The sequence below is a fragment of the Streptomyces sp. SN-593 genome (assembly GCF_016756395.1).
In the GTDB taxonomy this organism is placed as follows: Bacteria; Actinomycetota; Actinomycetes; order Streptomycetales; family Streptomycetaceae; genus Actinacidiphila; species Actinacidiphila reveromycinica.
On the sequence record NZ_AP018365.1, the window covers coordinates 2,247,004 to 2,362,346 of the forward strand.

Here is a 115,343-nt window from a genome sequence, read left to right on the forward strand (position 1 = left end):
CGATCCGCCGGTGCTTGCCGGCCTCGGTCTCGGCGACGCCCGGCAGTCGGAGCGCGCCGTCGACACCGCCCACGGACTTCAGGCCGAGCGTCATCATGAGGATCACGTCGGGCTCGGCCTTCGCGAGCGCCTCGGCGTTGAGCGGGCTGAATCCCTTGATCCCGGCCTCGGTCGCCACGTCCACGCCGCCGACCGCGTCGATCAGCGAGTCCGCGCCGGAGCCCTTTCCGAAGACGTAGTAGACGCCCGCCTGTCCCCGGGCGTACAGGAACACGATCCGCGGCCGCCGGGAGGGGTCCGCGGGGACCACCTTCGCGATCTGCGCGCGTTCCGCGGCGATCTGACGGTCCAGCCGCTGCGCGAGCAGCCGTCCCTCCGGCTCGACGCCGAGCGCCGCGGCGACCTCGCCGACCAGCGACCCGACGGTGCCGATACCGCGCTCGGCGCTGACGACGACCACGGGGATGCCGGCCGACCGCATCTGGAGCACCACGTCCCAGGGGCCCAGGGTGGTGTCGGTGACGAGGACGGTCGGGTGCAGCTTGAGGATCGCCTCGGCGTTGAGCTGGTGGGTGCTCCCGGTGACCACGGGCAGCTTCGCCGCCTCGGGGAAGCCGGTGGACTGGTCGCGGCCGACCAGGTGGGGGCCGAGTCCCAGCCCGTAGACGGTCGCCGACAGCGTGCCGTAGAGGTCGAGCGCGAGGATGCGGTCGGTGCTGCGGACGGTGACCTTCGTGCCCTGGTGGTCCACGACCTCGGCCGGCAGCACCGGGTGCGGGGTCGTGGTGACCGGGCTGATGTCGGCGTCGGACACCTTCGCGGTGGTGGGCCCCTGGTACGCGCGCGGGTCGGCCAGCGGCGTGAGCCGGGACCAGGGCCGCACGGCGTTGTGGGCGGCGGCGACCGAACCGCCCTCGGCGGTCGGCGCGGCCGCCCCGCCGCTTCCGCCGCAGGCGGCGGCCGCGGTGGCCAGGGCGACGGCGAGCGCGGCGGAGCCGGCCCGGCGGCCCAGGACCGACCTCCCCCGGACGCGCGGGACTTCACCACCTCGTCGGACCGTGCGCATACCCCTCCCCTTCTCTTCTTCCGGACACCCGGCACACCGCTCCCCCAGGGGAAGCGGACCCCCAGCGACTTAGGTAAGGCTAACCTTAGTTTGACCGGAAGAAAACCGTCCCCCGGGGTGGGCCGGCCGCGCGACCTCGGCGGACGAGGGTCCCCAAGTCCTCGCCCGCGGGCCGGGGAAGGGGCGTCGCGGCGGTCAAAAGATCACGGACGCGCGGTATCGGAACCTTGTGGCGGTGTCTCACAATCACTCCAGGACCGCGCGTCCCCGTCCCCGGGCCGATCGTCCGGATCGCGGGCGCGCCGTGCAGGCCAGGCACTCACCCACCCCCCGAGGAGCCCCCATTGCGCACCGCGACGCCCCGCCGGTACCTGATGTGCCCACCGGCGCACTTCCGCGTGACGTACAGCATCAATCCCTGGATGGACCCCCGGAAACCGGTGGACCCGGCGCTCGCCCTGTTCCAGTGGGAGGACCTGCGCGACCGCTACCGCGGGCTCGGCCACACCGTGGAGGTGCTGGACGCGCTGCCCGACCTGCCCGACATGGTCTTCGCGGCGAACGGCGCCACGGTCGTGGACGGCCGCGTGCTCGGCGCGCGGTTCGCCAACCCCGAGCGCACCGCGGAGGCTCCGGCGCACCTCGCCTGGTTCCGCGCCCGCGGCTACCCGGACGTCCGCGAACCGGACCACGTCAACGAGGGCGAGGGGGACTTCGCGGTGACCTCCTCCTGGCTGCTGGCCGGGCAGGGCTTCCGCAGCAGCCCGCTGGCCCACGACGAGGCACAGGAGTTCTTCCGCCGGCCGGTGATCAGCCTCGAACTCACCGACCCCCGCTACTACCACCTCGACACCGCGCTCGCGGTGCTCGACGACACCGCCGACGAGATCATGTACTACCCGGGCGCCTTCACCCCCGGCAGCCGCGCGGTCCTCGAACGCCTCTTCCCCGACGCCCTGCTGGCCACCGCGGCCGACGCCGCCGTCCTCGGGCTCAACGCCGTCAGCGACGGCCGCAACGTGCTGCTGCCGCGGGCCGCGCGGGGACTGCGCGCACCGCTGCGCCGCCGCGGGTTCGTGCCGGTCGCCGTCGACATGTCCGAGTTCCACAAGGCCGGCGGCAGCGTCAAGTGCTGCACCCTGGAGCTGCGGCCCTAACGCTCCGCGGCGGGGCGCCGGGACCGCCGCCCGGCGCCCCAGAAGAACGGCCCGCCGGTCGCCCTGACGGCGACCGCCCAGCCGAGCGCGCGCAGCCGCCCCTCCAACTCCGCCGGTTCGTAGGGGACTTTCACGATCCGGTAGGCCGTGCCGTCCGGGGTGCGCCGCCGGACGGTCGACGAGGCCGGGCCCTCGACCAGTTCCTCCGGCGTCCGGTGGCCGTCGTCCACGAAGAACACCCGGCCCTGCGGGGTGAGGGCGGCGGCCACCAGGGACCAGAAGGACGCGAACCGCTCCTCCGGTACGTGGGAGAGCCAGAACCCCATGAAGACGGCGTCGTAGCGGCGGTCGGGCGCCCAGTCGAACAGGTCGGCCTCGACGAAGCGCACCGGGGCGCCGTCCGGGACGCGGCCCGCGGCGATGGCCAGCATCTCGCGGGACGCGTCGACGGCGGTCACCTCGTCGGCGTGCCGCAGCAGGTGGGCGGTCCAGGTGCCCGGGCCGCACGCCAATTCCAGCACCCGGCCCACCGGGCGGAACGCGTCGAGGGCGGCCGCGAGTTCACCGCCGCCCGGGAGGTCGAGGCGCTGGTCGAGGTAGTCGGGCGCGAGGGCGCGGTAGTAGGCGCGCTGCTCGGACAGGAGTCGTTGCCGGGCCGGTCGGTTCGTCATCGGTCCACGGTGGGGCCTGTCCCGGGGGCAAGGTCCAGGTCCCCGGGGGAAGACGTCCGCCGGGGGAGGTGTCCGCCGGGGGAGGTGTCCGCCGCCGGGGTGAGCGGCGGGGTGCACGGGGGCGGCGGCGCAAGTGGCGGGGTGGCGCGGCGGCTCGGTGGCGGGGTGGCGCACCTCGCCGGGTGGGGGCCCGGGCGGGGCGGGGCCCCGTACAGTGCGGGGATGGACCTACCACGCGATGCGCAGCACGACGCCGTGATCGTGGGCGGCGGTCACAACGGCCTGGTCGCCGCGGCCTACCTCGCCCGGGCCGGACGCAGCGTCCTGCTGCTGGAGCGCCTGCCGGCGACCGGGGGCGCCGCGGTCTCGACCCGGGCGTTCACCGGGGTGGACGCCCGCCTGTCCCGGTACTCGTACCTGGTCAGCCTGCTCCCCCGGAAGATCGTCGACGACCTCGGGCTGCGCTTCGCGGTGCGCCGCCGCGGCATCTCGTCCTACACCCCGCACCGGGACACCGGGCTGCTGGTCGACGCGCGGGACACCGCGCGCACCCGGGAGCAGTTCGCGCGACTGACGGGCTCCGAGCGGGACTTCGAGGCGTGGCAGCGGTTCTACGCGATGACCGCCCACGTCGCCCGGCGGGTCTTCCCCACGCTGACCGAGCCGCTGCCGACCCGGGCGGAGCTGGAACGGAAGGTGGCCGACCCGGCCGCCTGGGAGGCGCTGTTCGAGCGGCCGCTCGGCGAGACGGTGGAAGCGGCGTTCGCCGACGACACGGTGCGCGGCGTGGTCCTCACCGACGCGCTGATCGGCACCTTCACCCACGCCCACGACCCGTCGCTGCGCCAGAACCGCTGCTTCCTCTACCACGTCATCGGCGGCGGCACCGGCGACTGGGACGTGCCGATCGGCGGGATGGGCGCCTTCACGGACGCGCTCGCGGACGCCGCCCGGTCCGCGGGCGCGCGGATCGTGACCGGCGCCGAGGTGACCTCGATCGCGACGGACGGCCGGGTCGCGGAGGTGGCCTACGAGGACGCCGCGACCGGCCGGACGCACACGGTCGCGGCCCGCGACGTGCTGGTCAACGCCTCCCCGCACGCCCTGGCCGGCCTGCTGGGCGCACCGCGCCCGCCCCGTCCGGAGGGCGCTCAGCTCAAGGTGAACATGCTGCTGCGCCGCCTGCCGCGGCTGCGGGACCGCGCGGTGGACCCCGCGGACGCCTTCGCCGGCACCTTCCACGTCGCGGAGGGCTACCGCCAGTTGCAGACGGCGTACGAGCAGGCGGCCGCGGGGCGGGTGCCGGACGCGCCGCCGTCGGAGATCTACTGCCACTCCCTCACCGACCCGTCGATCCTCTCCCCCGAACTCGCCGCGACCGGAGCGCACACCCTCACCCTGTTCGGGCTGCACGCGCCCGCCCGGCTCTTCGCCGCCGACCCCGAGGGCACCAAGCGGGAGCTGCTGGCGGCGACGCTGGCCCAGCTCGACGCGGTGCTCGACGAACCGCTGGCGGACTGCCTGGCCACCGACGCGGACGGGCGGCCGTGCCTGGAGGCGAAGTCGCCGCTCGACCTGGAGCGGGAGGTGGGGCTGCCGGGCGGCCACATCTTCCACCGCGACCTGTCCTGGCCGTACGCGCAGGCTCCGGACGCGGCGGACGCGGCCGACGAGGCGGGCGGCCCGGGCACCGATGTGACCCAGGCCACAGGCCGTTGGGGGGTCGGCACCGGTTGTGGGAACGTCTTCCTCTGCGGCGCGGGCGCGGTCCGCGGCGGCGGGGTCAGCGGCGTCCCCGGCCACAACGCGGCGAGAGCGGTACTGGAGAAGGCACGATGACGTACAGGCCCGCGGTGATCCACCGCAAGGACGGTTCCCGGCGCGGCTTCGGGCGCCAGTGGCGGCGCGCGGGCCGGTGGCACTCCCTCGACGCCGGCGGGGGCGAACTGCCCGAGCAGCGCCGCTGCACCGCCGACGTGGTGGTGGACTGCGCGGTCTACGACGAGGGCTGCCGGGCCGCGTCGCTGCCGCCGCAGGAGGCGCTGGACGAGGCGCGCAGGCGGGGCGGCTTCGCCTGGATCGGCCTGCACGAGCCGGACGCGGAGCACCTGGAGGAGATCGCGCGGGTCTTCGGACTGCACCCGCTCGCGGTCGAGGACGCGGTCCACGCGCACCAGCGGCCGAAGCTGGAGCGGTACGGCGACACCCTCTTCCTGGTGCTGAAGACGATCGTCTTCGTGGAGCACGAGAAGCTCACCGCGACCAGCGAGGTGGTGGACACCGGCGAGGTGATGATCTTCCTCGGCCCGGACTTCGTGGTGGTGGTCAGGCACGGCAGCGCCCCCGGGCTCGCCCGGGTCCGGCGGGCCCTGGAAAGCCGCCCGGAGATGCTCGTGCACGGCCCGTCGGCGGTGCTGCACGCCATCACCGACCAGGTGGTGGACGACTACCTCGACGTCGCCGACGCGGTCGAACTCGACGTGGACACCCTGGAGTCCGACGTCTTCTCCCCCGAGCACGGCGACGACGCCAGCCGCATCTACCAGCTCAAGCGCGAGCTGATCGAGTTCAAGCGCGCCGTCCTCCCGATGGCCCGGCCGCTCGAACGCCTCACCGAGGGCGCCGACGGCCTGATCGACGCCGAGATGGGCCGCTACTTCCGCGACGTCGCCGACCACCTCTCGCACGTCCGCGAACACCTCGTCGGCTACGGCGAGTTGGTGGACGGCCTGCTGTCGGCCAACCTCAGCCAGCTCGCCGTGCAGCAGAACGTCGACATGCGCCGGATCAGCGCGGGCGCCGCGATCCTCGCCATCCCGACGATGATCGCCGGCTTCTACGGCATGAACTTCCGCCACATGCCCGAACTCGGCTGGACCTACGGCTACCCGATCATGCTCGGCGTCACCGCCGTGCTCTCGGGCGTGTGCTACCGCGCCTTCCGCCGGGTCGGCTGGCTGTAGGCCCGGGAGGCCGGCGCCCCGCTGCCCGGGTCCGGTTCCGGCTCCGGGTTCCGGGTTCCGGGTCCGGTCCGGTTCGGGTCCGGTCCGGTTCGGGTTCCGCACCCGCACCCGCACCCGCACCCGGCCGGTCCCTACTCCGACGGCTCGGGCCGTTCCCGCTCCGTACCGTCCGGCGGCCACGGGTCGCCCCAGCGGGCGTCGCGGGCGGCGCGGTAGAGGGGGCCCAGGCGCTTGCTGACCGTGGTGCGGGTGAGGTCGCCGGACGCCGCGCACAGGTCGAGCAGGACCTGCCCCTTGCGGGTCTGGGGGTGGCGGACCACACGGTGGGCGGCCGGCGCCGCGTCGGCCCCGGCACCCGCCGGACGGAGCGCGGCGACGTAGCTGAACTTCTCGTCCTCGTACGGCAGGGTGCCGCCCTTGACCTGGCGGTGCAGGGCGGAGCGCGGGACACGCGCGGCGAAGTGGCACCAGTCGGTGCCCGTGACCGGGCAGGGGCCGCTGTGCGGGCAGGGCGCGAGCACCGTGAACCCGGCGGCGGTGAGGCGGTCGCGGGCGGCGATGACCCGGGCGTAGCCATCGGGCGTGCCGGGTTCGGCGACCAGCACCACCCCGCCGGCGCGGGCGGCGCCGGCGGCGGCGTCCACCAGGGCGGCGCGGTCGCCGGGGGTGAGCTCGCCGAGCACGTAGGAGACCGTGACGAGGTCGGCCGGCGGCAGGTCGGGCGCGCCGGACAGCGGGGCGCGGGTCCAGGTGGTGGCACGGACCGAGGGCGTCGCGGAGCCGGCGGCGAGCGCCCGGCCGAGGTCGAGCGCGGCCGCCGACCAGTCGAGCACGGTGCCGGCCGGGCCGGCGTCCCCGGGCCACGCGTCGGCGACCGCCCACCGCGCGGCGCCGGTGCCGCCGCCGAGGTCCAGGTGGACCGCCGGCGTCCAGCCGGCGGTCCGGGCGCGCAGCGCCGCGAGCGCCGAGCGCGCGGCGGCGTAGGTGGCGGGCATCCGGTACGCGGCGTACGCGGCCGCGTCGGCGGCGTCCCGCAGCACCGGCGCGGCGGTGGGGGTCGCGCCGCGGTAGTTCTCGATCAGCCGGTCCACCTGGGCGGACGCCTGGGTCGGGACGGTGGCGGCGAGCCGGCGGGTGAGCGCCGCGGCGAGGTCGTCGGGCAGGTGCACGGTGGGAACGAGGGACACGAGAGCCAACTTTAGAGGGCTTTCGCGCCGGCCCTCGCCGCCCTGACCAGGCCCGGGGTGCGCCCGCGCGGGTCCGCGGCCCGCGCGGCGCGGGCAGGCCCTCTTGCGCGCGGGCGCGCTGTCGTCCACCGTCGAACCGACCCTGTACGACACGCAGGTTAACTCTGTCATGACATCGACTCGAATATGCGCAATCGGCAGCGGAACGGACCTCAGGTGGCTTAACGTTCGCTGGTGTCACGGAGCGCCAGCACTTGGGGAAGTGCTGGGGCTCCTCGTCGGTCGCGATGTGCCAGGGGGGTCCATGCGGCGTATCGAAACAACCCCGGCAACACCTGCCCTGCCCGCAGTGTCCGTGGACGGCGAACCACGACCACGCTCCGCCCGGGCCGGCGCCCGGCAGCACGCGGTCGGCGCCATGACCCAGGGCGGCGACGCCCGCGCCCCGCGGCCGATACCGGCGGCGGCCCCGCCGCCGACCCTGCCCCCGCCACCCGTCATACCCGCGCCACCGGTCATACCCGCGCCGCCCGTGGCACCCGGACTGTCCCGGCCCGCGGCGGCGCCCCCGGACACGTACCGGGCCCGCGCCGCCCACGCCCTGCACGGCTGGCAGGGCGTCCACCGCGCCCACAGCAGCTACGGCGACAAGGCGCCCTGGTACCTGCCGTCGACCCTGGCCGCTGACACCCTGGGCGCCGCCCTTCCGCTGACCGCGGTACTGGACCGCACCGGGCAGCCGCACGCCGCCGCCTGCGGCGCGGCCGCGGCCGCCGCCTGGCTGGCGGTGCGCGCCTTCCGCCGCCGCTACACCTCCGACGCGCTCGGCGAGAGCAGCGGCCTGACCGCCGTGCTGGGCGACTGGCTGGTGCTGCTCGGCGTGCTGGCCGTGCTGCGCACCGCGTTCGACGAGCGGGCCGACGCGTCACTGGCCCTGGCCGGCATCGCCCTCGCCCCGCTGGTCGCGGCGGCCACGCGTACCGCCACCCACCGCCACCTGGCCACCGCCCGGCGCAGCGCGCACGCGGTGCGGCGGGTGCTGGTGGTCGGCGAACCGAGTGCGGCCGACGACGTGGTCGGCCACCTCGCGGCCCGCACCGACCACGCCTACGTGGTGGTCGGAGCGGTCCCGGTCGGCGGCGCGAAGCTGGCGTGCGGCGCACCCGTCACCACCCGGCTCGGCGCGGTCGCGCCCACCGGGCCGGCCGAGGACGCGGGCATCGTGCTGGGCGCGGTGCGCGAGCACCGGGCCGAACTCGTCCTGCTGCTGCCGGGGCCGCGGCTGGACGCCGAGCGGCTGCGCCGCCTGTCCTGGGCGCTGCACGACGCGGACGTGCCGCTCGCGGTGGTGCCCGGCCTGGTGGACGTGGGGGTCCAGCGCGTCCAGCTCGACGCTCCCGCGGGCCTGACCCTGCTGCACATCGCCCCGCCGATCCGGGACGGCGCCCCGGTGGTGCTGAAGGCGGCGCTGGACCGGACCGGCGCGGCGCTCGGACTGCTGCTGCTCGCGCCGCTGTTCGCGGTGCTGGCCGCCGCGATCCGGATCGGCTCGCGCGGCCCGGTCTTCCACCGGCAGGTCCGGTACGGGCGGGCGTGCGTGCCGTTCACCATGTGGAAGTTCCGCACCATGGTGGCCGACGCGGAGGCCCGCCGGGCCGAGCTGGAGCGGTCCGGCGGCAACGAGAACGACGGCCTGATGTTCAAGATGCGCCGCGACCCGCGGATCACCCCGGTCGGCCGGCTGCTGAGGCGCTGGTCGCTGGACGAGCTGCCGCAGTTGCTGAACGTGCTGCGCGGCGAGATGTCGCTGGTCGGCCCGCGCCCGCCGCTGCCCGACGAGGTCGCCCGGTACGACGAGGTGGCGCGCCGCCGGCTCGCGGTGCGCCCGGGCATCACCGGGTTGTGGCAGGTGAGCGGGCGCAGCGAACTGTCCTGGGACGAGACGCTGGCGATCGACCTGCGGTACGTCGACAACTGGTCGCCGGCCGGCGACGTGGACGTGATGGCCCGCACGCTGCGGGCGGTCGTCGACGGACGCGGGGCGTACTGATGGGGCGGTCAGGAACCGGGCACAGACCGGGACCCGGCCCCGGCACGCCAGTCGGCGTACACCGCGGCGACACCGTTGCGCAGCGCGATCCGCGGCCGCCAGCCCAGCGCGCGCAGCCGGGAGACGTCCAGCAGCTTGCGCGGCGTGCCGTCGGGCTTACTCCTGTCCCAACCGACGGCGCCGCGGTAGCCGACCACGTCCGCGACCGTCTCGGCGAGTTCGCGGATCGTCAGGTCCTCGCCACAGCCGACGTTGACCGGTTCGTCGGCGTCGTAGACCCGCAGCAGCAGCGCGCAGGCCGACGCGAGGTCGTCCACGTGCAGGAACTCCCGGCGCGGGGTGCCGCTGCCCCACAGCACCAGTTCGGGCAGCCCGTCGCGTTCGGCCTCGTGGAAGCGGCGGATCAGCGCGGGCAGCACGTGCGAGGTGGCGAGGTCGAAGTTGTCGCCGGGCCCGTAGAGGTTGGTCGGCATCGCGGAGACGAACCCGGCGCCGTACTGCCGCCGGTAGGAGCGGACCTGCACGATGCCGGCGATCTTGGCGAGCGCGTACGCCTCGTTGGTGGGCTCCAACGGACCGGTGAGCAGGGCCTCTTCGCGGATGGGCTGCTCGGCCAGCCGCGGGTAGATGCAACTGGAGCCGAGGAACAGCAGGCGGCGCACACCCGCCTGGTGGGCGCCGGCGATCACGCTCAGCTGGATGGCGAGGTTGTCCTCCAGGAACTGCACCGGGTGGGTCGAGTTGGCCATGATCCCCCCGACCCGGGCGGCCGCGAGCACCACCGCGTCGGGCCGGGTGTCGCGCAGGTAGGCGGCGGTCCCGGCGGCGTCGCGCAGGTCGAGTTCCGCGCGGGTCCGGGTCAGCACCCGGTGGCCGTCGGCGGTCAGCCGGCGGGCGATCGCGGAGCCGACCAGCCCGCGGTGGCCGGCGACGAATATCCGGGCGGCGGGCGGCAGCAGTTCGGTCATGGCGGCGATTGTGCCAGCCGATCGGGGCAGCACGGCGCTGATCCCCTCATTCCGCCAATTCCCTGAATCCGGCCGAGTTGCCCTGGCACCCTGTCCCGGGTGTCCGCCCGACCAGCGGCACGTCCGACGGCGGTGCCGGCGGCCCGAACCGGCCCCGGGCACCGGCCCGACCACTCCATCCTTGGGGGAACACGTGGGCAAGACCGCCCTCATCACCGGCGTCACCGGGCAGGACGGCTCGTACCTGGCCGAACTGCTGCTGTCGAAGGACTACACGGTGCACGGCATCGTGCGCCGCTCCTCGTCGTTCAACACCGAGCGGATCGACCACATCTACCAGGACCCGCAGGAGGCGCACCGGTCGCTGGTGCTGCACCACGCGGACCTGGCCGACGGGGTGGCACTGGTGAACCTGCTGCGCGAGGTGCGGCCGGACGAGATCTACAACCTCGGCGCCCAGTCGCACGTGCGGGTCTCCTTCGACGCGCCGATGTACACCGGCGACGTCACCGGCCTGGGCGCGCTGCGCCTGCTGGAGGCGGTGCGCGCCAGTGGCATCGGCGCCCGCGTCTACCAGGCGTCCTCCTCCGAGATGTTCGGCGCCACCCCGCCCCCGCAGCACGAGGGCACGCCCTTCCACCCGCGCAGCCCCTACGCCTGCGCGAAGGTCTTCGGTTACTGGGCGACGGTCAACTACCGTGAGGCGTACGGGATGTACGCGGTCAACGGCATCCTGTTCAACCACGAGTCGCCGCGCCGCGGCGAGACCTTCGTGACCCGGAAGATCACCCGCGCGGTGGCCCGGATCAAGGCGGGGCTGCAACAGCGCCTCTACCTCGGCAACCTGGACGCGGTCCGGGACTGGGGCTACGCGCCGGAGTACGTGGACGCGATGTGGCGGATGCTCCAGCGGGACGAGCCCGAGGACTACGTGGTGGCCACCGGACGGGCCGCCACCGTACGGCAGTTCCTCGACACGGCGTTCGCGCACGCCGACCTCGACCCGGCCGAGCACGTGCGCTACGACCCCAAGTACGAGCGGCCCAGCGAGGTGGACGCGCTCATCGGCGACGCCTCCAAGGCGCACGACCTGCTCGGCTGGCAACCACGGGTCAGGGTCGAGGAGTTGGCCCGGCTGATGGTGGACGCCGACATGCAGCAGGTGGCGGACCAGCTCGCGGGCGCGGCCGTCCGCATCGACCGCTAGACCCGGTGCCGGGCCCTGGCCCGGCACCGCGACAGCACCACGGCACCACGGCACCACGGCACCACCGCACAGCACGGCACCATCGCACCACCGCACGGCACCACTTCCGTTCCAGAGGAGAACAACGCATGCGCAGATGGCCGGTGTTGACGGCCGCCCTCGCTTTGGCGGCCGCAGCTTTGGGGATGGTGGGGCCGCCCCCGGCGACCGCACTGCAACCACCCGTCGGCATCACCGCCGGGAACCTGCCCACCTACCAGACGAACGGCATCGTCTGGGCGATGGCGCAGGCCGGCGGCGACGTGTTCGCCGGCGGCACCTTCTCCACGATCCGCCCGCCGGGCGCCGCCGCCGGCACCGGCGAGACGGCCGCCGCGAACTTCGCGTCGTTCGACGCGGCCACCGGCCAGCCGGCCGGCTGCCAGCCGACGTTCACCGTCGGCTCGAACGACGCCACGGTCCGGGCGCTGGCCGTCTCCCCCGACGGCCGGACGCTCTACGCGGGCGGCTTCTTCGGCTCGGTCAGCGGCACCGGCGTCAGCAGCCTGGCCGCGATCGACCTGGCCACCTGCAAGGTGAGCACCACCTTCCGCCCCGCGGTCTCCGGCACCGTGCGCACCATCGTGGCCACCGACGACGCGGTCTACTTCGGCGGCGACGTGACCTCGGTCGGCGGCACCACCCGGCACCGCTACGCGGCGGTCAGCGCCGCCGACGGCTCGCTGCTGCCGTGGGCGCCGAACGTCGACAACCCCGGCCGGGCCCTCGCGCTGACCCCCAACGGCAAGGACGCCATCCTCGGCGGCGACTTCAACACCGTCGACGGCGTGGACTCGCACTCCCTGGCGGTGGTCGACGCCACCGGCGGTGCGCTGGTGAAGGCGTACCCGACCGGCTTCTTCGACGCCACCTCGGTCACCAAGACCATCTACGTCGATCCGGCGAGCAACAGCTTCTACACCGGCAACGAGGGCACCGGCGGCGGTGTCTTCGACGGGCGGGCGCGCTTCAGCCTCACCGACTTCAGCCAGGTCTGGCGGGACGACTGCCTGGGCGCCACCCAGACCGTCGCGGTCTACGACAGCGTGCTGTACAGCGGCAGCCACGCCCATGACTGCTCCAGCATGGGCGAGTACCCCAACGGGGTGCGCAAGCACCTGCTCGCCGAGCCGGTCGGCGACCCGCACCTGGTGTCCTGGTTCCCCGACACCAACGACGGCATAGGTGAGCAGATCGGCCCGCGGGTGATGTCCTTCGCGTCGGTCGGCTCCACCGAGTACCTGTGGGTCGGCGGGGAGTTCACCACCGTCAACGGCACCGCGCAGCAGGGCCTGACCCGCTTCCCGAGCGGACCCGACACCACCGCCCCGAGCCTGCCGCAGACCTCGGTGACGAGCATCAAACCCGGTGCGGTGCAGGTCAGTTGGCAGTCGAGCCTGGACAACGACGACAGTCTGCTGACCTACCGGGTGTACCGGAACGGCGCGACCACGCCGATCTACACCACCACCGGCAGCTCACTGCCGTGGGTGCGCCCGCAGATCACCTTCACCGACACCGACGTGACCCCGGGCGTGAAGTACACCTACCGGGTCACGGCGAGCGACGGCACCAACACCACCGCGCTGACCCCGAACGCGTCCGCGACGGTGCCGGCCTCGGCCGAGGCGTACCCGACCCAAGTGCTCGCCGACGGCGCGACGCTGTACTGGCGGTACGACGCGGCGTCCGGCTCCTACACCGCGGACTCCTCGCCGTCGAACGACAGCGGGGTCAGCGTCGGCGGACCGGTGCACGGCGTGACGCCGGGCGCGGTGCCGGGATCGAAGGCGTACACCTTCAACGGCACCTCGCAGTGGACGTACAGCGACCGCGCGCACCCGCAGCCGACGCAGTACAGCGTCGAGGCGTGGTTCAAGACCACCACCACCTCCGGCGGCAAGATCATCGGCTTCGGCAACGACCCCACGCAGACCAGCACCCACTACGACAAGCACATCTACATGCTCAACAGCGGGCAGGTGGTCTTCGGGATCAACCCGGGCACGGTGAAGACGCTCACCACCCCGGCGAAGTACAACGACGGCGCCTGGCACCAGGTGGTCGCCACCGAGGGCAGCGGCGGCTCCAAGCTCTACGTCGACGGCGTGCTCAAGGCGTCGAGCACCACCATGACCGGCAGCGAGGCGTACACGGGCTACTGGCGGGTCGGCGGGGACAACCTCAACGGCTGGCCGACCCGGCCCACCAGCGACGACCTCGCCGGCTCGATCGACGAGGCCGCGGTCTACCCGAGCGTGCTGACGGCCGCCCAGATCGCGAAGCACTACACGCTGGGAACCGCCGGGTGAGCGCCCGGCCACGCCGTGGCGCCACCGCCGCCGTCCTCGTGACGGCGGCGGTGGCGCTGCTCGCCGCCTGCGGCAGCGGCGGCGGACACCACGCGTCCGCGGCTCCCGCCCCCTCCGCCGCCGGCCCCGACGCCGCCGGCCCATCCGCGACCGGCACCGCCACCACCACCGACGGCGGCCCGGCCGAGGCGGACGGCTCCGCCGCCGGCGGTCCGAAGATCCCCGACAGCCGGCTCACGCCGCCCGGCGGCGGCTCCTTCTCCCCGCAGCAGAAGCAGTACCTGTCCGGGCGGGTGCCGCAGGGCGACGACCCGGTGGCCGTGCTCGAAGGCGGCCAGGAGGTGTGCGAGCGGCTGGCCCGCACCTCCGCGATCGATCCGGCGGCGGCGGCCAGCGCCATCGTCACCGGTGACATCAGCAGGTCCGGAGCCGCCGCGGCGGCGCGCTCGTTGTGCCCGGACCAGGAGTACGTCGTGGCCGCGGCCGCGCACGGCTTCGCCGACGGCAGCCACACCGTGGCCGCCCGCGCCGTCGCCGGCACCTCCGTGGCCCCCGGCCGCTACCGGGCGCCGAACGTCTCCTCCGGCTGCACCTGGCGGGTGGCCGCCGCGGACGGCCGGACGCTGGTGTCCGGCTCGGCCACGACCCCGGCGCGGGCCGTGCTGACGGTGCCCAACGACGCGCACACGGTCACCTCCAGCGGCTGCTACGCCTGGCTGCCCCCGATCACCGCGCCCGCGGCGTCCGGCACGCCGACCGCGTCCGCCGGGACGGGCCGGCCCGCCCCCGCGTCCCCCACCCCTTCCGGAAGGACCTCGTGAGCACGCTCCCGCTGGTCGTGGTCATCCCGACCAAGAACGAGGCCGAGAACATCGCCCGTACGGTCTCCTCCGTCATCGGCCACGTCGAGGCGGTGGTCGTGGTGGACTCGCACAGCACCGACGACACCTGCAAGATCGCCGCGCGGCTGGGGGCGCAGGTGGTCGAGTACACCTGGGACGGCGGCTACCCCAAGAAGAAGCAGTGGTGCCTGGACCGGGTCCGCCCCGAGATACCGTGGCTGCTCTTCCTCGACGGCGACGAGACGCCGAGCCCCGCGCTGCTCGACGAGTTGCGGAGCGTCTTCGCGGCCGGGCCGCCGTCGGTCGCCGCGTTCGACATCCCGCTCGGCTACTGGTTCGCCGGGCGGCGGCTGCGGCACGGCCACACCATCGTCAAGCGCGCCCTGCTCGACCGCACCCGCTGCCACTTCCCGGAACCCGGCGACCTCGACGCCCCCGGGATGGGCGAGCAGGAGGGGCACTACCAGCCGGTCGCGCCGTCCGCGGCCCGGCTGCGCTCCCCGATCGAGCACGAGGACCTCGACCCGGTGCGGACCTGGTTCGACCGGCACAACCGCTACTCGGACTGGGAGGCGTGGCTGGAGGTCAACCCGTCGGTGAAGGAGGAGATCCGCCGGGTCAAGACCCGCCAGGGGCAGCTTTTCCACAAGGCGCCGCTCAAGCCGCTGATGTCCTTCGCGTACGCCTACGTCTACCGGCGGGGCTTCCTCGACGGCCGCGCGGGTCTGGACTACGCCCTGGCGATGAGCTTCTACCGCTGGCAGATCGGCCTCAAGGCCCGGGAGTACCAGCGGCGTTGAGACGTCCGTGCACGGCAGCGGGGCCGCCCGGGAACCGGGTCGCGGCCCCGCCGGCCGGCGCGTGCGGGGCGTGCGGCGTGTGCGGCCCGTGCGGGACGGCGGCCCGTCGACGGTGGACCTTGCCGCGCCAAAAAGTAAACGGTACGGTAGAGTTTACTTGATGGCAGAGCAGGAGGACGCATCATGATCGTTGTCACCGCGCCGACGGGACACATCGGCAGCCGGGTCCTGGCGGACCTGCTGGAGCACGGCGAGCAGGTACGGGTGGTGGCGCGCGACCCGGAGCGGCTGCCCGCGCGGGTGCGCGAACGGGTGGAGGTGGTGACCGGCTCGCACCGGGACGGGGACGTGGTGGAGCGCGCGCTGGACGGGGCCGAGGCCGTGTTCTGGCTGGTCCCGGCGGACGTGCGCGCGCCGAGCGTCTACGACGCCTACGTCACCTTCAGCATCCCGTTCGCCGACGCCGTCGTGCGGCACGGCGTGCGGCACGTGGTCACCGTCTCCGCGCTCGGCCGCGGCAGCGGGCTCTACGCGGGCCACGTGTCGGGCTCGCTGGCCATGGAGGACCTGATCCGCAGCACCGGCGTGCACTTCAGGGCGCTGGCCATCCCGTCCTTCATGGACAACCTGGCCCGGCAGGTGGAGGGCATCCGGCAGCACGGCGTCATCGGGGGCACCATCCCCGGCGACGTGCGGCTCCCCTTCACCGCCACCCGCGACATCGCCGACCTCGCCGCCGGGCTGCTGCGGGACCGCGGCTGGACCGGGCAGGACACGCTCGACCTCCTCGGGCCGGAGGACCTGACCTTCGAGGAGGTCGCCGCCCTCGCCTCCGAGGTGCTCGGCGTCCCGGTCCGCTACGAGAGGGGCGACCGCGAGCAGGACCGGCGGCGCTTCGTCGACCGTGGCTTCTCCGAGGCGATGGCCCGCAGCCTGATCGCCATGGACGTCGCCAAGGAGCACGGTCTGGACAACGCGGTGGCACGCACCCCGCGGAACACCGCGCCCACCAGCTACCGCCAGTGGATGCGGGACGTGCTCAAGCCCGCGGTCGAGGCAGGCTGACCGGCCGGCGCGCGCACCGGTGGACGGGTCGGCCGGCGGCGGGTTCCCGGGGGCTCCCCTTGCCCGCCGCCGATCGCGGGTGCCCCCGTGCCCGCCGCCGACCGCGGGTGCCCGCGGGGAGTCAGGCGTTCATGAAGCTGCTCGGCGGCAGCGCGCGGTCCACGATGCGCACGTCGCCGATCGCACCGTGGAAGACCTGGCTGACCGCGCCGGCCCACTCGTAACCGCCCAGCAGGAAGGGCAGGTCGAGGGCGGTGAGGCCGACGGACGCGCTGCCCGGGTTGCGGCCCTCCTCGCAGCCGTTGACGTACAGCTTGGTGATCCGGCCGTCGTTGACGATCGCGACGTGCCACCACTCCTCCTGCTGGAGCAGGTGGCTCCAGTTGGTGGCGGCGCCGGTCTGGTTGAGCGGGTAGACGTTCCACTGGAGTTCGATCGAGCTGGACAGGCTCAGCGTCAGGATCGGCTCGTCGGCGGTCGCGGTGGGGCCGTCCTTGCCCGCCTTGGCGGCGCTGCCGCTGCGGCTGAGCATCGCCGACCAGCCGTTGCGGCCGCCGTCCCAGTCGGAGGGCAGCTTGAAGAACGCCTCGACGGTGTAACCGCCCTTGAAGGTCTGCGCGTTGATCGGCGCGCCGTCCACCGTCCGGAAGTACGCCCCGGTGACGGGGTTGCCCTGGCCGGCGAAGACGAGGCTGCCGTGGCCGGGCTGGTCGGGGTGGTGGTCGCCGGTCCAGGTGAGCGCGTCGGCGGCCGAGCCCGGAACGCTCGCCAGGGCCAGGTCGTTGCCGTGCCCGGCCTGGTCCTTGACGACGGTGCCCGCGGCCACGTTCGCGCCGGCCTTCCCGCCCTCGTCGAACCGCCAGTACGCCAGCGTGCCCGGCACCAGCATCCGCCGCGCCGGACGGGCGGCGCGCTCCGGGACCGGCGCGAAGCCCGCGAACCGCTTCCCGAAGTCGATCGCCGTCGAGAAGCGGTCGACCGACGACGTCAGCTCGATCTCCTTCGCGGCGAGGTCGTTCAGCTCGTCGGCGGCGGCGAGTTCGCGGATCCACGGCGAGAAGGTCGCGACGTCGATCACCCCGCGGGTCAGGTCGAAGCGGTAGGAGCGGATCATGCCCGCCCCACCGTAGTACCGGTCCTGGTAGTTGGTGATGTGCAGGTGCACGTCGTTGCCGGCGCTGTTCTTCATCACGGTGCTGCCGGGCGGCCAGTAGTGGCCGTTGAGGGTGAGGAAGATCTGGTCGTTGTCCTTGATCAGGCCGTCCCACATCTGCTGCCCGTAGTCCGACAGGCCCGCCGTGCCGTCGTCGTAGGAGCCGACGATCTCGTGGGTGGTGACGATCACCGGGAGCGTCGGGTTCGCCTTGATGACCGCGTTGGCCCAGGCGAAGCCCTGGTCCGACAGCCGCCAGTCGAGCGAGAGCAGCATCCAGGACCGGCCGCCCGCCTGGAAGACGTGGCTGGTGTTGTAGCCGTCGGGGCTGGAGGAGTGGTAGCCCGGGCTGCGCCGGGCCCGCGCCGGGGTGAAGGTCTCCAGGTACGGCGTGGAGCCGCGCTGGTCGTCGCCGGTGACGTCGTGGTTGCCGGCGAGCACGCCGTACGCCGCGCCGGCCCGGTCCAGCATGTCGAAGACCTTGGTGGCCGCGGTGTACTCCTCGGCCAGGCCGTTGTTGGTGACGTCGCCGAGATGGGCCAGGAAGACGATGTTCTCGTCGTCGCCGCCCGCGCGGCCGACCGGGTCGAGCACGTAGCGGAACGACGCCTCGACCGGTACCGGGTGGATGCGGTCCTGGTCGAACAGGTACTGCGTGTCGGGCATCACCACGACGGTGAAGCGCGGGTCGTCCGGGTCCGGGCTCCACTCCCCGCACGGCGCGGGCGTCATGGACGTCCGGCCGTAGGGGTCGTCGTCCCTGCCGCCGCTGCTCTTGCCGTCGGTGCTGCCCGCGCGGCCCGCGCTGCCCTTGCTGCCCTTGCTGTCGGCGGCGGCGTACGCGGGGGCCGTGCCGAGCAGACCCGCCGCTGCCGCGCCCGCGCTCAGCACGCCGGCGCCGCGCAGGAAGGTGCGGCGGCTGGAGGCGGCGATGCCCTCGCCGTCCAGGTCCGCGGTGCGCGGGCAGGCGCACGGGCCGCCCTCGCCGCCGCTGGTCTCGTGCGCCTCGTGGGACCCGGGCGCGCTGTCGGGTGAGCCGTGCATGTCCACTCCAAAGGTGGGGATTCGAACGGCGTCACGCTAGGGATCGCCCGCCTACGGCGGCACGGCACTTCGCGGTCCGGCTGCCGAACTCTCCCCCAACTCCGGGCCGCGGGTCACCCGGTGCGGTAGCCGGGTGACCCGCGGTCGCGCTCAGTGGGCGGACTCCAGTGCGGCCGCCCACTCCTTGGTGGTGGCCACGTCCACCCGGCGGTTGAGCAGCTTGGTGAGGAGCATCTCGTGCACCTCGGGGTCGGAGTCGGCACAGGCGTCGGAGAGGACCGTGACCTGGTAGTCCAGGTCGGCGGCCTCAAGGGCGGTGGACAGCACGATGCCGCTGGTGGCGATCCCGGCCAGGGCGAGGTGGTCGATGCCCTGAGCGGCGAGGATCTGCCGGAGGTTGTTGCCCGCGAAGGCGCTGACGCGGTTCTTGTGGACCACGATCTCGTCGCCGACCGGGGCGAGGTCGGGGTGGAAGGCGGCTCCGGGGTCGTCGGCGGTGAACAGGTGCTTCGGCAGGGCGCCGAAGACCTTGTTGCGCGGGTGCGCGTCCACGTGCCCGGCGCGCAGCCGCAGCGCGACGTGGAGGACGGGGACGCCGGCGGCGCGGGCGGTCGCCAGGGCGGCCGCGGCGGCCGGCAGGTAGTCCGGGGACACATGGGTGAGGGTGGTCTGCTGGAGGTCCATGGCGAGCAGGGCGGTACGGGACACGGTTCGGCCTTTCGTGAGGGTGGTTCGTCGTACGGAGACGCGGAGGTGCGGAGGTGCGGAGGTGCGGAGGTGCGGAGGCGGTGGGGGGCGGGCTGGGTGGCCGCGGGCGCCGAACGGGCGGGCGCGGCACGGGCGTTGGTCGTCAATCGTTGGCGGGTCGGCGGTCGGCGGTCGGCTGATGGGCCGGTCGGCGGGTGGCTGCTCGCTGCTCCTTGCCTACGCGGCGGATCGTTTCCCCGGCCCGTCCCCGGTCGGCAGGCGCCGTAGCGTGCGGTCGAAGGCGGTGGCCAGCAGGTACAGGGCCCCGGCGCCGAGCATGAACCACGCCAGGTGGTGCATCCCGCCGGTGCTCGCGCGGTCGCCGAAGGACACGGCGGTGGCGGAGGAGGCGATCATCGACCCGAGGTAGCCGAAGGTCCGCAGCAGCCCCGCCGAGGACCCGGTGCGCTCCGGATCGGACTGGAAGTACACGGAGTTCTGCAACGCGAGGCTGTTCGCGCCCTGCGGCACACCGAAGACGACGGCCAGCAGGAGCAGCATCCACAGCGGGCTGCCCGCGGTCAGGCCCAGCATCAGTACGCAGGCCGCGATCTGCCCGACCGCGCCGAGCAGCAGCTTCCCGACCACGCCGCGGCGGCGGCCGACCGTGACGGACACGCCGATCCCCACCAGGAACATCGGGATCTGCACCAGCCCGGCGTGGAAGGGCGACAGCCCGTAGCCCTCCTCCGTCCACTGCGTGAAGCCGTAGAGGAAGGCGTACGACACGACGTACGCGACCAGCGACCGGCCGTAGGTGGCGAGCAGCGGGGTGTTGCCGCCCAGCACCCGCAGATCGATGAAGGGGGTGGGTGCGCGCAACTCCCTTACGGCGAAGGCGGTTCCGGCGACGAGGGTGATCAGCGGCAGGTACCAGTTGGCGAGGTGCAGGTTCATCAGGAAGAGCAGCAGGGAGAAGAGCATCGCCGCGAACAGGCCCATGCCCGGCAGATCGATGCGGGTGGCCAACTCCCGTCGTGCTCCCGGCCGTTCGCCCTCCTGCTTCGGCAGTCGCAGGACGCCGAGCCCGACCGCGAGCACGGACAGCGGGACGTTGAGCGCGAAGGTGACGCGCCAGCCGCCCAGTCCGATCAGCACGCCGCCGAGCAGCGGGCCGATCACCGCGATGGTCTGGTTGGCGACCGCCAGCATGGTCAGCACGCCCGCCGGGCTGTCCTGCCCGGTCCGCGCGGCCTCGCTGCGCAGCAGCGCCATGGCGGCGGGGTAGCCGGCGCACGTTCCGAAGCCGAGGACCACCCGCGCGGCGATCAGCACCCCGAGGTCGGGCGCCAGCGTGCCGATCACGCCGGCGACGCCCACCAGGCTGGTGCTCAGCAGGAACAGGCGGCGCGGGCCGAAGATGTCGATGAGCCGTCCGACGATCGGCTGCCCGAGCGCCGTGGCCAGGTAGAGCGCCGAGACCAGCCACGCGGTCTGCGACGGCGGTGCCCCGAACGCCTTGCCGATCGGCACCAGCGCGACCGCGATGATCGTCGAGTTGACCGGGTTCAGCACGGAGCCCAGCACCATCGGGGGTATCAGGCGGCGGTCGAAGCGCGCGGTCCCGTCGGCGCCGCCCGCGGCGACGGCCTGCTCCTGCTCCTGCTCCTTCTCCTGCTCATTCACGGATGAGTCGCTCCAGTACGGCCATCGCGGCGATCACGGTCCGGCGTTCCTCCTCGGTGCACTTCTGCTGGAGTTGCGCGGCGAGCCACTCGCCGCGCGCCTGCCGGCCCGCCTCGGCCTGCCGGCGCCCCTCGGGGGTCAGCGCGATCAGCAGGCGGCGGCCGTCGCCGGGGTCGCGGCGGCGCTCGACCAGGCCCAGTTCGGCCATTCCGGAGACCGTGGCCGCCATCGACTGGTGCCGCATCCCCTCGGCCGCGGCGAGGTCGCTCACGGTGAGCCCGTCGTCGTCTGTGAGGCGGGCGAGCACGGGCATCTGGGCGAAGCCGAACGCGTCGGCCCCCGAGACGTCGCGGATACGGCGCCGCAGCCGCCGGATGACGGCGCGGACCTCCTGCGAGGCACGCACGGCCGAGGGGGACGGTCCACCTTCTTCGCTCATGCACCCCACGGTAATTTGTTCAGCCCAGGCTGTCCAGTTTCCCTGCACAGCTAGCCTGCACATCCGCCCGGAGCCATGCGGGAGCCGCCCCGCGACTCGCATCGGGCGAGGCCGGAGCAGCGCATGGGTGAACCGCGCCGAACCGTAGGGCGGCCGACGCGGGCGGGAGGAGGGCAATGCCGCCGCCGGAGCGGACGCACGCGAGAGGGGCGCCCCGGATGCGCCGAGCCGCCCGGGTGGGGGTCAGGCCGGGTCACCGGCGCACGGGAGCGGGGGCGCCACGGGGGCGCGGGGACACCCCCGCCGCGGGGTCAGACGGTGGGGAACTCGTCCGCGCGCAGGGCCGTGACGAAGGAGGACCACTCCGCGGGGGTGAAGGCGAGCGCGGGCCCGCCCGGGTCCTTGGAGTCACGCACCGGCACGACGCCGGGGAGGTTGGACGCCACCTCGACGCAGTTGCCGCCCGAGGAGTTGCTGCGGCTTGACTTGCGCCAGACGGCGACGCTGAGATCGGGTCGGGAGACGTGCGTCACGGTAGTCGTCCTCCAAGATGGACCTGAGCGTGTCCTGGGACAGATACGGCGGCAGAGCCAGTGCTCCCAGCCGCTCGTAGGCTAGCAAGTGGGCTTGCACCTCGTCGGGCTCCTCGATGAGCTGCCCGAAGTCCAGCCCCTCCCGGTAGGCCACGTTCGATCCGTCCGGCATGGTCAGTACGGTGAACGCCCCGTCGACGCCCGGGTGTTCCCCCGCCTCGAACGCGAGCACTTGGACGGTGGTACGCGGCTCGTGCTCCGTGGCCAGCAGCCGCCGCACCTGCCCGCGCATGACGGTGGCTCCACCGATCGGCCGCATGAGCACCGCCTGGTCGAGGATGACGTCGAGCCGAGGCGCGTCGTCCGAGGCGAGCCGGTCCTGCCGGGCCAGCCGCGCGATGATCCGCTCGGCGAGTTGCTCCTCACTCTTGAGGTTCGGCCCCATGCGCAATACCGCCCGGGCGTAGTCCTCGGTTTGCAGCAGGCCGGGGACCACATGCGTCACGAATTCGGAGATTCGTACCGCCCGCTCCGAAAGTTCGATGAATTTTCGCGACCAGTCCGGGAAGGTTTCGCGGTACACGTGCGGCCACAGCTCCGTCAGAAGACCGTCCGCGCCCAACTCCCGGTCCATATCGGCCGCGAGATCACGCATCGGCTTGTGGCCGGTCATGCGTTCGACCTGGTTGACGCGGCTGGGGTGCACCCGCACGCGTTGCGCCAGCTCCACCTGGGTCCAGCCCCGCAGCTCACGTAAACGCCGCACCCGCCTGGCGAACACCGCCGCCACGCTCATCGCCGGATCGACCCTGGCCGCCATGAGTCCTCCCACCCTTTACAGTTCGAAGCTTAAAGTCCGCCGCCTGGCAATCGTCGGCCGCGAACTCCACGCTGTTGTACGGATAGTCAAGACCCAACCACGCCGAGTCCACGAATTCCGTTGCCCGGCGGCACCGGCAACGGCGGGTCCGAAAAGAATCCGTACCGAAGGAGCACCGCTCATGAGCAATCCCGGACGCTTCACCTCGAAGAAGTTGGACCCCGCGCTGTCCGCGCGGTCGTTGTACGGGGCCGAGTTGAGGTACTACCGGGAGCGCGCCGGGCTGACGCTCGGCGAACTGGCGGACCTGCTGCACATCGAGCTGTCGTACCTGGCCCGCATCGAGCAGGGCGAGCGCAGGTTCGACCCGGAGCTGGCAGACGTGCTGGACCGGCTGCTGGACACCGGCGGCTTCTTCGTCCGGAACCTCACTGCGGGACGCTCCGCGCCGGATCCCAACAAGCTCTCGCCGCTGGCCGATTGGGAACGGCTCGCGGCGACCGTGAAGGAGTGGGACGCCACGCTCGTGCCGGGACTGCTCCAGACCGACGCGTACGCGGCGGCCGTCGCGGAGACGTACGCGCCGCTGCTCGCGGACCGGCCCACCCGGTACCGCTGGGAGGCGCGGCTGTCCCGCACTCCGGTGCTGCGCGACCCGAAAGGACCGCGGTACCTGGCCGTACTCGGCGAAGCCGTCCTGCACCGCGGCCTCGGCGGTCCCGCCGTCATGGCCGAGCAACTGCACAGCGTGGCCGCGCTGATCCGCCGCCGTCGCATCACCGTGCGGGTGCTGCCGCTGACCGCGACGCCCCATCCGACCGGCACCGACGGCGCGTTGCGCCTGATGACGTACGCCGACGAGAGCCCGGTGCTGCACTTCACCGCGCACCACACGGGCAACCACTTCACCGACCCCGGGGCGGTGAACCTCGCCCACCTCACCCACGACCTGCTCACCGCCGCCGCGCTCACCCCGGAGGACTCCTTGACACTGATCGAGTCCACGGCCGACGCCTACCGCGCCCGGGCCGGCGCCGCCGGGTGCTCCGCCCGCGAGCACGCCCGCACCCACGGGCCGGTCCGCGAGCTGGAGCACCGGTGAGGGCGCGTCAGTGGTCGGCGCCTTCGCGGCCGAGCGTCTGCTCGGGGGTCGCGCCGGGGCGGGTCCACTGCGGTACGGGGCGGCCGGTCGGGCCCCACGTGGCGGTCCCGTCCACGTCCGAACGCCAGTACCAGCAGGGTCCGTTGCCCTCGGGCCACCCCTCGGGGACGTCCTGCCACGCCTCCGCGCGGCCGTAAGGGGTCATGTCGAGCAGGGCGAAGGAGCCGCTGGCGGCCTCGGTGCCGCGTCCGGTGGTGGAGTAGGTGAGGAACGTCCGGTCGCCGTCGCGCAGGTAACTGGTGAGGTGGCCCATCTCGCCGCCGACCGGCTCGTCCAGACCGCGCACGGAGTACCAGGGCTGGGTGTAGCCCATGAAGTCGACGAAGGGGGCGACCTCCTCCCAGCGGCCCGGGGTCAGGATCGCGAACGACACCCCGCGGCTGTTGAGGTACACCGCGTCCCTCATGTGCCAGGCGGTGACGGTGCAGCCCTCGCACTGGCCCTGGTGCGGGGCGCCGTCCCACCACATGTGGTTGTAGACCACCAGCTCGTCGCGGCCCTGGAACAGGTCGAGGAACGGGACCGGCCCGTCCGGGCCGACCACCTCCACGGTGCCGTCGAACTCCACCATCGGCAGTCGGCGGCGCGCCGCGGCGATCGCGTCCCCCTCCCGGGTGTGCGCCTTCTCCCGTAGCAGCAGCTCGTCGCGGGCGGCCTGCCATGCGGCCATGTCCACGACCGGCGGGCGGGCGGTGCCGTTCGGCGGGTTCGTCATGCTCTTCCTCCGTGGGCGTCGGTGCCGGACCGCGCCCGGCGGCGGGCGCCGGCGCGGTCCGCGGTCACCGGTGGAGACTCGCGCCGGCCCCGGAACTCATCGCCCACGACTCCTGCTCCGCCGACCAGGAACCCGACCGGCCGCCGGGTGCCCGGGCCCCCGGCCCCCGGCCCCCGGCCGCCGATCGCCGATCGGCCGCCGCCCCGCGCCTTCGGCGGGGTTCGGCGGCTTCGTGGGTCCGAAGGACCGTACCTCCGCTCAGGGCGATCCCACGGCGCTCCGGCGGCGTGCCTCCGGCACCGGTTCCTGCCAGGCGAGGAAGACGGCGACCGTGACCACCGTGGCGATCCCGGACAGGACGAACAGCACGATCGTCCTCGGGTGGGCCGACGCGATGGTGCCGGCCGCGACGAGGGCCAGGACCGAGCTGGCCGGGAAGGCCGCCCGCAGGGCCCAGTGCGACGGGCGCCCCGTGGGCAGGGGGGTCCTCTGCACGTAGTGCTCCCAGCCCATCAGCGACGGCCCGACCCGCTGCTCGATCCCGGTCCGGATGTAGGCCGCTATCCGGTGGATGCGGAAGGTGTGGTGGAGCCAGGAGACCCCGAGGATGAGGGACACCAGGGGTTGGACGAGGATGATGGGCGCCTCGTGGCTCTGGAAGCCGACGGAGAGCACGGTGCCGAAGGCGATCACCGTGAGGGACACCAGCTGGAACTGGAGCTCCACCAGCTTGATGATCTCCTCACGGAGTTGCGTGTACTCGGCGACGAGTAACTGGGTGGCGTCCCAGTTCGGTGCGTTCTGCTCGTTCATGACCCGTTCATGACCGCCCGGGCCCGGGGTCAAACGGCCCGGGAGCCCCCGCCGGAGCGTGTCCCGGGGGAGAAGCGCTACGCGCGGGCGCGGACGGCGGAGTAGACGGTCAGCAGGTCGGCGACGACCGCCTCGATCGAGAAGCGGTCGCGGACGAGCTGCCACGCCGCCTCGGAGGCACGGGCGTTGGCATCGGGGTCGAGGAGTTCGAGGACGGCCGCGGCCACGAGCGGGCCGTTGTCGGCGTCGGGGCGGCTGGGGGTGACGACGCCGGCGCCGGCCGCCTCGATGTCCGGGGAGAGCCCCCCGGTCGCGGCGGCGACGACGGGGACGCCGACGGACATCGCTTCGAGCAGTGAGACGGCGAACGGCTCGACCACGGACGGCAGGACGTAGACGTCGGCCTCGCGCAGCCGCGCCAGCACGGCGTCATGACCGAGCGGGCCGGGGGTCTCCAGGGCGTGCTCCACCCCGAGTTCGGCGGCGAGCGCGCGCAGCGGCCCGGTGAGCGCGCCGGTGTCGGGCCCGGCCAGGACGAAGCGCGCGTCGGGGTGGAGGGCGAGCACCGCGGGCATCGCGGCGACGAAGTCCTCGGGGCGCTTCCGCTTCTGCACGCGCGCGAGGTAGAGGATCGTCGGCGGGCGGTCGGCGGGGCGCGGGGGGCGGCGGTCCTGCCGGGCCACGCCGTTGACCAGGCGGTGGAAGGTCGTCAGCGGGGTACCGGGGACGACGGCCTGGACGCCGTCGCGTTCCATCGCGGTGAGGTGCAGGATCGCGTCGGCCCGGCGCAGCACCCGCTTCATGCCGAGCAGGTCGACGGCCTTGGCGAAGACCTTCTCGGTCGGGTCGATCATGCCGTGCGTCTGCACGACCAGCGGCACCCCGGCCTCCAGGGCGATCAGCGCGAACGGCAGCGTGATCAGGTCGCGCATCAGGTGGACGTGCACCACGTCCGCGCCCCTGACCATCCGGCGGGCCTTCGCCAGCAGCCCCGGTGAGGTGATCCCGCTGACCTCGAACGCGGGCAGCACGTGCCGGGCCTGGTGGACGAAGGACGGCACCCCTTCGAGCTCGGTCGGCAACGGGCCGGTGAAGCCGTCGCCGAGGGTGGCGATCCGGGCGTCCACCCCCCTGGCCCGCAGCCCACGCGACAGGTTCAGCGCGACCCGGGTGGGGCCGCCGAAGTCGTTGGTGGGCGTGTGCAGGGTGACCACATGCAGGACTCTCACGTACGGGACGCCTCCCCCTGTGCCGCTTCCCCTCGGCGCGGGAGTCGCCCGCCGCCGTGTCCCCGCGGCGCCCCCCGGCACCGCCGCTCCACCCTAGCGGCGCGGGCCGTCGCCGGGCGGGGGATCGCGGCATCACGGCGCGGAGCGGGGGGACGGGGGGCGGAGCGGCGGGACGAGGCGGGGCGGTGGCGCGGCCGGGTGGGGCGGGGTCCCGTAAGCCGTGGGCGCGGCCGGTTCGCGCGGGCCGTGGGCGCGGGGCCGTGGGCGCGAGGCCGTGGGCGCGGACGGTACGGGCCCGTGGGGATCCGCCGCCGCGCCCACCCGCCGCCCGGCGCCCTCAGTTCAGGTGGAACTGCTGGGCCTGCGCGCCGTTGCAGTCCCAGATCTGCAACCTCGTGCCGTTGGCGGTGGCACCGCTCGGGGAGTCCAGGCAGCGGCCGGACTGCGGGTTGAGCAGGGAGCCGTCGGCCTGCTGCTTCCAGACCTGGCCCCCGGCGCCGTCGCAGTCCCATAGCTGGACCTTGGTGCCGGCGGCGGTGCCGTTCCCGGCGATGTCCAGGCAGCGGCCCAGCGTCTCCAGGGAGCTGTCGGCGTTGTGGGTCCAGTGCTGGTCGACCGCGTACGACTGGCAGGCCCACAACTGGACGGCGGCGTGGTCGACGCCGACGTCGTCGCCGGCCACGTCGACGCAGGTGCCGCCGGGGCCGGTGATGGTGCCGCCCTGGTCGCCGTTGCTGTTCCCGGCGTAGCCGGCCGCCACGATGTCGGCCTGGACCGCGTTGTCGGCCGCGTCGGTGGCGAACCCGGAGGTCATCACGCCCTCGAAGAAGGACCCGGCGGAGGCGTTGCTGTTGTCGCCGCCGGTGCCCAGGACGATGGAGCCCTCCTGCTGCATGGGGGTGTACCCGCCGCTGGGAAGGGCGCCGTGCCACCAGGTGGAGAGGGCGCCCGACTGGGAGTTGCCGCCCTTGAGGGCGAAGGTGGTCTGCCCGTCGTTCTTCAGCAGCGCGGTGACGAAGGGACTGCTGTTGCCGAGGTTCGCGGGGTTGTTGCCGCTGCCCTGGTAGAGGCCGTTCTCCAGGTCGGCCGCGACCCACGGGCCGCTCCCGGTGCAGGGGCCGAGGTGGCAGCGGGTGCCGAGGTAGACCGCGTCCATGTGGCCGTTGCCGGTGTCGGTGACGGTGTGCTCGGCGTTGCCGTAGTCGAAGCAGCAGCCGCCGTTGACGTGCGTGCCGCTGGCCACCATGTACATCGACTCGGCCTGGCCGCCGACGGCGACGCCGGCCGCGTCGGTGTGCCGGTAGCCGGTGCCGGGCGTGACGAGGACCCCGTAGGCGCGATGGCCGGCGACGGTCACCGGCAGGGCGCCCGCCGGCGCGGCGTGGTCGGCCGCGCCCGCGGTGCCGGCGCCCTCCACCACCAGGTCGTTGTGCCGCGGCGACTGGTCGTAGATCTTCGTGATGGCGCAGGAGGTGGCCGCGCAGAACGCGTCCTGCGCGGCGGCGTCGGCGTAGCCCCCGGTGGACAGCAGGCCGATGTCCCGGGTGGCGCCGTCGGAGGCGCGGGTGACCTGGTACAGGCTGCCGCCGTAGGCGGAGTAGAGGGCGCGCACCGTGCTGTGGGCGGCGACGCAGGGGGTGCCTGCGGCGGCGTAGAGGTCGCAGGGCCGGGTGCCGGCGGCCTGCGCGGGGACGGGGTAGGCGGCCAGCGCGCCGAGGACCAGCGCGAGGCCGGCGCAGCAGGCGAGGAGGGCGCGCCGCAGCCGGTGCGGCAGCGACGCGGTCCCCCTTCCGGACGGGCGGCCGGCCGACCCGCGGACGGCCGGCGCGGCGGCAGCGGTACGCGATCTGCTCATGCGGTGAACTCCCTTTGAGCGGTGGGGGGTTTGGGGGCGGACGGGCACGGGGGCCCAGGCGCCCGGCGCGTGCCGCCAGGATGTGGAGTCGCCGATTTTTTCGTCAACACCCCGGAAAAACACGGCGCCGCATTTCGCACGCCCGTCGCGCCCCCGTCACACCGCTTCACACACCCACCCCCACCCCGCGCGGGCGCGGGCGGGCGCGTGGACCGAGAAACGTGGGGACCGAGAGACGTGGGGACCGAGGCACGTGGGGGACCTGGGGACCTGGTGAGCTGGTGGGCTGGGGACCGATGAGTTTTGCGGGGGTGGGTCGTCTCAAGGGGGCAAGGGCGCGGCGGCACCCGCCGTGACCACCCGCGTACGGCAACGGAGGACACGATGACCAGCGGACGGCTCACCACGTGCCTGTGGTTCGACGGCAAGGCGGAGGAGGCCGCGGACTTCTACCTGTCGGTGTTCGAGGACTCCTCGCGCGGCGCGGTGCTGCGCCACACGGACGCCAGTCCCGGCGAGGCGGGCTCCGTGCTCACCGTGGAGTTCACCCTCAACGGACAGCAGTTCCTGGGGCTCAACGGCGGCCCGGAGTTCACCTTCAGCGAGGCGATCTCGTTCCAGATCGACTGCGCCGACCAGGACGAGGTCGACTACTACTGGACGCACCTGACGGCGGACGGCGGCGAGGCGGGGCCGTGCGGCTGGCTCAAGGACCGGTTCGGCGTGTCCTGGCAGGTCGTGCCGGGCATGCTGCCGACCCTGCTCACCGACCCGGACCGGGAGAAGGCCGACCGGGCGATGGCGGCGATGATGGCGATGGGCAAGCTGGACATCGCCGCGCTCCGGGCGGCGTTCGACGGCTCCTGACCCGGCCCCGGCCGACGGCGACCCGGGAGTACGCCGACCCGCCCCCTCGCAGCGTCCCCGCCGCCTAGACTCGCCGCAGGGAGGGGGGTCATGGCGGTCGACGTGTCAGGAGGGGAACGGTCCACCGGGCCGGGTCCCGGGGGCGGGCCGGCGCGGGCGCGCACCGGGCGGGAGGACCTCGGCACCCCGGGGGTGCCGCGGGCGGTGCTGTCCCGAGCCTTGGCGGTGCCCCTGGTGGTCGCGCTCGTCCTGCTGCTGCCGGGCTACGTCCTGACCCAGCCGGGTCCCGGCCTGCGGGACGCGGGTTTCTGGTGGCAACTGGCCCTGACCTGCTACGCCGGGGCGCGGCTGTGCGCGATGGCGCTGGCCCGGCGGCGGCGCCTGGTGCAGGGCGCGTTCTGGCTCTTCGTCTACGTGGCGATGGGGGTGGCGCCGCTCGCCCAGGAGGTGATCGGGCAGGTGCCCACCCCGGTGGTCGGCGCCCGCTCGGACACGGTGCTGGCGATCTCGCTCACCCTGGCCGGCTGCGTCGCGTACGACGTGGGCGCGCTCGCCGCGCGGCTCCAGCCGCCGCACCGCTCCCCGCGGCCCCGCCCGCAGGCTCAGGTGGCCCGGCGCCGGCTGTGGCTGCTGGTGCTGCTCGCCTATGCCGGCAGCGCGCTGTGCATCGTGAAGCTCGGCGGTCCCGCGGTGTTCTTCACCAGCCGGCAGGACATCAGCGAGACCGTCCAGGCCAGCGGGCTGGCCGGCGCGAGCGGTGACAGCCACGTCGGATCGGCCTTCATCCGCGGCTTCGGCACGGTACCGGCGCTGCTGGCGCTGCTGATCCTGATCCGCTGGACGTCCACCTCCCGCCGGGCCCGCCGCAACCTGCCCGCGCTGGTCGCCCTGGCCGGTCTCGTCGTCATCAACGTCATCGTCAACAACCCGATCTCGAACCCGCGTTACTGGTTCCTGACGGTGGTCTTCTCGATCCTGTTCACGGCCTTCCCGCGCAGCCCCGCGGTCTACCGCGCGGCGCTGGTCGGCGGGGTCGTGGCCGCGCTGCTGCTCTTCCCGTTCCTGGACCGGTTCCGCTACGACGCGGGCGGCTACCACCCGGTGCAGTCCACGTCGGTGCTGGACCCGCTGACCATCAAGGACTACGACCAGGTCGGCATGTTCGCCAACACCCTGACGTACGTGGAGTCCGGCACCGGCCACGCGCACGGACGGCAACTCGCCGCCGACGTCCTCTTCTTCGTGCCGCGCTCCGTGTGGCACGGCAAGCCGTTGGACTCCGGGGTACTGGTCGGCCGCTGGATGGGCATGACCAACACCAACCTGTCCTCCCCGCTGTGGGCCGAACTCTGGCTGGACTTCGGTCCGTTGGGCATGACCGGTGGTTTCCTGCTGCTCGGTTGGGCCTGCTGCCGCGCCGACCTGCGCTATGCGCGCCGCACCCTGGACGAGGGCCGCCCGGGCACCCTGGCGGCCGTGGTGGTCCCGATGGCCGCGGGCTACTCCTTCATCCTCCTGCGCGGCCCCCTGCTCCAGGCGGCGGGCCGCATCGGCATCGCCCTGGTCTGCCTGGCGCTGGTGGGGACGGTCAGCCGGAACCCCCGCAGAGCGCTGCGCTGAGCCGGGGGCCGGACGGTCAGGGGGCCTCGCCCGCGACCGAGGCCATCGCCCGCCGCAGGAGGGGCCCCAGCCGCCGGGTCCCGCCGCCGGCGATCCAGGCCGCGACGGCGGCCTCGATGCAGCCGATGGCGGCGGAGGTCAGGGCGCGGGGGCGGGGATCGGTCGCGTCGAGGGGGTCCGCGCCGAGCCGCCGGGCGATCTCGGGCACGAGCAGGTCCAGCAGCCGCCCCATCTTCTCCTGGTGGCGGGCGGCGAGGGCGGGCGTGGCGCGGGCGAGCACCGCCAGCCGCAGCGCCCGCTCGGACCCGGCGGAGTAGGACGCCACCAGCGGTTCCATGGCGTGGCCCAGCGCGGTCCACGGGGCCTCGTCCTCCGGTCGCCGCCGCAGCGCGTCCAGGAGTTCCCCGCCGGCCCCCGCGTTCCTGCTCGCGAAGACGTCCTCCTTGGCCGGGAAGTACCGGAAGAAGGTGCTGCGCGAGATGCCGGCGACCGCGCAGATGTCGTCGACGGTGGTCCGGTCGTAGCCCTTCTCCAGGAAGAGGTCGAGCGCCATCTCGGCGACCTGCGCCCTCATGGCCTGCCGGGCGAGCTCGCGCGCGCCGGTGGGCCGCTCCTCCTGCTCCGGCGTTCCGACCATGCACTCACGGTACTACACTCCGAATCTGAGACTCAGTTCCACGGATGGAACTGAGTGCCACGACTTGGGACACCGTCCCGGAGGTATCCATGCGCACCACCACCGGATGGCAGAGCGACGACCGCTCCACCGCGCTGACGCGGGCGACGATCGAACGCAGGGACCTGCGCGCCGACGACCTCGCCGTACGCGTCGACTACTGCGGGGTGTGCCACAGCGACCTGCACTCCGTGCACGGCCTGACGGGCAAGCCCACCGCCGGGCTCGTCCCCGGCCACGAGTTCACCGGCACGGTGACCGCCGTGGGCACCGCGGTGACCGGCTTCGCCCCCGGTGACGCGGTCGCGGTCGGCACGATCGTCGACTCCTGCGGCGACTGCCCGATGTGCCGGGCCGGGCAGGAGAACTTCTGCCACGAGGGGGCGGTGAGCACCTACGGCGGGACCGACCGGGTGGACGGCACCCCGACCCTGGGCGGCTACAGCCGCGAGTACGTGCTGCGGGACCGGTTCGCCTACCACCTGCCCGACGGGCTCGACCCGGCCGGCGCGGCCCCGCTGATGTGCGCGGGGATCACCGTGTGGGAGCCGCTGCGCGCGCTGGCCGTCGGCTCCGGCAGCCGGGTCGCCGTCGTCGGCCTGGGCGGGCTCGGGCACCTCGCGGTCAAGCTCGCCGCCTCGCTCGGGGCGGAGGTGACCGTGCTCAGCCGGACGCCGGGCAAGGCCGACGACGCCCGCGGACTCGGCGCCGCGGACCTGCTGGTGACGACCGACGCGTCGCAACTGGCCGCGGCCCGCGACCGGTTCGACCTCGTCCTCGACACCGTCTCCGCCCCGCACGACCTGTCCCCGCTGCTGCGCACGGTCGCCCTGAACGGCACGCTGAGCGTGCTCGGCCTGCCCGTCGAGACGCCGGTGAAGATCATGGAGCTCACCTTCGGCCGCAAGCACCTCAGCTCCTCGGGCACCGGCGGGCGGCTGCACACCGCCGAACTGCTGGCCTACTGCGCCGAGCACGGCATCACCGCCGACATCGAACTGCTGCCCTCCGCCCGCGTGGAGGAGGCCCTGAACCGCCTGGAGCGGGGGGACGTGCGCTACCGCTTCGTCCTGGACCTGTCCGACCTCGGCTGACGGCGGCCGCCGGGCGTAGGAGCCGGAGCCCCGCGCGCCCGTCGCCGCGCGCCCGTCGGCGGGCAACTGTCGGCGGGCGCGCCACCCGCGGGCGCGCCGGACACCGACGCCCGGCGCGCGGGTGGCGTCAGGCCGAGCCGGTGGGAAGCTCCTCCGAGGCCGCGGGCCCGCCCGGCGGGCGCCGCGGCTCCACGGGCACGGCGGCGGCCGCGGCGCGGCGCTCCACGGCGATGCGCGACCACAGGGCCACCGCCTTGAGCGCGGAGCCGAGGGCGAGCCCCCAGGCGGCACCGAGGACGCCGTCGAGGCGGTAGCCGGCCAGCATGAACACCACCGACGCGAGGGAGAAGACCACCTGGATCGGCAGGGTCGCGCGCGGCCGCAGCACGCGCAGGGTCAACAGCGCGCTGGTGCCCAGGGCGATGCACGCGTACTGGCTGCCGGACGCGGGCAGCAGCGCGGCGGACGCCGACCAGGTGTCCCCGAGCAGCGCCCGCCCGGCGTGCGCGGGCAGCAGGGTGAGCACCGTCGTCCACGCCGCCGCGACGGCGGCCAGTACGACGGCGAGCACGGCGGTGGCCCGCACCTTGCCGTCGGTGCCGCGCACCCGGTTGAGCAGCGGCGGGCCGAACGCGGTCGCCGAGTTGAACAGCACGTTCATCGGCCCGAACAGGGTCGTCGCGCCGCGCAGCGCCCCCACGGCGAGCGGCGCCGCGAACAGGCCGAGGCCGACCACCGCGAGCTGGCTGGTGGCGTTGCCGACGCCGAACTCGACCACGAACCGCTGCCCGAGGTGGCCGCTCCGCAGGTACGGCCGGATGTCCACCGGCGGGCGCGGTTCGCCCGGCGCGGGCCGCAGCCGGCGCCGCAGCAGCGCCGCGCCGACCAGCAGCGCGGGCACCCCGGACACGCCCCAGACGGCCACCAGGCGTACCGCGCCCGCCGCGTGCGGCTGCGCGGCCAGCGCGGGAACCGCCACCAGCAGCCGCACGGCGTCGGCGAGCAGCGCGAGGTGGGGCAGCCGCAGCGCGGAGAAGCAGTAGCGCATGCCGTCCTGGGTGAGCACCACCGGCAGCACCAGGCCGAGGACGGCCAGCCCGCGCGCGGTGGCACCGGGCACGAACAGCAGCCCCGCGGCCATCCCCCAGCCGAGGACGGCGGACGCGGCCGCGGTGAACGCCACGGCGGAGCGGCAGGCGGCCCGCACCCGGCCGGAGCCGCGCTCCAGCACCAGGGCCTGGCCGACGTAGGAGACGTTCACGCCGAGCAGGACCGTGAAGACCATGTAGACCATGGAGAACACGGCGAAGCCGGCGGCCGTGGAGAGCCGCGCCGCGACCACCAGCACGATGATGTTGGTGAACGCGGCGACGCCCTGGTCCGCGACGGAGCTGGCGACCGCGGCGACCCCGCGCCGTCGCCCACCCGACCCGTCCGACCCGTCCGGGCGATCCGGGCGATCCGGGCCGACGGGATCGCCGTACACGTCGGTGTGCGGATCGGTGTGCGGATCGCCGAACGGGTCGGCGTGGTGGTCGTACGGGTCGGCGTACAGGTCGGCGTCGGTGTCCACGGGGGTTGCGACGTAGGGGAGTTCGTGGTGCGGACCGGCGCCGTGCAGGTCGTCGTACGCGGTGTCGTACGCGGTGTCGTACGGGCCGCCGTACGGGACGGCGGCCCGCTGCGGGGGTTCGGCCCCGGGTGCCGCGGCGTACCGCGGGACGGGGCCGGTCAAGGGACCGGGTGGCGCTCCGGAACAGCGGGGGCGACCCGGGCCGCGTGGTCGGGACGGGCGGCGGACGCGGGGGCGGCCCGGTGGCCCCCGCCGTACCGGCGCGGCAGGAACCGTGAGCGGCCGGGCGCGGCCGGGGCGCGGTGCAGCACGGTGCCGAGCACGAAACCGCCGGCCCCCGCGACCAGTTCCCGGACCCGGACCAGGTCCTCGCGGCGCACCTCGGCCGGGTCGCAGACCACGACCACGCCGTCCACCCGGTCGGCGAGCGCGAGCGCGTCGGCGTAGGACAGCACCGGCGGGGCGAGGACCACGACGACGGTGCCGGGGTCGTCGGCCTCGGCGAAGAGCCGGCCGGCCTGGCCGGAGGTGAGCGCGCGGGCGACGTTGGGGACGCGGCGGCCGGGCACCAGGTCGAAGGAGCCGTACTCACCGGTGTCCACCGGGAGTTGGAGCCCCGCGGGCCAACCGCCCTCGCCCTGGCCCGGGTTGCGGGCCCAGCCGGGGCGGTGGCCCTCGGCCGGGCGCAGCCGCGCGGACAGCGACGGGGTGCGCAGGTCGGCCTCGACGAGCAGCGCCTCCTTGCCCATCTCGGCGAAGGACGCGGAGAGGTTGACCGCGACGGCGGCCGCGGTGGCGCTGCTGCCGCGCGGCTCGACGACGAGCAGTCGGCGGCGTTCGGCGAACCGCTGGTCGTGGCTGAGCCGGAAGGCGATCGCCCGGTACTCCTCGGCGAGCCGGCCGGCCATGTGGTCCCCGGCGAGCAGGGGTTGGGGGCCGCCGCCCCGGCGGCCGCCTCCGCCGGGCAGGGTGCCGAGCACCGGCGCGTCCATCGCCCGGGTGACCTCGCCGGCCGAGCGCGGGCGCGGGTCGAAGACCAGCCGCAGCCACGCGGCGAGCAGGCCGAGCGCGATCCCGACCGCGGCGCCGAGGCCCAGCATCAGCGGCAGTCCCGGGCCGGTCGGCGCGTCGGGCACCGTGCCCGGCTTGATGACGGTGCCCGGCGTGGTGTCGAGCGCGCGCAACCCGCTGATGTCGCCGTTGAGTTCGGTGATCCGGCTGAGCAGGTTGGTCTGCACGGACACGAGGGTGCCGACCACCTGGCTGTCGCTGGTCTGGTCGATCTGGTCGAGCAGTTCGTTGCGCTGCTTCACGAGCGGGTCGAGCTGGTCCTGGTAGCCCTTGACCATCTTCTTGATGGTCGTCCTGGTCGCCGACTCACGGCCGTCCAGGTAGGACCTGGTGAACGCGTTCACCCAGGCGGCGGCGTCCCGCCCGTTCGAGGCGGTGCAGGTGAAGCGCAGCACCAGCGTGTTGGGCGGGTTGGTGACCTGGAGGCAGTGCTGGAGCTTGGCGACCGGCTGCTTGACCGCCTTCGCGGCGGTCTCGGCGACGCTGGTGCTCATCGCGGACTGGCGCTCGGTGCCGATGTCGATGCCCTTGTCGGGCGTCGCGCCGGCGGCGAACGGGTCCGCGGTCGCCGCCCTGACCATCACGGTACTGCTCGCGGCATACGTGTCCGCGCCGCCCAGGGAGAGGTAGGCGCCGCCGACCAGGCCGACGAGCAGGCCGGCCGCGATCAGGCGCTTGTAGCGGACGATCTGCCGTACCTGGTCCCGGACGAGGTCCACTTCCTCTCCGTCGTCCAGCAGTTCACCGCTCATCGTCGGCCCCGCCTTCCCCTGCGGGCGCCCCGGCGGGCACCTCCGGCTCGCCGCCGCGGTCGGCGGCTTCCTCCTCGGCCGGCCCCGGGGCCGGGTCCTCCTGGGCCGTGTGCTCCCGGCCCGCCGCGCCGCCCTTCTCCGGTTCCCCGCCCGGCTGTTCCGCCCCGGCCCGGGGCGGCTGCGCGGGCGCCGGCGGAACGGAGGGCCTGGGCGGTCGCGTCGGCGCGGCAGGCGCGGCGGGCACGGGCGATGCGGCGGGCACGGGCGATGCGGCAGGCGCGGGCGGTGCGGCGGCCGGCGCCGAGGCTCGGGCGAGGGCTTCGGACAGGAGCGCGTCGATCCGGGCGAGCCCCGCCTCGCGGGAGAGGTGGGCGTCCACGTGGACGGGTCCGGCGGCGGCCAGCACCGCGGCGCGGGGGGCGTCGAGGGTGAGCTGCCGGACCGCGGCGAGCAGGTCCCGGGGCGACTCGGGCGCGACGACCACGCCGGCACCGGAGCGCAGCACCTCCTGCGCGGTCCCGCTGCCCTCGAAGACCGACGCGATCACCGGGCGGCCGGCCGCGAAGTACGAGGTGAGCTTGGACGGCAGGCTCATGTCCTGGACCGAGGCGCGCTGGGTGACCAGCAGGAAGTCGGCGGCGGCCAGCACGTCGGCGAACTCCTCGTCGGCGGCCGGGGCGAGGAAGTCGAGGTTGGGCAGGCCGCCGGCGAGGCCGCGCAGGTGCTCGCGCTGGTTGCCGTCGCCCATCAGCACGACCCGGGTCTCGGGCGCCGTGCGGGCGGTCTCGACGAGGACCTCGAGCCCCTGCTTGATCCCCATGTTCCCGGAGTGCAGCAGCACGGTCTGGCCGGGCCGCCATCCCAGCCGGGCCCGCATCTCCTCGCGCGGGCGCGAAGGGCGGCGCACGTGCGACCAGTTCGGCACCACCCGTATCCGCTCCGCCGGCACGCCCATCGCGGCCACCTTCGCCACGAAGGACTCGTGGATCACCCCGACGAGGGCGGCCCGCCGCAGCGCGTGCTTCTCGACGAGTCCGGCGGCGAGCGAGGCCGGCCCGCCGCCGCGTATCCCGCTCTGCGCGGCCGCGGCGCCCATCAGGTCCTGCACGATCGGGACGAACGGCACCTGGTGGCGCTCGGCCAGCCGCGCGGCGAGCAACCCGCCGGCCAGGCTCGGCATCTGGGCGAACACGGCGTCGGGGCGGCCCATCCCGGCCGGCTCGTCGCGCCCGCCGCGCAGCACGCTCAGCTCGAACCCGGCCCGGCGCAGGGCGGTCTGGCGCGCGGGCACCGCGTGCCCGCGCCGGTGCAGCCGGACGCCCGCCCGGTCCTCCTCGACCCGCCGCACCCCGGCGTAGGCCGGGTCCAGCCTCCAGGCGGGATAGTGCGGCATGCCGGTGAGCACGTGCACCTCCGCACCGCCGGCCGCCCAGTGCTCGGCGATCTGCGTGGCGTACGGCCCTATCCCGGCGTGCTCGGGCGCGTAGTTGGTGGAGACCAGCAGCAGCCGGCGGCTCAGACCCGACGAAGCCACGAAGCGTTCCCTCCCCCCGGGGCCGGGACGAACCCCCGGATCCAGACAAGTGGACACCTTAGTCGTTCACACGCTCTCCACACCGGCGCTTGCGGTGCGTCGACGGTCGGAGTTCCGCAAAAACCCCGTTGCCCGCGATACGCGCGGCTATCGTCTGAGACTCGGCAGCGCTGGGGAGCGTTGTACGACTGGGGGTTGATGATGCTGCACCGGGTCGGTTACGCGCCGGGGGTCTACGACCTGTTCCACGTCGGCCATCTGAACATCCTGCGGCACGCCCGCAGCCAGTGCGACTACCTGGTGGCGGGGGTGGTCTCCGACGAGATGGCCGAACTCGCCAAGGGCCGCAGCCCGGTGGTGCCGCTGGTGGAGCGGCTGGAGATCGTGCGCAGCGTGCGGTTCGTGGACGCGGCGTTCGTGGAGACCGTGCCCGACAAGCTGGAGACGTGGCGCCAGGTGCGCTTCGACGTGCTGTTCAAGGGCGACGACTGGCGCGGCACCGACAAGGGGCGGCGGTTGGAGCGGAAGTTCGCGGCGGTCGGCGTGGAGATCGTCTACTTCCCCTACACCGTGCACACCTCCAGTACGCAGTTGCGCCGCGCGCTCGACGTGCTCACCGGTCCGGCCGGGGGCGTCGCGGCGGCCGGCGGGGCGGGCCCGACACCGCTCAACCCGCCTGACGCGGCAGCGCGTTGAGTTCGCGGAACCACTTCGCCAGGAAGGCCGCCAGGAACAGCACGTGCACCGCGAACAGCACGGTGTAGCCGTAGCGGAAGGCGCGTTCGCTGCCGAGCAGCAGGAAGACCGCGCACATGACGCCGTAGTCGACCGGCAGCAGCGCGACGGCGCGCAGCCGTGACGGCGCCGCCGCCGGGCCGCCCGGGCCGCCCCTCGGCTTCAGCTTGTCGGTGAGCAGCCCGCCGAAGAAGATGAGCACGGCGGTGAGTTGGAAACCGAGCGGCACCAGCAGCCACCCGTCGCCGGGCAGCCGGAAGTGGCGGTGGAAGGCGATCAGCACGGCGGCGTGCAGCGCGGTGATCTTCGCGCAGTCCACCACGTGGTCCAGCCACTCCCCCGCCGGGCCGCCCCGGCCGAGCAGCCGGGCGAGTTGGCCGTCGGCGGAGTCGAAGGCGAAGCCGACCGCGAGCGCGGCGTAGACGGCCGCGGCGAGCCGCCACGACGGGCCGGCCAGCGCGAGAGCGGCGATGCCGGCGGCGCTGCACGCTGCGCTGACCAGGGTGACCTGGTTCGGGCTGAGCCCGGCGCGGTAGGCCCCCGCGGCCAGCACCCGGCCGACCGGCCGGTTCACGTACCGCGAGTAGAGCGAGACACCTTTCGCGGTCTTCTGCGCGTCCCGCAGCCGGCGCAGCGCCTCGCCGTACCCGAGCGGCCTGCCGACCGCCTCGCCCGCCCCGCCCGCCCGCACCGCCATACGGCTCCCCCTCGTCGCTGCCCGCGGTCCTCCGCCCGCCCTCCGTATCCTGCCGGACCGGTCCCCCGCCCCGCGCCCGTTCCCCCGACCCGGTGCCGGACGCGCCCGTCGGGTCCTGAGAGCCGTCCCGCGCACCCCGACGGGCGGGCGACGACAGCTCTCAGAGACCAGGGGCGTCGCGCACGTTCCGCTCGCTCACGTCGGGCAGGACACGGGCCGCCGTGACGAAGTCGGTGTCGTCGTGCAGGACGATCAGCCCGTGGTGCGCGGCGGTCGCGCAGATCAGCAGGTCGAGGGGACCGGCCGCGCCGAGCACACCCTTCTCGGCGAGGGCGTACTGCGCGGCGCCGACCCAGTCCCACACCCTCTTCGGAACGGGTACGTCGGGGTAGAGGTCGGTGAACATCTCCCCCATCGCCTCGAACTCGGCGACGTTCCGCGCCGAGCGCCGGAACTCGGCGCGCTGGGCGGCGCACGACCCGATGGCCTGGAGCGTGGTGGTCTCCAGCCATGCTTCCCCGAGCTTCTCCTCGCGCAGGAGGCGCCACAGCCCCGAGGAGTCGAGGAGGTAGTGGATCACGCGCCGCTGCCCCGCTTGTCGTCGCTGCGGCGCCGAAGCCAGCCCTCGTAGTCCCACTGCTGGGCGGCCCGGAAGTGTCGTGCCACGAGCGCGGCCCGCTCGTGACGTTCGGCGTATTCCCGGAGGGCGGCGTTGACCACGTCCTTCTTGGTCCCGCCTCCGGCGACGCGGAGGGCCTTGGCCAGCGCGTCGTCGTCGAGGTCGATGGTCGTCACACTCACGTTGGACTCCTTTGTTCAAGAGCAACATGGAGTCTATATGCCCAGGGGAATCCCCGTCTCGCCGAGCGGGCCGGACCGGGCGGGCGCGGGGAAGGCGGGACGGGCGGGGTGGGCGAGGGCGGGGCGGGGAAGGCGGGACGGGGAGGGTCAGTCGAAGGTGATGTCGCCCGTGCGGGAAGGCACCGCGTCCAGGGTCGCCAGGGTCGCCGGGTCGAGTCGGACCGCGCCCGCGGCGACGTTGGCGGCGAGGTGGTCCGGGTCGGCGGTGCCGGGGATCAGCACGGTGTTCGGGGTGTGGTGCAGCAGCCAGGCGAGGCCCACCTGCGCCGGGGTGGCACCGAGCGCGTCGGCCGCGGCGCGCACGTCCGGCTCGTCGGTCACCTTGGGCAGCCCGGGGAACGCCCCGCCCAGCGGGAAGAAGGGCACCCAGGCGATGCCCTCGGCCACGCACAGCTTCAGCACCTCCTCGTCCTCGCGCGCGACCAGGCTGTAGGAGTTCTGCACGCAGACGATGCCGGCCGGGAGCGCGCGGCGCAGCGTGTCGAGCGAGACGGCGCTCAGGCCGATGGCGCCGATCTTGCCCTCGTCGCGCAGCGCGGTCATCACCGCGAGCTGGTCGTCGAGGTCCACGATCTGCTCGCCCTCGGCGCGCAGTCCGGGCCCGGAGTCGGCGCGGCGCAGGTTCACCACGGGGACGCGGTCGACGCCGAGACTCCGGAGGTTGTCCTCGACGCTGGCGCGCAGCTCGTCGGGGCGCTGGGCCAGGCGCAGCGGGATGCGGCCGGAGTCGGGGGTGGCGCCGACCTTGCTGACGACGATGACGCCGTCGTCGCCGGACCCGTCGAGCCGGTCGCGGTAGGCGTCGCGGATCACGCCGTTGACGAAGCCGTCGCCGTAGAACTCGGCGGTGTCCACGTGGTTGACGCCCAGCTCGGCGGCGCGGCGCAGGAGGGCGACAGCGGCGTCGCGGTCGTCGTGGAGGCGTTCGAGCTGCATGGCGCCGAAGCCGACGCGGGAGACGGCGAGGCCGCCGAGGTCGGCGGTGCCGCCGGCCGGGGCGGCGGGGGTGGCGGGGCTGTCTGCCATGGGAAATATGCTCCTCGTGAGACGATGGAGTAAGCGGAGGAGCCTCCGCATCACCACTGTAACACCTTTACCGGAGGTCCCTCCGCTTTGTCCGACGCCGACGCCGATCCCGCGCCGCCCCCTGTCCCCGACCCGGTCCCGGACCCCGCTCCCGCGCCCGCGCCGCGCAGGCGCGCCTCCCGTGCGGACGCGCTCCGCAACCGCGACAAGCTCGTGGCGGCCGCCCGTGCCGCCTTCACCGCCTCCGGCGAGGCCGCCCCGCTCGAAGCCATCGCCCGCGAGGCGGGCGTCGGCATCGGCACGCTCTACCGCAACTTCCCGACCCGCGAGGCGCTGGTGGAGGCGGTCTACGCGGCGGAACTCGACGACGTCACCGACAGCGCGCCCCGCCTGCTGGAGAGGTCGGCGCCCGCCGACGCGCTGCGCGCCTGGATGCGGCGGTACGCCGCCTTCGTCGCGACCAAGCGCGGCATGGCCGAGGTGCTGCGCGCCGGCTGGGACTCCGGCCGGATCGCCACGCCCGACACGCGCCGGCGGATCGGCGCGGCCGTCGGCACCCTCCTCGCCCGCGGCGCCGAGGACGGCACGATCCGCGGCGACGTGGCCGCGGACGACCTCACCGTGATGCTCCTCGGGATCTTCCTGACCGCGGCCACCGGGGACGGCCAGGAGCAGGCCGACCGCCTGATCGACCTGGTCATGGACGCGCTGCGGCCGCAGCCGGACGCCTGACGGCCACCGGGACGGGACCGCCCGGGCGGCCCTCCTCGGCTGAGCCCCTTTTCGAGGGCCCCTGCCGGAGCGGGCCGCCTGGCCGGGGCCCTCGACCGGGTTTCCCGACCGGGCGCCCCTCGACCGGGCTGCCGACAGGGCTCCCGACCGGCTCCGTTCCGGGGGAAGCGGACTACCGCACCGCGCGGGCCAGCCGGGTCGCGGCCTCCGCTCGCGGCCCGCTGCCCTCGCGCCAGTTCCGCACCGGGTGGACGGAGTTGGTGAGCAGCACCAGGAACGTGTCGGTCGCCGGGTCCAGTACCAGGCCGGTCCCGGTGAAACCGGTGTGCCCGACGGCGCCGCGCCCGGCCAACTCGCCCATGAACCAGGGCTGGTCGCGCTCGAACCCGAGGGGCGCCCCGTCCAGCACACCGCCCGCGCCCGCACCGGCGTTCGCACCCGCGCCTGCCCCCGCTCTCGCGCCGCCGAGCAGCAGCCCTGCCCCCGCGGGCGTGAGCAACGCGTCGGAGGCCCCCGCGGCGGCGTCCAGGACCGCCCGGCAGAACACCGCCAGGTCCCAGCCGGTGGAGAACAGCCCGGCGTGCCCGGCGACCCCGCCCATGGCGTGGGCGTTCTCGTCGTGGACCGCGCCGTGCACCATGCCCCGGTCGAGCTTGCCCCAGGGCCGGCGCTGGTCCTCCGTCGCGGCGATCCGCGGCAGCCAGGAGGCCGGCGGGTTGAAGCGGGTGTCCGCCATGCCCAGCGGCTCGGTGACGTGCTCGGCGACCAGCCGGTCGATGCCGCTGCCGGCGGTGCGCTCCAGCACGGTCTGGAGCAGCAGCAGGTTCAGGTCCGAGTAGGTGCGCACCGCGCCGGGGGGCGTGAGCGGCTCCTCCGCGGCGAGCCGGGCGGCACGGGCGGCGGCGTCCGGCTCGTCGTACAGCGGGAGTTCGGGCCGCAGACCGGAGGTGTGGGTGAGCAGGTGCCGCAGCGTGACGCCGTGCGCGGCGGCGGCCGTCAGCTCGGGCGCGTACGACGCGACGGGCGCGTCCGGGCGCAGCACGCCGCGCTCGATCTGCCGGACCGCGACCACGGCGGTGAACAGCTTGGTGACCGAGGCGAGGTCGAAGACGGTGTCGGGCCGGGCGGGCACCCACTGCTCGCGGGGCAGCTCCACCCCGCGGTCGGCGTGCTCGTCGTACCCGGCGTAGCGGACCGCCCAGCCGACGGCCTCGTGCAGGGCCACGACCGGGCCGCGCCCGGCCACGACGACGGCGCCCGCGCACCAGGGGTGCGGGCGGTCGGGGTCGTTGCCGGGCGCCAGCCAGGCGGTCAGGCCGGGGACGATCCGGTGCAGCTCGTCGGTGTCGAGGCGCGCCTCAGGGCAGGAACCTCTCGACAGCGGCGGGGCCATGTTCCTCCAGTGCCTTGCGGGCCTTCTCGATCAGTTCCGGGGTGCAGTCCCGGCCGGAGGCCATCACCAGGTCCTCCGGGTCCACGGAGTGCTCCGCCCCCGTGTGCAGCGCGCTGTCGGCCGTCTTGAACGCCCAGGTCTTCTCCGGATCGTCGGACATCGCAACCTCCCGAGGGTCTACGGTCCCTCCACCGTACGCCGCCCGCGCAGGCAGAGCCCGACGAAGCAGGCCACGGCGACCAGCACGCAGCCGAGCTGCGTGACCGCCATCGGCACGGCGGTGCCGTCGCCCGCCACGCCCGACAGCGGGGACAGCACCGCGCCGATCAGGAACGAGGACGTGCCGATCAGCGCGGAGGCGGCGCCGGCGTGCCGGCGGGTGCGCAGCAGCGCCCGGGTGTTCGCGGTGGGCAGCACCAGCCCCATCGACGCCATCAGCACGAACAGCGCGGCCGCGACCTCGGCGAGGGTGGCGTGGCCGAGGACGCCGGTGGTCAGCAGCACCAGCGCGGTGGCGGCGAGCGTGATCATGGCGAGCCCGAAGCCGAGCACCCGGTCCATGTCCACCCGGCCGACCAGCACCTTGCCGTTGAGCTGGCCGACGCCGACGATGCCGACGGAGTTCAGGCCGAAGAGCAGGCCGAAGGTCTGCGGGGAGGCCCCGTAGATGTCCTGGACGACGAACGACGACGCGGACACGTACGTGAACAGCGCCGCGAAGGCGAAGCTGCCGGCCAGGACGTAGCCGGTGAAGACGCGGTCCGCGAGCAGCCCGCGCATCGAGCCGAAGGTGGAGGTCAGCGCGCCGCCGTGGCGCTGCTCGGGGGGCAGCGTCTCCAGCAGGCGCCGCCAGCACAGCAGGGTCAGCAGGGTGCCGACCACCGCGCAGACCACGAAGATGCCGCGCCAGTCCGTCAGCCGCAGGATCTGGCCGCCGATCGCGGGGGCGATGATCGGTGCCACCCCGGAGATGAGCTGGAGGGTGGCGAAGAACCGGGCCATCGCCAGGCCGTCGTACATGTCGCGGACCACCGCGCGGGAGATCACGATGCCCGCCGAACCGGCCAGCCCCTGGACCAGCCGGAAGCCGATCAGCAGCGGCACGGTGGGGGCGAACGCGCAGACCACGGTGGCCAGGACGTAGACCGCCATGCCGACCAGCAGGGGGCGGCGCCGGCCCCAGCGGTCGCTCAGCGGGCCGACCACGAGCTGCCCGAGCGCCATGCCGGCCAGGCAGGCGGTCAGGGTGAGCTGCACCGTCGCGGACGACGCGTGCAGCGCGTGGGAGACCTTCGGCAGAGCGGGCAGGTACATGTCCATCGACAGCGGCGGGAGCGCGGTGAGGCCGCCGAGGACGAGGGTGACGACCAGGCCGGTCCGGGCCTGCGCCGGACGGTTCGCGCGCGGGCCGGGGGCACGGCCGCCGCGGGGCGGGGGGACGGGAGTCGGGGCGGGGGCGGTGGCGGGGGTTGCGGTGAACTGGGCGGGGCTGTCCGGCCCGGCGTCCTGCACGGCGGCACTCTCCATCGGAAGTCGTTGAACCGTTGCCTATCCTTTCAGTCGGCGGGGAACACGACGTACGAATATCCGGGGACCGGGATGTGAGGTCCGCAACGAACGAGGGCGTAGGCACGATGAGCGAGCACACGACCGGCGCGCGGACGGCCGGTGTCCAGGGGCGCCGGGTCCGCTGGGGCATCCTGGCGACCGGCGGCATCGCCGCCACCTTCACCGAGGCGCTGCTGTCGCTGCCCGACGACGCGGAGGTGGTCGCGGTCGGCTCGCGCGGCGCCGCGTCCGCGACGGCGTTCGCGGAGCGGTACGGCATCCCGCGCGCGTACGGCAGTTGGGACGAACTCGCCGCCGACGAGGAGGTGGACGTGGTGTACGTCGCCACGCCGCACTCCGCGCACCGCGCCGCGGCCGGGCTGTGCCTGGAGGCGGGGAAGGCGGTGCTGTGCGAGAAGGCGTTCACCATCAACTCCCGCGAGGCGCGCGAACTGGTGGGGCTGGCCCGCGAGCGCGGGCTGTTCCTCATGGAGGCGATGTGGACGTACTGCAACCCGCTGGTCCTGCACCTGCTGGCGCTGGTGCAGGACGGCGTGATCGGTGAGGTACGGCACGTCAGCGCGCACTTCGGCTTCTTCAACGACTTCCCGCCCGAGCACCGGATGCGCGATCCCGCGCTGGGCGGCGGGGCGCTGCTCGACCTCGGGGTCTACCCGGTGTCCTTCGCGCACCTGTTGCTCGGCACACCCGACACCGTGGAGGCGTGGGCGCAGCTCACGCCGGAGCGGGTGGACGCGGCGACCGGGATCGTGCTCGGCTGGAACAGCGGTGCCGTCGCCACGTTGAGCTGCGGGTTCACCGCGGACATCGGGGCGCCCGCGGCGATCGCCGGGACCGGGGGGCGGATCGAGATCCCCGACGGGTTCTTCAACGCGGAGCGGTTCGTGGTGCACCGTCCGGGGGTCGAGCCGCAGACGGTGCTGCTGTCCGACGTGAGCGAGGACCACGAGCGCGGGAGCATGCGGCACGAGGCGACGGAGGTCATGAGGGCGCTGCGCGCCGGCGAGACCGAGTCGCCGCTCGTCCCGCTCGACGGTTCGCTGGCGGTGATGAGCACGCTGGACCGGGTCCGCGAGTGCGTCAACGTCCGCTATCCCGGGGTGGACTGACCCGCCCGGAGTGGTCGGTCCCGTCGCTTCGGGGGCCGGCCACCGGTGGGGTCAGGGGGCCGGGGTGGACTCCAGGTCGAGGTCGAGGCGGAGCGCTCGGGTGGTGAAGCCCTGCCGCTCGTAGAAGCGGCGGCCGGCGTCGTTGCCGGCGTAGGCGCTGACCTCCGCGCGGACGGCGCCGTGGTCCCTGGCCCACGCGAGGAAGTCGGCGGTGAGCCGGGTCCCCGTGCCGGTGCCGCGCCGCTCGGGCGCGACGTAGAGCGCCCGCAGGGTCGCGCTGCGGATCGGGAGCACCGCGACCGGTTCCGCGAGGACGCCGATGAGGTAGCCGACGACGGCGCCGGCCCCGTCGTCCGCCACCAGCAGCAGGCACGAGGGGTCCGCGAGGGTCGCCTCGAAGGACTCCCTGCCGTGCCGCAGCGCCCACAGCGGCTCCACCTTGGGGTCGCGGACGGCCGCGTCCTCCGTCAGCAGCGCCACGCTGCACGTGACGATGCCCTCGATGTCCTCGCTGGTGGCGTGACGCACGTGTACGGACTCGTTCATACCGAGAGGCTACGGCGTCCCGCGCCGCCCGCCCGTACCGTGCGCCTGGTGGCGGCGGGTGTCCCCGCCGTCGGGGGTGCGGCTCGGCGGGAGGACGGCGCGGCGGGAGGACCGCCCGGGTACGGCGGCGCGCGGGCGGTGGGGGCGGGGGCCGGGGCGGGGAACACCGGCGCGGGCGGTCCGTCAACGGCGGGCGCGGTCAACGGCGGGCGCGCCGTTCCGCGCGGTGCGCGGCGAGGAAGGCGGCAGCCACCGGTTCGACCGCGGTCCCGACCGCCCCCCGGCCCCGCACCGACAGCCGTACGGCGCCGTGGCCGCGCCATCGGGTGGGCGTCACCCAGCAGGTGCCCTCGGAGTCGAGCCGCTCGACCACCGCGCGGGTGTGCGCCTCGTCGCCGATCCCCAGCAGCAGTTGGTTGAGCCGGACCGGCACCAGGACCTCGACACCCGGTTCGGCGGCGAGCCGGACGGCCAGGCGGCGGGCGGCGGCGCAGTTGCGGTCGACCAGGTCGGCGACGCCCTGCCGGCCCAGGTGGTGCAGCAGCGCCCACAGCGTCAGCGACCGGGCCCGCTGGGACAGCTCGACCCGGTGGTCGAGCGGGTCCCGGCAGGTGTGCCCCGCGCCGGGGGCGAACTCGGCGTGCAGGCCGACCGCCCGGCGCAGGGGCTCGGGCCGGGCGCAGAACGCGAGCCCGCTGTCGTAGGGGGTGTCGAGCCACATGTGGCTGTCACAGGTCCAGGAGTCGGCCTGGCCCGCGCCGTCCAGCAGCGGGCGGTGCCGGGAGGAGGCCGCGGCCCACAGCCCGAAGGCACCGTCCAGGTGCAGCCAGCCGCCGTGCGCGTGGGTGACCTCGGCGATCGCCCGCAGCGGGTCGACCGAGCCGCAGGTGGCCGACCCGACCTGGCCGCACACGATCAGCCCGGCGGGCGCCGCCTGCGCCAGATCGCGCAGGTGGGGCACCGCCATGCGGCCGCCGTCGTCGGTCTGCACGCGGCGGATCGCGCCGCCGAGCCCGAGCAGGCGCAGGCAGCGCAGCACCGAGACCTGGGCCTCCTCGCCGACCAGCACGGTCAGCGGCGGCGCGGCGGACAGGCCCTGCTCGTTGACCGCCCAGCCGGCCCGCCGGAGCTGGTGCTCGCGGGCGGCGGCCAGGCACACCAGGTTGGCGGTGACGCGACAGGAGGTCAGACCCATCGCGGTACCGGCCGGCAGCCCGAGCAGTTCCACCAGCCAGCGTTCGCAGACCTCCTCGGCGGCCGCGAAGAGCGTGCCGAGGTCGTGGCGGGCGTCGCACTGGTTCCACACGCCGGTCAGCCAGTCCGCGGCGAGGCCGAGCGGCGGCGCTCCGCCGGACGCGGCGCCGGACGCGCCGCCGGGACCACGGGCCGCGCCGGAACCGGGTACGCCGAACTCCCCTGCTATGAGGAGACGTTGCACCGTGGCCAGCTCGGGGTGGCCGGCGACCGGCAGCGGTCCGCCGAGCAACTCCGCCAGCCGGCGCGGGTCGCGGGCCCGCACCGGGCGGTCCGCGGCCATGAAGTCCTGTGCGTAGCCCGCCACTTCGGCAAGCACCCCACGGGGGCGCGGATCGGGCGGTTTCCCGGACCCGGCCGGCGCCTGGACCGGCACCGTCGGCTGTCCCCTCACGTCGAACGCCCCTCTCGCTGCCGCGTACCGCCGCCGTACGGCCGTATCGCGTCCTGAACGGTAGGGCTGTTCTCTCCGGCCCGACCAGCCGCGGAGCACCGGGAAAGGCTCTTTCATTCCAACGAGGTAAAGCGTGTGGCGATTCGGTGATCACCGGGTGAAGTGATCGCCGACCGCCGCCGGGAATCGGCCCGGTGGGGAATTCCACGGTAATTCGCGCGCCGCAACAATGCACCCGTGGGGCAATTGTGCGGCGCCGCACAATTGCCCCACGCACGGACCGAACAGCGAGGGAACACCCGATCGGCGGGCTTGCCCCGGCGGGTGTACCCGTTCGAGTGATGTCCTCGCAACGGCAGCCGCGTGTCGTGCAGTCGGCTGCTTCACTTGCAGGCATCCGATCGGTTCCGAACGGGAATCCGACCGGTTCCTCCGAGCAGGCATTCGACCACCGAGCGGCGCGCGACCCGCCACCGAAAGCGCCGAAATCCCTTTCCCCGCCCCGGAAGAGACGTGCGCCGACCGCCCGGGAAGGCGGACGGACGACCGGACCCGGCCGCGACGGAAGGGGAGCGGCAGCCGCACCGCCGGCGGCCCCTGCGGACATCGCGGCGCCGGATGCCGGACGACGTGCCGCCGGGCGCGCGCGTCCGCGGGAATCCGGCCGCACCGCGACCCGCCCTCCCGTCCCGTAAGGAGAATTCCCGTGGAAGCAGAGCCCATTGCCGTCGTCGGGGTCGGCTGCACCCTGCCCGGCGGCGTACGGACCCTGGAAGCGGCCCGCGCCGTCTTCGAGGGGGGCCGCACCTGCGTGCGCGAGCTGCCGTCCGGCCGAGGGGAGGTGGACGCGCGACACGACCCGGACCCGCGGGCCCCCGGCCGCACGTCCGTCCGGTACGGCGGGGTCGTGGACGACATCGACCGGTTCGACGCCGCCTTCTTCGACGTCTCCGACGCGGAGGCCGTACGCATGGACCCGCAGCACCGGATGCTGTTGCAGACCGTGTGGCACGCCCTGGAGAACGCCGGGCAGGACCCGGAGGAGCTGTCGGGCGGCACCACCGGCGTCTTCGTCGCCCTGGCGTCCCATGACTACGCCCTCCTCAGGAGCCGCGGCGGCCCGGCGGCCGTCGGCGCCCACGAGGCGGGAAACACCGCCGGCATGGCCGCGGGCCGGATCGCCCACTTCCTCGGCCTGCGCGGGCCCTGCCTGACCGTGGACACCGCCTGCTCCGGCTCGCTGGTCGCGCTGCACCTGGCCCGGCAGTCCCTGCTCACCGGCGAGTGCGACACCGCGATCGTGGCCGGCGCCAACGCCGTCCTCGTGCCGGACGCGCACCCCTCCCCCGCCGGGTCCGGCCGGTCCTCCCGCGCCGGCGACTGCCGCACCGCCGACACCGACGCCGACACCGACGCCGACGGGTACGTATGCAGCGACGGGTACGTCCGCAGTGACGGCTGCGTGGCGGTGCTGCTCAAGCGCCAGTCGCTCGCCGAGGAGCAGGGCGACCCGATCCTGGCCGGCGTGGTGGGCACCGCGCTCAACCACTCCGGCGGCGCCCGCGGCCTCGCCACGCCCGACGGCAGCGGCCAGCAACGGGTGATCCGGGCCGCGCTGGCCAGTGCCGGCGTGCAGCCACGCCAGGTCGACTACGTGGAGGCGCACGGCGCCGGCACCCCCGTCGGCGACCCCGTCGAGATGGACGCCATCCTGCGCACCTACGGCGCCGGCCGCCCCACCGACCAACCGCTGTACGTGAGTTCGGGCCAGGGCAACCTCGGGCACATCGAGGCCGGCGCGGGTTTGCTCGGGGTGGTCAGGGCCGCGCTGTCGCTGGACCGCGAGACCATCTACCCGAGCCTGCACCTGGACCGGCCGCACCCGGGGATCGACCTGGCCGGCACCCCCGTGCGGATTCCCGGCGCGCCGGTGCGCTGGCCGCGCCGGGACTCCCCGCGGCTGGCCGCGGTCAACTCCTTCGGCCACAGCGGCACCAACGCGCACGCCCTGCTGCGCGAGGCGCCCCGCCGCGACCCGGCCGACCCGCCGCCGCCCGCCGCCGCGCCGGCCCGCGCCGACGAACTGCTGGTGCTGTCGGCGAAGTCGGCGGACAGCCTGCACGACCTCGCGGGCCGCTGGGCGGACTTCCTGACACGGCCGGACGGACCGGGCCTGCCCGCCGCGGTGTTCACCGCCGCCGCCGGACGCGCCGCGCTGCGCCACCGGATCGCGGTGACCGGCCGCGGCGCCACCCGGCTCGCCGACGGACTGCGCGAGTGGCGGGCCGGCCGTGCCCCGGCCGGCGTCACCGCCGGCCACCCGCGCGGCACCGCCGAGGTCGCCCTGGTCTTCTCCGGCGAGGGCACCCAGTACCCCGCGATGGCCCGCGAACTGTACGCGCAGGAACCGGTGTTCACCGACGCGGTCGACCGCTGCGCCGCGGTGGTGGACGGCCTGCTCGACGTGCCGCTGCGCGAGGTGCTGTTCGGCCGGGTGCCGACCGGCCCCGGCGGGAGCGCCCGCGGGGACGGCGGCCCGGCCCGCGACGCGGCCGACATCGACGACACCCGCTTCGCCGGACCGGCCCTGTTCGCCGTCGGCTACGGCATCGCCGAACTGCTGCGCTCGTGGGGGGTGCGCCCGGCCGCGGTGACCGGCCACGGCGTCGGCGAGCTGGTCGCGGCCTGCGTCGGCGGCATGCTGGCCCCGGAGGAGGCCGCCCGCTTCAGCGTGGGGCGCGCCCGCGTGCTGGCCGCGCTGCCACCGGGCGGACGGATGCTGGCGGTCGGTGCGGACGTCCGCACCGTCGCCGGCTGGCTCGCCGGCCACGAGGGGCGGGCCGCGGTGGCCGCGGTCAACGGGCCGCGCGGCGTGGTCGTCTCCGGTGCGGCCGACGCGGTGCGCGAGATCGCCGGACGCGCGGCGGCGGCCGGGGCGGACACCGCGTGGCTGCGCACCTCGCACGCCCACCACTCCCCGCTGATGGACCCCGCCCTGCCGGAACTGCGCGCGCTCGCGGCGGAGTTGAGGCCGCGTAGGCCGGACTCGCGGGTGTTCTCCGGCACCACGGCCCGCCCGCTCACCGGCGAGGAGGGCCCCGGGTACTGGGCCGCGCAGGCCCGCGAGCTGGTCCGTCGCCACGACGCGGTGCGGGCCGCCGTCGACGCCGGCTGCACCCTCGTGGTCGAGGTCGGGCCGCACGCGGCGCCGACCGGGCACGTCGCCGAGGCGTTCGCCGACCGCGGGGTGACCGCCCTCACGACCCTCGACCGCGACGGGCAGGACGTGCGGCGCCTCCTGGGCGTCGCCGGAGCGCTGTTCACCGCCGGGGCCGAGCTCGCGCTCCCCCGGGTCTACCGCGGCGACCGCTACCGGCGCACCTCGGCGGCGCCGCTGTACCCGTTCCGCAAGGACCGGTACTGGTGGGGCGATTCGTCGGCACCGACCGGGAGCGCGAGCAGCACGGCCACGGCCCCTGCCCGCCCGGCGCCGCCCCCGCCGCGGGCGGCGACCGCCGCGGCCGCGCCCCCGGCCGCGGGCGTCACGGCCCCCGCACCGACCGTCCCCGCCCCCGCGGCGGCGCCGACCGCCGAGGCCCACGCCCGGCAGCCGGGACCGAGCGTCCACGACCACCGGCTCGCCGTCGAGCCGCCCTGGTCCGACCACCGCGTGCACGGCGCGACGGTGTTCCCGGGAACCGGCCACCTGGACCTGGTCGTCCGCGCGCTGGCGGAGGCGGCACGGGAGGCCGCCGCGACCGGAGGGGCCGGGGCGGGGGCCGGGGCGACCGAAGGAGCCGAGGCCGTCACCGGCAACGGCAACGGTGCCGGCACGCACGCCCCGGACGATGCGGACGGCGGCGGCTCCACGGAGGCCACGGGCTCCACGGGAGCCACGGACCTCGGTGCCGCCCACGGCGACGGCTCCTCCGATGGCGAGCGCACCTCCCTCGTCCTGACCGACGTCCGGTTCCTCCGCCCGCTGGTGCTCACGGCCGCCGGCCCGACCACCGCCCGGGTCACCCTGTCCGCGCCCGGGCCAGGCGGCGTGCGCCGCTTCACCGTCACCTCCGGCGCGCCCGGAGGCTCCTGGCCCGAGCACTGCCACGGCACCGTCGCACCGGCTCCCGGTACCGAGCCGACCGGGCGGACCGAGCGGGCCGAGCCCGCCGGATGGACCGTGCCGACCCAGCGGACCGGCCCGGCTGAGCCGACCCGGCGGACGGGGCCGACTGAGCAGACGGACCCCACCGACCCCACCGGTCGGACCGGGCGGACCGAATCGGCCGGGCGGACCGGCCAGGACGAGCCGAGCGGGCCGGTGCCGGACGTGCTGCGCGCTCGGGCGCCCCACGCGCTGCGCACCGCCCGGCTCTACGGCGCGCTGCGCGCCGGCGGCCTGGAGCACGGCACCCACTTCGCCACCGTGCGCGAGCTGTGGCGGGCCCGCTCCGGTCGCGCGGAGGCCCTCGGCCGGATCACGCCGGCCCCCGACGGCGCGCCCGCCGAGCCGCACCCGTACCGGCTCGCCACCGTGCTCGACGGCGCCCTGCAACTCGCCGCCGCCTTCTTCCTCCGCCCGGAGGAACCGGACGATGCGGGGGCGGAGTGCGCCGGAGCGGAGGGCCGGCGGGCGGACCCCGCGTCAGGGAGCGGGACCGAGGAGGGCGGCGAGGAGGCGGACCGGGCCGCAGCAGGCGGCATCGCGGCGGACACGCCCACCCTCCTGCCCGGCGGGTACGTCCCGGTCGCGCTGCGCCGGCTCGCCCTCTCCGGGCCGCTGCCCGGCCAGGTGTGGGCACAGGTGCGGCGCCGCCCGCACGCCACGCGGACGGGCTTCACCGTCGATCTGCGGCTGACCGACGACGCGGGCCGGGTCGTCGCCGACCTCGAAGGCGTCGAGTTCCGGCACGCGGGGGCGCTGGCCGGCCGCGCGTCGGCGGACCGGGCCCGCCACGCCGCCGGGGAGGTCGCCGGGACACCTGGCGGCCCGACACTCTGAACGCTCCGCGCACCGTGCCCGCGTCGCGTGCCGCCCACCGGCCGCCTCCCCGGCCACCGTGTCCACTCCCGACGCCTCCCCGACCACCGTGCCCGGCACCTCCGTGCCCGGTACCGCCGTGCCGGCGCCACCGTCTCCGCGCCCGGCCTCGGCACACCGGCTCCGGTGCCCCCGCCCCCAGGGCCCTCACGCTCCGGGCAGCCGGTGTTTCGCCTGGAGCGCGCGGACCCGGGCCCGCAGGGCCTCCGCCTCCCGCGGCCTCCCCTCGTCGCCGCGCAGGTCGGCCAGCGCCAGCAGCGTGGCGGTCTCCTCGGCGGGTGCCTGGATGCGCTCGGCGATGGCGAGGCTCTCCCGCAGGTGCGCTCCCGCCTCGCCGAGCAGGCCGACGCGGTGCTCCGCGATGCCGAGGTCGCGCAGCGTCTCGGCCTCCTCGTGCACCGCGCCGATCTCGCGGGCCACCGCCAGCGCGGCCTTGTGGCGGGTGATCGACTCGTCGAAGCGCCCGGTGGACTGGAGGGTCCGGCCGAGGCCGTGCAGGGCGATGGCCTCGGTGCGCCGGTCGCCGACGCTGCGCAGCACCGGCAGGACCTCCTCGTAGAGCGCGAGGGACTCGTCCGGGCGGCCGGTGGCTGCCAGCGTGCGCGCCAGGTTCATCTGGAGGGTGGCGCAGTCCACGCGGCTGCCGACGTGCCGGGCGAGCGCGAGCGCCTGCCGGTAGGCGGTGTCGGCCCGCGCGAAGTCGCCGAGGGCGGCGTGGATCTCCCCGACGTTGTTGAGGGTGCGCCACTCGCCGCGCTGGTCGCCCACCTCCCGGAACTTCCCCAGCGCGTCGAGGAACACCGCCAACGCCCCCTCGTGGTCACCCCTCTCCAGCAACACGATGCCCAACCCGTTGAGGCTGCGCGCCTGTTGCAGGCCGGGGCCGTCGGCCCGCAGCTCCAGGGCGGCGCGGTGGCAGGCGACGGCCTGCGCGTAACGCCCGCTGGGCCACAGGGAGATGCCGAGCTGGTGGAGGGCCTCGGCCTCGATCGCGGGGTCGCCGAGCGCGCGGGCGACCTCCAGCGCCGAGCGCGCGGCGTCGCTGGCGTCGTCGTACCGGCCGCCGTGGATGGACACCACGGACAGGTCGAGCAGCACGCAGGCGTACGCCGCCCGGTCGCCGGTGTCCCGCCAGTGGGAGACCGCCCGGCGCAGGACGGTGTCGGCGGTCGTCAGGTAGCCCTCGGTGTCCAGGAAGCCGGCCAGGACGTGCGCCAGGAGGGCGGTGTCCCCCGCCGGCCGGTTGGCCCCCGACCAGGCCAACGCGGCCAGCAGGTTGGGGCCTTCGGTGACGAGCCAGCGGCTCGGGTCCCCCCGGCTGCCCCAGGGCGCCGGAGCGGGGCGGGGGGCGTCCACGTCGATCCGGCAGCGGAACGGGTACGCCTGGCGGTCGGCCAGGTCCGCCGTGGCCAGGTAGAAGTCGACGAGGCGTTCGACGCCCGCCCGGGTCTCCCGCGGCCCGTCCTCCGCGGCGGCCAGGCCCTGGGCGTAGTCGCGCAGCAGGTCGTGCAGCCGGTAGCGGTGCGCGGTGGGTTCTTCGAGCAGGTGGCAGGCGAGCAGGCCCTCCAGGGCCCGGTCGGTGTCCTCCACGGACAGCCCGCTCAGCGCGGCCGCCGCGTGCGGCCCCGTCTCGGGTCCCGGGTGCGAGCCCAGCCGGCGGAAGACCATCTGCTGCAACGGCGTCAGCGGCCGGTAGGACACCTCGAAGGCGCGGCCCAGGTCGCGGTGCCCGTCGCGGATCTGGGGCACGCGGCTGCTGCCGGCACGGGTCAGGGTGTCCACGAGCTCCGCCGCGCTCCAGGCCGGCCGGGCCAGGAAGCGGCTGGCCACCAGCTCGATCGCCAGGGGCAGGAAACCGCACAGCCGGACGATCCGCGCGGTGGTGTCGGTGTCGGGCGCCCGCTCGGGGCCGACCCGGCGCCGGAACATGGCGACCGCGTCGCGCGGCGGCATGACGTCGAGGGTCACCGGCCGCACCCCGGGGATCTCGGTGAGCCGGTGCCGGCTGGTGAGGATGACGAGCGAGGGCGAGCCCCACGGCAGCAGCCGGCGCACCTGGTCGGCGCCGGCGGCGTTGTCGAGGACGACGATCACCCGACGGTCCGCCATCACGGTGTGCCAGGCCGCGGCCAGCGCCTCGGGGTGCTGGGGCAGGCGTGCCGCGGGCACGCCGGACTGCTGGAGGAGCTCGGCCAGCGCGTCGTCGGTGCTCATCGCCCCGCCGTCGGCTCCGCCGCGCAGGTCCATGAACAGGCAGCCGTCCGGGTAGCGGTCGCGCAGCCGGTGGGCGGCGTGGACGGCCAGCGAGGTCTTGCCGACACCGGGCATGCCGTCCACCGCGACGAGCACGACCGGGTCGGCCCCTTCGCGCGGCGTGTCGAACGCGGCGGTCAGCCGGCGCATCTCGGCCGCGCGGCCCACCAGTTCGATGGCGCGCGGCAGACCGCCGGTGCGCTCGGGCCGGGGGTCGGCGGGCTCGGCGGCCGCGCCCGGGGCCGGCCCCGGCAGGTCGGCGGGCAGGGTCCTGCCCAGGACGCCCCGCTGCACGGCCTGCAAACGCTCCCCCGGGACCGTGCCGAACTCCCGGACCAGCCGCCCCAGGTAGTGGTGCAGCTTCTCGGCGGCCTCGACCGCGCGGCCGGTGCGGTACAGCACCACGGCGAGCAGTTCCACCAGCGTCTCGTTCGTCGGGTGCTCCGCGGCCAGGGCCGTCAGGCGCGGCGCCAGGTCGGCGAACCGGCCCATCCGCAGGGCGATCCCGGCCTCCAGGACGGCCGCGTCGACGTCCTTCTCGTCCATCGCGGCGCGGACGTCGGCCGGCCACCGGCCGGGCAGGCCCGCCAGGGGTTCGCCGCGCCGGAGCGCCCGGGCCTGCCGGAGCAGCCGCAGGGCCTCGCCGCCCTCGCCCCGGTGGGCGACGGCGTGGGCCCGGTCGACCAGGTCCACGTAGCGGTGCAGGTCCACGGCGGTACGGTCGGCCCGCAGGATGTAGGTGTGCGTGCGGCGCTCGATCACCGGTGCGGCGGGTCCGGCGACGGCGAACAGTGCCCGGCGGATGCGGGAGACGTACGCGTACAGGGCGTCGCGGGGCTTGCCCGGCGGTTCCTCGTCCCAGACCCGGTCGACCAGCCGGTCCACGCTGACCCCGCTGCCCGCGTCCCAGGCGAGGGCGGCCAGCACGGTCCGCTCCTTGGTCGAGCCGAGCGCGCTGACGTGCTCCCCCGCGCGCAGTTCCACCGGCCCCAGGACGCGTATCTGGAACTCCATCAGTGTCTCCCACCGGACGGTTCCGCGGCACGTGGCGGCACGCCGCCGGCCGCGGCGGCCGGCACCCGCACCCTGGCGCGGAGCGGGCCGCACCCTCCTGCCCGAGAAACGCCCCCACCCCGCCGTCGCAGGGTATTCCTTGAAGGAAACGGGCGGAACGGGACGTCCGGTGCGGCCCGGGCCCGGACGGTCGCGGGCCGGCATCGGTGAGGGGCGGGCGGACATGCGGGACGACGAAGTGGCCGAGGCGCTGTTATCGGCCAAGCTGCTGCACGGCAGCGGACGCGGCGCGACGGCGTGGCGGGAACTCGCCGCGCTGGTCGGCTCCGCGGCCGAGGACGACCCGGACCTCGCCGCCGCGTGGCATGACCTGCGCGCGGACACCGTTGCCGGAGCCGGCGGCACCGGCGTTCCGGCGACTGTACGCGGCCACGCGGCGGTACTCGCCGCGTGCGCGGCGCGGAACGGCCCGCTGCTCGACCGGCTCCGGGCGTGGGTGGCCCGTCTTCCGGCGGAAAGCGCGGAGCCGGCGGGCGTGGAGCTGGTCGCCAACACCCTTGCCGGCGACGCGCAAGTGCACGGCCCGGTGGTGCAGGCGCGGGACATCACCGGCGGCGTCCACGTCCACCAGGTCCGGCCGCCGGCGCCGCCGCGTCCGGTGCCGCGCCAACTCCTGCCGGTGCCCGCGCACTTCACCGACCGGCGGCGGGAACTGCTGATGCTCGACGAGTTGCGGGACGGCCGGGAGCCGGGTGTGGCGCAGGTGATCGTGGTCACCGGTCAGGCGGGCGTCGGCAAGACCGCGCTGGTCTCCCGGTGGCTGGGCGGGCGGGAGGCGGAGTTCCCCGACGGGCAGCTCTACGTGGACCTGGAGGGCGGCGCGCCCGGTGCCCCGGCCGGCCCGGTGGAGGTGCTGGGCTCCCTGCTGCGCGCGTTCGGCGAGACCGTCGAGCCGACCGGCCTCGCCGAGCGGGCGGCGCTGTGGCGCTCGGTCACCGCCGCGCGCCGGTTCGCGCTGATGGTGGACAACGCGCTGACCGCCGCGGACGTGCGGGTGCTGCTGCCGAGCGCGCCCGACAGCCTGGTGCTGGCCGCCAGCCGGCAGCGGCTGACCGGACTCGCGGTCGACGGCGCCGGCTTCTGCCGGCTCGGCGTGCTCGACCCGTCGGCCGCGCAGGAGTTGTTCGCCCGGGGCGCCGGCCGGGCGCGGGCCGAGCGGGAGCCGTCGGCGGCACGGGAGATCGTCGCGCTGTGCGGGGGCCTTCCCCTGGCGATACGCCTCGCCGCGGCGCGGCTGGCCGCGCGGCCCGACCAGCCGGTGGCGTCGTTGCGCGACGCGCTCACCGCCGGCGCGGGTCCGCTGGGCGAGTTGCGGGCGGAGGGCGCCGGCACCGTGCAGGCGGTCATGGACGCTTCCTACCGCGCGCTGCCCCCGGACGCGGCACGCCTGTACCGGTGCCTGGGCCTGCTGCCCACGGGCCTGTTCGACCCGGCGCTGGCGGCGGCCGCGGGCGGCTGGGACGCCGCCGGGGCCGGGCTGCTGATCGACGTGCTGGTGGAGGCGAACCTGCTGGAGCCGTCGGGCGCCGACCGGTACCGCTTCCACGCCCTGGTGCGGCTGCACGCCGCCCAGCGCGCCGAGGCGGAGGACCCCGCGCCGGTCCGCGACGAGGTGCTGCGCCGGTACGTGGACTGGTGCCTGGCGGTGGCCACCGCGGCGGAGGAAGTGCTCTCCCCCAGCCACCGCACCCTGCGGCGCGACTACGCCTTCCCCCTCCCGGCGGTGGCGCCCTTCGCCGGCGACGCGGAGGCGCTGGCGTGGCTGGAGGCGCACCACGACGCGCTGGCCGCCGCGGTGTCCCTCGCCGCGGACCGGCGGTGGCACGCGGCCGCCTGGCAACTCGCCGACGCCCTGTGGCCGATGTTCCTGCGGCTGCGGCTGTACGACGCGTGGATCGCGGCCCACGGGACCGGGCTCACCGCCGCCCGCGAGGACGGCGACGCCGCGGGCGAGGCGCGGATGCTCACCTCGGGAGGCATCGGGCTGCGCAGCGCCGGACGCCACGAGGAGGCTTCGGCGTGGTTCACGCAGGCACTCGAACTCGCCCGGACGAAGGGCGACTTCCGTGACGAGGCGCAGGCGCTGACCGGGCTCGGCACCACCTGCCGGGAGGCCGGGCAGCTCGACCGCGCGGCGGCGGCGCACCAACGGGCCCTCGAACTGCGCGAGCTGGTCGGCTACCGCCGGGGGGCCGCGCTGTCACGGCTGCGCCTGGGCGAACTCGCCCTTGACCTCGCGGACTTCGAGGCCGCGGCCGACCATCTCGACCGCGCCCACCGCGACCTGGCGGCCGAGAACGACCTCTACGACGCGGCGCGCGCCAGGGCGCTCCTCGGGTTCGCGTGGGCCCGCGCCGGCCGGCGTGCGGACGGCGAGCGGGAACTCGGCCGCGCGCTGGAGGAGTTCGACGCGACCGGTTCCACGTTCTGGCGGGCCAGGGCGCTGGAGATGCTGGGCGAGCTCGCCGAGCACGCCGGCGATCTGGCCACCGCGCGGCGGCGGTACGGGGACGCGCTGCTGATCTACGGTGCCGTCAGCCCGCTCGACGTCGAGCGCGCGCAGGGGCGCCTCAGGGCACTGGGCCCCGAGGACGCCCCGTCCTGACGCCCGCGTCGATGCCCGGGGCCGTGAAGCCCCGGTCCTGACGCCCGGGGCCGGCGCCCGGAGCCTGGCGCCCGGGTGGTCGGCCGCCGTTCGCCCCGGGCGGTCGGCCGCCGTTCAGCCACTGAACCGGGGCCGCGACGGCGGCAGTCGGCCCGCCCGCCCGGGCCGGAGCCCGGGGCCCGCCCACGCCGGTCGGCGCCGGTCCGCCGTGTGGCCCGGCGGCGGCGATCGGTACGGCGGCGCCACCGTACGGCGGGGCAGGCGGTCTCGGCTGTGCGGGCAGTGCGACCGTGCGGGCGGTGCGCGCGTCGGTGCGGCCGCGTTCAGGCCGGCAGGCGCCCACCGGGCCACGCGCCGGCCGGCGGGACCGGGTCCGGTCTGAACCGCACCCGGCCGCGCCCCGGCGCCCGCGGCCCGGCGGGCACCGCGAGGCAGATCGCCCTGAGGTCGGTCCACGACCCGCCGAGGACGAGTTCCGCGTGCAGGCAGGAGGCGGCCACCGCCAACTCCTCTGCGGTCGCGGGCCGTTCGCCGGCTGCCGGTGTCACCCGCACGCGCGCGCCGCCGCGGGCCGCGGCGACGCAGCCGCCGTCGGCCGTGCAGGCCACCGCCACCAGGCAGCCGGGGAAGCGTGCCAGCACCCCGTCCGCGGCCCGGGCCGCCAGCGCGGGCCGGTGCGCGCAGTCGAGCATGAGCACGTCGGCGCGGTCCGACCACGGCGAGCCCGGCGCGAGGCGGGCGTTCACGTGCTCGTCGACGATCTCGCCCGGCCCGCCCCACCCGCCCGGCGGCAGCCGCCGCACCGTCACGCGCGGGGAGGCGCCCTCACCGACGACCAGCAGCCCCGCCGGCCCCCGCAGGAGGGCCCCCGGCCGCCGGCACACCGTGGCGACGGCAGAGCGCGGCGCGGTGCCCGTACGTCGCGGCCTCACGCCGCCTCGCCCCTCGCGTCGGCCGTCCAGCGGGCGAGCGGGGAGGGGGACCGGACCGGTTCGGGCGGTACCGGGTAGGCCGGGCACCCGATGCCGAGCAGGCCGTAGACGAGCGCGCGGACCCGCTGGTTGAACCGCCCGGGCTCGGAGGTGAGCCGGGACGCCACCGCCTCGTACTCCTCACGGCGGTACTCCTGTGCGGCGTAGCGCAGTTGGGCCTCCAGCGGGCGGGCCGTCGTCAGGGCCGGGGCGAGCCGGGCCAGCGCGGCGGCCGGGGACGCGTGGTGCACGCGGTCGTGGGGGTAGCGGGCGAGCAGGATCGGTGCCGGGGTGACGGTGGCGTAGGAGGTGAGCGAGCCGTGGTCGCCCAGGACCCAGTCCGCGGCGGCCAGGTAGGCACGCCAGTCGGCCTCCGGCGGCACCAGCGCGACTCCTCTGCGGCGGTAGCCCGCCAGCCACGCCTGCACCTGCCACCAGCCGTGCCCCGCCCAGATGTTGGGATGGCTGAGCACCGCCACGCGGTAGCGCCGCCGGGGCAGCTCGCCGAGCAGGCGGGGCAGCAGTTCGTCCAGCGCGGTGAAGGAGGCACCCTGGCCCCACGTGCTGCTGACCACCACCAGTTTCTGTTCGCCGCGCAGCCCGAGCGCGTCGCGGTAGGCGGCCCGGCGCGGCACGCTGGCCGTGAGCCGGTCGTACACCGGATCGCCCACCACCGTGGCCACCGGCACGCCCTCGGGGCAGTTGCGCGCGAGGGTCGCCAGGTCGCCGTGGTGTGCCAGCGCCACCGCGGCGGGCACCACGCGCCCGTCCCGGGTGAGGTTGTCCCGGCTGAGCATGCCGGGCGGCCGTTCCTGGCCGGGCCGACCGTGCCAGACCCGCTGGAGTTTGATCTGTCCGGCACCGTGGGAGAACAGGACGATCGGGGCGCGGACCTGCTCGATGTGCTCCCAGCCCGCGGCCAGCGCGAGGTCGAACTCGCGGGCCACCGCCTGCTCCCACGGGATCACGGGGGCGCCGAGGCGCCGCAGGAACCGCAGCGCGCCCTCACCGAAGGCGGCGTGCGGCGCCACGGTGAAGAAGAGTTGCAGCCTCGTGTCGGAGTCGAACAACGGCAGGATGTCGCCGAACCGCTGACCGTACGTCAGCGTTTGCACGACCACCAGTATCGTCTTGCAGTTCCTCATCGTCATCCACTGCTCGCGTTCCCAATCCATCGGCCTTTCCGGGCCGATCTCGGCGCGCATAGGAAATCCCCCTCCGCCGTCCCGGATTCCTCTGCGTCCCGGGCGACTGCCCCACCCGCGCCGACGGATTCGACGCTTCCCGGTAGGGCCTCACCGGTGAATTACCCACGCTCTGCGGAGGGTTCCTTGCAGGGAGCTTGCAGCACCCTTGCTCCCGTGGCCGGCGACTGAGTGAAGGCTCCCGGACCTGCCCGTGGTTGTCCGGTGCGGCGGCGGATCATACGGCTTCGATGAGCGTATCGCCCGGTGGCGCAACGGAGTTGACCTTGGACTGTCGTTGTGCGGTAGTGTCCACGGACAACCACTCGGGCCTCGAAGATGAGCGCGATTGAGCACGGCCGTGCCCCGTTCTGCGCGCGGAACGCCGCCTCCCCAGGGAGTGTCACGCGGCGGTCGGAACGACGCCCCGAATCGTTGCCGTGCAATCCAAGCGTTGATGGACAGAAACCCTCGGGAGAAACACGTCCGTGAAGCGATCCACTTCTTCGCCGCGCCGCCGCGTCCTTTCCCTCGCCACCGCGGCGGGGGCGTTGGCGGCGACGGCCACCCTGGTCTGCATGTCCTACGTCGTCATGCCGTCGGGTTCCCCGTCCGGCACCGTGAGTGCGGCGTCCGCCCGGGCGGGCGGGGGGCGGTAGGCGCGCGGTTCCGGCCGGAAGAGGAGTGCCCTCTCCCGGCCGGAACGGCGAAGCCCCACCGGTCAGGTGGCGTGCCACCCGGTCCAGGCGGTGATCCGGGCCTCGACGACCTCGCCGACGGGCGGGCGACCGGCGTAGTGGCGGGGGTACTTCGCCACGAGGAGGGCGGTCCAGCGGGCCGCCTCGGGGGAATCGGCGGCCGGCGGCAGCACGCGGGCACGGCCGTCCGCCCGGGCCCACCACAGGCGGTCCCAGTCGTCGTCGTAGCGGTCGACGAGGAGCGAGACGGCGGGGTTCGCCCGGATGTCGGCGAGCCGGCGCAGCCGGGGCGAGCGCTTGGGCTTGTGGTCCACCGCCGTGGCCACCAGGTCCCCGTCCACCACGAAGACCACCGGCACCAGGTGCGGCCGGCCCGCGGCGTCCGCGGTCGCCAGCCGGGCGATCGGGGACGCCGCGAACCGTGCACGCGCCTCGGCGGCGCCGAGCGCGGGCATCAGTTGAAGCGGCCGACCAGTTCGGCGAACCGGTCGAGGTGCGCGAGCGCGGCCGGCTCGGGGTCCGAGGGCAGGTAGAACTGCACGCGCTCGACGCCGAGTCGCGCGTACGCCTCCAGCGCCTCCAGGTCGTCGGGCACCGCGTAGACCGTCACCGGGACGTCGCGGCCGGCCAGCGTGCGCAGTTCCTCGATCCGCTGCCCCAGCACCTTCGGCGGCAGGCTGTTGGCCAGCCAGGCGTCCCCGAGTTCGACCACCCGCGGGAAGGCGCCCTGGCCGCCGCCGACGTAGATCGGCGGGTGGGGCTGCTGCACCGGCTTGGGCCAGGCGAAGACCGGGTCGAAGTCGACGAACTCGCCGTGGAACTCCGCCTTCTCCTTCGTCCACAGCTCGATCATCGCGCGCAGCCGCTCGTTCGCGAGGCGGCCGCGGACGGCGGGGTCGGTGCCGTGGTTGGCCATCTCCTCGCGGTTCCAGCCCACCCCGATGCCGAAGACGGCCCGGCCGCCGGAGATGAGGTCGAGCGAGGCGACCTCCTTCGCGGTGTGGATCGGGTCGCGCTGGGCGACGAGCGCGATGCCGGTGCCCACCAGCAGCCGCTCGGTGACGGTCGCCACCGCGGCGAGCGCCACGAACGGGTCGAGCGTGCGGTAGTAGATGTCGGGCAGCTCACCGCCGCCGGGGTAGGGCGACTGGCGGCTGACCGGGATGTGGCTGTGCTCGGCGATGAACAGCGAGTCGAAGCCCCGCTCCTCCAGGGCCCGTCCCAGCGGAGCGGGGCGGATGCTCTGGTCGGTGATGAAAGTGGAGATCCCGAACTTCATACTGCTGGCTCCTCGTCGCGTCGCTCCGCCGGGGGGTCGCGCCCGGCGTTCCGTACAGGCATACCACCCGGGTACCGCCGGGAGGGGCGGGGCCCGCGGGGGTCCGGCCCGGGTGGGACCGCTTGCCGGAGTCAACAGGCAGGAGCGCCGTCCTCTTCCCGCGCGGGGGCGGAAGCCGTGGCGCGTGCGGTCCCGCACGCCGTCGCCGACGGCCCCCGCGCGGCGGGGCGGTCAGCCCGTGGAGTCGGCGGAGTCCGTCGTGGGCTTGCGGATCTGCCACTCCTGGTCGTCGGTGTCGGAGCAGGTGTAGAGGGTGAGCGGGGTGTTGTCGCCGCCGACGCTGAAGCCGGAGACGTCCAGGCAGACGTTGTCGCTGGCGTAGTTGCGGATCCAGTAGGCACCGTCGGACTGCTTGGCCAGCCACCAGAGCTGGTTGTCCTCGGTGGTGCCGGTGCAGCGGCCCTCGACGATCTTGGTGGTGATCGGCTGCGACCCCGTGCCCGGGACGTCCATGCACAGCCGGTCCTTGTCGTTGCGGATCTGGAAGAGCTGGGTGCCGCCCGGGCCGAGCTTCGGGTAGCGCACCTCCAGGTCCCACAGCTGGTTGTCCGAGTCGTCGTCGATGCAGCTGAACTCGTTGACCGCGCCGCCGATCTGGCCGTCGTCCGCACCGGGGATGTCGGCGCACTTGTCGGTGGTGGTGTTCCACAACAGCACCCGGGTGGCGGGCACCGGGCTCGTCGGCTTCTTCGCGCCACCGCCGCCACCGCCGCCCGAGGTCGACGTCGGGGTCGGGGTCGGCGCCTGCGTGGTGGGCGGGGTGGTGACGGGGGTGGTGGGCGGCGGCGACGGGGTCAGCGTGCTCAAAGCGGGCGGATCGACCTTCGCCGTCGCGAGCGAGGCCACCGCGGGCTTGTGGGTGAGCCAGAACATCGTGAAGGCGATCACGAGGCCGAGCAGCGCGCAGAACGCGGCCATGAGCCAGCGCGGCAGGAAGCCGCGCTGCACGTACTTGCCGTCGACGCCGACCGGTTCCGCCCCCGAGCGCGACACGTCGAGCGTGTAGGGGCGCTGCTGGCTGGCGCCGAACCAGATGATCTGCCGCGGCCTGAGCGTCGCCTTCACGAACGCCGCGCGCCCCGGCTCGATCTGGACGTTGGCCGGGTGGATGTCGTACCCGAGCTGGTCGCCGTTGTCGGTGCCCCGGATCGAGGCGGTGAGCCTGGTGTTGCCGATGTTGTCCACCGCGAGCTTCGGCCGGCCCCGGAAGCGCCCCTTGACCGTCGGCGGCACGATCTCGGCGCGGACCGCGGTGAACGGCGTGATGGTGAGGTTCCCCTCGGGGACCGTGGTGGCCTCGGGGCTCTCGGTCGGGACCACCCGGATCGCGTACGGGTTGGGGCCGGCGGTGGCGTCCGGAGTGCGCGGCGGCGAGAAGGTCAGCAGGATCGAGTCGGTGGTGCCCGGGTAGAGCCGCAGCACCTGCGGCTCCACGTGGACCCAGGGCGCGATGTCCCCCACGGGTTCAAAACGGTACTCGTCCACCACGTCGCCGGTGTTGCGCACCCGCAGCCGGACCGTGGTGCTCCCGCCTGGGTCGACGGTGGCGGACGCGGGTTCCAGGGAGGTCCAAAGGCTCACCTCACCACCTTAAGGAGCTTGTGTGCCGACACCACTGGCCCCATGGGCAGTTCACGCCGCCACGGGGGCGAAGACGGTTGCCCTTCGGGGACGGATCAGGCCGGGTCAGGACCGGTGCGGCGCCGGATCAGGCGGGCCCGCGGCGACCCGGCGGGGCGCCGGGAGCGGGTACGGCCGGCCCAGGCGCGGCCGGGGTGGGTACGGCCGGGGCGGGTCGGCGTCACGCCGCGGCCCCGGTGAGGAGGTGGACGAGCCGGTCGCCGATCTCGTCCTTGCCCGACACCGGCTCCGACGCCGGCTCCAGCGCACCGTCGCCCGCCTCCCGCGTGAGCAGGTGGAGCCGGCCGCCCTTGCGGGCGAGCACCAGGTCGGTGCTGGCCCCCGCGATCTCCGCGGAGCCCTGCGCGGTGTACTCGGTGAGCGTGAGCAGCGCGGCCCGCTCCGCCCCGGCGAGCAGGGTGTCGGCGGTGAGGCCGGGGTCGGGCGCGGCGGACTCGCCGCGGGGCAGCCAGTCGACGAGGACGCGGACGGCCTCGCCGAGTTCGTAGAGCCCGATCTGGTGGACACCGAGGGCGTCGATGCGCACCATCAGGCAGATCCGCTCCGGCTGCGGGAGCAGCAGCACGCGCCACGGCTCCCCCGCCGCGGTGCCGGTGGTCCGGGCGTCGAGGACGCGGCGGGCGCGCTGCTGGAACGCCACGGCGATGCCCAGGTCGCCGCGGACCTGGACCTGCTCGCCGTCTCCCGCCAGCAGCAGTTCGCGCGCGGCCAGCGAGCGGACGGCCTCGGCGAGTTCGTCGTCCGACGGGCGGGCCTCCAGGAAGTCCACGATCGCGTCGACGGCGGTCAGTTCGGCGATGGTGTACGCGCCGAGCAGCACCGGTCCGGTGTGCACCAGGTTCACCACGGCCGACACCAGGCCGGAGGGCACGGACGCCTCGCCGGGGCCGGGCCCGTCCGAGCCGCCCGGCGGACCGGGGGTGTCAGGCGGGTCCGGGGGGCCGGCGGGGGGCGTGTCGCGGTGCTGCTCGCTCATGACGGACCTCCTGACCGCAAGGTGCCCGGCCCGGGCTGCTCGTGGCGCTCGCGGAGCACCCGGGCGGCGATCCGCGACGGTGCCTGGGTCACCCACACCTCGGAGTTGCCGAACAGGCCGCGCCCGCCCCGGCCCGACAGCGCCTGGCCGAGCTCGCCGCTCAGGTCCGCCCGGTCGGGGGGCGGGAAGTGGGCCGCCAGCTCGCCGGAGACGGCCGTGGTGTCGTCGCTCTCCTCGATCCGGCGCAGCGTCCTGGCCAGGGTGCGCGCGACCGGCGGTGCCAGCGAGGTGGGCACGGCGACCACCGGCGAGAGGTACATCGGGCGCCGCTCGGTCATCCGCGACAGCCCCCAAGGGCCGACGTTGCTGCCGGTGAAGCGGTACTGGAGGTAGTCCACCAGGTGCCGCAGGTCGTCCACGCTGGGCAGGCGGGATCCGCCGAAGGCGGCCGGGGTCTTCTCCAACTGCACCCAGGTGCCGTTCGCGGTGCGGCCGTGCAGCTTCTCGCGCACCACGTGGCCGCGCATCCCGAAGTCGGGGTAGCGCTTCTTGTCGATGTCGCGGTGGTGGCTGGACAGCCGGGGGTGGTTGCCCCGGCCGGCGCGCCACTTGTCGTACAGCTCGCGGTCGTCCACCAGCACGTGGCCGCCGCGCAGCACGTCGCGGAGCTGGGGCACCTGGAGCCCGTGCCGCTCCAGGTCGTCGAGGATCACGGCCTCCTCGGGACTGAGCCGGCCGGCCGCCTTCACCAGGCCCCGGCGGTACTCCCCCGCGCGTGCGGTGATCTCGATCATCAGCCGGACCCGGCGGCGCACCGCCTCGGCCAGGTCCGCGGCGCCGGCCCGGCCGGCCGCGGAGCCGCCGGCGGCCGCACCCGGACCGTCCGCGGGGGCGGCACCGGGGGCCGACCCTCCGCGGGCGGCGGACGCCGGCCCGGACTCGCGCTTCATCTGGCCAGTACAGCACGCCCGCCGGAACCTCGCAGAGGTTGCGGCGGGCGCCGCCGGCGCTATGCTGCGCCGACTCCCGGCGGGCACCCGCCGGCCTCCGGTGGCACCCGGGACGCGGCCGGGCGCGCGGTCACTTGCCGGTCTTCGCCTCGTAGGCGGCGAGGACGTCCTCGGTCGGCCCGTCCATCAGCATCACCCCGTGCTCCAACCAGATCGACCGCTCACACGTGTCCCGGATCGACTTGTTGCTGTGACTGACCAGGAACACCGTCCCCGCCTCCTTCCGCAACTCCCGGATCCGCTCCTCCGACCGCCGCTGGAACGCCCGGTCACCCGTCGCCAACGCCTCGTCGATCATCAACACGTCATGATCCTTCGCCGCCGCGATCGAGAACCGCAACCGCGCCGCCATACCCGACGAATACGTCCGCATCGGCAACGAGATGAAATCACCCTTCTCGTTGATCCCCGAGAAATCCACGATCCCCTTGTACCGCGACCGCACCTCCTCCCGCGACATCCCCATCGCCAACCCCCCCAGGACCACGTTCGTCCCCCCCGTCAGATCATTCATCAACGCCGCGTTCACCCCCAGCAACGACGGCTGCCCATCCGTGTAGATCCGCCCCGACTCCGGCGGCAGCAACCCCGCAATCGCCCGCAACAACGTCGACTTCCCCGAACCGTTCGACCCGATGATCCCGATCGCCTCACCCCGATACGCCGTGAAACTCACGTTCTTCACCGCATGCACCCGCCGCACGTTCGTCGACCGGCGCTTCTTCGACAGCATCCGACCCAACGCCGCCGACGCACTCCCCTTACCCGTCCCCGCCCCGTACACCGTGTAGACGATGTTCACGTCCTCCACGATCACCGTCGGCACCATCGGACGACTCACCTGCACCGGCGGAAGCGCCGGCTGCTCAGCCACGGCCATAGGACTCTTCCGCCTTCCAGAAGTACACGTACCCACCGACACCGACGACCAGCGCCCACACCACCGCCATCGGCCACACATGCGCCGGCATCTGCGCCGCCGTCACCGAATCGATCAACGCGAACCGCATCAGATCGATGTACACCGCCGCCGGATTCACATCCAACAGGATCCGCAGGATGTGCGGCGCCGTCGTCGTCAACTTCGTGATGCTGTACATCACCCCCGACATGTACATCCACGTCCGCAACATGAACGGCATCAACTGCGACAGATCCGTCATCTTGCTGCCCAACCGCGCCACGATCAACGCCAACCCCGTGTTGAACACCCACTGACACAACAACGCCGGGAACATCAACAACCACGACGCGTCCGGCACCTCACCGGTCATCAACACGATCGCCAGCAACACGAACATCGACATCATCAACTGCTGCAACTGCATCAACGTGAACGCGATCGGCATCGACGCCCGCGGAAAATGCAACGCCCGGATCAACCCCAGATTCCCCGAGATCGACTTCACCCCGCTCAACACCGACGACTGCGTGAACGTGAAGATGAACACACCCGTCACCAGGAACGCGATGAAGTTGTCGATCCCCCGATGCGTACCGATCAGGATCCCGAAGATCAGGTAGTACACCGCCGCGTTCAACAACGGCGTCATCACCTGCCACAACTGACCCAGCCGCGCCTGCGTGTACTGCGCCGCCGTCCGCGCCTTCGCGAACTCGTTGATGAAATGTCGACGACCCCACAACAGACGCGTGTAGGTCAACAACCCGGGCCGCGCACCACTGACCGACAAGCCGTACATCCTGGCGAGTTCGGCGGGGCTCATGGCGGGGGCCTGCGGTTCGTGCACGGGAGCGAGGCGCTGTGTCATAGGAGGCGCTTTCGACTGGAACCAGACAGAACGGAACGATACCGTTCCGTCGCACCACAAACTCTAGGCGACCGCGACAACGGAACGCAACCGTTCCGTCGTGACGCTATGCTCGGGGCATGGAATCGAAGTCCCGTCGCCGCCCGGCCGGCGCCGCCGTGCTCCGCGAGGGGGTGACGGACGCCATCCGCGCCGCCGTCGTCGACGAGCTGGCGGCGGTGGGATACGGGCGGATGTCCATCGAGAACATCGCCCGCCGGGCCGGCGTGGGCAAGGCGGCGATCTACCGGCGCTGGCCCTCGAAGCTGCCGATCGTCCTCGACGTGGTCTCGGCCCTCGCGCTGTACGGCATGCCCGCCCCCGACACCGGCACGCTCCTGGGCGACGTGCGCCAGCTCATCGGGGCGACCGCGCGGCTCCTGGAGCACCCGCTCGCCGCCCAGATCGTGCCGGACCTGCTCGCGGAGGCCGCCCGCAACCCCGAGATCGCGCAGGCCGCGCACGCCGCCATGCGGCACACCCAGCGCGCGGTGGCGGCGGTCGTGGTGGGCCACGCGATCGAGCGCGGCGAGCTGGCCGGCGACACCGACGTGGACCTCGCGCTCGACCTGGCCATCGGCCCGCTGTACTGGCGCCTGGTGATGATCCGCACCGAGCGCCCGGCCGGCTACCTCGACGCGCTCGCGGCGGCCACCACCGCGGCCCTGTCGGCCGCGCGCCTGAGCTGACCCGCCCCACCCGGGCGCCCCACCCGGGGCGGGCATTCCGTCCGGACATCCACCCGACCACCCGCGCGCAGGGACACCCGCCCGGACCCTCACCCCGACCACCCGCGCGCAGGGACACCCGCCCGGACCCCCTCCCCGGCGCCCGCGCGCAGGTGCACCCTCCGGACCCTCCACCCGACCCCCGCCCGTCGGCCCGAGGCCCCCGGCCCCGCCGGCCCGCGCGGTCCGCCCGCCCGAGCCCCGCCGGGAGCCCCCGCGGCTCGCGTCAGGGGCCGCGCGGCCGCCCGCGCGGCCCCGCCGCGCCGCGCCGGAAACCGCGCGCACCCTTGACAGCCGAAATCCCGGCCGCTTACCTGCCTACGTCTCGCCCCGCTCCTCCGCCGCCCCGACCGGGAGACCCGACATGCCCCCTCCGCCGGCCCCGCTCCCCCTGGTCCCCTCCCGCCGAAGGGGCCTTCCGACAAGATGACAACGATGTCATACCCCTGGCGGCCTCTTCCGGCGTGACCCCGTCCCGCCGGGCCGCCGCCGGCCGGCCCGCCCACCGCAGTCGACGAGAGAGGAAACCGTGCGCGTGCACAAGACGAGCAGACGACGCGGGGTCGCGGTGATCGCGGCCTCGCTCCTGGTGCTCCCGCTGGGCGCCCAGGCGGCCCACGCCACCGCGAAGGCCGCGGACGCACCGTCCGTGGGCGGCTACTGGGCCACCTCCTACGAGGCGGGCGCGGCCCAGCCCGCCGGCTTCCCGGGCAACGGCCCGGCCACCGACCTGCGCGGCGAGACCACGCAGGTCAACGCGACCGTCCAGAGCGTGGCGTCCGACTACCCGAACGCCACCAGCACCACCGAGCACGTCGCCGGCCTCGCCGACGGCGACCCCTCGACCAAGTGGTACGCCAGCGGCAGCGGCCAACCGACCGCGGACCACCCGGTCTACGCGATCTACACCCTGAAGTCGGCCGCGCCGGTGACCGGTTACTCGATCACCTCGGGCAACGACACCCCGCCGCGCGACCCGCGCGCGTGGACGGTGCTCGGCAGCAACAGCGCGTCGGCGGCCACCGACGCCGACGACCCGTCGTGGAAGGCGCTGGACACCGAGAGCGCGCAGAGCTTCGCCGCCCGCGGCCAGACGAACTTCTACCCGGTCGGCTCCACCGGCTCCTACCGCTACTACCAACTCCGGGTCACCGCCAACTGCGCCCAGGAGTGCGCCGGTTCGTCCGCCGACTACACCAAGTTCCAGATCGCCGACTGGACGCTGCGCAGTTCGGCGGGAACCGCGCCGAGCGCGCTCGGCGCCTCGGTGGAGGACGCGGAGTCGGTCGGCGCGGCCGCCGGCAAGGGCGCGCTGCGGTACGCGGGCCGGGTGCTGCACTCCGGCGCCGCCTCCTCCTCGGTGGTCCTCCGGTCCGGCCTCGACGTGCCGCTCGGCGCGGACTCCACCCTGAGCTACGCGATCCGGCCCGCGGACGCGGCCTCGGCGTACGCGGCGCTGGACGTGGTGTACACCGACGCGGACGGCCGGCACGCGAAACGGCTCAGCGCGCTGCGCGGGGTGCGCGACTCCGGCGGGCACCCGCTGCGCGCCGCCGCGCAGGGCGCGGCGCTGACCCCGGGGACCTGGAACACCGTGTCGGTCGACCTCTCCCCGCTCGCGGGCAAGCGGGTGGACGAGGTGCTGCTCGACTACGCCGACCCCTCGGCGGCCGCCGGCCCGGTCTCGGGCTGGGTGGACTCGGTCACGCTCGGCCGCCCGGCGGTGGACACCGCCACGAGCTGGGACTACCTGGACACGCCGGACGTCGACCCGGCCGCCGGCGCCGCCGACCGCACGGCGTGGACGCAGCCGGGCTTCGACACCGGCTCCGCTCCGTGGCGGACCGCGGCGGGGCCGTTCGGCGCCAAGGACGACGGCACCGACCTCGGCGCGGGCTTCCCGGTCACCACCCGGCTCGGCCTGCGCAAGGACGGCGGGTCGGGGGACGACCTGGAGGCGTACTTCTTCCGCACGTCGTTCACCCTGGACCAGGCGACGATCGACTCGATCACCGGGCTGGTCGGCAGCATCGTCTACGACGACACCGCGACGGTCTACGTCAACGGCAAGCGTGTGGCGGGCTGGAACGACGGCCAGATCACCCGCAACCTCCAGTACGAGACCCCGGCCGGCACCGCCGGGGCGGGTGATCCGGTGGCGTCGGCGTTCGCCGTCCCGGCGGCCGACCTGCGGGCGGGCGCCAACACCCTGGCGGTCGAGGTCCACCAGTGCAACAGCACCAGCTCGGACGTCTACTTCGGGCTGCCGTCGCTGACCCAGACCGCCGCGTCGCTGCCGTTCGGCACCGACCAGCTCGACACCTCCTACGCCTCGGACACGCTGCCGGCCGCACCGGACGGCGGCGACTACTTCACGTGGCTGCTGCGGTCGTTCACCACCGCGGAGGGCACGTCGAGCATCATGGGCGCCAACGCGGTGCTGCCGAAGGGCACGACCTACGACCAGCTCACCGCGCTGGACGACCGGACGGTCGTCGACATCAACAACGCCTACCAGGACGTCACCGACCCGCAGGTGCAGAAGGCGCTGGTGGACGGCGCGAACAGCCCGTACCGGACGATGGCCGACGGCCTCGGGAAGGTGCTCGGGCCGCTCTACCTGAAGGCCCTTACCGACGGTGAACTGCCCAAGACACAGGCGCTGTTGAGCGGCCGGATCGAGCACACGCCGACCTCGTCGGCGGACTGGTACCAGACCGCCAAGAACACCTACCAGTACAAGCGGCCGTTCGTGCGGATGGGCTTCACGAACGACGGCGGACTGATCAAGCAGTGGGACAGCGCGGGCGGGTACGCGGGGCTGGCCGGCGACGGCTCCTTCCCGAGCGGCCACACGAGCCACGGCTACGCGCAGGGCATCGTGATGGCCACGCTGCTGCCGCAGCTCGCGCCGCAGATCCTGGCGCGCGCCTCGGAGTACGCGAACAACCGGATCGTGCTGGCCTACCACTACCCGACCGACATCATGGGCGGCCGGATCGTCGGCGAGGACACCGCGGACCTGCGCTGGTCCGACCCGCGGTTCCGGCCGCTGCTGGAGCAGGCGCGGGCCGAGTTGCAGTCGGTGCTGGCCCAGAAGTGCCGGGAGGTCGGCGCGGGCGACACCCTCGCGCAGTGCGTCGCGGGCGAGCAGCCGTACCTGAGCACGAGCGACGCGCTGAGCGTCTACCGGCAGCGGATGACCTACGGGTTCCCGCAGGTCGGCACCACCGGTCTGGCGCCGTCGGTGCCCGAGGGCGCGGAGAACCTGCTGACGACGGCGTTCCCGGACCTGACCGCGGCGCAGCGGCGGACGGTGCTGGCGGCCACCGAGATCGACTCGGGCTACGTGATGGACGAGGAGAGCGGCGGCGGCAGTTGGCAGCGGCTGGACCTGGCGGCCGCGATGACCGCGAAGGTGGGCGTGAGCCGGTCCGGCGTCGTGAGCGTGAACGGCGTCGCCGTGGACGCCGACGGGCGGCCGCTGCACCGCTGACGTGGCCGCGCCGCCCGCCGCCCGCCTGACCGGGGGCGGCGGGCGGCTGCCGTGCCGTCAGGCGGGCTGCTGCTCGGCGCGGACCATCCGCAGGTCGGTGCCGGCGGCGCGGATGCCGTCCGCCGCCGGCGCGGCGAGCCCGGAGTCGGTGATGACCAGGTCGAACGCGCTCAGCGGCGCCACCTTGTACATGCCGAAGGTGCCGTACTTCGAGGAGCCGGTGACCAGGACCGACTGGGCCGCGCCCGCCATCGCGGCGCGCTTGACCTCGATCTTGCTCTCCGACGGCGTGGTCACCCCGCGCAGCAGGTCCCAGGAACTCGCGCTCACGAACGCGATGTCGAAGGCGAGCTGCCGCACGGTCGCCGCGGCGAGCGGGCCGACGCTGGAGCGGTTGTCCGGCTCGACCCGGCCGCCGACGTGCACGGTGTCGATGTGCCGTGCCTGGCACAGTTGCTCGACCGCGTTGAAGTCGTTGGTGACCACGGTCAGCGCGCGGTGCTCCACGAGCGCGGGGATCATCGCGTTCATGGTGGTCCCGGCGTCGAGGTAGACCGTCATCCCCTCGCCGACCAGCGCGGCGGCCTCCAGGGCCATCGCGTGCTTCTGCGGCTGCTCGACCAGCGACTTCGCGGTGAAGCCGGGTTCGGAGCGCACTCCGCTGGCGATCCTGACGCCGCCGGGCACGGAGTAGACCAGCCCCTGCTGCTCCAGCTCCGTGATGTCCCGGCGGACCGTCATGTGCGAGACCCCGAAGAGCTGGGTGATCTGCTGGACGCTCAGCACCCCCTCCCGGCGCAGGTGCTTGAGCAGGGCCTCCCGCCGCTGGTCGGGGATCAGCGGCACGCCGTCCGTCGAGGACTTCACTCGGTTCCTCCTCCGTCCCGTCGCCGGGTTCTCCCGTGTCAGCCGACCACCGTACTGAGCAGCAGGATGCCACCCAGACTCAGGAGGGACTGCAACGACAGCATCAGCGTCCAGGTGCGGAACGTCTGACCCACGCTGAGCTGGTAGTACTCCTTGAACAGCCAGAAGCCGGAGTCGTTGACGTGCGAGAGCATCACCGAGCCGGACGCGGTGGCCAGCACCAGCAGTTCCGGCGACAGGCCGGGGTAGGCGCCCATCAGCGGTGCGACGATGCCGGCGGCGGTGACGGTGGCCACGGTGGCCGAGCCCAGGCAGATCCGGAGCAGGGCCGAGACGCCCCAGGCCAGGACGAGCGGGGACACCGACCAGTGCACCGCGTGGGTGGAGATCACCTTGCCGACGCCGGTGGCGGTGAGCATCTCGCTCAGCCCGCCGCCCGCACCCAGGATCAGGATGATCATGCCGGCGGGGCCCAGGCCCTTCGCCGCCATCTTCTGGATCTGCCCGAGGTCGAAGCCGGAGCGGGTGCCGAGCGCGAAGTACGCGAACACCACCGCGAGGGCCAGCGAGAGCACCGGGTTGTCGCAGAACTCGAAGAAGGTGTGGACCCAGGAGCCGTCCGCGGCCTGGCTCTTGCCCAGGGTGCCGACGAGCATCAGCAGCGCGGGCAGCAGGACCGTGGCCATCGCCGCGGTGAAGGAGGCGGTGCGCCCCTCGCGGGCCGGCTCGATCCGCTCCTCGGGTGCCGGCCCCTTGTCGAGGTCGGGCGCGGGGCCGAACCAGCGGCTGGCCACCCGGGTCAGCAGCGGTCCGTTGATCACCGCGATCGGGATGCCGATGATCAGGCCGTAGAGCAGGGTCAGCCCGGTGTTGGCGTGGTACGCGCCGATCGCCGCGGTCGGTGAGGGGTGCGGCGGCAGCAGGCCGTGCGAGATGTACAGGCCGGCGGCCATCGGCAGCCCGACGTAGAGCAGGTGGCTGCCGGTGCGCCGGGCGGTGGCGTACACCAGCGGGACCAGCATCACGAAGCTGACGTCGAAGATGTGCGGCATGCCGATGAGCAGCGCGGCGCCGGTCATCGCGAAGGGCACCCACTTGACCGGGCGCGCGCCGATGAAGGCCGTCGCGATCCGGTCGGCGCCGCCGGAGCCGAGCAGGATGCCGCCGAGGATGGTGCCGAACCCGATGATCGGGCCGACGTCGCTGAGCGCGTCGCCGAAGCCGCTCTCGAAGTGGTCCACGGTCGCGCTGGGGCCGATGCCGTTGGCGAAGCCGAGCCCGAGGGCCGCGATGCTCAGCGCCAGGAACGGGTGGAGCTTGGCCTTGGTGATCAGCACGACCAGGACCGCGACGGCGACCGCGGCGAGGACTATGTGCTGGACGTCGGAGCTCATGCCCGCCCCCGCCCGGCGTCGCCGGCGGCCGCGCCGCCCGTGGAGCCCGCGCCGCCCGTGGAGCCCCGGTCGGTCCCGGTGCCTGCCGCGGCCCGGGGCCGCTGCTCCGCACCGGAACCGGCCCCCGGCTCAGGATCGGGCTCGGGATCGGGCTCGGACCCCGGCTCGGGATCGGCGCCGGCCTTCCAGGCGCGGGCCAGCCCGGCGTCGTGGTCGGCGAGGTCGTCCAGCCGGAGCAGGGCGCCGGCCGCGACGGGCCGGGCCAGCCGGGCGCCGGCGGCCAGGTAGAGGGGGGCGGTGCCGGGCGGCGTGTCCTCGTCGCGCAGCAGCACGGCCTGGACGCCGTCCACGTCGTGGTGGTGGCCGCCCATCCGCAGTGCGGTACCGGCCGGCAGGTCCTGGCGGGCGCGGCCGGCCAGCACCGCGCTGCGGCCCGGGTGCGCGCCGCCGCGGCTGCGGCCGGCGGCCGCGGCCCGCAGCGTGTGCGGGGCCTCCACCCCCATGAGGTGGTAGGGCAGGTAGATCGCCGCGTAGCGGCCGTCCCGGCTGACCACGTGGCCCTTGCCCGCGAGCAGTTCCCAGGTCACGGGGTCGTGGGTGCGCACCACCGCGAACACGCCGCCGGCGAAGGACGCCTCGCCGGGCAGCCGCAGGGCGGTGAAGACGTCCACCGCGCCGGGCCGGTGCAGCACCCCGCCGTGCTCGCGCAGCGCGTACACGTCGGCGAGTTCCGCGGGGCGGGCGACCGGGTAGTGCAGCCGCTCGGTGTCGGGGCGGAAGCCGGTGTGCGAGGCGACGACGGCCATCTCGCAGTAGTCGGCGGTCGCGCCGACCGGCAGCGCGGCGACGGCCGCGGCCCGCGCCTCCAGGGTGCCGCGCACGTCGTCGCCGAGGGCGAGCAGGCCGGCCAGCGCGGGGGCGGGCACGGTCGTGTCGAGCTGGGTGACGGTACCGGCCTCGGGGTCGAGCACCAGGTCGTACTCGCTGGACTTGCCGATCGCGACCACGTCGAGGCCGATGTCCAGCGCCCAGGCGGTCAGACCGACGAGGTTGGCGGGCTGGTCGCCCTCCACGGGGGTGTAGACCAGTCCGCGCCGGGCCGCCTCCCGCGCCAGGTACGGTCCCGCGACGGAGTCGACCTCCTTGCTGACCATCGCCACGTGCCGGCCCGCCGCGAGTGCCGCCTCGGCCATCGCCAGGCCGTGCACCGGGCTGCCCGTCGCCTCGGTGAGGACGTCCCAGTCCGCGGCCTGGAGGGCGGTGGCGTCCGCGGTGACCGCGATCCGCCCGGCGGCCGCGGCCCGCGCGACGGACTCGGCGTCCGGGCAGGTCACCAGGTCGTCGGCGGCGTAGCCGAGGTCCACGCACACGGCGTGGACCTGCTCGACGTCCAGGTCGCACAGGACGACCGGTCGGAGCCACGGGATCAGGAGGCTCTGGGCGAGGAGGGTACGGGCGAAGCCGCCTCCCGCACCCGACAGCGCGTAGCGGACCGGTCCGCTGCCGTTGTCCGCGGACTCGTCGCGCATGTTCATGGCGGTCCTTCGGGATGAATGCCGGTCCACGGGGGACCGGGTGGGGCTGGTGTCGGGCTCGTGAGGCGCGGGACGGTTCGGCGGTGTCGGCGCGGGAACGGTCGGGCGCTCATGAATTAACACAAACTAAACACGGCTTCACGTCACGGTCAAGCATGTTAACATTTTTTCACAACGGGACCGGTGGACCCGGGCCCGGTGGCCGAGCCCGCCGCCCGCGTGGCACGCAGGCACGGCAGGCACGGCAAGTACGCAGCACCCAGGCACGAGCAGCAGCACGAGGCACCAGGAGGACCGATGCCATCTCTCGGGGCGATCGCCGACGACTTCACGGGGGCGACGGACCTCGCCACGATGCTGGTCACCCGCGGGTTCCGGACCGTGGTGACGGTCGGCGTCCCCGGCGCGGGGGCCGGTACCCGGGCGGCCGGCGCCCCGGCGGCGGACGTCCCGGGGGACGCCTCCGCGGGCACCTCCGCGGGCACCTCCGCGGGCGCCCCCACCGAGGACGCCTGGGCGGACGCCGACGCCGTGGTGGTCGCGCTGAAGTCCCGGACCGCGCCCGTGGCCGAGGCCGTGGGCGACTCGGTCGCGGCCCTGCGGGCGCTGCGCGCGGCCGGCTGCACGCGCTTCTACTTCAAGTACTGCTCGACCTTCGACTCCACTCCGCGCGGCAACATCGGTCCGGTCGCCGACGCCCTGCTCGACGAACTCGGCCAGGACACCACCGTGGTCGTCCCCTCCTTCCCGGCCACCGGCCGCACCGTCTACCGCTCCCGGCTCTTCGTCCACGACGACCTGCTCGACGAGAGCCCGATGCGCGACCACCCGCTGACCCCGATGCGCGACGCGCACCTCGGCCGGCTGCTGGCCCCGCAGACCCGCCGGCAGGTCGGCCGCGTCCGCCACGAGACGGTGCGCGCCGGAGCCGGTGCGGTGCGCGAGGCCTTGCTCGACCCGGCCGCCGGCGCCCTGACGGTGGTGGACGCCACCACCGACGAGGACCTGCGTGTCATCGCCGCCGCCACCGCGCACCTGCCGCTGGTCACCGGCGCCGCCGGGCTCGCGCTCGGCATGACCGGACCGCGCGGCGGCCTGGAGTCCGCACGTGCCGCCAGCACGGGCCGGGGCCCGGCCGCGGTGCTGTCCGGCAGCGCCTCGGCGACGACCCGCGCCCAGGTGAAGCACGCGCGCGGGGTGCTGCCCTCCCGCGCACTGGACGTCTCCGCCCTGCGCGCGGACCTGGACGGCGCCGTGTCCGGCCTGGTCGCCTTCGTCCAGGCCGCGTGGCGCTCGCACCCCGGGCTGCCGCCGATGATCTACGCCACCGACGACCAGACCACGGTACCCGAGTCCGGCATGTCGGATTCGGACGGTTCCGGTGCCGCCGGACCGGGCGCGGTCGCCCCCGATGCGGGCGACGGGGCGGCGACCGGGGGCCGGACGGGCGACGGCTCGACGGCGGTCACCGTGGCCGGTGTCACAGCGGCCGGCGGTGCGGGAAGAGCGGCCGCGGAGGCTCCCGGCGGCTCCCCCGGCGCCGGCGGCCGAAGCGCGTCGGAACTGGTGGAGACGGCGCTGGCCCGCTGCGCCGCCGCCCTCGTCGCGGCCGGCGCCCGGCACCTGCTGGTGGCCGGCGGGGAGACCTCGGGCGCCGTGGTGACCGCGATCGGCGCGCACACCCTGCGGGTCGGCGCCCCCATCGCCCCCGGGGTCGCCTGGACGCACACCGAGGCCGTGGTCGACGGTGTGCGGCACCCGGTGGACCTGGCGCTGAAGTCCGGGAACTTCGGGGCGACCGACATGTTCACCACGGCGTGGGGAGAGCTGGCGTGAGCGCGCCGAACACCGATCTCGTCCGGGCGGGCGCGAAGCTCCAGCGGCTCGGGTTCAGCCCCGGCGCCAGCGGCAACATCAGCGTCCGCGACGGCGACCGGGTGCTGATCACGCCCACCGGGTACGGCATGGGCGACCTCGACCCCGACCGGCTGAGCGTGCTGGACCTGGACGGCACCCTGGTGTCCGGCCCACGGCCGTCCAAGGAGTTCCCGCTGCACACCGCCTTCTACCGGCGCGACCCGGACGCCGGCGCCGTGGTGCACCTGCACTCCCGGCACGCCGCCGCGGTCAGTTGCCGGCCCGGGTGGGCCGAGCGCAGCGCGATACCCCCGCTGACGCCGTACTTCGTGATGCGCGTCGGCCAGACCCCGCTGATCCCGTACGCGGCCCCCGGCGATCCGGGGCAGGCGGCCGCGCTGGAGGCGCTGCCGTTCTCCTTCCGCGCGGCGCTCCTGGCCAACCACGGCCCGGTCGTGGCCGGCGCCGACCTGGACACGGCGGTCGACGCGGCGACCGAGCTGGAGGAGGTCTGCGCGCTGCTGCTCCTGCTCGCCGAGGGCGAGCGGCGCCTGCTGTCCGCCCCCGAGATCGAGGAACTGACCACCCGCTACGGCTCCTTCTGGGACATCGACACCTGACGTCCCGTCAACCACCCGCCGTCGAACGGGCCGGCACGACCGCTGTCCGCGCGCTCACCGCGGGGGCGCCTCGACACGGATCAGGGTCTGCTGGCCGGTCGCCACCGGCTTGCGGTCGGCGGCGCGGACGGCGAAGACGTCCAGGCGGCACACCGTCAGGGTGCGTCCGGACCGCAGCACCGTGCCGACCGCCTCCAGGTGGTCGCCGAGGGCGGGCGCGAGGAGGTTGATCTTGTACTCGACCGTCAGCACGTCGGAGGTGGCGGGGAAGAGGGTCAGCGCCGCGTAGCCGCCCGCGCTGTCGGCCGCCGCGCTGGTGGCGCCTGCGTGGAAGTAGCCGTTCTGCTGGGTGAGTTCGGGACGGTGCGGCAGCAGGATGTGCACCGAGCCGGGTGCGATCCGCGTGATGCGCGCGCCGAGGTGGGCCATCAGCCCCTGGCGTCCGAAACTCTCCAGGACCCGCGCCCGCACCTCGGGGCCCGCTTCCTGCTCCTCCTGTTCCTCCCGCGCCTGCCCGTCCGCCTGCCCGCCCATGTGTCCTCCTCCGTCGCCGCGGCCGGTGCGCCGTGCACCCGCCCTCGGGCCGCCACCGGTCACGACGCGTGAGAGGCTGGCGTTCCATGTTCCCGGTGATCCTCCTCCACGGCCTGATCGGCCCGTTCTCCGACCCCGGAACCGTCGCGCAGCTGCGGCCGGCCCCGGTCCTCTGCCCCGATCTGCTGGGCTACGGAGCGGACGCGTCCGCCGATCCCGCGGAGATCGGCATCGAGTCCCAGGTGGACCACCTGGCGGCGCTCCTCGGACGCGCGGTGCCCGACGGGCCGGTGCACCTCGTCGGCCACTCCGTCGGCGGCGTGATCGCCGCGGGGTTCGCCCACCGCTTCCCGGACCGCACCGCGACGTTCGTCAGCGTCGAGGGCAACTTCACGCTCAAGGACGCCTTCTGGTCGGCCCAACTGGCCGGGAAGCCGCCCGCCGAGGTGGAGCGGCTGCTGCGGGCCGACCGGGCGGACCCGGAACGCTGGCTGCGCGACGGGGGGATCGAACCGACCGGCGAGCGCGTCCGGGCCGCCGCGACGGCCCTGGCCTTCCAACCCGCCGGCACGGTACGGGCGATGGCCCGCGCGGTCGTCGCCCACACCTCCGGTCCCGGTTACGAGCGGTCGCTGCGGGAGGTGTTCGCGCGCACCCCGGTGCACCTGGTCGCCGGCGCGCGCTCACGCGCCGGCTGGGACGTTCCCCGATGGGCGCTCGCGGCCGCGGCGGGCTACGCCGAACTCCCGGGAGCCGGCCACATGATGACGCTCGAAGCGCCCGACGCCCTCGGCGCCCTCCTCGCCGGGCTCCTCGACCCGGCACGGGAACCGACACGGGATCAGCGGCGCGAGGAGCCGCGCGAGGAGCAGCCGCGCGGCGGCCCCGGCCACCGTCGTCCGTGAACGGGGCCGGGGCCGGGGCCGGGCCCTTCCGGCGGGGCCGGTGCGTCAGCCCCGCGCGGGCGTGCCGGTACCGGACCTGACGGACGCGCGCAGCTCGCGCTTGAGGATCTTGCCGGCCCCCGACATCGGGAACTGGTCCACGCTCTCCAGGCTGCGCGGGCACTTGTAGCCGGCGATCTCCCGCCGGCAGAACTCCGACAGTTCCTCCAGGGTGAGCGTCGCACCGGGCGCCAGGGTGACCACGGCGTGCACCCGCTCCCCCCACCTGTCGTCGGGCAGGCCGATCACGGCGACCTGGGCGACCGCGGGGTGCTTGGCGACGACGTTCTCGACCTCGGTCGAGTACACGTTCTCGCCGCCGCTGACGATCATGTCCTTGAGCCGGTCGACGACGAACACGTAGCCGCGCTCGTCCATGTAGCCGACGTCGCCGGTGTGCATCCAGCCGTCCCGGACCGCCTCCGCGGTCTCCGCCGGCTTCTTCCAGTAGCCCAGCATCACGTGGTCGCCGGCCGCGACGATCTCGCCGATCGTGCCGGGCGGCACCTCGGTGCCCTTCTCGTCCACGATCCGCACCCGGGCGTACGGCGCGGCCTGACCGACCGACCGGCGCAGCACCGGGTCGTCGTGGTCCGCGTCCTGGAGGAGGGTGGTGGAGGGCGACAGCTCGGTCATGCCGTACACCTGGAGGAACTGCGCGGACGGGAAGGCCGCGCGGGCGCGGGTCAGCAGCGTCTCGGAGATCGGGGAGGCGCCGTAGGCGAGCAGTTCCAGGCTGCTCAGGTCGTACGCGCCCGCCTCGGGGTGGCTGACGATCGCCTGGATCATCGCCGGCACCAGCAGGGTCTGCCTGGCGCGGTGCTCCTGGACGGTGCGCAGGATCCCGACCGGGTCGAACAGGGCCACCGGCACCGTGGTCATGTCCGCCATCATGCCGACGATCCAGAACGCGAACCCGGCCAGGTGGAAGGCGGGCGCGGCGAGGATGGAGGCGCCGCCGCGCGGGAGCCTGGTGTGCAGCAGCGTGCCCAGGGCCGTGACGTAGAGCTGGCGGTGTCCCAGCATGACGCCCTTGGGCAGGCCGGTGGTGCCGCCGGTGTAGAAGATGCCGGCCATCGCGTCGCCCTGCCGGTGCGCGTCCTCGACCGGCTCGGCGGCCAGCAGGTCGGACAGCGGCACCAGGCCCTCGGGGGTGGGGGCGTCGCCGCAGTGCACGAGGGTGCGCAGACCGGGGGCCTTGGCCCGCAGCTCCGCGACCATCGGCAGGAACGCGTCGTCGACGAAAAGCACGGACGCCTCGGCGTCGTCCACCGCGTAGGCGTGCTCCGTGGCGCTCCAGCGGGTGTTGAGCGGCACGACGGCCGCGTCCGCCCACGCGGTGGCGAGCGCGATCTGGCAGAACCGGTCCGTGTTGAGCGACAGCAGGCCCACCCGGTCGTCCTTGCGCACGCCCAGCCCGCGCAGGCCGCCGGCGAGGCGGGAGACCACGTCGTAGGTCTGGCGGGCGGTGTGGGCGCGCCCGTTGAACACGGTGAACGGCACGTCGGGCGACTGGCGCACGGCTCGGTGCAGCGATTGGGTGAGGTACATGGGGCAGCCCTTCGTGACGTCTGGCTCGGTGGCTCGCGTGTTCCGACCTCCGGCCGCCGGGGCCGGAGGTCGGAACCGCCGTGCGCTCGCCGCCGGGCAGCGGCGGGCACCTGGTGCGGGGAGCGGCGCGACGCGGGGGCCCGGCGCGCACCCGCTCCCCGCGTCAGGCCCCCGCCGTGCGCGCTCCTACTTGCGCTTCCCGGAGAAGGAGAACGTCATGAACGCCGCCTTGACCTTGCCGCTCATGGTGTCGCCGTCGACCGTCCCGGTGGTCTTGACCTTGATCTTGGCCGGGGAGGTGAGCTTGGCGGTGTAGCTGAAATCCGCGCCGTGCACCTCGCCGTCGTCGATCGGCGTGCCGTCGAACGTCCCGGTCAGCGTCTCCCCGTCGGTGCTGAGCACCAGGTCGGCCTGCTTGTCACCGGTGGGACCCTGGTACGTGATCGCCCACGTGCCGTCCAGCGCCATGGCAATTCCTCCTATTTTCATCACTTTTATATCGAGCCGGTCTTCCCGGCCCTTCTCTCCTCGTGCACCGCCGCGCCGGGCCCGGCGCGGCGTGTCGCCCGCGTGTGACGGTCACGCGGGCCACGTCCTCGCGGCCCGTCAGTCCTCCTCCGTCGGCGAGCCCGCCGTGAGCCACTCCTCGGTCGCCGCCGCCGTCACGGCGGACTCCGTCTCGATCAGCGAGAAGTGGTCGGCGGCGATCTCCACCTGGCCGTCGCAGATGTTCCACGCCGGCCAGTCGGAGACGTCGTCGCTGTCGCCCAGCGGCTGTCCCGCCCGGATCAGCAGGCTCGGGGCGCTGATCCGGTCGAGGCGGCGCTCGGTGAGCAGCCGCACGTAGGTGCCCATGGCCAGCCAACTGGCGTCGTCGATCACGGTGGCCCCGTGACCGCGGTCGAGGATCTCGGCCATCACCAGGGAGAAGACGCCCAGGATCTGCTTCTCGTCCGTCGGCGTGGGGGTGTCGAGCATGACCACACCGGCCGGACCGGCGTCCTCGGCCTCCAGGCGGGCGGCGATCGAGTGCGCCAGCACGCCGCCGATCGAGTAGCCGACCAGGACGAAGGGGTCGTCCCCGACCGCGCGGCGGATCGACGCGGCCAGGACGTCGATCGCGGCGCGCCAGGAGCCGGGCGCCGAGTCCGTGCCGTGGAAGCCCGGCAGCGAGCAGGCGAACACGTCCCGCTTCCCCTCGAAGCCGTCGGCGAACCGCATGAACTGGTGCGGGCCGGAGCCGGGCATGAAGGACGGCACGCAGACCAGCTTGGGCAGGCCCGCGCCCGAGGCGAGCTTGACGACGTATCCGCCGGCGTCGGGCAGGTCGGACGAGGTGAAGGACGGCCGGAACCTCGACGCGTCGGTGAGCAGCGGCAGCGCCTCGACCAGCGACTGCGTCGCGTGGGCGTGGCGGATCAGCGCGCTGAACGTGCCGTCGCCGGACGACCCGCCCGACGCGTCGGCGGCGGTCCCGGCCGCGGGTCGCGCCGCGCCCGTACCGGCCGCGTCGGCCTGGGCCGCGGTCTCGCCCACCAGGAACCGGGCCACGGCCGCGGGTTCCGGGTGGTCGAAGACCAGCGTCGTGGGCAGGCGCAGGCCGGTGGCCTGGGTCAGCCGGTTGCGCAGTTCGACGGCGGCCAGCGAGTCGAAGCCGAGGTCCCGGAACCCGCGGCCCGGGTCGACCGCCTCCGGCGAGGGGTGGCCCAGCACGGCCGCGACGTGCGACCGGACCAGTTCGAGCGCCACGGACGGGCGTTCGCCCTCGGGCACCGCGGCCAGCCGCCGTGCCGTTGTCCCGCCGGCCGCCTGGGTGCGGCGGGCCGGGGAGCCGACCAGGCCGGCCAGCAGCGGCGGCAGCAGTCCGCCGCCGGACTGGACGCGCAGCGCGCCCAGGTCGAACCGGGCCGGAACCATCAGGGCCCGGTCGTGCGCGCGGCCCCGGTCGAACAGGTCCAGGGCCAGCGGCGCCGGCATGGGCAGCACGCCCTGCCGGGCCAGCCGGGACAGTGCGGCCTCGTCGAGGCCGCCGGCCATCCCGGTCTCCTCGGCCCACAGGCCCCAGGCCAGCGACACCGCCGGCCGCCCGGACGCCCGCCGCCGCGCGGCCAGAGCGTCCAGGACGGCGTTGGCGGCGGCGTAGTTGCCCTGCCCCGAGCTGCCGATCAGGCCGGCCGCCGACGAGAACAGGACGAACGACCTCAGGTCCGCGTCCGCGGTCAACTCGTCGAGCAGCAGCGCCGCGTCGACCTTGGGCCGCATCACCCGGTCCAGTTGCTCCGGCGCCAGCGCGGTGACCACACCGTCGTCCAGGACACCGGCGGCGTGCACGACCCCGGTCAGCGGGACGTCCAACGACGCGAGCAGGTCCGCCAGTTGCCCGCGGTCCGTCACGTCGCAGGCCGCGACCCGCACCCGGCAGCCGAGGTCCTCCAGTTCCGCCGCCAGCTCGGCCGCGCCCGGCGCCTCCGGGCCGCGCCTCGACGCCAGCACCAGGTCCCGAGTGCCGCCGGTGGCGACCAGGTGCCGGGCGACCAGGGCGCCCAGGCCGCCGGTACCGCCGGTCACCAGCACCGCGCCGTCCGCGTCGAGCGGCCCCGGCACGGTGAGGACCACCTTGCCGGTGTTGCGGCCCTCGCGCAGGAACCGGAACGCCTCCTGGCCGTCCCGCACGTCCCAGGTCCGCACCGGCGCGTGCGCCAGCACACCCCGGGCGAACAGGTCCAGCACCTCGCCCAGCATGGCCTGGATGCGGTCCGGTCCGGCCTCGAAGGAGTCGAACGCCCGGTACCGCACACCGGGATGGGCGTCGGCGATCTCCCGCGGGTCGCGGACGTCGGCCTTGCCCATCTCCAGGAACCGGCCGCCGTTCGGCAGCAGGCTCAAGGACGCGTCGACGAACTCGCCGGCCAGGGCGTTCAGGACCACGTCCACGCCCTCGCCGCCGGTCTCCCGGGCGAAGGTCTCCGCGAAGCCGAGGTCGCGCGAGTTGGCGATCCGCTCCGCCGGCACCCCCAGCGCGCGCACCGCGTCCCACTTCGCCGGGCTCGCGGTCGCGTAGACCTCCGCGCCCAGGTGCGTGGCGAGCTGCACCGCCGCCATCCCGACACCACCGGCCGCCGCGTGCACCAGCACCCGTTCCCCGGCCGCCAACCCGCCGAGGTCCACCAGCCCGTAGTACGCCGTCAGGTACACCACCGGGACCGCCGCCGCCTGTGCGAACGACCAGCCGTCCGGGACCGGCGCGACCAGTCGGCGGTCCACGATCGCCGCCGTGCCGAACGACTCGGGGATCAGACCCGTCACCCGGTCACCGGGCGCCAGGTCGGTGACGTCGGCCCCGGTCTCCAGGACCACGCCCGCGGCCTCGCTGCCGAGCGGCGCGTCCCCGGGGTAGAGGCCGAGCGCGATCAGCACGTCGCGGAAGTTGAGACCCGCCGCCCGCACCGCGACCCGGACCTCACCCGCCTCCAACGGGCGGTCCGCGCCGGAGGGCACCAGCTTCAGACCCTCCAACGACCCCTTCTCGGCCGCCGACAGCAGCCACGGGCCCTCGGCGGGAACGGCCGGCGCGGCCGCCCGGGCCAGCCGGGGGGCCAGCACCAGGTCGCCGCGGACCGCGACCTGCGGCTCGTCCAGCGCCCCGAGCGCGGCCCAGTCCGGCGCCGCCGCCCCGTCCCCGCTGTCGGAGCGGTCGGAGCCGTCGATGCCGCCGTCGCCGTCGTCGCCGCTGTCGACCGGGTCCAGGTCCACCAGAGCGAAGCGTCCCGGGTGCTCGGACTGCGCGCTGCGCACCAGACCCCACACCGGGGCCTGGCCGAGGTCGGGCGCCTCGGCGCCCACCCCGGCACCGCCGCGGGTGACCACCACGAGGCGTGCCCCGGACAGCGGTTCGCTGCCCAGCCAGCGCTGCACCAGCGCCAGCGCGTCCGCCGTCGCGGCCCGCACGGTGGCGGCCTCGTCGCCGACCGCCGGCGTGCTCCCGACCGCGGTCACGACCACGTCGGGCACCGCCGCGCCCGCGGTCACCGCCGCCTCCAACGCGTCCAGGTCCGCGTGCCGCTCCCCGGCGCCGTCCTGCTCGCCCAGGATCACGACCCTGGCCGCCGCGGTGCCGGCCGTGACCGGCACCCAGTCCACGGCGAAGAGCGATCCGTCGGCCGCGCGCCCGGCTCCCGCCAACTGCGCCGGGTCCACCGGCCGGGAGGTGAACTCCCGTACGCCGCCGACGTGTCCGCCGAACTCGTCGGCGAGGTCGATGCGGGTCGTGGACGGTCCCGCCGGGGCGATCCGGACCCGGACCCGCGAGGTGCCGCGCCGGTCCAGCCGGACACCGGACCAGGAGAACGGCAGCTCGACGCCCGAGACGTCGTCGTGGTCGAGCAGCCCGCCGTGCAACGCCGCGTCCAGCAGCGCCGGGTGGATGCCGAACGCCTCGGCGGAGCCGGCCTCCTCGTCCGGCAGGACCACCTCGGCGTAGACCTCGTCACCGTCGCGCCAGGCCGCCCGCAGCCCCTGGAAGACGGGACCGTAGGCGTAACCCGCGTCGGCCAGCCGCTCGTACAGCCCGTCGACCGGCACCGCGACGGCGCCGGCGGGCGGCCAGGAGGCCGGGAACGGCACCACGGAGGAGGCGTCCTCCGGCGCGAGCCTGCCGCGGGCGTGGCACGTCGCCCCGGGCCGCTCGCCGTGCTCGGCGGCCTGCGGACGGGTGTAGACCGCCAGCGCGCGGTGGCCGCTCTCGTCGGGTTCGGCGACGGTGACCTGGAGGTGGACGGCCTCGCCCGCGGGCAGCGGCAGCGGCGCCTGGAGGACGAGTTCCTCGACCACGGGGGTGCCGACCTGCCGGCCGGCGGCCAGGGCGAGTTCGGCCAGGGCGGCGCCGGGCACCAGGACCGTGTCGAGCACGGCGTGGTCCGCCAGCCAGGGCTGGGTCTCCAGGGACAGGCGGCCGGTCAGCAGCCACTCGTCCCGGTCGCCGACCGGGACGGCCGCGACCAGCAGCGGGTGGTCGAGCCGCGCCTGGCCGGCCGCGGCCGCGTCGCCCGCCGCGGCACGGGGCAGCAGCCAATAGCGTTCGTGCTGGAAGGCGTAGGTGGGCAGGGACACGGTGGTGGCACCGGTCCCGGCGTAGAACGCCGCCCAGTCCACCGCGACACCCGCCGCGTGCACCTGACCGAGGAACGCGGCGAACGCCTCCGGCTCACCCAACCTCGCCCGCAACGCCGGCACCAGCACCGCCTCACTGCCGGCCTCGGACCCCGCCTCATCCACCACCTGACGGGCCAGGGCGGTGAGCGATCCGTCCGGACCCAACTCCAGGAAGCGCGTCACCCCCAGTTCGGCCAGCGCGCTGATCCCGTCCGCGAACCGCACCGCCTCCCGCGCATGCCGCACCCAATACCCCGGATCAGCCAGCTCACCGGACCCGGTCACGGTGCCGGTCAGGTTCGACACCACCGGGATCGACGGCTCGCAGAACACCAACCGCCCCGCCACCTCGGCGAACTCCGCCAACATCGGCTCCATCAACGCCGAGTGGAACGCATGCGACACCCGAAGGCGCGTCGTCTTACGGTCCCGCCACCGCGGCAAGAGCAGCCACGCGTCCAAAGCCTCCTGCTCCCCCGAAACCACCACCGCCCGAGGGCCGTTCACCGCCGCCACCGACAACCGACCGGCGAACCCCTCAAGCGACTCGACGACCTCGGCCTCCCCGGCCTGCACCGCCACCATCCCGCCACCCGAAGGCAACCCGCTCATCAACCGACCCCGCGCCGCCACCAACGCCGACGCGTCCGCCAACGACAACACCCCCGACACGTGCGCAGCCGCGATCTCCCCCACCGAATGACCGACCAGGAAGTCCGGACGCACCCCCAGCGACTCCACCAACCGGAACAACGCCACCTCGACCGCGAACAACCCCGCCTGCGTGTACTGCGTGTCGTTCAGCAGTTCCGCGTCCGCCGAACCCTCCTCAGCGGCCAACACCACCGACAACGGCCGCTCCAACAACGGGTCGAGATGCCCGCACACCTCCTCCAACGCCCCCGCGAACACCGGGAACACCCCCGCCAACCCCGCACCCATCCGAGCCCGTTGCGCACCCTGACCCGAGAACACGAACGCCGTCTTGCCCGCGTCGGTCCGCCCCTGAACCACACCCGCGCCCGGCTCACCCGACGCCAACGCCCCCAACCCCGCCACCAACGCATCCCGATCCGACGCCGACACCGCCGCCCGGTACTCCAGATGCGCCCGAGTCGTCGCCGCCGACCACCCCACATCCAGCACACCCACCCCCGGCCGCGCCACCACGAACTCACGCAACCGCGCCGCCTGCGCCCGCAACGCCACCTCATCCCGCGCCGACACCACCACCGGCACCACCGGCACCACCGGGGAGACTCCCGCGGCCGGCTTCGGAGAGGCCGGACCCGAGGCCGGGACCGTCTCCTTCGGCGCGGGCGCCTCCTCCAGGATCATGTGCGCGTTGGTGCCACTGACGCCGAAGGACGAGACGGCCGCGCGGCGCGGGCGACCCGGGTCCGTCCAGGGACGGGCCTCGGTGAGCAGCTTGACCGCGCCGGACTCCCAGTCGATGTGCGGGCTGGGCTCGTCCGCGTGCAGCGTCGCCGGCAGGTGCCGGTGGCGGAGCGCCTGCACCATCTTGATCACACCGGCCACGCCCGACGCGGCGGACGAGTGGCCGATGTTGGACTTGATCGAGCCGAGCCACAGCGGCTGCTCGGCCGGTCGGTCCTGGCCGTAGGTCGCCAGCAGGGCCTGGGCCTCGATCGGGTCGCCGAGCTTCGTGCCGGTTCCGTGGCCCTCGACCGCGTCCACCTGGTCGGGCCGCAGCCCGGCCGCCGACAGCGCGGAACGGATCACCCGCTCCTGGGCCGGACCGCTCGGCGCCGTCAGCCCGTTCGAGGCGCCGTCCTGGTTCACCGCGCTGCCCCGGATGACAGCGAGCACCTTGTGTCCCAGGCGCTTCGCGTCCGACAGGCGCTCCATCACCACCAGCCCGGCACCGTCGGAGAAGCCGGTTCCATCGGCCTCGGCGGCGTAGGACTTGCAGCGGCCGTCGGGCGAGAGGCCGCGCTGCCGGGAGAACTCCACCAGCAGGAACGGCCCGGACATCACCGTCACGCCCCCGGCCAGCGCGAGCGAGCACTCGCCGTTGCGCAGCGCCTGCGCCGCCAGGTGCATCGCCACCAGCGACGAGGAGCACGCCGTGTCCACCGACACCGCCGGGCCCTGGAAGCCGAAGGTGTAGCTCAGGCGACCGGACATCACGCTCGTGGTGGTGCCGGTGAGCCGGAACCCTTCGAGGTCCGGCGTCGCCCCGCCCGCGTACTCCGACGCGACCGCGCCGCAGAAGACGCCGGTGTCGCTGCCGCGCAGCGAACCAGGATCGATCCCCGCGTCCTCCAGCGCCTCCCACGCACCCTCCAGCAACAACCGCTGCTGCGGGTCCATCGCCAACGCCTCACGCGGACTGATCCCGAAGAACCCCGCGTCGAAGTCCCCGGCACCGTCCAGATACCCGCCACCCCGCGCGTACACCGTCCCCGTCCGGTCCGGGTCCGGGTCGTACAACCGCTCCAGATCCCAACCACGATCCCCCGGAAGCTCCGAGATCGCGTCCCGGCCACTCGCCACCAGATCCCACAACTGCTCCGGCGACGACGCACCCCCCGGATACCGGCACGCCATCCCCACGATCGCCAACGGCTCGTCCACCTCCGCCCGCCGCCGCGCCGGAACCCGTACGGCGGGCGCGGCCGCGGTCGGGGACTCGGCGCCGGGAACCTGGCGCACGAGGAACTGCGCCGCGGCGAGCGAGGTGGGGTGGTCGAAGACCAGGGTGGCCGGCAGCTTGAGTCCGGTCGCCTGGGCGAGGCGGTTGCGCAACTCCACGGCGGCCAGCGAGTCGAAGCCGAGTTCCTTGAACGCGCGTCCCGGGTCCACCGCCGACGCCGACGCGTGCCCGAGCACCGCCGCCACCTGCGTCCTCACCAGGTCCAGCGCCACCTGCTCCCACTGCTCGCGGTCCACACCCGCGAGCCGCTTCGCCAACGATCCCCCGCCGCCCGCACGGGCCGTACGCCCGGGTGTGCGGACCAGCCCGGCCAGCAGCGGCACCGCCGTCCCCGCCCGCGCCTGCTCCCGCAGCGCCGCCAGGTCCAGTTGCACCGGCGCCACCAGCGCCGCGTCCACCCGCTGGGCCGCGTCCAGGAGTTCGAGACCGAACTCCGCGGACAGCGGCTGCACGCCCATCCGGTTGAGCCGGGTCAGTTGGGCCGCGTCGAGTTCCCCGGTCATCCCGGTCTCCGCCGCCCACAGACCCCACGCCAACGACACCGCCGGACGGCCCTCCGCCCGCCGCCGCGCCGCAAGAGCGTCCAACCCCGCGTTCGCCGCCGCGTAGTTGCCCTGACCCGCACTACCGATCAACGCAGCCACCGACGAGAACAACACGAAGGACTGGAGGTCGGTGCCGGTCGTGAGCTCGTCCAACAACAGCGCCGCGTCCAACTTCGGCCGGACCACCCGCTCCAGTTGCTCCGGCGTCATCGACGCCAGCAGACCGTCGTCGAGGACACCGGCCGCGTGCACCACACCGGCGAGCGGAGTGTCCAACGAGCCCAGCAGCGCCGTCAGTTGACCGCGGTCCGCCACGTCGCAGGCCGCGACCCGCACCCGGCAGCCGAGGTCCTCCAGCTCCGCCGCCAACTCGGCCGCGCCCGGCGCCTCCAGACCACGCCGCGACGCCAGCACCAGATGCCGGGCCCCGTTGACCGTGACCAGGTGCCGGGCGACCAGTGCGCCCAGGCCGCCGGTGCCGCCGGTCACCAGCACCGCGTGCCCGGGGTCGGCCGGCTGCGGCACGGTGAAGACGACCTTGCCGGTGTTGCGGCCCTCGCGCAGGAACCGGAACGCCTCCGCGTACTGCCGGATGTCCCAGGTGCGTATCGGCGCGTGGGTCAGCACGCCGCCGGCGAACAGGTCCACGATCTCGGCGAGCATCCGGCCCAGCCGCTCGGGGCTGACCTCGAAGAGGTCGAACGAGCGGTACTCCACGCCCGGGTGGGCGGCGGCGACGGCCTGCGGGTCGCGGACGTCGGCCTTGCCCATCTCCAGGAACCGGCCGCCGCGCGGCAGCAGGCCCAGCGAGGCGTCGACGAACTCGCCGGCCAGCGCGTCCAGGACCACGTCCACGCCCTCGCCGCCGGTCTCCCGGGCGAAGGTCTCCGCGAAGCCGAGGTCACGGGAGTTGGCGATCCGCTCCGCCGGCACGCCCAGCGCGCGTACGGCCTCCCACTTCGCCGGGCTGGCGGTCGCGTAGACCTCCGCGCCCAGGTAGTTGGCCACCTGGACCGCAGCCATCCCGACACCGCCGGCGGCGGAGTGGATGAGCACGCGTTCCCCGGCCGACAGCCCGGCCAGGTGCTTCAGCCCGTAGTAGGCCGTGAGGTACACCACCGGGACGGCGGCCGCCTGTTCGAACGACCAGTCCGCCGGGATCCGTGCGACCAGCCGCCGGTCCACGATCACGACGGGGCCGAAGGTGTCGGCGGTCATGCCCATCACCCGGTCGCCGGGTGCCAGGTCCGTGACGTCGGCGCCGGTCTCCAGGACGGTGCCGGCGGCCTCGCTGCCGAGTGTGGCGTCGCCCGGGTACAGGCCGAGCGTGATGAGCACGTCGCGGAAGTTCAGGCCCGCGGCCCGCACCGCGATCCGGACCTCGCCCGGCTCCAGCGGGCGGTCGGTGTCGGCGGGCACGAGCGCCAGGCCCTCCAGCGATCCCTTCGTGGCCGCCTGGAGCAGCCACGGGCCCTCGGTGGGCGCCGCGGAGGCGGTGGCCCGGGCCAGCCGGGGAGCCAGTACCCGGTCGCCGCGCACCGCGACCTGGGTCTCGTCGAGCGCGGCGAGCACGGCCCAGTCCAGCGCCGCGGCCGCGTCGTCACCGCCCCCCTCGGAGCCGTCGCCGCCGATGCCGCCGACCGGGTCCAGGTCCACCAGGGCGAAGCGTCCCGGGTGCTCGGACTGGGCGCTGCGCACCAGACCCCACGCGGCGGCCGCCGCCACGTCCGGCGCTTCTCCACCGGTGGAGATCGCGCCCCGGGTCACCAGCACCAGCCGAGCCCCCGACAGCGCGTCGGCGGCCAGCCACTCCTGCACCAGCGCCAGCGTCCGCGCGGCCGCCGCACGCACCGTCCCCGCGGCGTCCGCCGCGTCCGCCGCGGCGTCGTCGGGGGCCGCGCCGGACGGCACCGCCGTCACCACCGCGTCCGGCACCGCCGCGCCGGCCGCGACCGCCGCGAGCAGCGCGTCGAGGTCGGCGAAGCGCGGGTCCGCACCGGTGTCCGCACGCGCGGCCGGGTCCTCGGCCTGGTCCGCCGCCGATCCCGCGGCCGGCTCGGGCACGTCGCCGAGCAGCGCGACGCCCACCGGGGCGGCGCCGCCCATTCCGGCGACCTCGTTCCACTCCATCGTGAACAGCGATCCGTCGGCCGCGCGCCCGGCGCCCGCCAACTGCGCCTGGTCCACCGGCCGGGAGGCGAGTTCCCGGACGGACGCGATCGGCGCGCCGGTCTCGTCGGCGATGTCGATCCGCGTGCCCGACGGTCCCGCCGGGGTGATCCGGACCCGCGCCCGCGAGGTGCCGCGCTGGTCCAGCCGGACACCGGACCAGGAGAACGGCAGCTCCACCGGGGTGGTCCCGTCCCGGTCGAGCAGCCCGCCGTGCAACGCGGCGTCCAGCAGGGCCGGGTGGATGCCGAACCCGCTCGCGGAGCCGGCCTCTTCGGGGAGGTCGATCTCGGCGTAGACGTCCTCGCCGTCGCGCCAGGCCGCCCGCAGCGCCTGGAAGGCGGGGCCGTACGCGTAGTCGGCGTCGGCCAGCCGGTCGTACAGCCCCTCGACCGCGACCGGTTCGGCGCCCTCCGGCGGCCACTCGGCCGGGAACGCCAGGGCGAGCAGCCCGGCCTCCTCAGCCAGGGTGCCGCGGGCGTGGCACGTCATCACGCCGGCCGCGGCGGCCGGGTCGTCCTGCCCGGCGACAGCCGAGCGGGTGTAGATCGCCACGTCCCGGCGCCCGTCGGGTCCGGGTTCGCCGACCATGACCTGCAACGGCACCGCGTCGCGGTCCGGCACCGGCAGCGGCACCTGGAGCACCAGCTCGTCGATGACCGGGCAGCCGACCTGCCGGCCGGCCGCCAGGGCGAGTTCGACCAGCGCCGCGCCCGGCACGATGACCGCGCCGAGGACGGTGTGGTCCCCACTCCACGGCTGGATCTCCTGCGAGAGCCGACCGGTGAACAGCCACTGGCCCTGGTCGCCGACCGGGACCGCGGCGGTGAGCAGCGGGTGGTCGAGCCGCGCCAGTCCGGCGGCGGCGGGGTCGCCCGCCCCGACCAGCGACGCCAGCCAGTAGCGTTCGTGTTGGAAGGCGTAGGTGGGCAGGGACACCGTGGTGGCGCCGGTCCCGGCGTAGAACGCCGCCCAGTCCACCGCGACACCCGCCGCGTGCACCTGGCCCAGGAACGCGGCGAACGCCTCCGGCTCACCCAGCCTCGCCCGCAACGCCGGCACGAAAAGCGCCTCACCGCCGGCCTCGGACCCCGCCTCGTCCACCACCTGACGCGCCAGGGCGGTGAGCGACCCGTCCGGACCCAACTCCAGGAAGCGCGTCACCCCCAGTTCGGCCAGCGCGCTGATCCCGTCCGCGAACCGCACCGCCTCCCGCGCATGCCGCACCCAATACCCCGGATCAGCCAGCTCACCGGACCCGGTCACGGTGCCGGTCAGGTTCGAGACCACCGGGATCGACGGCTCGGAGAACACCAACCGCCCCGCCACCTCGGCGAACTCCGCCAACATCGGCTCCATCAACGCCGAGTGGAACGCATGCGAGACCCGAAGGCGCGTCGTCTTACGGTCCCGCCACCGCGGCAAGAGCAGCCACGCGTCCAGGGCTTCCTGCTCCCCCGAAACGACCACCGCCCGGGGGCCGTTCACCGCCGCCACCGACAACCGACCGGCGAACCCTTCGAGCGAGTCGACGACCTCGGCCTCCCCGGCCTGCACCGCCACCATCCCGCCACCCGAAGGCAACGCACTCATCAACCGACCCCGCGCCGCCACCAACGCCGACGCGTCCGGCAGGGAAAGGACCCCGGACACGTGCGCGGCCGCGATCTCCCCCACCGAATGACCGACCAGGAAGTGCGGGCGGATGCCCAGGGATGCCGCCAGCCGGAAAAGAGAGACCTCGACGGCGAACAGTCCGGCCTGCGTGTACTGCGTGTCGTTCAGCAGTTCCGCGTCCGCCGAACCCTCCTCAGCGGCCAACACCACCGACAACGGCCGCTCCAACAACGGGTCGAGATGCCCGCACACCTCCTCCAACGCCCCCGCGAACACCGGGAAGGCTCCCGCCAACTCCGCACCCATCCGGGCCCGTTGCGCACCCTGACCCGAGAACACGAACGCGGTCTTGCCCGCGTCGGTGCGCCCCTGGACCACCCCCGCGCCCGGCTCACCCGATGCCAACGCCCCCAACCCCGCCACCAACGCGTCCCGATCCGACGCCGACACCGCCGCCCGGTACTCCAGATGCGCCCGAGTCGTCGCCGCCGACCACCCCACATCCAGCACACCCACCCCCGGCCGCGCCACCACGAACTCACGCAACCGCGCCGCCTGCGCCCGCAACGCCACCTCGTCCCGCGCCGACACCACCACCGGCACCACCGGCAGGGTCCTCTCGGGCTCGGTCCGCGGTTCCTCGGCGACCACCGGGGCCTCTTCGAGGATCACGTGCGCGTTGGTGCCGCTGACACCGAAGGACGAGACGCCCGCGCGGCGCACCCGCTCCCCGGCCGGCCACGGCTGCGCGTCGGTCAGCAGCCGGACCGCGCCCGACTCCCAGTCCACCCGCGAGGACGGCGCGTCCACGTGCAGGGTGGCGGGGAGCTGCTGGTGCCGCAGCGCCTGCACCATCTTGATGACGCCCGCGACACCGGCGGCCGTCGAGGAGTGCCCGATGTTGGACTTGATCGAGCCCAGCCACAACGGCCGGTCGGCCTCACGGCGTTGGCCGTAGGTCGCCAGCAGCGCGTGCGCCTCGATCGGGTCACCGAGCTTGGTGCCGGTGCCGTGGCCCTCGACCGCGTCCACCTCGTCGGGCCGCAGCCCGGCCGCCGACAGCGCGGAACGGATCACCCGCTCCTGGGCGGGACCGCTCGGCGCCGTCAGCCCGTTGGAGGCGCCGTCCTGGTTCACCGCGGTGCCGCGCAGTACGGCGAGCACGTTGTGGCCCAGACGGCGCGCGTCCGACAGCCGCTCCAGGACGATCAGGCCGAGCCCGTCGGAGAAGCCGGTGCCGTCGGCGCCCTCGGCGTAGGAGCGGCACCGCCCGTCGGGCGAGAGCCCGCGCTGCCGGGAGAACTCCACCAGGAGGAAGGGACCCGCCATGACCGTGACGCCGCCGGCCAGCGCGAGCGAGCACTCGCCCGACCGCAGCGCCTGCGCGGCGAGGTGCATCGCCACCAGCGAGGAGGAGCACGCCGTGTCCACCGACACCGCCGGCCCTTCCAGGCCGAGGCTGTAGGCGACCCGGCCCGAGACCACGCTCGTGGTTCCGCCGGTCATCCGGAAGCCTTCGAGCTCCGCGCCACCGCCTCCGGCCATCAGGCCCGAGATGTAGTCGGAGGGGCCGACACCGCAGAAGACGCCGGTGTCGCTGCCGCGCAGCGAACCAGGATCGATCCCCGCGTCCTCCAGCGCCTCCCAGGCGCCTTCGAGCAGCAGCCGCTGCTGCGGGTCCATCGCCAACGCCTCACGCGGACTGATCCCGAAGAACCCCGCGTCGAAGTCCCCGGCACCGTCCAGATACCCGCCACCCCGCGTGTACACCGTCCCCGCACGGTCCGGGTCCGGGTCGTACAACCGCTCCAGATCCCAACCACGGTCCCCCGGAAGCTCCGAGATCGCGTCCCGGCCACTCGCCACCAGATCCCACAACTGCTCCGGCGACGACGCACCCCCCGGATACCGGCACGCCATCCCCACGATCGCCAACGGCTCGTCCACCTCCGCCCGCCGCCGCGCCGGTGCCCGCGTGGCCACCGCCTTCACGGCGCCGGCGCCCGACAACTGCCGCACCAGGAAGCCCGCCACCGCCGTCGGCCTCGGGTGGTCGAAGATCAGGGTGGCCGGCAGCTTGACGCCGGTCGCCTGGGCGAGGCGGTTGCGCAGTTCCACGGCGGACAGGGAGTCGAAGCCGAGTTCCTTGAACGCGCGTCCCGGGTCCACGGCCGACGCCGACGCGTGGCCGAGCACCGACGCGACCTGCGCCGTCACCAGGTCCAGCGCCACCTGTTCCCACTGCTCGCGGTCCACGCCCGCGAGGCGCTGCGCCAGCGACCCGGCGCCACCCGCGCGCTCCGGGCGTTTCGGTACCCGGACCAGCCCGGCGAGCAGCGGCACCGCCGTCCCCGCCCGCGCCTGCTCCCGCAGCGCCGCCAGGTCCAGTTGCACCGGCGCCACCAGTGCCGCGTCCACCCGCTGGGCCGCGTCGAGCAGTTCGAGTCCCAGGTCGGAGGGCAGCGGCTGCACGCCCATCCGGTTGAGCCGGGTCAGTTGGGCCGCGTCGAGTTCCCCGGTCATCCCGGTCTCCGCCGCCCACAGACCCCACGCCAACGACACCGCCGGACGGCCCTCGGCCCGCCGCCGCGCCGCAAGAGCGTCCAACCCCGCGTTCGCCGCCGCGTAGTTGCCCTGACCCGCACTGCCGATCAACGCCGCCACCGACGAGAACAACACGAAGGACTGGAGGTCGGTGCCGGTCGTGAGCTCGTCCAACAACAGCGCCGCGTCCAACTTCGGCCGCATCACCCGATCGAGCTGCCCCGGCGACAACGACGCCACCAGACCGTCGTCCAACACACCCGCCGCATGGACGACCCCGGTCAACGGGACCTCCAACGAGCCCAACAGCGCCGCCAGTTGCTCCCGGTCCGCCACATCACACGCCACGACCCGCACCCGCGCGCCGAAGTCCTCCAGCTCCGCGGCCAGCTCGGCCGCGCCCGGCGCCTCCGGGCCGCGACGGGACACCAGCACCAGGTGCCGGGCACCGTTGACCGTGACCAGATGCCGCGCCACCAGGGCCCCCAGACCACCCGTACCACCGGTCACCAGCACCGCGCCGTCCGCGTCGGCGGCCGCCGGGGGTGCGGAGGACACGACGGCCCGCGCCAGGCGCGGCGCCACCACCAACCCACCGCGCACCGCCACCTGCGGCTCGTCGAGCGCGGCCAGCGCGGCCCAGTCCGGGGCCACTCCACCGATCTCACCGGCCGGGTCCAGGTCCACCAGGGCGAAGCGGCCCGGGTGTTCGGACTGCGCGCTGCGCACCAGACCCCACACGGCCGCCGCCGCCACGTCCGGTGCCTCGCCGCCCGTGGAGACCGCGCCCCGGGTCACCAGCACCAACCGGGACTCCGCCAGCACCTCGGCGGCCAGCCACTCCCGCACCAGCCCCAACGTCTCCGCCGCCGCGACATGCGCCGCCGCGGCCACCTCCTCCGCACCCCCGTCCGCACCCACACCCGACGAAGCCGCCACCACCACCGCACCCGGCACCACCGCACCCGACGCCACCGCCGCCACCAACGCACCCAGATCCGCGAACCGCCCCTCCACACCGCTCAGTTCGCCGAGCGCCGCCACCTGCGGGCGTACGGCGTCAGCGGCCGATGCGACCGGGGTCCAGTCGAGTGTGTGGAGCGATCCGGTCTCCGTCCGCCGTGCGCCGTCCAGTTGCGCCTGGTCCACCGGACGGAAGGCGAGCTGCTCGGCGCTGACGACCAGTCGGCCCTGCTCGTCGGCGATGTCGACGTGCAGCGTGGAGTCGGCCGTCGAGCTGATGCGGACCCGGACCCGGGCGCAGCCGGGCACCCCGAGCCGCACGCCCGCCCAGGAGAAGGGCAGTTGGGCGGCGTGGTCGCCGCCCTTGTCGAGCCAGCCGAGCCCGCTGTGCAGCGAGGAGTCCAGCAGTCCGGGATGGATGCCGTACCGGCGGGCGCCGGCGACGTGGTCGTCGGGGAGGACGGCCTCGGCGTAGACGTACTCGTCCTGCTCCCATATGGCGTGCAGGGCCTTGAAGGAGGGCCCGTAGTCGTAGCCGAGGTGGGCGAGCCGCTCGTAGAAGCCGTCGACGGAGACGGGCTCCGCGTCCTGCGGCGGCCACGCCCGCGCCCAGTCCAGGGACGCGGGGAGGGCGGTGTCGGGTGACAGCACGCCGCGGGCGTGGCAGGTGGGCCGGGCGCCCTCCTGGCCGGCGCCCTCACCCGGCGCGGTGTAGATCGCGATGTCCCGGCGCCCCTCCTCGTCCGGCGCGCCGACGGTCACCTGGAGGTCGAGTTCCTCGTCCTCGGCGAGCAGCAGCGGGACCTGGAGCACCAGTTCCTCGACGACCGGGGCCTCCACCTGGCCGCCGGCGGCCAGCGCCAGCTCGGCCAGGGCCACACCGGGGACGATCACCGTGCCGAACACGGCGTGGTCCTGGATCCACGGCTGGGAGTCCTGCGACACCCGCCCGGCGAAGACCCACTCGTCGCGGTCGCCGACACGCACCGCCGCCGACAGCATCGGGTGCCCGAACCGCGCCAGGCCGGACCCGGCCAGGTCGCCGCCGCCCGCCCGTACGGGCAGCCAGTAGCGGGACCGCTGGAACGCGTAGCCCGGCAGGTCCACCCGCCGGGCACCGGTCCCCGCGTAGAACGCGGCCCAGTCCACACCGACCCCCGCCACATGCGCCTCGGCCAGCGACATCGCGAACCGGCCCGGTCCCCCCTCACCACGCCGCAACGACCCCACCACCCGCACCAGATCGCCGCCCTCCACCTCCTGCACCGTCTCGCTCACCGCCGAGACCAGCACCGGATGCGGCGACATCTCCAGGAACGAACGCGCTCCTCGCGCGGCGAGCGACCGGACCGCCTCCTCGAAGCCGACCTGGCCGCGCAGGTTCGCGTACCAGTACCCGCCGTCCAACGTCTCCGTGCTCACGAAGCCACCCGCCGCCGTCGAGTAGAACGGCACCCGACCCGCCCGCGGCACAAGAGGCGCCAACACCTCCAGCAACTCCTCCTCCATCACCCCGACCTGCGCCGAGTGCGACGCGTAGTCCACCGGCACGCGACGTGCCCGGACGCCTTCCCGCTCCCACTCCTCCAGCAGTTCGTCCAGCGGACCCGGCTCACCCGACACCACCACCGACCGCGGACTGTTCACCGCCGCCACCGACACCCGACCCCCGAACCGACCGATCCACCCCTCCACCTCACCCACCGACAACCCCACCGACACCATCCCCCCCAACCCCGCCAACCGCTCCCCCACCAACCGCGACCGCAACGCCACCACCCGCACCGCATCACCCAACGACAACCCACCCGCCACATACGCCGCCGCAATCTCCCCCTGCGAATGCCCCACCACCACATCCGGCTCCACCCCCACCGAACGCCACACCGCCGCCAACCCCACCATCACCGCGAACAACACCGGCTGCACCACATCCACCCGCTCCAACGACGGCGCCCCCACCACCTCCCGCAACACATCCACCACACGCCACCCCACCAACCGCCCCAACTCCTCATCACACGCCGCCACCTCCCCCGCGAACACCGCAGAGGACTCCAACAACCCCACCGCCATCCCCACCCACTGCGCCCCCTGCCCCGGAAACACGAACACCGTCTCGCCCGACGACGCCCGGCCCTGGGCGAGGGACCCGCCCGGCTCACCGGCGGCCAGTCCCGCCAGGTCCGCCAGCAGGCCGTCGCGATCGGCCGCGGAGACGGCGGCGCGCAGCTCCAGGTGGGAACGCGTCAGCGCCGTGGAGTACCCGACGTCCGCCAGGCCCAGCCCGGGCCGCGCGATCAGGTGCTCCCGCAACCGACCCGCCTGCGCCCGCAGCCCCGCCTCGTCCTTCGCCGACACCAGCACCGGCACGACCGGCAGGGTCCTCGCGGGCTCGGTCTGCGGCTGCTCGGCGGCCGGCTCCGGTGCGGGCGCCTCCTCCAGGATCATGTGCGCGTTGGTGCCGGAGACGCCGAAGGACGAGACGGCCGCGCGGCGCGGGCGACCCGGGTCCGTCCAGGGACGGGCCTCGGTGAGCAGCTTGACCGCACCGGACTCCCAGTCGATGTGCGGGCTGGGCTCGTCCGCGTGCAGCGTCGCCGGCAGGTGCCGGTGGCGGAGCGCCTGCACCATCTTGATCACACCGGCCACGCCGGCCGCGGCCGAGGAGTGGCCGATGTTGGACTTGATCGAGCCGAGCCACAGCGGCTGCTCGGCCGGTCGGTCCTGGCCGTAGGTGGCCAGCAGGGCCTGGGCCTCGATCGGGTCACCGAGCTTGGTGCCGGTGCCGTGGCCCTCGACCGCGTCCACCTGGTCGGGCCGCAGCCCGGCTGCCGACAGCGCGGAACGGATCACCCGCTCCTGGGCCGGACCGCTCGGCGCGGTCAGCCCGTTCGAGGCGCCGTCCTGGTTCACCGCGCTGCCCCGGATCACGGCGAGGATCTGGTGCCCGAGGCGCTTCGCGTCCGACAGGCGCTCCATCACCACCAGGCCGACACCGTCGGAGAAGCCGGTCCCGTCGGCCTCGGCGGAGTAGGCCCGGCAGCGGCCGTCGGGCGAGAGGCCGCGCTGCCGGGAGAACTCCACCAGCAGGAACGGCCCGGACATCACCGTCGCCCCGCCGGCCAGCGCGAGCGAGCACTCGCCGTTGCGCAGCGCCTGGGCCGCCAGGTGCATCGCCACCAGCGACGAGGAGCACGCCGTGTCCACCGACACCGCGGGGCCCTGCAACCCGAAGGTGTAGCTCAGCCGTCCGGACACCACGCTCGTGGTGCTGCCGGTGAGCCGGAAGCCTTCCAGTTCCGGGGTCGAGCCGTTGCCGTACTCGGAGGCCACGGCGCCGGTGAAGACGCCGGTGTCGCTGCCGCGCAGCGAACCCGGGTCGATCCCCGCGTTCTCCAGCGCCTCCCAGGCGCCTTCGAGCAGTAGCCGCTGCTGCGGGTCCATCGCCAACGCCTCACGCGGACTGATCCCGAAGAACCCCGCGTCGAAGTCCCCGGCACCGTCCAGATACCCGCCACCCCGCGCGTACACCGTGCCGGCGCGCTCCGGGTCCGGGTCGTACAACCGCTCCAGATCCCAACCACGGTCGCCGGGCAGGCCCGATATCGCGTCCCGGCCGGAAGCGACCAGGTCCCACAGTCCCTCGGGCGAGGAGACGCCGCCCGGGTAGCGGCAGGCCATGCCCACGATCGCCAGCGGCTCGTCCACGTCGGCCCGCCGCCGGGCTGGAACCCGTACGGCCGCCGCCTTTCCTGCGCCCGCGTCGGCCCCGGGCACCTGCGCCACCAGGAACGTCGCCACCGCCGTCGCGCTCGGGTGGTCGAACACGAGCGTGGCGGGCAGTTTGAGTCCGGTCGCCTGGGCGAGCCGGTTGCGCAGCTCGACCGAGGACAGGGAGTCGAAGCCCTGCTCCTTGAACGCCCGGACGGCGTCCACGGCCGACGCCGACGCGTGACCGAGCACCGCCGCGACCTGCGCCGTCACGAGGTCGAGCGTCACCCGCTCCCACTGCTCGCGGTCCACGCCCGCGAGGCGCTGCGCCAGCGACCCGCCCCCGCCCGCACGGCCCACTCGGCCCGGTGCGCGGACCAGCCCGGCGAGCAGCGGCACCGCCGTCCCCGCCCGCGCCTGCTCCCGCAGCGCCGCCAGGTCCAGTTGCACCGGCGCCACCAGTGCCGCGTCCACCCGCTGGGCCGCGTCGAGCAGTTCGAGTCCCGACTCCGAGGACAGCGCCTGCACGCCCATGCGCTCCAGGCGTGCGAGGTGCGCGGCGTCGAGCTCCCCGGTCATCCCGGTCTCCGCCGCCCACAGACCCCACGCCAACGACACCGCCGGACGGCCCTCGGCCCGCCGCCGCGCGGCAAGAGCGTCCAACCCCGCGTTCGCCGCCGCGTAGTTGCCCTGACCCGCACTACCGATCAACGCCGCCACCGACGAGAACAACACGAACGACCGCAACCCCGCGTCCGCCGTCAACTCGTCCAGCAGCAGCGCCGCGTCCAACTTCGGCCGCATCACCCGATCGAGCTGTCCCGGCGACAACGACGCCACCAGACCGTCGTCCAGCACACCCGCCGCATGGACGACCCCGGTCAACGGGACCTCCAACGAGCCCAACAGCGCCGTCAGTTGCTCCCGGTCCGCCACATCACACGCCATGACCCGCACCCGCGCGCCGAGACCCTCCAACTCCGCCGTCAACCCGGCCGCACCCGGCGCCTCCAGACCACGCCGCGACGCCAACACCAGATGCCGGACACCGCCGGTGACGACCAGATGCCGTGCCACCAGGGCCCCCAGGCCGCCGGTACCACCGGTCACCAGCACCGCGCCCTCGGCACCGGCGTCCGCCGCCGACTCGACCGCAGGCGCCGAGGACACGACGGCCCGCGCCAGACGCGGCGCCACCACCAGCCCACCGCGCACCGCCACCTGCGGCTCGTCGAGCGCGGCCAGCGCGGCGAGTTCCACCTCTGCCGCGTCGCCCTCGGCATGCGCGTCCAGGTCCACCAGGGCGAAGCGTCCCGGGTGTTCGGACTGCGCGCTGCGCACCAGACCCCACACGGCCGCCGCCGCCACGTCCGGTGCCTCGCCGCCCGTGGACACCGCCCCCCGGGTCACCAGCACCAACCGGGACTCCGCCAGCACCTCCGCGGCCAACCACTCCCGCACCAGCCCCAACGTCTCCGCCACCGCGACATGCGCCGCCGCGGCCACCTCCTCCGCACCCCCGCCCGCACCCACACCCGACGAAGCCGCCACCACCACCGCACCCGGCACCACCGCACCCGACGCCACCGCCGCCACCAACGCACCCAGATCCGCGAACCGCGCCTCCACACCGCTCAGTTCGCCGAGCCCCGCATCCCCGTCCGCGTCCGTCTCCGTGCGGACGACCGCGCCCGGCACGGCGACCTCGCCGAGCACCGCGACACCGGCCGGAGCGGCGCCGCCCGCTCCCGCGACCTCCGTCCAGTCGACCGTGAACAGCGACGCGTCCGCCGCGCGCGCCGAACCCGCCAACTGCGCCTGGTCCACCGGTCGCAGGACGAGGGACCGGACCGACACCACCGGGGCGCCGGTCTCGTCGACCGCGTCGAACCGCACCGTGGAGTCGCCGAGGGCCCCGGCGCGCACCCGTACCCGCGAGACGCCGCGGCGGCCGAGCCGGACGCCGGTCCAACTGAACGGCATCTTGTGCTGGCTGCCCCCGGTGAAGAGGGGCACTCCGCCCTGCACCACGGCGTCGAACAGCGCCGGGTGGATGCCGAACGCGCCGGCGGCCGCGGTGTGCTCGTCGTCGAGGGCGACGTCGACGTAGATGTCGTCCCCGTCGCGCCAGGCCGCGCGCATCCCCTGGAACACCGGACCGTAGTCGTAGCCCAGTTCGGTCAACTGGTCGTACAGCCGCTCGGCCGGGACCGGTTCGGCGTCCTGCGGCGGCCACTGCGCCGCCCACTCCGCGGCCGGCTCGAACCCGGGCTCGTCCTCGTCCCCGGCGGCCACCACGCCCCGCGCGTGGCAGACGGCGGCGTCGTGCCCGCCGCCCTCGGGGACGGTGTAGATCGCCACGGCTCGGTGGCCGTTCTCGTCGGCCTCGGCGAGGGTGACCTGCAACTGCACCGCGGCGTCGCCGGCCAGCAGGAAGGGGGTGCCGAGGACCAGTTCCTCCACCACGGGGCAGCCCACCTGGCGGCCCGCGGTCAGCGCGAGCTCCACGAGCGTGACGCCGGGCACCACGACCGTGCCGAACAGCATGTGCTCCGTGACCCAGGCGTCCGAGTCGGTGCTCATCCGCCCGGTGAACAGCCACTGGTCCTGGTCGCCGATCCGCACACCCGACGTGAGCAGGGGGTGGTCCACGCGCTCGGCACCGGGGGCGACCGCCCCGGGCATCGCGGCGCCCGGCGCCAGCCAGTAGCGTTCGTGCTGGAAGGCGTAGGTGGGCAGGGACACGGTGGTGGCACCGGTCCCGGCGTAGAACGAAGCCCAGTCCACCGCGACACCCGCCGCGTGCACCTGACCGAGGAACGCGGCGAACGCCTCCGGCTCACCCAACCTCGCCCGCAACGCCGGCACCAGCACCGCCTCACTGCCGGCCTCGGACCCCGCCTCATCCACCACCTGACGGGCCAGGGCGGTGAGCGACCCGTCCGGACCCAACTCCAGGAAGCGCGTCACCCCCAGACCGGCCAGCGCGCTGATCCCGTCCGCGAACCGCACCGCCTCCCGCGCATGCCGCACCCAATACCCCGGATCAGCCAACTCCCCCGACGACGCCACCGAACCCGAGACGTTCGACACCACCGGGATCGACGGCTCGCAGAACACCAACCGCCCCGCCACCTCGGCGAACTCCGCCAACATCGGCTCCATCAACGCCGAATGGAACGCATGCGACACCCGAAGGCGCGTCGTCTTACGGTCCCCCCACCGCGGCAAGAGCAGCCACGCATCCAGGGCCTCCCGCTCCCCCGAAACCACCACCGCCCGAGGACCGTTCACCGCCGCCACCGACAACCGACCGCCAAACCCCTCAAGCGAGTCGACGACCTCGGCCTCCCCGGCCTGCACCGCCACCATCCCGCCCCCGGCAGGCAACCCGCTCATCAACCGACCCCGCGCCGCCACCAACGCCGACGCGTCCGCCAACGACAACACCCCCGACACATGCGCGGCCGCGATCTCCCCCACCGAATGACCGACCAGGAAGTCCGGACGCACCCCCAGCGACTCCACCAACCGGAACAACGCCACCTCGACCGCGAACAACCCCGCCTGCGTGTACTGCGTGTCGTTCAGCAGTTCCGCGTCCGCCGAACCCTCCTCAGCGGCCAACACCACCGACAACGGCCGCTCCAACAACGGGTCGAGATGCCCGCACACCTCCTCCAACGCCCCCGCGAACACCGGGAAGGCGCCCGCCAACCCCGCACCCATCCGGGCCCGTTGCGCACCCTGACCCGAGAACACGAACGCCGTCTTCCCCGACTGCGTCCGCCCCTGGACCACCCCCGCACCCGGCTCACCCGACGCCAACGCCCCCAACCCCGCCACCAACGCGTCCCGATCCGACGCCGACACCGCCGCCCGGTACTCCAGATGCGCCCGAGTCGTCGCCGCCGACCACCCCACATCCAGCACACCCACCCCCGGCCGCGCCACCACGAACTCACGCAACCGCGCCGCCTGCGCCCGCAACGCCACCTCGTCCCGCGCCGACACCACCACCGGCACCACCGGAGCCTGGGCCCGATCCGCCGGCGGGGCCTGGCGCCCGGACTCGGCCGGAGCCTCCGCCGGGGCCTCCTCCAGGATCAGGTGGGCGTTCGTGCCGGAGATCCCGAAGGACGACACGCCCGCGCGGCGCACCCGCTCCCCGGCCGGCCACGGCTGCGCGTCGGTCAGCAGCCGGACCGCGCCCGACTCCCAGTCCACCCGCGAGGACGGCTCATCGACGTGCAGCGTCGCCGGCAGCACCTGGTGCCGCAGCGCCTGCACCATCTTGATCACGCCCGCGACACCGGCCGCCATCGAGGAGTGCCCGATGTTCGACTTGATCGAGCCCAGCCACAGCGGGTCCGCGTCCTCACGTCCCTGGCCGTAGGTGGCCAGCAGCGCGTGCGCCTCGATCGGGTCGCCGAGCTTCGTGCCCGTGCCGTGGCCCTCGACCGCGTCCACCTCGTCGGGCCGCAGCCCGGCCGCCGACAGCGCGGAACGGATCACCCGCTCCTGCGACGGACCACTCGGCGCGGTCAGCCCGTTCGAGGCGCCGTCCTGGTTCACCGCGCTGCCCCGGATCACCGCCAGCACCCGGTGGCCGCGGCGCTTCGCGTCCGACAGGCGCTCCATCACCACCAGGCCGACACCGTCGGAGAAGCCGGTGCCGTCGGCGCCCTCGGCGTACGACTTGCACCGGCCGTCGGCGGCCAGCCCCCGCTGCCGGGAGAACTCCACCAGCAGGAACGGCCCGGACAGCACCGTCACGCCGCCGGCCAGCGCGAGCGAGCACTCGCCCGACCGCAGCGCCTGCGCCGCCAGGTGCATCGCCACCAGCGACGAGGAGCACGCCGTGTCCACCGACACCGCCGGGCCCTCCAGGCCCAGGCTGTAGGCGACCCGGCCCGAGACCACGCTCGACGTCCCGCCGGTCAGCCGGAACCCCTCCAGGTCGGACCGGCCGCCCAACTGCGTCCCGGACCCCGGGTAGTCGGTGAGGCCGACCCCGCAGAACACCCCGGTGTCGCTGCCGCGCAGCGACTCCGGGTCGATGCCCGCGTCCTCCAGCGCCTCCCACGAACCCTCCAGCAGCAGCCGCTGCTGCGGGTCCATCGCCAACGCCTCACGCGGACTGATCCCGAAGAACCCCGCGTCGAAGTCGCCCACGCCGTCGGCGAATCCGCCGCGCTGGGCGTAGAAGGTCCCGAGCTTCTCCGGGTCCGGGTCGTACAGCCGCTCCAGGTCCCAGCCGCGGTCCTCCGGCAGCCCCTGCATCGCGTCCCGGCCCGTCGCCACCAGGTCCCACAGTTGCTCGGGCGACGAAGCGCCGCCCGGGTAACGGCAACTCATCCCCACGATCGCCAGCGGCTCGGTCGCCTGGGCCATGAGCCGCCGGTTCTGCTGCCGCAGCCGTTCCGCTTCCTTGACCGACCGCCTCAGGGCCTCGACGAGCTCGTTCTGGTCGCCAGCCATGCTTGTTCCTCCGGGTTCGAGCGCCTAGCGGGGATCAGTTGCCACGCTTTGTGCCTAAACTGCGGTCTCTTCGGTCATCCGGATCAGAGCCGCCGCGTCCATCTCGTCGATCGACGAGCCGCTGTCCTCCTCCGGCGACCCGTCGTCCGAGGCGTTGCTCACCAGCTCGAGGAGCGCGTCGAGCAGCCCCGCCGCCCGGAGGCGGCCGATCGGGATCGACGTCAGCACGTCCCTGATCTCGTCCTCCTCCGACGTGCGACGGCCGTTCGGCACGGCGCCGGGCATCGCGACCGGGATCATGTACCGGGTGACGGCGATCGCGGTGGGGTGGTCGAAGACGAGCGTGGTCGGCAGTTTGAGTCCGGTCGCCTGGGTGAGCCGGTTGCGCAGTTCGACCGCGGACAGCGAGTCGAACCCCAGCTCCTTGAACGCCCGGGCCGGGTCCACCGCGGCCCCCGACGCGTGCCCGAGCACCGCCGCCACCTGCGCCGTCACCAGGTCGAGCGTCACCTGCTCCCAGTCCTCCTGCCCCACCTGGGCCAGCCGGGAGGCCAGCGACCCGCCCCCGCCGCCGGCCGCGGTGCGGGACTGCCGCACCTGGACCCGTACGAGTCCGGCCAGCAGGGGCGGCGCCATGCCCTGCCGGGCCTGGGCCCGGATCGAGGACAGGTCCAACTGCACGGGCGCCACCAGCGCGGCGTCCACCCGCTGGGCGGCGTCCAGCAGTTCGAGTCCCAGCTCCGTGGGCAGCGGCTGGAGGCCCAGCCGGTTCAGCCGGGTCAGGTCGGCCTCGCCCAGTTCGCCGGTCATCCCGGTGCGGGTCTCCCACAGGCCCCAGGCCAGCGACACCGCCGGCCGCCCGGACGCCCGGCGCCGCGCGGCCAGAGCGTCCAGGACGGCGTTGGCGGCGGCGTAGTTGCCCTGTCCGGGGTTGCCGATCAGGGCGGCGACCGAGGAGAACAGGACGAACGACCTCAGGTCCGCGTCCGCGGTCAACTCGTCGAGCAGCAGCGCCGCGTCGACCTTGGGCCGCATCACCCGGTCCAGTTGCTCCGGCGTCAGGGACGCGACGACGCCGTCGTCCAGGATGCCGGCGGCGTGCACGACCCCGGTCAGCGGGACGTCCAACGACGCGAGCAGGTCCGCCAGTTGCCCGCGGTCCGTCACGTCGCAGGCCGCGACCCGCACCCGGCAGCCGAGGTCCTCCAGCTCCGCGGCCAGCTCGGCCGCGCCCGGCGCCTCCGGGCCGCGCCGGGACACCAGCACCAGGTGCCGGGCGCCGTTGACCGTGACCAGGTGCCGGGCGACCAGTGCGCCCAGACCGCCGGTGCCACCGGTCACCAGCACCGCGCCGTCCGCGTCGAGCGGCCCCGGCACGGTGAGGACCACCTTGCCGGTGTTGCGGCCCTCGCGCAGGAACCGGAACGCCTCCGCGTACCGGCGCACGTCCCAGGTCCGCACCGGCGCGTGCGCCAGCACACCCCGGGCGAACAGGTCCAGCACCTCGCCCAGCATCTCCCCGAGCCGCTCGGGGTCGACCTCGAACAGGTCGAACGCCCGGTACCGCACGCCCGGGTGGGTCTCGGCGATCTCCCGCGGGTCGCGGATGTCCGCCTTGCCCATCTCCAGGAACCGGCCGCCGTTCGGCAGCAGGCTCAAGGACGCGTCGACGAACTCGCCGGCCAGCGCGTCCAGCACCATGTCCACGCCCTTGCCGTCCGTGGCACGGGCGAAGGTCTCCGCGAAGTCGAGGTCGCGGGAGTTGGCGATCCGCTCCGCCGGCACGCCCAGGGCGCGTACGGCCTCCCACTTCGCCGGGCTGGCGGTCGCGTAGACCTCCGCGCCCAGGTGCGTGGCGAGTTGCACCGCCGCCATCCCGACACCGCCGGCCGCCGCGTGCACCAGCACCCGTTCCCCGGCCGCCAACCCGCCGAGGTCCACCAGCCCGTAGTAGGCGGTGAGGTACACGATCGGGACCGCGGCCGCCTGTGCGTACGACCAGCCGTCCGGGACCGGCGCGACCATCCGCCGGTCGGCGACGGCCACCGTGCCGAACGACTCGAGGACGAGACCCATCACGCGGTCGCCCGGTGCCAGGTCGGTGACGTCGGCCCCGGTCTCCAGCACGACACCCGCGGCCTCGCTGCCCAGCGGCGCGTCACCCGGGTAGACGCCCAACGCGATCAGCACGTCGCGGAAGTTGAGACCCGCCGCCCGCACCGCGACCCGGACCTCACCCGCCTCCAACGGGCGGTCCGCGCCGGAGGGCACCAGCTTCAGACCCTCCAACGACCCCTTGGCGACCGGCGCCAGCCGCCACGGGCCCTCGGCGGGCACCGCGGGGGCTCCCGCACGGGCCAGCCGGGGCGCCAGCGTCCGTCCCTCACGCACCGCCACCTGCGACTCGCCGAGGCCCGCCAGCGCGGCCCAGTCCGGCGCGGCCCCCGCGGCGTCGCCGCCGTCGCCGGCCGGGTCGAGGTCCACCAGGACGAACCGGTCCAGGTGCTCGGACTGCGCGCTGCGCACCAGGCCCCAGGTGGCGGCCGCCGCGACGTCCGGCACCTCCCCGGCGGTCGAGATCGCGCCCCGGGTCACCAGCACCAGCCGTGCCCCCGACAGCGCGTCGGCGGCCAGCCACTCCTGCACCAGCGCCAGCGTGCCCGCCGCCACGGCACGCGCCGCACCGGCCTCGCCGCCGGCGGCCGACGCCGTCCCGACCGCGGCGACGACCACCTCCGGCGCCGCCGCGCCCGCCGCCACCGCGCCGGTCAGCGCACCGAGGTCCGCGTGGCGCTCCCCGGCCCCGGCCAGGTCGCCGAGCACCGCCACCGGCACCGCCGCGGCCGCCTCGGACGCGCGGACCGGGACCCACTCCACCGTGAACAGGCTGTCCTGCCCGCCGCCCTGGGCGCGCTCCAACTGCGCCTGGTCGACGGGACGGAAGGCGACGGAGTCCACCGCCGCGATCACCGCCCCCGCGTCGTCGACCATGTCGATGCGGACCGCGGAGTCTCCGGCCGGGGTGATCATGACCCGGGCCCGCGTCCCGGACGCCTGCCCGGTCCTGATCCCCGACCACGCGAACGGCAGGCCCACCTGCGAGCCGGCCCGCGCGTCCATCAGGCTGCCGTGCAGCGCGGCGTCCAGCAGCGCCGGGTGGATGCCGAAGCCCTGGGCGGAGCCGGCGTCCTCCTCCGGGAGGGCGAGTTCGGCGTAGACCCGGTCGCCGTCGCGCCAGGCCGCCCGCAGGCCCTGGAAGAGCGGCCCGTACTCGTAGCCCGCCTCCGCCAGCCGTTCGTACAGCCCCTCGACCGGCTCGGCGGCGCCACCCTGCGGCGGCCACTGCGCCGGGAACCGCACCGCGGGGGACTCGACCTCCGAGCCGAGCTTGCCGCGCGCGTGGCAGGTGGGCTGGACGCCCTCCTGTCCGGCGCCCTCACCCGGCGCGGTGTAGACCGCGATGTCCCGGCGCCCGTCCTCGTCCGGCGCGCCCACCATGACCTGGAGGTCCAGCCCGCCGTCCTCGGACAGCAGCAGCGGGACCTGGAGCACCAGTTCCTCGACGACCGGGCAGTCCAGGTGCGCACCCACCGCCGACGACAGCTCCGCCAGCGCCGCGCCGGGGACGATCACCATGCCGAACACGGCGTGGTCCCGCGTCCACGGCTGGGCCTCCTGCGACACCCGCCCGGCGAAGACCCACTCGTCGCGGTCGCCGACACGCACCGCCGCCGACAGCATCGGGTGCCCGAACCGCGCCAGGCCGGACCCGGCCAGGTCGCCGCCGCCCGCCCGTACGGGCAGCCAGTAGCGCGACCGCTGGAACGCGTAGCCCGGCAGGTCCACCCGCCGGGCACCGGTCCCCGCGTAGAACGCGGCCCAGTCCACACCGACCCCCGCCACATGCGCCTCGGCCAGCGACATCGCGAACCGGCCCGGTCCCCCCTCACCACGCCGCAACGACCCGACCACCCGCACCAGATCACCGCCCTCCACCTCCTGCACCGTCTCGCTCACCGCCGAGACCAGCACCGGATGCGGCGACATCTCCAGGAAGGCACCGACCCCCTGCCCGGCCAGCGACCGGACCGCCTCCTCGAAGCCGACCTGGCCGCGCAGGTTCGCATACCAGTACCCGCCGTCCAACGTCTCCGTGCCCACGAAGCCACCCACCGCCGTCGAGTAGAACGGCACCCGACCCGCCCGCGGCACAAGAGGCGCCAACACCTCCAGCAACTCCCCCTCCATCACCCCGACCTGCGCCGAGTGCGACGCGTAGTCCACCGGGACCTTCCGGGCCCGCACCCCCTCCTGCCTCCACTCCTCCAGCAGTTCGTCCAGCGGGCCCGGCTCACCCGACACCACCACCGACCGCGGACTGTTCACCGCCGCCACCGACACCCGACCCCCGAACCGACCGATCCACCCCTCCACCTCACCCACCGACAACCCCACCGACACCATCCCCCCCAACCCCGCCAACCGCTCCCCCACCAACCGCGACCGCAACGCCACCACCCGCACCGCATCACCCAACGACAACCCACCCGCCACATACGCCGCCGCAATCTCCCCCTGCGAATGCCCCACCACCACATCCGGCTCCACCCCCACCGAACGCCACACCGCCGCCAACCCCACCATCACCGCGAACAACACCGGCTGCACCACATCCACCCGCTCCAACGACGGCGCACCCACCACCTCCCGCAACACATCCACCACACGCCACCCCACCAACCGCCCCAACTCCTCATCACACGCCGCCACCTCCCCCGCGAACACCGCAGAGGACTCCAACAACCCCACCGCCATCCCCACCCACTGCGCCCCCTGCCCCGGAAACACGAACACCGTCTTCCCGGTGTGCGCGCGGCCCTCGACCACGCCCGACCCCGCGTCGCCCACGGCCAGGCCGGCCAGCGACGCGAGCAGCCCGTCGCGGTCGGCGGCCGACACCGCGGCGCGGTACTCCAGGTGCGCCCGCGTGGTCGCCGTGGAGTACCCGACGTCCGCCAGGCCCAGCCCAGGCCGCGCGATCAGGTGCTCCCGCAACCGACCCGCCTGCGCCCGCAGCCCCGCCTCGTCCTTCGCCGACACCAGCACCTGCACGGGCACGGGCACCAGCGCCGGCACCGCGGGACATCCCCCGCCCGCCCCCTGATCCGGCTCCTCGGCACCCGCCGGGGCCTCCTCCAGGATGACGTGCGCGTTCGTGCCGGAGATCCCGAACGACGACACGCCCGCGCGGCGCACCCGCTCCCCGGCCGGCCAGGGCCGCGCGTCGGTCAGCAGCCGGACCGCGCCCGACGCCCAGTCGACGTGGCCGGAGGGCGCGTCGACGTGCAGCGTGGCCGGCAGCACCTCGTGCCGCAGCGCCTGCACCATCTTGATCACGCCCGCGACACCGGCGGCCGCCTGGGTGTGGCCGATGTTCGACTTCATCGAGCCGAGCCACAGCGGGCTCTCCGCGTCCCGCCCGCGGCCGTAGGCGGCCAGCAGGGCCTCGGCCTCGATCGGGTCACCGAGCTTGGTGCCCGTGCCGTGGCCCTCGACCGCGTCCACCTCGTCGGGCCGCAGCCCGGCCGCGGCCAGTGCCTGCCCGATCACCCGCTGCTGGGCGGAACCGTTCGGCGCGGTCAGGCCGTTGGAGGCGCCGTCCTGGTTGATCGCCGAGCCGCGCAGCACCGCCAGGACGCGGTGGCCGTTGCGCCGGGCGTCGCTCAGCCGCTCGATCGCGATCACCCCGGCGCCCTCGCCCCACCCGGTGCCGTCGGCGGCGGCCGCGTACGCCTTGCAGCGGCCGTCGGGGGCGAGGCCGCCCTGCCGGCTGAACTCGGCGAAGATCCCGGGGGTGGACATGACGGTGGCGCCGCCGGCCAGCGCGAGCGAGCACTCGCCGTTGCGCAGCGCCTGCGCGGCCAGGTGTGTCGCCACCAGCGACGAGGAGCAGGCGGTGTCCACGGTGACGGCGGGGCCCTGGAGGCCGAGCGCGTACGCGACGCGTCCGGAGGCGACGCTCGGGCTGTTGCCGGTCAGCAGGTAGCCGTCGTAGCCGTCGGCCTGCTCGTGCAGCCGCGGCCCGTAGTCCTGGCCCATCACGCCGGTGAACACGCCGACCTGGCCGCCGCGCAGCGAGCCGGGGTCGATGCCGGCGTCCTCCAGCGCCTGCCAGGCCGTCTCCAGCAGCAGCCGCTGCTGGGGGTCCATGGCCGTGGCCTCGCGGGGGCTGATGCCGAAGAAGTCCGGGTCGAACTCGTCCGCGTCGTAGAGGAACCCTCCGTTGCGGGTGTACGACGTGCCGGAGCGGCCCCGGGTCGGGTCGTACAGCGCGGCCAGGTCCCAGCCGCGGTTGGCGGGGAACTCGCCGATCGCGTCCCGCCGGCCGGCGACGAGATCCCACAGGGACTCGGGCGAGTCGGCGTCCCCGGGGTAGCGGCAGGCCATACCGACGATCGCCAGCGGTTCCGTGCTCACCGACGGCTGCGCGGCCGGCTGGACGGAGGCTGCGCCCCCGTCGAGTTCGGCACGCAGGTGGCGCGCGAGCGCGTCCGGCGTCGGGTGCGCGAAGACCAGCGTGTCCGGCAGTTCGAGGCCGGTGGCGGCGGCGAGCCGGCCCCGCAGTTCGAGGGCGGCCCCGGAGTCGAGGCCGAGGTCCTTGAAGGTGCGCGAGACGTCGACGGCGTCCGGTGAGGCGTGCCCGAGGGTGATGGCGGTCGCCTTCTGGACGACGCCCACCAGGTCCTCGGTGCGCGGGGCGGTGCCCGCGGCGGTGTCCTCCGGCGCACCGGCGGCGGGCCGCGGGCCGGCGGGGGCCGGTGCGGCCGGGAGCGGCAGGGGCGTTCCCGCCGGGGCCGTGGCGTTCCCGGTGGCGGCGCCGAACCAGAAGCGCTCGCGCTGGAAGGCGTAGGTCGGCAGGTGGACCCGGCGGCCGGTGCCCGGCGCCGGTGCCCAGTCCAGCGCGCCGCCCTGCACGTGGTACTGGGCGACCGAGGTGAGGAACTGCCGCAGGCCGCCGTGGCCGCGGCGCAGCGTGCCGGTCACGAGCGCGTCGCTGACGTCGGCGTCCCGCAGCGTCTCCCCGATGCTGCCGACCAGTCCCGGGTGCGGGCTGGTCTCGACGAAGGCGCGGTTGCCGTCGGCGAGCGCGGCACGGACGGCCGGCTCGAACTCGACCGTTTGGCGCAGGTTGCGGAACCAGTAGGCGGCGGTCAGCTCGGTGGTGTCCAGCAGCCCGCCGGTGACGGTCGAGTAGAAGGCCAGGTCCGCGCGCCGGGGCCGGATCGGGGCGAGCAGCCGCAGCAGGTCCTGCTCGATGGCGTCGACCTGCGGCGAGTGGGAGGCGTAGTCGATCGGGACCTCGCGGACGCGGACGCCGTCGGCCCGGCACGCGGACATCAGTTCCGCGAGGGCGGCGGGGTCGCCGGAGACCACCGTGCTGCCGGGGCCGTTGACCGCGCCCACGCCGAGCAGTCCGGTGTAGCCGGCGATCCGCTCGCGGACGGCGTCGACCGGCTCGGCCACCGACACCATCCCGCCGAGGCCGGCCACGGCCTTGAGCGCCTGGCCGCGCAGCGCGACGACGGCGGCGGCGTCCGACAGCGACAGCGCGCCGGCGACGTGCGCGGCCGCGATCTCGCCCTGGGAGTGCCCGATGACGGCTGCCGGGGCCACGCCCTGGGCCTGCCAGAGGCGGGCCAGGGCGACCATCACCGCGAACAGCGCCGGCTGCACCACGTCGCCGCGGTCCAGCGACGGCGCGCCCGGCGCCCCGCGCACCACGTCGAGCACCGACCAGTCCTGGTACGCGGACAGGGCCTCGGCGCACGCGGTCAGGTGCTCGGCGAAGACGGGCGAGGTGTCCAGCAGGTCGCGGGCCATCCGCGGCCACTGCGATCCCTGCCCGGGGAAGACGAAGACCGTCCCGCCGACGGCGCGGGCGGTGCCCTCGACCACGTTGGCGGCCTGGTCTCCGGCCTGGAGGGTGTGAAGGCCGGCGCGGAGTTCCGCGTGGTCGTCGCCGAGGACGACGGCGCGCTGCTCGAACGCCTGGCGCGTGGTGGCCAGCGCCCGGGCCGTGTCGGCGGTGGGCACCTCGGGCCCCGACGCGGCGTGCGCGCGCAGCCGGGCGGCCTGCGCGCGCAGCGCCGGGGTGGTGCGGGCGGACAGCGGCCAGGAGTGCGCGGCGATGTGGTCGGCGGGGACGTCGGCCGGGATGTCGGCGGGGACGTCCGCGGGGGCTTCGGCAGGGGCCTCGGCAGGGATGTCGGCGGGGGCCGGCCCGGCCGGCCCGCCCGCGGGCTGCTCGGCCACGACGAGGTGGCAGTTGGTGCCGCCCATGCCGAACGAGCTGACGCCCGCGACCAGCCGGCGCCCCTCGTCCGGCC

General features: G+C 74.7%; 66 protein-coding genes and 2 pseudogenes (2 of these 68 only partly in view). 23 read left to right on the forward strand and 45 right to left on the reverse strand.

Translation table 11 applies throughout. The features are described from left to right. Positions 1-1,066, reverse strand: partial view of a heme/hemin ABC transporter substrate-binding protein gene (locus tag RVR_RS09240; RefSeq protein WP_202233382.1) — the 5' portion only. The gene continues 203 nt to the left of window position 1, outside the view; the window shows 1,066 of its 1,269 coding nt (coding positions 1-1,066); it begins with the start codon at positions 1,064-1,066; its stop codon lies off the left edge, out of view. A 344-nt stretch (positions 1,067-1,410) separates the two neighbouring features. Between RVR_RS09240 and ddaH the strand changes: the two genes are divergently transcribed. After that, positions 1,411-2,223 (forward strand): dimethylargininase, encoded by an 813-nt coding sequence (gene ddaH, locus RVR_RS09245; RefSeq protein ID WP_346731442.1) that lies wholly within the window; start codon positions 1,411-1,413, stop codon positions 2,221-2,223. On the opposite strand, the gene RVR_RS09250 is transcribed toward ddaH, so the two are convergent. Further along, positions 2,220-2,894, reverse strand: coding sequence for a class I SAM-dependent methyltransferase (locus RVR_RS09250; RefSeq protein WP_202233383.1), 675 nt, complete (start codon positions 2,892-2,894; stop codon positions 2,220-2,222). The genes ddaH and RVR_RS09250 overlap by 4 nt on opposite strands. Positions 2,895-3,116: 222 nt before the next feature. Between RVR_RS09250 and RVR_RS09255 the strand changes: the two genes are divergently transcribed. Both RVR_RS09255 and RVR_RS09260 read left to right on the forward strand, forming a co-directional pair. Further along, positions 3,117-4,733 carry a phytoene desaturase family protein gene (locus RVR_RS09255; protein WP_202233384.1) on the forward strand — a complete coding sequence of 539 codons (1,617 nt, stop codon included), beginning with the start codon at positions 3,117-3,119 and terminating at the stop codon, positions 4,731-4,733. After that, on the forward strand, positions 4,730-5,857 hold the full coding sequence (locus tag RVR_RS09260) for a magnesium and cobalt transport protein CorA (RefSeq protein WP_202233385.1): 1,128 nt from the start codon (positions 4,730-4,732) through the stop codon (positions 5,855-5,857). The genes RVR_RS09255 and RVR_RS09260 overlap by 4 nt, the downstream gene beginning before the upstream one ends. Before the next feature lie 131 nt (positions 5,858-5,988). Here the strand turns inward: RVR_RS09260 and RVR_RS09265 are convergent, their stop codons facing one another. Then, a complete protein-coding gene (locus tag RVR_RS09265) occupies positions 5,989-7,044 on the reverse strand; it encodes a small ribosomal subunit Rsm22 family protein (RefSeq protein WP_430393117.1) in 1,056 nt (351 codons plus the stop codon). 532 nt (positions 7,045-7,576) lie between these two features. Between RVR_RS09265 and RVR_RS09270 the strand changes: the two genes are divergently transcribed. Continuing rightward, positions 7,577-9,094, forward strand: coding sequence for an exopolysaccharide biosynthesis polyprenyl glycosylphosphotransferase (locus tag RVR_RS09270; RefSeq protein ID WP_430393118.1), 1,518 nt, complete (start codon positions 7,577-7,579; stop codon positions 9,092-9,094). Between the two features lie 8 nt (positions 9,095-9,102). Here the strand turns inward: RVR_RS09270 and RVR_RS09275 are convergent, their stop codons facing one another. After that, positions 9,103-10,062 carry a GDP-L-fucose synthase family protein gene (locus RVR_RS09275; RefSeq protein ID WP_202233388.1) on the reverse strand — a complete coding sequence of 320 codons (960 nt, stop codon included), beginning with the start codon at positions 10,060-10,062 and terminating at the stop codon, positions 9,103-9,105. 193 nt (positions 10,063-10,255) lie between these two features. Here RVR_RS09275 and gmd point away from each other — a divergent pair, with 193 nt between their 5' ends. From gmd to RVR_RS09300, 5 genes are all read left to right on the forward strand, one after another. Next, the gene (gmd, locus tag RVR_RS09280; protein ID WP_202238501.1) at positions 10,256-11,269 is read left to right on the forward strand and encodes a GDP-mannose 4,6-dehydratase; all 1,014 of its coding nucleotides are present in this window, start codon (positions 10,256-10,258) and stop codon (positions 11,267-11,269) included. Positions 11,270-11,397: 128 nt separating this feature from the next. Further along, positions 11,398-13,620 (forward strand): LamG-like jellyroll fold domain-containing protein, encoded by a 2,223-nt coding sequence (locus tag RVR_RS09285; protein ID WP_202233389.1) that lies wholly within the window; start codon positions 11,398-11,400, stop codon positions 13,618-13,620. Then, entirely contained in the window at positions 13,617-14,441 is an 825-nt protein-coding gene (locus RVR_RS09290) for an Rv1352/Rv1906c domain-containing protein (protein ID WP_202233390.1), read from the forward strand. The genes RVR_RS09285 and RVR_RS09290 overlap by 4 nt, the downstream gene beginning before the upstream one ends. Next, entirely contained in the window at positions 14,438-15,262 is an 825-nt protein-coding gene (locus RVR_RS09295) for a glycosyltransferase family 2 protein (RefSeq protein WP_202233391.1), read from the forward strand. Before RVR_RS09290 ends, RVR_RS09295 begins: the two co-directional genes overlap by 4 nt. 183 nt (positions 15,263-15,445) lie before the next feature. Continuing rightward, positions 15,446-16,327, forward strand: coding sequence for an NmrA family NAD(P)-binding protein (locus RVR_RS09300; protein ID WP_202233392.1), 882 nt, complete (start codon positions 15,446-15,448; stop codon positions 16,325-16,327). A gap of 121 nt (positions 16,328-16,448) precedes the next feature. Here RVR_RS09300 and RVR_RS09305 read toward each other — a convergent pair whose 3' ends face one another. The 6 genes from RVR_RS09305 to RVR_RS09330 all read right to left on the reverse strand — a co-directional run bounded on the left by RVR_RS09305 (position 16,449) and on the right by RVR_RS09330 (position 22,689). Continuing rightward, a complete protein-coding gene (locus tag RVR_RS09305) occupies positions 16,449-18,524 on the reverse strand; it encodes a LamG-like jellyroll fold domain-containing protein (protein WP_202233393.1) in 2,076 nt (691 codons plus the stop codon). Between the two features lie 150 nt (positions 18,525-18,674). Continuing rightward, the gene (locus RVR_RS09310) at positions 18,675-19,232 is read right to left on the reverse strand and encodes a cysteine hydrolase family protein (RefSeq protein ID WP_202233394.1); all 558 of its coding nucleotides are present in this window, start codon (positions 19,230-19,232) and stop codon (positions 18,675-18,677) included. Between the two features lie 216 nt (positions 19,233-19,448). After that, positions 19,449-20,801: an MFS transporter gene (locus RVR_RS09315; RefSeq protein ID WP_202238502.1), complete on the reverse strand. Its 1,353-nt coding sequence runs from the start codon at positions 20,799-20,801 to the stop codon at positions 19,449-19,451. An 88-nt stretch (positions 20,802-20,889) separates the two neighbouring features. Then, positions 20,890-21,336, reverse strand: coding sequence for a MarR family winged helix-turn-helix transcriptional regulator (locus RVR_RS09320; RefSeq protein WP_202233395.1), 447 nt, complete (start codon positions 21,334-21,336; stop codon positions 20,890-20,892). A 311-nt stretch (positions 21,337-21,647) separates the two neighbouring features. Further along, the gene (locus RVR_RS39120; RefSeq protein ID WP_237404655.1) at positions 21,648-21,782 is read right to left on the reverse strand and encodes a DUF397 domain-containing protein; all 135 of its coding nucleotides are present in this window, start codon (positions 21,780-21,782) and stop codon (positions 21,648-21,650) included. After that, positions 21,745-22,689 carry a helix-turn-helix domain-containing protein gene (locus RVR_RS09330; protein WP_202233397.1) on the reverse strand — a complete coding sequence of 315 codons (945 nt, stop codon included), beginning with the start codon at positions 22,687-22,689 and terminating at the stop codon, positions 21,745-21,747. Before RVR_RS09330 ends, RVR_RS39120 begins: the two co-directional genes overlap by 38 nt. Before the next feature lie 181 nt (positions 22,690-22,870). On the opposite strand from RVR_RS09330, the gene RVR_RS09335 reads away from it, so the two are divergent. Further along, positions 22,871-23,791, forward strand: coding sequence for a helix-turn-helix domain-containing protein (locus RVR_RS09335; RefSeq protein ID WP_202233398.1), 921 nt, complete (start codon positions 22,871-22,873; stop codon positions 23,789-23,791). A gap of 7 nt (positions 23,792-23,798) precedes the next feature. On the opposite strand, the gene RVR_RS09340 is transcribed toward RVR_RS09335, so the two are convergent. The 4 genes from RVR_RS09340 to RVR_RS09355 form a co-directional block, all read right to left on the reverse strand. Then, entirely contained in the window at positions 23,799-24,566 is a 768-nt protein-coding gene (locus tag RVR_RS09340; protein ID WP_202233399.1) for a DUF899 family protein, read from the reverse strand. A 258-nt stretch (positions 24,567-24,824) separates the two neighbouring features. Then, positions 24,825-25,379: a hypothetical protein gene (locus RVR_RS09345; protein WP_202233400.1), complete on the reverse strand. Its 555-nt coding sequence runs from the start codon at positions 25,377-25,379 to the stop codon at positions 24,825-24,827. A 77-nt stretch (positions 25,380-25,456) separates the two neighbouring features. After that, entirely contained in the window at positions 25,457-26,608 is a 1,152-nt protein-coding gene (locus tag RVR_RS09350; protein WP_202233401.1) for a glycosyltransferase, read from the reverse strand. A gap of 337 nt (positions 26,609-26,945) precedes the next feature. Next, positions 26,946-28,463, reverse strand: a complete 1,518-nt coding sequence (locus RVR_RS09355) for an arabinofuranosidase catalytic domain-containing protein (RefSeq protein ID WP_202233402.1) — start codon at positions 28,461-28,463, stop codon at positions 26,946-26,948. 384 nt (positions 28,464-28,847) lie between these two features. Here RVR_RS09355 and RVR_RS09360 point away from each other — a divergent pair, with 384 nt between their 5' ends. Beyond that, positions 28,848-29,330: a VOC family protein gene (locus tag RVR_RS09360; protein WP_202233403.1), complete on the forward strand. Its 483-nt coding sequence runs from the start codon at positions 28,848-28,850 to the stop codon at positions 29,328-29,330. 90 nt (positions 29,331-29,420) lie between these two features. Continuing rightward, a complete protein-coding gene (locus RVR_RS09365) occupies positions 29,421-30,950 on the forward strand; it encodes an O-antigen polysaccharide polymerase Wzy family protein (protein WP_237404656.1) in 1,530 nt (509 codons plus the stop codon). A 16-nt stretch (positions 30,951-30,966) separates the two neighbouring features. Here the strand turns inward: RVR_RS09365 and RVR_RS09370 are convergent, their stop codons facing one another. After that, positions 30,967-31,587, reverse strand: coding sequence for a TetR family transcriptional regulator (locus tag RVR_RS09370; RefSeq protein ID WP_202233404.1), 621 nt, complete (start codon positions 31,585-31,587; stop codon positions 30,967-30,969). 89 nt (positions 31,588-31,676) lie between these two features. Here RVR_RS09370 and RVR_RS09375 point away from each other — a divergent pair, with 89 nt between their 5' ends. Continuing rightward, positions 31,677-32,720, forward strand: coding sequence for an NAD(P)-dependent alcohol dehydrogenase (locus RVR_RS09375; RefSeq protein ID WP_202233405.1), 1,044 nt, complete (start codon positions 31,677-31,679; stop codon positions 32,718-32,720). A gap of 127 nt (positions 32,721-32,847) precedes the next feature. Here RVR_RS09375 and RVR_RS09380 read toward each other — a convergent pair whose 3' ends face one another. The 3 genes and pseudogenes from RVR_RS09380 to RVR_RS09390 all read right to left on the reverse strand — a co-directional run. Beyond that, on the reverse strand, positions 32,848-34,074 hold the full coding sequence (locus RVR_RS09380; protein ID WP_430393227.1) for an MATE family efflux transporter: 1,227 nt from the start codon (positions 34,072-34,074) through the stop codon (positions 32,848-32,850). A 377-nt stretch (positions 34,075-34,451) separates the two neighbouring features. Then, complete coding sequence (locus tag RVR_RS09385) at positions 34,452-36,116, reverse strand: GumC domain-containing protein (RefSeq protein ID WP_202233406.1); 1,665 nt, start codon at positions 36,114-36,116, stop codon at positions 34,452-34,454. 304 nt (positions 36,117-36,420) lie between these two features. Continuing rightward, positions 36,421-37,617: pseudogene (locus RVR_RS09390) on the reverse strand (glycosyltransferase); the annotation flags it as partial. A 231-nt stretch (positions 37,618-37,848) separates the two neighbouring features. Here RVR_RS09390 and RVR_RS09395 point away from each other — a divergent pair. Beyond that, a complete protein-coding gene (locus RVR_RS09395) occupies positions 37,849-38,346 on the forward strand; it encodes an FAD synthase family protein (RefSeq protein ID WP_202238505.1) in 498 nt (165 codons plus the stop codon). Here RVR_RS09395 and RVR_RS09400 read toward each other — a convergent pair. The 4 genes from RVR_RS09400 to RVR_RS09415 form a co-directional block, all read right to left on the reverse strand. Beyond that, entirely contained in the window at positions 38,318-39,082 is a 765-nt protein-coding gene (locus tag RVR_RS09400; protein WP_202233407.1) for a CDP-alcohol phosphatidyltransferase family protein, read from the reverse strand. The two genes, RVR_RS09395 and RVR_RS09400, sit on opposite strands and share 29 nt — an antisense overlap. Before the next feature lie 160 nt (positions 39,083-39,242). Then, positions 39,243-39,662, reverse strand: a complete 420-nt coding sequence (locus RVR_RS09405) for a PIN domain-containing protein (protein WP_202233408.1) — start codon at positions 39,660-39,662, stop codon at positions 39,243-39,245. Then, positions 39,659-39,883 (reverse strand): type II toxin-antitoxin system VapB family antitoxin, encoded by a 225-nt coding sequence (locus tag RVR_RS09410; RefSeq protein ID WP_202233409.1) that lies wholly within the window; start codon positions 39,881-39,883, stop codon positions 39,659-39,661. Before RVR_RS09410 ends, RVR_RS09405 begins: the two co-directional genes overlap by 4 nt. Before the next feature lie 147 nt (positions 39,884-40,030). After that, on the reverse strand, positions 40,031-40,969 hold the full coding sequence (locus RVR_RS09415) for an aldo/keto reductase (RefSeq protein WP_202233410.1): 939 nt from the start codon (positions 40,967-40,969) through the stop codon (positions 40,031-40,033). An 87-nt stretch (positions 40,970-41,056) separates the two neighbouring features. On the opposite strand from RVR_RS09415, the gene RVR_RS09420 reads away from it, so the two are divergent. Beyond that, the gene (locus RVR_RS09420; RefSeq protein WP_202233411.1) at positions 41,057-41,701 is read left to right on the forward strand and encodes a TetR/AcrR family transcriptional regulator; all 645 of its coding nucleotides are present in this window, start codon (positions 41,057-41,059) and stop codon (positions 41,699-41,701) included. Positions 41,702-41,873: 172 nt separating this feature from the next. Here RVR_RS09420 and RVR_RS09425 read toward each other — a convergent pair whose 3' ends face one another. From RVR_RS09425 to RVR_RS09435, 3 genes are read right to left on the reverse strand one after another with little or no spacing between them, the layout of a single operon-like run. Continuing rightward, positions 41,874-43,094, reverse strand: a complete 1,221-nt coding sequence (locus tag RVR_RS09425; protein WP_202233412.1) for a serine hydrolase domain-containing protein — start codon at positions 43,092-43,094, stop codon at positions 41,874-41,876. Then, positions 43,060-43,254, reverse strand: a complete 195-nt coding sequence (locus RVR_RS09430; protein WP_202233413.1) for a hypothetical protein — start codon at positions 43,252-43,254, stop codon at positions 43,060-43,062. The genes RVR_RS09425 and RVR_RS09430 overlap by 35 nt, the downstream gene beginning before the upstream one ends. A 17-nt stretch (positions 43,255-43,271) precedes the next feature. Further along, the gene (locus tag RVR_RS09435) at positions 43,272-44,621 is read right to left on the reverse strand and encodes a multidrug effflux MFS transporter (protein ID WP_202233414.1); all 1,350 of its coding nucleotides are present in this window, start codon (positions 44,619-44,621) and stop codon (positions 43,272-43,274) included. A gap of 107 nt (positions 44,622-44,728) precedes the next feature. Here RVR_RS09435 and RVR_RS09440 point away from each other — a divergent pair, with 107 nt between their 5' ends. Beyond that, a complete protein-coding gene (locus tag RVR_RS09440; RefSeq protein ID WP_202233415.1) occupies positions 44,729-45,772 on the forward strand; it encodes a Gfo/Idh/MocA family protein in 1,044 nt (347 codons plus the stop codon). Between the two features lie 51 nt (positions 45,773-45,823). Here RVR_RS09440 and RVR_RS09445 read toward each other — a convergent pair whose 3' ends face one another. Both RVR_RS09445 and RVR_RS09450 read right to left on the reverse strand, forming a co-directional pair. After that, the gene (locus RVR_RS09445) at positions 45,824-46,318 is read right to left on the reverse strand and encodes a GNAT family N-acetyltransferase (RefSeq protein ID WP_202233416.1); all 495 of its coding nucleotides are present in this window, start codon (positions 46,316-46,318) and stop codon (positions 45,824-45,826) included. 199 nt (positions 46,319-46,517) lie between these two features. Then, positions 46,518-47,879 (reverse strand): pyridoxal phosphate-dependent decarboxylase family protein, encoded by a 1,362-nt coding sequence (locus RVR_RS09450; protein ID WP_202233417.1) that lies wholly within the window; start codon positions 47,877-47,879, stop codon positions 46,518-46,520. Between the two features lie 793 nt (positions 47,880-48,672). Between RVR_RS09450 and RVR_RS09455 the strand changes: the two genes are divergently transcribed. Continuing rightward, positions 48,673-52,968 (forward strand): type I polyketide synthase, encoded by a 4,296-nt coding sequence (locus tag RVR_RS09455; RefSeq protein WP_202233418.1) that lies wholly within the window; start codon positions 48,673-48,675, stop codon positions 52,966-52,968. A 186-nt stretch (positions 52,969-53,154) separates the two neighbouring features. Here RVR_RS09455 and RVR_RS09460 read toward each other — a convergent pair whose 3' ends face one another. After that, positions 53,155-56,274 carry an AfsR/SARP family transcriptional regulator gene (locus RVR_RS09460; protein ID WP_202233419.1) on the reverse strand — a complete coding sequence of 1,040 codons (3,120 nt, stop codon included), beginning with the start codon at positions 56,272-56,274 and terminating at the stop codon, positions 53,155-53,157. A 223-nt stretch (positions 56,275-56,497) separates the two neighbouring features. Between RVR_RS09460 and RVR_RS09465 the strand changes: the two genes are divergently transcribed. Continuing rightward, on the forward strand, positions 56,498-58,939 hold the full coding sequence (locus tag RVR_RS09465; protein ID WP_202233420.1) for a tetratricopeptide repeat protein: 2,442 nt from the start codon (positions 56,498-56,500) through the stop codon (positions 58,937-58,939). A gap of 323 nt (positions 58,940-59,262) precedes the next feature. Here RVR_RS09465 and RVR_RS09470 read toward each other — a convergent pair whose 3' ends face one another. The 9 genes from RVR_RS09470 to RVR_RS09510 form a co-directional block, all read right to left on the reverse strand. Then, the gene (locus tag RVR_RS09470) at positions 59,263-59,871 is read right to left on the reverse strand and encodes a hypothetical protein (protein ID WP_202233421.1); all 609 of its coding nucleotides are present in this window, start codon (positions 59,869-59,871) and stop codon (positions 59,263-59,265) included. After that, positions 59,868-61,115, reverse strand: coding sequence for a hypothetical protein (locus RVR_RS09475; protein ID WP_237404658.1), 1,248 nt, complete (start codon positions 61,113-61,115; stop codon positions 59,868-59,870). The genes RVR_RS09470 and RVR_RS09475 overlap by 4 nt, the downstream gene beginning before the upstream one ends. Before the next feature lie 700 nt (positions 61,116-61,815). Then, positions 61,816-62,247 carry a TIGR03668 family PPOX class F420-dependent oxidoreductase gene (locus RVR_RS09480; protein WP_202233422.1) on the reverse strand — a complete coding sequence of 144 codons (432 nt, stop codon included), beginning with the start codon at positions 62,245-62,247 and terminating at the stop codon, positions 61,816-61,818. Further along, on the reverse strand, positions 62,247-63,071 hold the full coding sequence (locus RVR_RS09485) for an LLM class F420-dependent oxidoreductase (RefSeq protein ID WP_202233423.1): 825 nt from the start codon (positions 63,069-63,071) through the stop codon (positions 62,247-62,249). The genes RVR_RS09480 and RVR_RS09485 overlap by 1 nt, the downstream gene beginning before the upstream one ends. A gap of 231 nt (positions 63,072-63,302) precedes the next feature. Continuing rightward, positions 63,303-64,712, reverse strand: coding sequence for an RICIN domain-containing protein (locus RVR_RS09490; protein WP_202233424.1), 1,410 nt, complete (start codon positions 64,710-64,712; stop codon positions 63,303-63,305). Positions 64,713-64,932: 220 nt separating this feature from the next. Further along, positions 64,933-65,748: a hypothetical protein gene (locus RVR_RS09495; RefSeq protein ID WP_202233425.1), complete on the reverse strand. Its 816-nt coding sequence runs from the start codon at positions 65,746-65,748 to the stop codon at positions 64,933-64,935. After that, positions 65,745-66,698, reverse strand: a complete 954-nt coding sequence (locus RVR_RS09500) for a hypothetical protein (RefSeq protein ID WP_202233426.1) — start codon at positions 66,696-66,698, stop codon at positions 65,745-65,747. Before RVR_RS09500 ends, RVR_RS09495 begins: the two co-directional genes overlap by 4 nt. A gap of 130 nt (positions 66,699-66,828) precedes the next feature. Continuing rightward, positions 66,829-67,638, reverse strand: coding sequence for an ABC transporter ATP-binding protein (locus tag RVR_RS09505; protein WP_202233427.1), 810 nt, complete (start codon positions 67,636-67,638; stop codon positions 66,829-66,831). Next, positions 67,625-68,530: an ABC transporter permease gene (locus RVR_RS09510; protein ID WP_202233428.1), complete on the reverse strand. Its 906-nt coding sequence runs from the start codon at positions 68,528-68,530 to the stop codon at positions 67,625-67,627. Before RVR_RS09510 ends, RVR_RS09505 begins: the two co-directional genes overlap by 14 nt. Before the next feature lie 119 nt (positions 68,531-68,649). On the opposite strand from RVR_RS09510, the gene RVR_RS09515 reads away from it, so the two are divergent. Together RVR_RS09515 and RVR_RS09520 are read left to right on the forward strand one after the other, a co-directional pair. After that, positions 68,650-69,258 (forward strand): TetR/AcrR family transcriptional regulator, encoded by a 609-nt coding sequence (locus tag RVR_RS09515; RefSeq protein WP_202233429.1) that lies wholly within the window; start codon positions 68,650-68,652, stop codon positions 69,256-69,258. Between the two features lie 574 nt (positions 69,259-69,832). Continuing rightward, a complete protein-coding gene (locus RVR_RS09520) occupies positions 69,833-72,793 on the forward strand; it encodes an acid phosphatase (protein WP_346731444.1) in 2,961 nt (986 codons plus the stop codon). Between the two features lie 57 nt (positions 72,794-72,850). On the opposite strand, the gene RVR_RS09525 is transcribed toward RVR_RS09520, so the two are convergent. Genes RVR_RS09525 through RVR_RS09535 form a run of 3 tightly spaced genes read right to left on the reverse strand, consistent with a single transcriptional unit; the run spans position 72,851 to position 76,589 of the window. Next, positions 72,851-73,660 carry a DeoR/GlpR family DNA-binding transcription regulator gene (locus RVR_RS09525; RefSeq protein WP_237404660.1) on the reverse strand — a complete coding sequence of 270 codons (810 nt, stop codon included), beginning with the start codon at positions 73,658-73,660 and terminating at the stop codon, positions 72,851-72,853. 38 nt (positions 73,661-73,698) lie between these two features. After that, positions 73,699-75,054, reverse strand: a complete 1,356-nt coding sequence (locus RVR_RS09530) for a GntT/GntP/DsdX family permease (protein WP_202233430.1) — start codon at positions 75,052-75,054, stop codon at positions 73,699-73,701. Further along, entirely contained in the window at positions 75,051-76,589 is a 1,539-nt protein-coding gene (locus tag RVR_RS09535) for a homoserine dehydrogenase (RefSeq protein WP_237404661.1), read from the reverse strand. Before RVR_RS09535 ends, RVR_RS09530 begins: the two co-directional genes overlap by 4 nt. 297 nt (positions 76,590-76,886) lie before the next feature. Here RVR_RS09535 and RVR_RS09540 point away from each other — a divergent pair, with 297 nt between their 5' ends. Beyond that, complete coding sequence (locus RVR_RS09540) at positions 76,887-78,425, forward strand: four-carbon acid sugar kinase family protein (RefSeq protein ID WP_202233431.1); 1,539 nt, start codon at positions 76,887-76,889, stop codon at positions 78,423-78,425. Further along, entirely contained in the window at positions 78,422-79,066 is a 645-nt protein-coding gene (locus RVR_RS09545) for a class II aldolase/adducin family protein (RefSeq protein WP_202233432.1), read from the forward strand. Before RVR_RS09540 ends, RVR_RS09545 begins: the two co-directional genes overlap by 4 nt. 54 nt (positions 79,067-79,120) lie before the next feature. On the opposite strand, the gene RVR_RS09550 is transcribed toward RVR_RS09545, so the two are convergent. Beyond that, complete coding sequence (locus RVR_RS09550) at positions 79,121-79,600, reverse strand: PaaI family thioesterase (protein ID WP_202233433.1); 480 nt, start codon at positions 79,598-79,600, stop codon at positions 79,121-79,123. Between the two features lie 95 nt (positions 79,601-79,695). On the opposite strand from RVR_RS09550, the gene RVR_RS09555 reads away from it, so the two are divergent. Beyond that, complete coding sequence (locus tag RVR_RS09555) at positions 79,696-80,505, forward strand: alpha/beta fold hydrolase (protein ID WP_202233434.1); 810 nt, start codon at positions 79,696-79,698, stop codon at positions 80,503-80,505. A 45-nt stretch (positions 80,506-80,550) separates the two neighbouring features. Here RVR_RS09555 and RVR_RS09560 read toward each other — a convergent pair whose 3' ends face one another. The 4 genes and pseudogenes from RVR_RS09560 to RVR_RS09640 form a co-directional block, all read right to left on the reverse strand. Beyond that, positions 80,551-82,095 (reverse strand): long-chain-fatty-acid--CoA ligase, encoded by a 1,545-nt coding sequence (locus RVR_RS09560; RefSeq protein WP_202233435.1) that lies wholly within the window; start codon positions 82,093-82,095, stop codon positions 80,551-80,553. A 186-nt stretch (positions 82,096-82,281) separates the two neighbouring features. Then, on the reverse strand, positions 82,282-82,563 hold the full coding sequence (locus tag RVR_RS09565; protein ID WP_202233436.1) for a hypothetical protein: 282 nt from the start codon (positions 82,561-82,563) through the stop codon (positions 82,282-82,284). Positions 82,564-83,052: 489 nt separating this feature from the next. Beyond that, positions 83,053-106,956 (reverse strand): annotated as a pseudogene (locus tag RVR_RS37450) (SDR family NAD(P)-dependent oxidoreductase); the annotation flags it as partial. Positions 106,957-107,010: 54 nt separating this feature from the next. Beyond that, positions 107,011-115,343, reverse strand: the 3' portion of a protein-coding gene (locus RVR_RS09640) for a type I polyketide synthase (RefSeq protein WP_202233437.1). 1,186 nt of this gene lie beyond the right edge of the window; the window shows 8,333 of its 9,519 coding nt (coding positions 1,187-9,519); its start codon lies beyond the right edge, outside the window; the stop codon is at positions 107,011-107,013.

What these genes read in the sequence shown, in the direction of transcription:
- RVR_RS09250 (WP_202233383.1), bottom strand. Translation starts at nt 2,894, where the DNA reads ATGACGAACCGACCGGCCCGGCAACGACTCCTGTCCGAGCAGCGCGCC.
- RVR_RS09255 (WP_202233384.1), top strand. Translation starts at nt 3,117, where the DNA reads ATGGACCTACCACGCGATGCGCAGCACGACGCCGTGATCGTGGGCGGC.
- RVR_RS09260 (WP_202233385.1), top strand. Translation starts at nt 4,730, where the DNA reads ATGACGTACAGGCCCGCGGTGATCCACCGCAAGGACGGTTCCCGGCGC.
- RVR_RS09275 (WP_202233388.1), bottom strand. Translation starts at nt 10,062, where the DNA reads ATGACCGAACTGCTGCCGCCCGCCGCCCGGATATTCGTCGCCGGCCAC.
- RVR_RS09285 (WP_202233389.1), top strand. Translation starts at nt 11,398, where the DNA reads ATGCGCAGATGGCCGGTGTTGACGGCCGCCCTCGCTTTGGCGGCCGCA.
- RVR_RS09300 (WP_202233392.1), top strand. Translation starts at nt 15,446, where the DNA reads ATGATCGTTGTCACCGCGCCGACGGGACACATCGGCAGCCGGGTCCTG.
- RVR_RS09305 (WP_202233393.1), bottom strand. Translation starts at nt 18,524, where the DNA reads ATGCACGGCTCACCCGACAGCGCGCCCGGGTCCCACGAGGCGCACGAG.
- RVR_RS09315 (WP_202238502.1), bottom strand. Translation starts at nt 20,801, where the DNA reads ATGGTGCTGGGCTCCGTGCTGAACCCGGTCAACTCGACGATCATCGCG.
- RVR_RS09320 (WP_202233395.1), bottom strand. Translation starts at nt 21,336, where the DNA reads ATGAGCGAAGAAGGTGGACCGTCCCCCTCGGCCGTGCGTGCCTCGCAG.
- RVR_RS09330 (WP_202233397.1), bottom strand. Translation starts at nt 22,689, where the DNA reads ATGGCGGCCAGGGTCGATCCGGCGATGAGCGTGGCGGCGGTGTTCGCC.
- RVR_RS09335 (WP_202233398.1), top strand. Translation starts at nt 22,871, where the DNA reads ATGAGCAATCCCGGACGCTTCACCTCGAAGAAGTTGGACCCCGCGCTG.
- RVR_RS09340 (WP_202233399.1), bottom strand. Translation starts at nt 24,566, where the DNA reads ATGACGAACCCGCCGAACGGCACCGCCCGCCCGCCGGTCGTGGACATG.
- RVR_RS09345 (WP_202233400.1), bottom strand. Translation starts at nt 25,379, where the DNA reads ATGAACGAGCAGAACGCACCGAACTGGGACGCCACCCAGTTACTCGTC.
- RVR_RS09355 (WP_202233402.1), bottom strand. Translation starts at nt 28,463, where the DNA reads ATGAGCAGATCGCGTACCGCTGCCGCCGCGCCGGCCGTCCGCGGGTCG.
- RVR_RS09360 (WP_202233403.1), top strand. Translation starts at nt 28,848, where the DNA reads ATGACCAGCGGACGGCTCACCACGTGCCTGTGGTTCGACGGCAAGGCG.
- RVR_RS09365 (WP_237404656.1), top strand. Translation starts at nt 29,421, where the DNA reads ATGGCGGTCGACGTGTCAGGAGGGGAACGGTCCACCGGGCCGGGTCCC.
- RVR_RS09370 (WP_202233404.1), bottom strand. Translation starts at nt 31,587, where the DNA reads ATGGTCGGAACGCCGGAGCAGGAGGAGCGGCCCACCGGCGCGCGCGAG.
- RVR_RS09375 (WP_202233405.1), top strand. Translation starts at nt 31,677, where the DNA reads ATGCGCACCACCACCGGATGGCAGAGCGACGACCGCTCCACCGCGCTG.
- RVR_RS09385 (WP_202233406.1), bottom strand. Translation starts at nt 36,116, where the DNA reads ATGAGCGGTGAACTGCTGGACGACGGAGAGGAAGTGGACCTCGTCCGG.
- RVR_RS09395 (WP_202238505.1), top strand. Translation starts at nt 37,849, where the DNA reads ATGATGCTGCACCGGGTCGGTTACGCGCCGGGGGTCTACGACCTGTTC.
- RVR_RS09400 (WP_202233407.1), bottom strand. Translation starts at nt 39,082, where the DNA reads ATGGCGGTGCGGGCGGGCGGGGCGGGCGAGGCGGTCGGCAGGCCGCTC.
- RVR_RS09415 (WP_202233410.1), bottom strand. Translation starts at nt 40,969, where the DNA reads ATGGCAGACAGCCCCGCCACCCCCGCCGCCCCGGCCGGCGGCACCGCC.
- RVR_RS09425 (WP_202233412.1), bottom strand. Translation starts at nt 43,094, where the DNA reads ATGGCCCCGCCGCTGTCGAGAGGTTCCTGCCCTGAGGCGCGCCTCGAC.
- RVR_RS09430 (WP_202233413.1), bottom strand. Translation starts at nt 43,254, where the DNA reads ATGTCCGACGATCCGGAGAAGACCTGGGCGTTCAAGACGGCCGACAGC.
- RVR_RS09435 (WP_202233414.1), bottom strand. Translation starts at nt 44,621, where the DNA reads ATGGAGAGTGCCGCCGTGCAGGACGCCGGGCCGGACAGCCCCGCCCAG.
- RVR_RS09440 (WP_202233415.1), top strand. Translation starts at nt 44,729, where the DNA reads ATGAGCGAGCACACGACCGGCGCGCGGACGGCCGGTGTCCAGGGGCGC.
- RVR_RS09445 (WP_202233416.1), bottom strand. Translation starts at nt 46,318, where the DNA reads ATGAACGAGTCCGTACACGTGCGTCACGCCACCAGCGAGGACATCGAG.
- RVR_RS09460 (WP_202233419.1), bottom strand. Translation starts at nt 56,274, where the DNA reads ATGGAGTTCCAGATACGCGTCCTGGGGCCGGTGGAACTGCGCGCGGGG.
- RVR_RS09465 (WP_202233420.1), top strand. Translation starts at nt 56,498, where the DNA reads ATGCGGGACGACGAAGTGGCCGAGGCGCTGTTATCGGCCAAGCTGCTG.
- RVR_RS09475 (WP_237404658.1), bottom strand. Translation starts at nt 61,115, where the DNA reads ATGCGCGCCGAGATCGGCCCGGAAAGGCCGATGGATTGGGAACGCGAG.
- RVR_RS09480 (WP_202233422.1), bottom strand. Translation starts at nt 62,247, where the DNA reads ATGCCCGCGCTCGGCGCCGCCGAGGCGCGTGCACGGTTCGCGGCGTCC.
- RVR_RS09485 (WP_202233423.1), bottom strand. Translation starts at nt 63,071, where the DNA reads ATGAAGTTCGGGATCTCCACTTTCATCACCGACCAGAGCATCCGCCCC.
- RVR_RS09495 (WP_202233425.1), bottom strand. Translation starts at nt 65,748, where the DNA reads ATGAGCGAGCAGCACCGCGACACGCCCCCCGCCGGCCCCCCGGACCCG.
- RVR_RS09500 (WP_202233426.1), bottom strand. Translation starts at nt 66,698, where the DNA reads ATGAAGCGCGAGTCCGGGCCGGCGTCCGCCGCCCGCGGAGGGTCGGCC.
- RVR_RS09505 (WP_202233427.1), bottom strand. Translation starts at nt 67,638, where the DNA reads ATGGCCGTGGCTGAGCAGCCGGCGCTTCCGCCGGTGCAGGTGAGTCGT.
- RVR_RS09510 (WP_202233428.1), bottom strand. Translation starts at nt 68,530, where the DNA reads ATGACACAGCGCCTCGCTCCCGTGCACGAACCGCAGGCCCCCGCCATG.
- RVR_RS09515 (WP_202233429.1), top strand. Translation starts at nt 68,650, where the DNA reads ATGGAATCGAAGTCCCGTCGCCGCCCGGCCGGCGCCGCCGTGCTCCGC.
- RVR_RS09530 (WP_202233430.1), bottom strand. Translation starts at nt 75,054, where the DNA reads ATGAGCTCCGACGTCCAGCACATAGTCCTCGCCGCGGTCGCCGTCGCG.
- RVR_RS09535 (WP_237404661.1), bottom strand. Translation starts at nt 76,589, where the DNA reads ATGAACATGCGCGACGAGTCCGCGGACAACGGCAGCGGACCGGTCCGC.
- RVR_RS09540 (WP_202233431.1), top strand. Translation starts at nt 76,887, where the DNA reads ATGCCATCTCTCGGGGCGATCGCCGACGACTTCACGGGGGCGACGGAC.
- RVR_RS09550 (WP_202233433.1), bottom strand. Translation starts at nt 79,600, where the DNA reads ATGGGCGGGCAGGCGGACGGGCAGGCGCGGGAGGAACAGGAGGAGCAG.
- RVR_RS09560 (WP_202233435.1), bottom strand. Translation starts at nt 82,095, where the DNA reads ATGTACCTCACCCAATCGCTGCACCGAGCCGTGCGCCAGTCGCCCGAC.
- RVR_RS09565 (WP_202233436.1), bottom strand. Translation starts at nt 82,563, where the DNA reads ATGGCGCTGGACGGCACGTGGGCGATCACGTACCAGGGTCCCACCGGT.